107 protein-coding genes and 4 tRNA genes (1 of these 111 running past the window's edge) are annotated in these 115,343 nt (G+C 39.5%); 69 read left to right on the top strand and 42 right to left on the bottom strand.

Annotated elements, in window-relative coordinates; translation table 11 throughout:
• A protein-coding gene (locus BT797_RS08870) for an L-serine ammonia-lyase (RefSeq protein WP_045111478.1) crosses the window boundary here: on the top strand, positions 1-268 show its end. 1,100 nt of this gene lie to the left of the window's left edge; the window shows 268 of its 1,368 coding nt (coding positions 1,101-1,368); the start codon falls outside the window, past its left edge; the stop codon is at positions 266-268.
• A gap of 26 nt (positions 269-294) precedes the next feature.
• Here the strand turns inward: BT797_RS08870 and BT797_RS08865 are convergent, their stop codons facing one another.
• The 3 genes from BT797_RS08865 to flgA form a co-directional block, all read right to left on the bottom strand.
• Positions 295-723: a flagella synthesis protein FlgN gene (locus BT797_RS08865; protein ID WP_045111477.1), complete on the bottom strand. Its 429-nt coding sequence runs from the start codon at positions 721-723 to the stop codon at positions 295-297.
• 18 nt (positions 724-741) lie between these two features.
• Complete coding sequence (flgM, locus tag BT797_RS08860; RefSeq protein ID WP_045111476.1) at positions 742-1,056, bottom strand: flagellar biosynthesis anti-sigma factor FlgM; 315 nt, start codon at positions 1,054-1,056, stop codon at positions 742-744.
• A 73-nt stretch (positions 1,057-1,129) separates the two neighbouring features.
• Positions 1,130-1,831, bottom strand: coding sequence for a flagellar basal body P-ring formation chaperone FlgA (gene flgA, locus BT797_RS08855; RefSeq protein WP_045111475.1), 702 nt, complete (start codon positions 1,829-1,831; stop codon positions 1,130-1,132).
• A 163-nt stretch (positions 1,832-1,994) separates the two neighbouring features.
• Here flgA and BT797_RS08850 point away from each other — a divergent pair, with 163 nt between their 5' ends.
• From BT797_RS08850 to BT797_RS08740, 22 genes are all read left to right on the top strand, one after another.
• Positions 1,995-2,930, top strand: coding sequence for a chemotaxis protein CheV (locus BT797_RS08850; protein ID WP_045111474.1), 936 nt, complete (start codon positions 1,995-1,997; stop codon positions 2,928-2,930).
• A 55-nt stretch (positions 2,931-2,985) separates the two neighbouring features.
• On the top strand, positions 2,986-3,810 hold the full coding sequence (locus BT797_RS08845) for a CheR family methyltransferase (RefSeq protein WP_045111473.1): 825 nt from the start codon (positions 2,986-2,988) through the stop codon (positions 3,808-3,810).
• Positions 3,811-4,135: 325 nt separating this feature from the next.
• Entirely contained in the window at positions 4,136-4,531 is a 396-nt protein-coding gene (gene flgB, locus BT797_RS08835; RefSeq protein ID WP_045111471.1) for a flagellar basal body rod protein FlgB, read from the top strand.
• A 2-nt stretch (positions 4,532-4,533) separates the two neighbouring features.
• Positions 4,534-4,953 carry a flagellar basal body rod protein FlgC gene (gene flgC, locus BT797_RS08830; RefSeq protein WP_045111470.1) on the top strand — a complete coding sequence of 140 codons (420 nt, stop codon included), beginning with the start codon at positions 4,534-4,536 and terminating at the stop codon, positions 4,951-4,953.
• A 16-nt stretch (positions 4,954-4,969) separates the two neighbouring features.
• Positions 4,970-5,680, top strand: a complete 711-nt coding sequence (locus BT797_RS08825; RefSeq protein WP_045111469.1) for a flagellar hook assembly protein FlgD — start codon at positions 4,970-4,972, stop codon at positions 5,678-5,680.
• A gap of 22 nt (positions 5,681-5,702) precedes the next feature.
• Positions 5,703-7,010: a flagellar hook protein FlgE gene (gene flgE, locus BT797_RS08820; protein WP_045111468.1), complete on the top strand. Its 1,308-nt coding sequence runs from the start codon at positions 5,703-5,705 to the stop codon at positions 7,008-7,010.
• A gap of 187 nt (positions 7,011-7,197) precedes the next feature.
• Positions 7,198-7,941, top strand: a complete 744-nt coding sequence (gene flgF, locus BT797_RS08815; protein ID WP_045111467.1) for a flagellar basal-body rod protein FlgF — start codon at positions 7,198-7,200, stop codon at positions 7,939-7,941.
• 49 nt (positions 7,942-7,990) lie between these two features.
• Positions 7,991-8,779 carry a flagellar basal-body rod protein FlgG gene (gene flgG, locus BT797_RS08810; RefSeq protein ID WP_045111466.1) on the top strand — a complete coding sequence of 263 codons (789 nt, stop codon included), beginning with the start codon at positions 7,991-7,993 and terminating at the stop codon, positions 8,777-8,779.
• 47 nt (positions 8,780-8,826) lie between these two features.
• The gene (locus tag BT797_RS08805; RefSeq protein ID WP_045111465.1) at positions 8,827-9,582 is read left to right on the top strand and encodes a flagellar basal body L-ring protein FlgH; all 756 of its coding nucleotides are present in this window, start codon (positions 8,827-8,829) and stop codon (positions 9,580-9,582) included.
• A 141-nt stretch (positions 9,583-9,723) separates the two neighbouring features.
• Entirely contained in the window at positions 9,724-10,857 is a 1,134-nt protein-coding gene (locus BT797_RS08800; protein ID WP_045111464.1) for a flagellar basal body P-ring protein FlgI, read from the top strand.
• A 282-nt stretch (positions 10,858-11,139) separates the two neighbouring features.
• Positions 11,140-12,123, top strand: coding sequence for a flagellar assembly peptidoglycan hydrolase FlgJ (gene flgJ, locus BT797_RS08795; protein ID WP_045111463.1), 984 nt, complete (start codon positions 11,140-11,142; stop codon positions 12,121-12,123).
• A gap of 99 nt (positions 12,124-12,222) precedes the next feature.
• Positions 12,223-14,202 (top strand): FlgK family flagellar hook-associated protein, encoded by a 1,980-nt coding sequence (locus BT797_RS08790; RefSeq protein ID WP_045111462.1) that lies wholly within the window; start codon positions 12,223-12,225, stop codon positions 14,200-14,202.
• Positions 14,203-14,207: 5 nt separating this feature from the next.
• Complete coding sequence (gene flgL, locus BT797_RS08785; RefSeq protein ID WP_045111461.1) at positions 14,208-15,446, top strand: flagellar hook-associated protein FlgL; 1,239 nt, start codon at positions 14,208-14,210, stop codon at positions 15,444-15,446.
• A 116-nt stretch (positions 15,447-15,562) separates the two neighbouring features.
• Entirely contained in the window at positions 15,563-16,387 is an 825-nt protein-coding gene (locus BT797_RS08780) for a flagellin N-terminal helical domain-containing protein (RefSeq protein WP_045111460.1), read from the top strand.
• Between the two features lie 421 nt (positions 16,388-16,808).
• Positions 16,809-17,636 (top strand): flagellin N-terminal helical domain-containing protein, encoded by an 828-nt coding sequence (locus BT797_RS08775; RefSeq protein WP_045111459.1) that lies wholly within the window; start codon positions 16,809-16,811, stop codon positions 17,634-17,636.
• Positions 17,637-17,993: 357 nt separating this feature from the next.
• On the top strand, positions 17,994-18,815 hold the full coding sequence (locus tag BT797_RS08770; RefSeq protein ID WP_045111458.1) for a flagellin N-terminal helical domain-containing protein: 822 nt from the start codon (positions 17,994-17,996) through the stop codon (positions 18,813-18,815).
• Positions 18,816-18,892: 77 nt separating this feature from the next.
• Positions 18,893-19,288 (top strand): flagellar protein FlaG, encoded by a 396-nt coding sequence (locus BT797_RS08765; RefSeq protein ID WP_244534155.1) that lies wholly within the window; start codon positions 18,893-18,895, stop codon positions 19,286-19,288.
• A 90-nt stretch (positions 19,289-19,378) separates the two neighbouring features.
• A complete protein-coding gene (gene fliD / locus BT797_RS08760; RefSeq protein WP_075471687.1) occupies positions 19,379-20,767 on the top strand; it encodes a flagellar filament capping protein FliD in 1,389 nt (462 codons plus the stop codon).
• A gap of 48 nt (positions 20,768-20,815) precedes the next feature.
• Positions 20,816-21,238 carry a flagellar export chaperone FliS gene (gene fliS, locus BT797_RS08755; RefSeq protein WP_045111455.1) on the top strand — a complete coding sequence of 141 codons (423 nt, stop codon included), beginning with the start codon at positions 20,816-20,818 and terminating at the stop codon, positions 21,236-21,238.
• Entirely contained in the window at positions 21,238-21,558 is a 321-nt protein-coding gene (locus BT797_RS08750; RefSeq protein WP_170860732.1) for a hypothetical protein, read from the top strand. The genes fliS and BT797_RS08750 overlap by 1 nt, the downstream gene beginning before the upstream one ends.
• A gap of 9 nt (positions 21,559-21,567) precedes the next feature.
• Positions 21,568-23,679, top strand: a complete 2,112-nt coding sequence (locus tag BT797_RS08745) for a motility associated factor glycosyltransferase family protein (RefSeq protein ID WP_075471685.1) — start codon at positions 21,568-21,570, stop codon at positions 23,677-23,679.
• A 322-nt stretch (positions 23,680-24,001) separates the two neighbouring features.
• Positions 24,002-25,285, top strand: a complete 1,284-nt coding sequence (locus BT797_RS08740; RefSeq protein WP_045111452.1) for a CinA family nicotinamide mononucleotide deamidase-related protein — start codon at positions 24,002-24,004, stop codon at positions 25,283-25,285.
• 81 nt (positions 25,286-25,366) lie between these two features.
• Here BT797_RS08740 and BT797_RS08735 read toward each other — a convergent pair whose 3' ends face one another.
• Both BT797_RS08735 and BT797_RS08730 read right to left on the bottom strand, forming a co-directional pair.
• Entirely contained in the window at positions 25,367-26,140 is a 774-nt protein-coding gene (locus BT797_RS08735) for a hypothetical protein (protein WP_045111451.1), read from the bottom strand.
• Positions 26,141-26,195: 55 nt separating this feature from the next.
• The gene (locus tag BT797_RS08730) at positions 26,196-26,915 is read right to left on the bottom strand and encodes a sensor histidine kinase (RefSeq protein ID WP_045111450.1); all 720 of its coding nucleotides are present in this window, start codon (positions 26,913-26,915) and stop codon (positions 26,196-26,198) included.
• 125 nt (positions 26,916-27,040) lie between these two features.
• On the opposite strand from BT797_RS08730, the gene cysB reads away from it, so the two are divergent.
• Complete coding sequence (cysB, locus tag BT797_RS08725) at positions 27,041-28,015, top strand: HTH-type transcriptional regulator CysB (RefSeq protein ID WP_045111449.1); 975 nt, start codon at positions 27,041-27,043, stop codon at positions 28,013-28,015.
• Between the two features lie 33 nt (positions 28,016-28,048).
• Here cysB and BT797_RS08720 read toward each other — a convergent pair whose 3' ends face one another.
• The 12 genes from BT797_RS08720 to BT797_RS08665 form a co-directional block, all read right to left on the bottom strand.
• Positions 28,049-29,653 (bottom strand): wax ester/triacylglycerol synthase family O-acyltransferase, encoded by a 1,605-nt coding sequence (locus tag BT797_RS08720; RefSeq protein WP_075471683.1) that lies wholly within the window; start codon positions 29,651-29,653, stop codon positions 28,049-28,051.
• 340 nt (positions 29,654-29,993) lie between these two features.
• On the bottom strand, positions 29,994-31,385 hold the full coding sequence (locus BT797_RS08715; RefSeq protein ID WP_045111447.1) for an L-serine ammonia-lyase: 1,392 nt from the start codon (positions 31,383-31,385) through the stop codon (positions 29,994-29,996).
• A gap of 348 nt (positions 31,386-31,733) precedes the next feature.
• Entirely contained in the window at positions 31,734-32,630 is an 897-nt protein-coding gene (cyoE, locus tag BT797_RS08710; RefSeq protein ID WP_045111446.1) for a heme o synthase, read from the bottom strand.
• Positions 32,627-33,655, bottom strand: a complete 1,029-nt coding sequence (locus tag BT797_RS08705; RefSeq protein ID WP_045111445.1) for a COX15/CtaA family protein — start codon at positions 33,653-33,655, stop codon at positions 32,627-32,629. The genes cyoE and BT797_RS08705 overlap by 4 nt, the downstream gene beginning before the upstream one ends.
• A gap of 25 nt (positions 33,656-33,680) precedes the next feature.
• Positions 33,681-34,211 (bottom strand): hypothetical protein, encoded by a 531-nt coding sequence (locus BT797_RS08700; RefSeq protein WP_045111444.1) that lies wholly within the window; start codon positions 34,209-34,211, stop codon positions 33,681-33,683.
• Between the two features lie 2 nt (positions 34,212-34,213).
• Positions 34,214-34,954 (bottom strand): SURF1 family protein, encoded by a 741-nt coding sequence (locus tag BT797_RS08695; RefSeq protein WP_075471681.1) that lies wholly within the window; start codon positions 34,952-34,954, stop codon positions 34,214-34,216.
• Between the two features lie 217 nt (positions 34,955-35,171).
• Positions 35,172-36,203: a dihydroorotase gene (gene pyrC / locus BT797_RS08690; RefSeq protein ID WP_045111442.1), complete on the bottom strand. Its 1,032-nt coding sequence runs from the start codon at positions 36,201-36,203 to the stop codon at positions 35,172-35,174.
• A gap of 159 nt (positions 36,204-36,362) precedes the next feature.
• Complete coding sequence (locus BT797_RS08685) at positions 36,363-37,259, bottom strand: cytochrome c oxidase subunit 3 (protein WP_045111441.1); 897 nt, start codon at positions 37,257-37,259, stop codon at positions 36,363-36,365.
• A complete protein-coding gene (locus BT797_RS08680) occupies positions 37,259-37,807 on the bottom strand; it encodes a cytochrome c oxidase assembly protein (RefSeq protein WP_075471679.1) in 549 nt (182 codons plus the stop codon). The genes BT797_RS08685 and BT797_RS08680 overlap by 1 nt, the downstream gene beginning before the upstream one ends.
• Positions 37,807-39,429 carry a cytochrome c oxidase subunit I gene (gene ctaD / locus BT797_RS08675; RefSeq protein ID WP_244534154.1) on the bottom strand — a complete coding sequence of 541 codons (1,623 nt, stop codon included), beginning with the start codon at positions 39,427-39,429 and terminating at the stop codon, positions 37,807-37,809. Before ctaD ends, BT797_RS08680 begins: the two co-directional genes overlap by 1 nt.
• A gap of 16 nt (positions 39,430-39,445) precedes the next feature.
• Positions 39,446-40,618, bottom strand: coding sequence for a cytochrome c oxidase subunit II (gene coxB, locus BT797_RS08670; protein ID WP_045111439.1), 1,173 nt, complete (start codon positions 40,616-40,618; stop codon positions 39,446-39,448).
• 149 nt (positions 40,619-40,767) lie between these two features.
• Positions 40,768-41,040, bottom strand: coding sequence for a hypothetical protein (locus BT797_RS08665; protein WP_045111438.1), 273 nt, complete (start codon positions 41,038-41,040; stop codon positions 40,768-40,770).
• A 393-nt stretch (positions 41,041-41,433) separates the two neighbouring features.
• Between BT797_RS08665 and tig the strand changes: the two genes are divergently transcribed.
• The 7 genes from tig to BT797_RS08630 all read left to right on the top strand — a co-directional run bounded on the left by tig (position 41,434) and on the right by BT797_RS08630 (position 50,217).
• Positions 41,434-42,744, top strand: a complete 1,311-nt coding sequence (gene tig / locus BT797_RS08660) for a trigger factor (protein ID WP_045111437.1) — start codon at positions 41,434-41,436, stop codon at positions 42,742-42,744.
• A 95-nt stretch (positions 42,745-42,839) separates the two neighbouring features.
• Positions 42,840-43,463: an ATP-dependent Clp endopeptidase proteolytic subunit ClpP gene (gene clpP / locus BT797_RS08655; RefSeq protein WP_045111436.1), complete on the top strand. Its 624-nt coding sequence runs from the start codon at positions 42,840-42,842 to the stop codon at positions 43,461-43,463.
• 81 nt (positions 43,464-43,544) lie between these two features.
• Positions 43,545-44,819 carry an ATP-dependent protease ATP-binding subunit ClpX gene (clpX, locus tag BT797_RS08650; protein ID WP_045111435.1) on the top strand — a complete coding sequence of 425 codons (1,275 nt, stop codon included), beginning with the start codon at positions 43,545-43,547 and terminating at the stop codon, positions 44,817-44,819.
• A gap of 154 nt (positions 44,820-44,973) precedes the next feature.
• Complete coding sequence (lon, locus tag BT797_RS08645; RefSeq protein ID WP_045111434.1) at positions 44,974-47,325, top strand: endopeptidase La; 2,352 nt, start codon at positions 44,974-44,976, stop codon at positions 47,323-47,325.
• A 99-nt stretch (positions 47,326-47,424) separates the two neighbouring features.
• Positions 47,425-47,700, top strand: a complete 276-nt coding sequence (locus BT797_RS08640; protein ID WP_045111433.1) for an HU family DNA-binding protein — start codon at positions 47,425-47,427, stop codon at positions 47,698-47,700.
• A gap of 76 nt (positions 47,701-47,776) precedes the next feature.
• Positions 47,777-49,687: a SurA N-terminal domain-containing protein gene (locus BT797_RS08635; RefSeq protein WP_075471677.1), complete on the top strand. Its 1,911-nt coding sequence runs from the start codon at positions 47,777-47,779 to the stop codon at positions 49,685-49,687.
• 149 nt (positions 49,688-49,836) lie between these two features.
• Entirely contained in the window at positions 49,837-50,217 is a 381-nt protein-coding gene (locus tag BT797_RS08630) for a hypothetical protein (RefSeq protein ID WP_075471675.1), read from the top strand.
• A 5-nt stretch (positions 50,218-50,222) separates the two neighbouring features.
• Here the strand turns inward: BT797_RS08630 and BT797_RS08625 are convergent, their stop codons facing one another.
• The 5 genes from BT797_RS08625 to sapA are packed head-to-tail and all read right to left on the bottom strand — an operon-like array spanning position 50,223 to position 55,504.
• A complete protein-coding gene (locus BT797_RS08625; protein WP_045111430.1) occupies positions 50,223-51,047 on the bottom strand; it encodes a peptide ABC transporter ATP-binding protein in 825 nt (274 codons plus the stop codon).
• Positions 51,032-52,045: a peptide ABC transporter ATP-binding protein gene (locus tag BT797_RS08620; RefSeq protein WP_045111429.1), complete on the bottom strand. Its 1,014-nt coding sequence runs from the start codon at positions 52,043-52,045 to the stop codon at positions 51,032-51,034. Before BT797_RS08620 ends, BT797_RS08625 begins: the two co-directional genes overlap by 16 nt.
• Positions 52,045-52,935: an ABC transporter permease subunit gene (locus tag BT797_RS08615; protein WP_045111428.1), complete on the bottom strand. Its 891-nt coding sequence runs from the start codon at positions 52,933-52,935 to the stop codon at positions 52,045-52,047. The genes BT797_RS08620 and BT797_RS08615 overlap by 1 nt, the downstream gene beginning before the upstream one ends.
• Positions 52,922-53,887, bottom strand: a complete 966-nt coding sequence (locus tag BT797_RS08610; RefSeq protein ID WP_045111427.1) for an ABC transporter permease — start codon at positions 53,885-53,887, stop codon at positions 52,922-52,924. Before BT797_RS08610 ends, BT797_RS08615 begins: the two co-directional genes overlap by 14 nt.
• Before the next feature lie 3 nt (positions 53,888-53,890).
• Positions 53,891-55,504 (bottom strand): ABC transporter substrate-binding protein SapA, encoded by a 1,614-nt coding sequence (sapA, locus tag BT797_RS08605; RefSeq protein ID WP_045111426.1) that lies wholly within the window; start codon positions 55,502-55,504, stop codon positions 53,891-53,893.
• 293 nt (positions 55,505-55,797) lie between these two features.
• Between sapA and tyrR the strand changes: the two genes are divergently transcribed.
• The 3 genes from tyrR to BT797_RS08590 all read left to right on the top strand — a co-directional run bounded on the left by tyrR (position 55,798) and on the right by BT797_RS08590 (position 59,596).
• Positions 55,798-57,354: a transcriptional regulator TyrR gene (gene tyrR / locus BT797_RS08600; RefSeq protein WP_045111425.1), complete on the top strand. Its 1,557-nt coding sequence runs from the start codon at positions 55,798-55,800 to the stop codon at positions 57,352-57,354.
• Positions 57,355-57,519: 165 nt separating this feature from the next.
• Positions 57,520-58,170, top strand: a complete 651-nt coding sequence (locus tag BT797_RS08595; protein WP_244534153.1) for a DUF3108 domain-containing protein — start codon at positions 57,520-57,522, stop codon at positions 58,168-58,170.
• Positions 58,171-58,192: 22 nt separating this feature from the next.
• The gene (locus BT797_RS08590) at positions 58,193-59,596 is read left to right on the top strand and encodes a cobyric acid synthase (RefSeq protein ID WP_045111423.1); all 1,404 of its coding nucleotides are present in this window, start codon (positions 58,193-58,195) and stop codon (positions 59,594-59,596) included.
• A gap of 89 nt (positions 59,597-59,685) precedes the next feature.
• Here BT797_RS08590 and pdxH read toward each other — a convergent pair whose 3' ends face one another.
• Together pdxH and BT797_RS08580 are read right to left on the bottom strand one after the other, a co-directional pair.
• Complete coding sequence (pdxH, locus tag BT797_RS08585; protein WP_045111422.1) at positions 59,686-60,339, bottom strand: pyridoxamine 5'-phosphate oxidase; 654 nt, start codon at positions 60,337-60,339, stop codon at positions 59,686-59,688.
• Between the two features lie 9 nt (positions 60,340-60,348).
• Complete coding sequence (locus BT797_RS08580) at positions 60,349-60,612, bottom strand: GrxA family glutaredoxin (protein WP_045111421.1); 264 nt, start codon at positions 60,610-60,612, stop codon at positions 60,349-60,351.
• A gap of 315 nt (positions 60,613-60,927) precedes the next feature.
• Between BT797_RS08580 and pssA the strand changes: the two genes are divergently transcribed.
• The 4 genes from pssA (at position 60,928) to BT797_RS08560 (ending at position 64,186) form a co-directional block, all read left to right on the top strand.
• A complete protein-coding gene (gene pssA / locus BT797_RS08575; RefSeq protein ID WP_075471673.1) occupies positions 60,928-62,277 on the top strand; it encodes a CDP-diacylglycerol--serine O-phosphatidyltransferase in 1,350 nt (449 codons plus the stop codon).
• A gap of 254 nt (positions 62,278-62,531) precedes the next feature.
• The gene (locus BT797_RS08570) at positions 62,532-62,864 is read left to right on the top strand and encodes an HlyU family transcriptional regulator (protein WP_045111419.1); all 333 of its coding nucleotides are present in this window, start codon (positions 62,532-62,534) and stop codon (positions 62,862-62,864) included.
• A gap of 36 nt (positions 62,865-62,900) precedes the next feature.
• Positions 62,901-63,542 carry a peptide-methionine (S)-S-oxide reductase MsrA gene (gene msrA / locus BT797_RS08565; protein WP_082276039.1) on the top strand — a complete coding sequence of 214 codons (642 nt, stop codon included), beginning with the start codon at positions 62,901-62,903 and terminating at the stop codon, positions 63,540-63,542.
• A 2-nt stretch (positions 63,543-63,544) separates the two neighbouring features.
• Positions 63,545-64,186 carry a M50 family metallopeptidase gene (locus BT797_RS08560; protein ID WP_075471671.1) on the top strand — a complete coding sequence of 214 codons (642 nt, stop codon included), beginning with the start codon at positions 63,545-63,547 and terminating at the stop codon, positions 64,184-64,186.
• On the opposite strand, the gene BT797_RS08555 is transcribed toward BT797_RS08560, so the two are convergent.
• The 3 genes from BT797_RS08555 to BT797_RS08545 form a co-directional block, all read right to left on the bottom strand.
• Entirely contained in the window at positions 64,162-64,920 is a 759-nt protein-coding gene (locus BT797_RS08555; RefSeq protein WP_045111417.1) for a 4'-phosphopantetheinyl transferase family protein, read from the bottom strand. The genes BT797_RS08560 and BT797_RS08555 overlap by 25 nt on opposite strands.
• 168 nt (positions 64,921-65,088) lie before the next feature.
• Positions 65,089-65,871: a sulfite exporter TauE/SafE family protein gene (locus BT797_RS08550; protein WP_045111416.1), complete on the bottom strand. Its 783-nt coding sequence runs from the start codon at positions 65,869-65,871 to the stop codon at positions 65,089-65,091.
• A 26-nt stretch (positions 65,872-65,897) separates the two neighbouring features.
• Entirely contained in the window at positions 65,898-66,779 is an 882-nt protein-coding gene (locus tag BT797_RS08545) for an NAD(P)-dependent oxidoreductase (protein WP_045111415.1), read from the bottom strand.
• A gap of 214 nt (positions 66,780-66,993) precedes the next feature.
• Between BT797_RS08545 and BT797_RS08540 the strand changes: the two genes are divergently transcribed.
• From BT797_RS08540 to BT797_RS08530, 3 genes are all read left to right on the top strand, one after another.
• Positions 66,994-68,340 carry an aminotransferase-like domain-containing protein gene (locus BT797_RS08540; RefSeq protein WP_045111414.1) on the top strand — a complete coding sequence of 449 codons (1,347 nt, stop codon included), beginning with the start codon at positions 66,994-66,996 and terminating at the stop codon, positions 68,338-68,340.
• Between the two features lie 57 nt (positions 68,341-68,397).
• A complete protein-coding gene (locus BT797_RS08535; protein WP_075471669.1) occupies positions 68,398-69,036 on the top strand; it encodes a hypothetical protein in 639 nt (212 codons plus the stop codon).
• A 61-nt stretch (positions 69,037-69,097) separates the two neighbouring features.
• Positions 69,098-69,907 (top strand): DUF4344 domain-containing metallopeptidase, encoded by an 810-nt coding sequence (locus BT797_RS08530; RefSeq protein WP_075471667.1) that lies wholly within the window; start codon positions 69,098-69,100, stop codon positions 69,905-69,907.
• A gap of 25 nt (positions 69,908-69,932) precedes the next feature.
• Here the strand turns inward: BT797_RS08530 and yfbR are convergent, their stop codons facing one another.
• Complete coding sequence (gene yfbR / locus BT797_RS08525; RefSeq protein WP_045111411.1) at positions 69,933-70,511, bottom strand: 5'-deoxynucleotidase; 579 nt, start codon at positions 70,509-70,511, stop codon at positions 69,933-69,935.
• Between the two features lie 188 nt (positions 70,512-70,699).
• Between yfbR and BT797_RS08520 the strand changes: the two genes are divergently transcribed.
• The 4 genes from BT797_RS08520 (at position 70,700) to BT797_RS08505 (ending at position 74,188) form a co-directional block, all read left to right on the top strand.
• Positions 70,700-71,848, top strand: coding sequence for a hypothetical protein (locus BT797_RS08520; protein WP_370429907.1), 1,149 nt, complete (start codon positions 70,700-70,702; stop codon positions 71,846-71,848).
• Positions 71,838-72,743: a metal ABC transporter solute-binding protein, Zn/Mn family gene (locus tag BT797_RS08515; protein ID WP_075471664.1), complete on the top strand. Its 906-nt coding sequence runs from the start codon at positions 71,838-71,840 to the stop codon at positions 72,741-72,743. The genes BT797_RS08520 and BT797_RS08515 overlap by 11 nt, the downstream gene beginning before the upstream one ends.
• 3 nt (positions 72,744-72,746) lie before the next feature.
• Positions 72,747-73,535, top strand: a complete 789-nt coding sequence (locus tag BT797_RS08510; protein ID WP_045111408.1) for a metal ABC transporter permease — start codon at positions 72,747-72,749, stop codon at positions 73,533-73,535.
• A 236-nt stretch (positions 73,536-73,771) separates the two neighbouring features.
• Positions 73,772-74,188 carry a GFA family protein gene (locus BT797_RS08505; RefSeq protein WP_045111407.1) on the top strand — a complete coding sequence of 139 codons (417 nt, stop codon included), beginning with the start codon at positions 73,772-73,774 and terminating at the stop codon, positions 74,186-74,188.
• Between the two features lie 105 nt (positions 74,189-74,293).
• On the opposite strand, the gene BT797_RS08500 is transcribed toward BT797_RS08505, so the two are convergent.
• Complete coding sequence (locus BT797_RS08500; RefSeq protein ID WP_075471662.1) at positions 74,294-75,511, bottom strand: pyridoxal phosphate-dependent aminotransferase; 1,218 nt, start codon at positions 75,509-75,511, stop codon at positions 74,294-74,296.
• 238 nt (positions 75,512-75,749) lie between these two features.
• On the opposite strand from BT797_RS08500, the gene BT797_RS08495 reads away from it, so the two are divergent.
• Genes BT797_RS08495 through pabC form a run of 4 tightly spaced genes read left to right on the top strand, consistent with a single transcriptional unit; the run spans position 75,750 to position 78,670 of the window.
• Positions 75,750-76,202, top strand: coding sequence for a PaaI family thioesterase (locus BT797_RS08495; protein ID WP_075471660.1), 453 nt, complete (start codon positions 75,750-75,752; stop codon positions 76,200-76,202).
• A gap of 38 nt (positions 76,203-76,240) precedes the next feature.
• Positions 76,241-77,044: a glycerophosphoryl diester phosphodiesterase gene (locus tag BT797_RS08490; protein WP_075471658.1), complete on the top strand. Its 804-nt coding sequence runs from the start codon at positions 76,241-76,243 to the stop codon at positions 77,042-77,044.
• A gap of 57 nt (positions 77,045-77,101) precedes the next feature.
• Positions 77,102-77,815 (top strand): HD domain-containing protein, encoded by a 714-nt coding sequence (locus tag BT797_RS08485; RefSeq protein WP_075471657.1) that lies wholly within the window; start codon positions 77,102-77,104, stop codon positions 77,813-77,815.
• Between the two features lie 15 nt (positions 77,816-77,830).
• Positions 77,831-78,670, top strand: a complete 840-nt coding sequence (gene pabC / locus BT797_RS08480) for an aminodeoxychorismate lyase (protein WP_045111403.1) — start codon at positions 77,831-77,833, stop codon at positions 78,668-78,670.
• Between the two features lie 92 nt (positions 78,671-78,762).
• Here pabC and ppsR read toward each other — a convergent pair whose 3' ends face one another.
• A complete protein-coding gene (gene ppsR / locus BT797_RS08475) occupies positions 78,763-79,572 on the bottom strand; it encodes a posphoenolpyruvate synthetase regulatory kinase/phosphorylase PpsR (RefSeq protein WP_045111402.1) in 810 nt (269 codons plus the stop codon).
• Positions 79,573-79,762: 190 nt separating this feature from the next.
• Between ppsR and ppsA the strand changes: the two genes are divergently transcribed.
• Positions 79,763-82,138: a phosphoenolpyruvate synthase gene (gene ppsA / locus BT797_RS08470; RefSeq protein ID WP_075471655.1), complete on the top strand. Its 2,376-nt coding sequence runs from the start codon at positions 79,763-79,765 to the stop codon at positions 82,136-82,138.
• Positions 82,139-82,224: 86 nt separating this feature from the next.
• On the opposite strand, the gene BT797_RS08465 is transcribed toward ppsA, so the two are convergent.
• Entirely contained in the window at positions 82,225-83,073 is an 849-nt protein-coding gene (locus tag BT797_RS08465) for a hypothetical protein (RefSeq protein WP_045111400.1), read from the bottom strand.
• 271 nt (positions 83,074-83,344) lie between these two features.
• Positions 83,345-85,189 (bottom strand): SUMF1/EgtB/PvdO family nonheme iron enzyme, encoded by a 1,845-nt coding sequence (locus BT797_RS08460; RefSeq protein ID WP_075471653.1) that lies wholly within the window; start codon positions 85,187-85,189, stop codon positions 83,345-83,347.
• A 323-nt stretch (positions 85,190-85,512) separates the two neighbouring features.
• Between BT797_RS08460 and ydiJ the strand changes: the two genes are divergently transcribed.
• On the top strand, positions 85,513-88,587 hold the full coding sequence (ydiJ, locus tag BT797_RS08455) for a D-2-hydroxyglutarate dehydrogenase YdiJ (protein WP_075471651.1): 3,075 nt from the start codon (positions 85,513-85,515) through the stop codon (positions 88,585-88,587).
• A 190-nt stretch (positions 88,588-88,777) separates the two neighbouring features.
• Positions 88,778-89,947, top strand: a complete 1,170-nt coding sequence (locus BT797_RS08450) for a hypothetical protein (protein WP_244534152.1) — start codon at positions 88,778-88,780, stop codon at positions 89,945-89,947.
• Between the two features lie 73 nt (positions 89,948-90,020).
• On the opposite strand, the gene BT797_RS08445 is transcribed toward BT797_RS08450, so the two are convergent.
• Complete coding sequence (locus BT797_RS08445; RefSeq protein ID WP_045111396.1) at positions 90,021-90,908, bottom strand: D-hexose-6-phosphate mutarotase; 888 nt, start codon at positions 90,906-90,908, stop codon at positions 90,021-90,023.
• 84 nt (positions 90,909-90,992) lie between these two features.
• Complete coding sequence (gene gap, locus BT797_RS08440) at positions 90,993-92,006, bottom strand: type I glyceraldehyde-3-phosphate dehydrogenase (protein ID WP_045111395.1); 1,014 nt, start codon at positions 92,004-92,006, stop codon at positions 90,993-90,995.
• A 493-nt stretch (positions 92,007-92,499) separates the two neighbouring features.
• Between gap and BT797_RS08435 the strand changes: the two genes are divergently transcribed.
• Positions 92,500-93,816, top strand: a complete 1,317-nt coding sequence (locus tag BT797_RS08435) for a hypothetical protein (protein ID WP_075471649.1) — start codon at positions 92,500-92,502, stop codon at positions 93,814-93,816.
• Positions 93,817-93,838: 22 nt separating this feature from the next.
• Here BT797_RS08435 and BT797_RS08430 read toward each other — a convergent pair whose 3' ends face one another.
• Positions 93,839-94,672, bottom strand: a complete 834-nt coding sequence (locus BT797_RS08430) for a DUF2989 domain-containing protein (protein WP_045111393.1) — start codon at positions 94,670-94,672, stop codon at positions 93,839-93,841.
• A 361-nt stretch (positions 94,673-95,033) separates the two neighbouring features.
• Between BT797_RS08430 and BT797_RS08425 the strand changes: the two genes are divergently transcribed.
• Both BT797_RS08425 and BT797_RS08420 read left to right on the top strand, forming a co-directional pair.
• Positions 95,034-96,461 carry a glyceraldehyde-3-phosphate dehydrogenase gene (locus BT797_RS08425; RefSeq protein WP_045111392.1) on the top strand — a complete coding sequence of 476 codons (1,428 nt, stop codon included), beginning with the start codon at positions 95,034-95,036 and terminating at the stop codon, positions 96,459-96,461.
• A 212-nt stretch (positions 96,462-96,673) separates the two neighbouring features.
• Positions 96,674-96,964 carry a YeaC family protein gene (locus BT797_RS08420; protein WP_045111391.1) on the top strand — a complete coding sequence of 97 codons (291 nt, stop codon included), beginning with the start codon at positions 96,674-96,676 and terminating at the stop codon, positions 96,962-96,964.
• Positions 96,965-97,066: 102 nt separating this feature from the next.
• Here BT797_RS08420 and infA read toward each other — a convergent pair whose 3' ends face one another.
• From infA to trxB, 4 genes are all read right to left on the bottom strand, one after another.
• Positions 97,067-97,285 carry a translation initiation factor IF-1 gene (gene infA / locus BT797_RS08415; protein ID WP_006032603.1) on the bottom strand — a complete coding sequence of 73 codons (219 nt, stop codon included), beginning with the start codon at positions 97,283-97,285 and terminating at the stop codon, positions 97,067-97,069.
• 137 nt (positions 97,286-97,422) lie between these two features.
• Positions 97,423-98,106: an arginyltransferase gene (locus BT797_RS08410; RefSeq protein ID WP_045111390.1), complete on the bottom strand. Its 684-nt coding sequence runs from the start codon at positions 98,104-98,106 to the stop codon at positions 97,423-97,425.
• An 11-nt stretch (positions 98,107-98,117) separates the two neighbouring features.
• Positions 98,118-98,846, bottom strand: a complete 729-nt coding sequence (gene aat / locus BT797_RS08405; protein ID WP_045111389.1) for a leucyl/phenylalanyl-tRNA--protein transferase — start codon at positions 98,844-98,846, stop codon at positions 98,118-98,120.
• A gap of 74 nt (positions 98,847-98,920) precedes the next feature.
• Positions 98,921-99,877 (bottom strand): thioredoxin-disulfide reductase, encoded by a 957-nt coding sequence (gene trxB, locus BT797_RS08400; RefSeq protein ID WP_075471647.1) that lies wholly within the window; start codon positions 99,875-99,877, stop codon positions 98,921-98,923.
• Positions 99,878-100,324: 447 nt separating this feature from the next.
• Between trxB and lrp the strand changes: the two genes are divergently transcribed.
• From lrp to mltC, 7 genes are all read left to right on the top strand, one after another.
• A complete protein-coding gene (gene lrp, locus BT797_RS08395; RefSeq protein WP_019440948.1) occupies positions 100,325-100,819 on the top strand; it encodes a leucine-responsive transcriptional regulator Lrp in 495 nt (164 codons plus the stop codon).
• A 227-nt stretch (positions 100,820-101,046) separates the two neighbouring features.
• Entirely contained in the window at positions 101,047-103,686 is a 2,640-nt protein-coding gene (locus BT797_RS08390) for a DNA translocase FtsK (RefSeq protein ID WP_045111387.1), read from the top strand.
• Positions 103,687-103,689: 3 nt separating this feature from the next.
• A complete protein-coding gene (gene lolA, locus BT797_RS08385) occupies positions 103,690-104,310 on the top strand; it encodes an outer membrane lipoprotein periplasmic chaperone LolA (RefSeq protein WP_075471645.1) in 621 nt (206 codons plus the stop codon).
• Positions 104,310-105,647 carry a replication-associated recombination protein A gene (locus tag BT797_RS08380; protein ID WP_075471644.1) on the top strand — a complete coding sequence of 446 codons (1,338 nt, stop codon included), beginning with the start codon at positions 104,310-104,312 and terminating at the stop codon, positions 105,645-105,647. Before lolA ends, BT797_RS08380 begins: the two co-directional genes overlap by 1 nt.
• Before the next feature lie 37 nt (positions 105,648-105,684).
• Complete coding sequence (gene crcB / locus BT797_RS08375; protein ID WP_045111384.1) at positions 105,685-106,068, top strand: fluoride efflux transporter CrcB; 384 nt, start codon at positions 105,685-105,687, stop codon at positions 106,066-106,068.
• Positions 106,069-106,213: 145 nt separating this feature from the next.
• Positions 106,214-107,500, top strand: a complete 1,287-nt coding sequence (gene serS, locus BT797_RS08370; RefSeq protein ID WP_045111383.1) for a serine--tRNA ligase — start codon at positions 106,214-106,216, stop codon at positions 107,498-107,500.
• Positions 107,501-107,717: 217 nt separating this feature from the next.
• Entirely contained in the window at positions 107,718-108,788 is a 1,071-nt protein-coding gene (mltC, locus tag BT797_RS08365) for a membrane-bound lytic murein transglycosylase MltC (RefSeq protein WP_244893721.1), read from the top strand.
• A gap of 98 nt (positions 108,789-108,886) precedes the next feature.
• Here the strand turns inward: mltC and BT797_RS08360 are convergent, their stop codons facing one another.
• A complete protein-coding gene (locus BT797_RS08360; RefSeq protein WP_045112642.1) occupies positions 108,887-109,216 on the bottom strand; it encodes a TusE/DsrC/DsvC family sulfur relay protein in 330 nt (109 codons plus the stop codon).
• A gap of 185 nt (positions 109,217-109,401) precedes the next feature.
• Complete coding sequence (locus tag BT797_RS08355; protein WP_045111381.1) at positions 109,402-110,064, bottom strand: Bax inhibitor-1/YccA family protein; 663 nt, start codon at positions 110,062-110,064, stop codon at positions 109,402-109,404.
• 193 nt (positions 110,065-110,257) lie between these two features.
• Between BT797_RS08355 and BT797_RS08350 the strand changes: the two genes are divergently transcribed.
• The 3 genes from BT797_RS08350 to BT797_RS08340 all read left to right on the top strand — a co-directional run bounded on the left by BT797_RS08350 (position 110,258) and on the right by BT797_RS08340 (position 111,102).
• Positions 110,258-110,348, top strand: a tRNA-Ser gene (locus tag BT797_RS08350).
• A gap of 280 nt (positions 110,349-110,628) precedes the next feature.
• Positions 110,629-110,719 (top strand) — tRNA-Ser (locus tag BT797_RS08345).
• A 292-nt stretch (positions 110,720-111,011) separates the two neighbouring features.
• Positions 111,012-111,102: transfer RNA gene (locus BT797_RS08340), tRNA-Ser, on the top strand.
• 78 nt (positions 111,103-111,180) lie between these two features.
• Here BT797_RS08340 and BT797_RS08335 read toward each other — a convergent pair.
• On the bottom strand, positions 111,181-111,342 hold the full coding sequence (locus tag BT797_RS08335) for an oxidoreductase-like domain-containing protein (protein ID WP_075471640.1): 162 nt from the start codon (positions 111,340-111,342) through the stop codon (positions 111,181-111,183).
• Between the two features lie 378 nt (positions 111,343-111,720).
• Between BT797_RS08335 and uvrY the strand changes: the two genes are divergently transcribed.
• The 4 genes from uvrY (at position 111,721) to BT797_RS08315 (ending at position 115,218) form a co-directional block, all read left to right on the top strand.
• Positions 111,721-112,365, top strand: coding sequence for a UvrY/SirA/GacA family response regulator transcription factor (gene uvrY, locus BT797_RS08330; protein ID WP_045111380.1), 645 nt, complete (start codon positions 111,721-111,723; stop codon positions 112,363-112,365).
• A gap of 35 nt (positions 112,366-112,400) precedes the next feature.
• Complete coding sequence (gene uvrC / locus BT797_RS08325; protein ID WP_045111379.1) at positions 112,401-114,278, top strand: excinuclease ABC subunit UvrC; 1,878 nt, start codon at positions 112,401-112,403, stop codon at positions 114,276-114,278.
• A gap of 49 nt (positions 114,279-114,327) precedes the next feature.
• Positions 114,328-114,906 carry a CDP-diacylglycerol--glycerol-3-phosphate 3-phosphatidyltransferase gene (gene pgsA, locus BT797_RS08320; RefSeq protein ID WP_045111378.1) on the top strand — a complete coding sequence of 193 codons (579 nt, stop codon included), beginning with the start codon at positions 114,328-114,330 and terminating at the stop codon, positions 114,904-114,906.
• Between the two features lie 226 nt (positions 114,907-115,132).
• Positions 115,133-115,218: transfer RNA gene (locus BT797_RS08315), tRNA-Leu, on the top strand.
• The last annotated feature ends 125 nt before the right edge of the window (positions 115,219-115,343 follow it).

The raw sequence follows: 115,343 nt of genomic DNA, 5'->3' as shown, positions 1-115,343 counted from the left end.
GCATGCTGCTGAAATTGGCATGGAACATAATTTGGGGCTAACTTGTGATCCGATTGCTGGTTTGGTTCAGATCCCTTGTATTGAGCGTAATGCCATTGGTGCGGTGAAAGCGATTAATGCCTCACGTATGGCGCGTATGGGAGCTGGAGACCATAAGGTATCACTTGATCAGGTGATTAAAACGATGAAAGCCACAGGGGATGATATGAAAAATAAATATAAAGAGACATCGAAAGGTGGTTTAGCGATTAATGTGACGGTTTGTTAACTCAAATATAACAGTAAGGCACTGGATCAGGATTTAAATGTTAAACCTAGGGTCGAAGATGATCCGCGAGTACGGCCTAATTTATCATAGGTAATATTATTACGTGAGCGACTACGGACGATAGTATCGGTTAGCCGTTTACTATTACGTAGATTGAGCTCAATCAACTTACCGTTAACGTCATTCAATTCTTGGCATTGAGTGAGTTCAGTTTCAATTTGTTGTTTTTGAGAGAGATAAGTAGACAGTAATTCTGCAGCATCAGGATGTAGATTTATTTTGACATCAAGCTCGGCGACTTGGGTTATTTTTTGTTCTTTATCTTGACTGAGCTTTTCTAGTGCCGTGACATCGCGTGACTCTAACGCTGATTTTTCAGCTGTCAGTAGAGTCAGTAATTGTTCTACATAAGATACCTGTAAAACGAGTAATTCGGGCAATGTTTTTATTGTCATGTCTATTACGGTACGCGGTTATACAAGTAAAGATTCGAAGTTAGACATATTCTTTGCTAATTTATTCGCATCAACTTGATAGCTACCATCAGCAATGGCCTTTTTCAAACTCTCGACTTTCGATTCATTAACAGGCGTACCTTGAGCTAAATCATGTTCCATAGCGGTCAAACTTTTGGCTTGTGATGTAATGTTAACTGAGTCGCCTTGTGCTATACGCTGCGGTGAAGTTTGAGTCGGATTACCATTTTGAACTCTGGTTTTCTGCTGCGCACTTCTTGCTTGATCTAGCTGGAGACTGCGGTTATTTAAATTGGTTAAATTTATGGCCATTTTTCTACCTATTGAATTGTAAACAGGTGTACTAAAATATTATCGACTTATGACAATAAAACTTTAGCAAAATTTAATAGTTTATTTGGATGGTTCCTGCTGCTTGGACAATACCCGAAACAGTTCGTTTCGATTTACTGTTACGCACCTTGATTTTTTCATCCAAAATACCGTTAGCCAATGCTACACCATCAGTTTTTACGGTTAGATTTCCCACTGAACTGGTAATTGTAACGCTTTCACCTTTACACACAAGACATATATCCCGTGTTGAGATTATTTGTTCAGCCGAGAGAGGTCTTTTTAAGCGTGCTCTATTAACAAACGCCAAATCAGAAATATAACCTGAGCGTAATAATACACGGTTCATATATTCTATTTTAGTATTATTTTTAGCTAATAGGCTACCTTTTGATAAAGGTCGATTACTAATCACCACCGGTACTAGTCGAATAATCTTTAATGGTACGTAGAGTTGCCAGTTATCAGTACTATCACAACTTATTTTCACCGTCGCGGAGCGTTGTAAGCTTTTATTACCAACTAACGCTGCGGAGATATTACCTTCACACTGAGTTACTGCTATTCTGCGGTCAATTTTTGTTACTTCTATGCTTACTCTTTCATTCTGAGAGCTAGGTAGTTGCGCTTTGATAAAAGATTCCGCAAACTCCTCAATAACTTGATATTGATCTGTTGTTGCGTTCGCAAGTGGTAAATAACTCAGGAAACTGAAACAATAGAAAAATAGCGATGAAAAAATATATTTAAGCATTTAGGTTTCTAAGCCGATATAAGATTAAAGGTTACGTATAAAGTGATTTAAGAGCCAAATTTTTGACTGCTTTATACCGTAAAGAACAATATAAATGAACAATACAGTGGTAAGCAATATTTAAGCCATGTTGAAAATAAGCGAATTTACCTGAGGATGAATAATGGCAGGATTACTGGATACGGTCAATCAACGTACACAATTGGTAGGACAAAACCGCCTAGAATTACTTATGTTCCGTTTAAACGGGCGTCAGCGTTTTGGTATCAATGTATTTAAGGTAAAAGAAGTATTACAATGCCCGCCATTAACGACTCTGCCTAAGCTTAATCGTGTTGTGCGTGGTGTTGCCCATATACGTGGTAAGACTATTTCCGTGATCGATTTAAGTTTAGCAACAGGCGGTCGTCCTATTGAGGACTTAAGCAAAGCGTTTATTATTATTTCTGAATATAATCGTTCAGTACAGGGCTTTTTAGTCGGCAGCGTTGAACGTATTATTAATATTAACTGGGAAGCTATTTTACCGCCTCCAACAGGTACAGGTAGATATAGTTATTTAACGGCAGTAACAGAGGTCGATAAAGAGCTAGTAGAAGTACTTGATGTGGAAAAAATTCTGCACGAAGTCGCACCGGTAAAAATGGAAATCAGTGCTGACATATTAGCAACTGCCACGGAAATAGATAAGAAAGCTGTAGAAAAAGTGATCCTGGTTGTGGATGATTCAAGTGTTGCGCGTAATCAGATCAAAAAAGCGGTATCGGATCTTGGTTTTAAGATCGTATTGGCGAAAGATGGTCGTGATGGTTTAAATCAACTACGTGAAATGGCGGGTAATGGACCTATTACCGAACAAGTTGCGCTGATGATCTCAGATATTGAGATGCCAGAAATGGATGGTTATACACTTACTGCAGAAGTGAGAAATGATCAATCATTAAATGGTTTGTACATTATTTTACATACGTCATTAAGTGGTGTGTTTAATCAGGCAATGGTAACCAAAGTTGGCGCAAATGATTTTATCGCAAAATTTAATCCCGATGAGCTTGCGGGTGCAGTTTTAAAAGCATTAAAAGCAGCAGACCCTAGTTAGGGGAATTGCTGTGTTGAATAAATGTATTTTCATATAGAAAGTTGAGTAAAAAATAGTGCAAACATTGTCAAATGAAGTTTATACCCGTTTTAGTGAATTTCTTGAAATTCAGTGCGGTATTGTATTAGGGCAAAATAAACAATATTTAGTTAAAAGTCGCTTATTGCCACTACTGGCAAAGCATAAAATGACCAGTTTAACTGAGCTAGTACAAAAATCGATGACTATGTTAGCGCGTGATTTACGTAATGATGTTATTGATGCGATGACCACTAATGAAACGTTGTGGTTTCGTGATATTTACCCGTTCGAGTATTTACAGACAAAGATCTTACCTGAATTTATTAATAAAGGTCAGCCGATTAAGATATGGTCTGCCGCCTCTTCATCTGGACAAGAACCATTTTCGATTGCCATGTCAGCGATTGAAACGCAAGAAAAGCTCAAGCGTTTAGTTAAACCTAATGTGCAAATTATTGGTACGGATATATCACCGACAATGATTCAGCATTGCAAGGAGGGGGTATATGACCGTCTGGCGCTTGGCCGTGGTTTGTCTCCTGAACGTAAGCGTCAGTTTTTCACGATACTACCTGATGATAAAATGAAAGTGAATCGTGACGTGCAGCAATTAACGACATTTCGTGAAATCAATTTATTGGAAAGTTATGCTTTGCTCGGTAAGTTCGATATTATTTTTTGTCGTAATGTTCTGATTTATTTTTCTCCAAAGATTAAAAGTCAGATCCTTAATCAATTTGCAGGATCATTAAAGCCGGGCGGGTACCTCTTTCTAGGCGCATCTGAATCCTTGACTGGGTTAACGGATAAGTTTGAAATGATCCGTTGTAATCCTGGGATTGTATATAGGTTAAAATAGCCTATTTTATGATGGTAACTGTTTGAACATGGATGTTCATTTATTGACGGTAACCGGCCGCCATACACCGTCAAAAAATTGATTTAACAGTTTTTCTTTAGATCCCCTTCTATATTCATCTCTATATTTTTTAATTTCAACTTTATTTGTATTACTTTGGTTTGTCTTTAAGCTTCTGATTTTAATTGATTTATTTTCGTTGTGTTTATAAGTTAAATAAAACAACTCTTTCATTACCTATTTTGGCACATATGTTGCTTTCATCATTTGTATCATCGTAATTATCATACGATTGATTACGATATAAATGTTATAGGAGGCGTTCATGGCTATTAATTTTGATAATGCATTGGGTATACACCAATATTCTGTTGGCGTAAGAGAGCGTCGTGCAGAGGTATTAGCCAGTAATATTGCTAATGCAGACACGCCGGGGTTTAAAGCTAAAGATTTAAGCTTTAAGGATGCACTTGCCAGTGCGACCCAAGGTAGTAGTTTTAATTTATCAAAAACCAGCGAACGTCATATATCAGGCGGCAGAGATATAGCGTCTGATCTTCAATATCGAATTCCGAATCAACCCGACACTGGTGACGGTAATACAGTCGATGTACAAACTGAGCGTGCTAGTTTTATGCAAAATAGCATGGAATATCAGGCATCACTGTCATTTTTAAGCAGTAAAATTCAAACTATGCGTAAGGCAATTAAAGGACAATAATTATGAGCTTATTTCGAGTCTTTGATGTTGCCGGTTCGGCAATGAGTGCACAATCGGTTCGTTTAAATACAACCGCGAGTAACCTTGCTAACGCGAATAGTGTGAGTAGTAGCGCCGGTGAGACCTATAAAGCACGTTATCCTATTTTCCAAGCACAATTTGATCAAGCTAATGCTGCGCAAAATGAAGCAGTTGGCGTGAATGTTGCAGGGATTGTAGAAAGTGATGCGCCATTAGTTAATGAATTTAATCCAAATCATCCATTAGCTGACGAAAATGGCTATGTATATCGTCCGAATGTAAATGTAATGGAAGAGATGGCAAATATGATTAGCGCATCTCGTTCATACCAAACTAACGTGCAAATAGCTGATTCTGCTAAACAAATGTTGAATAAGACATTAACGTTAGGCCAAGGTTAATAGAGGATATTGGGCTGTGACGACAATTAATAACAGTAATAACATAGCTGACTTTAGCAGTCAGTTTAAAGCGGATAAAAAGGATGCGGCAGAGCAAGCGGCAGAAACTACCCGCAAAGAACTCGGTCAAGAAGACTTTTTCTCATTATTAACACAAGAGCTGGCTTATCAAGACCCGTTCAAGCCTGTAGAAAACTCAGAGATGGTGGCGCAAATGGCGTCATTCACTACCGCTGATGGTATTTCTAACATGGATAGCAAGTTCGAGCAGTTAAATACGATCATGAGTTCAAATCAAGCACTGCAAGCATCGAGTCTGGTGGGTTCTAAGGTATTAGCACCTGCATCATCAGCATTTTTATCTGATGGTGAAAATGTATCTGGGCGTATTGATTTACCTCAGAATGCACCTAATTTACGCTTGCAAATTGCCAATCAAGTCGGTGAAGTCGTTAACGTTATCGATTTGGGCGAACAAAAAAGCGGTGCTATTGCCTTTGATTGGGATGGTACTGACATGAATGGCAATAAAGTGGCGGAAGGAAGTTACCGCTTAAAAGCATCGGCATCAATAGGTGGCAATGCTCAAGACCTAAAAATATCAAGTTTCCAGCATGTTGAAAGTGTCAATATCGGTAATACCGGCAACGGCATTATATTAAATTTGAAAGGTATGGGTAGTCTTCCTCTGAGCCAAGCAACAGAAGTTGCAGCTAAAACTTACTAAATTTACCGAATAAGGAAACCTTATGTCATTTAACATCGCCTTGAGTGGGATTAACGCTGCTCAGAAAGACCTTAATACAACGGCAAATAATATTGCTAACGTTAATACCACGGGTTTTAAAGAGTCTCGCGCCGAGTTTGGCGATGTTTATGCAACATCGATTTTCTCAAATGCTAAAACCTCTGTTGGTAATGGTGTAGCAACTGCTCATGTTGCACAGCAGTTCCAACAAGGTAGTTTGAACTTTACCGAGAACTCGCTTGATTTAGCGATTAACGGTAATGGTTTCTTCGTTATGTCTGATGGACTTGAGTCTATGGACCGTAATTATACGCGTGCAGGCGCCTTCAAGCTTGATGCAAATAGTTTTGTGACTAACTCAGCGGGTAATTATCTGCAAGTCTATGATGTTAATGATGATGGTTCACCAAAAGCCGTGAGTATGGCGTCAACAAAACCGCTACAAATCCCCGATACTGCGGGTGTGCCAGAATCGACTGACAATGTTGATATGACAATGAATCTACCGGCAACATCACCAGGATTAGATCCATTGCAATTTGATCCAGCTGACAGTGGCACCTATACCTCTGCGACATCTGTCTCTATTTATGATTCATTAGGTGAGTCACATACTTTATCAACTTATTATATAAAAGATGGCTCAGCGGGTGCCCCACCAAATTCTTGGTTAGAATTTAACTATGTGGATGATCAGCCTATTGATATTGTTGGTGGTCAGGCTATTGCAGCTGCACCGGGAACACCAGTAAAACCAGCGGCCATGCGAATGACGTTTGATTCATCAGGACTATTGCAACAGCAACTCCCTGCTATAGCAACGACCGTGCCACTAGGGGCTATTTTAAGCAATGGTGCGGATACGACTCAGGCGATTAACCTTAATATTAATAACCCGACTCAGTTTGCGTCTGCGTTTGAAGTTTCTAAGCTTGAGCAAGACGGGGCGACAGTGGGCCGATTAACGGGGATTGATATTGGCCCGGATGGTATGGTTGCGGCGAGTTACAGTAATGGTCGTAATGACAAGTTGGGTATGATTGCGATGGCAAAGTTTGCCAATGAGCAAGGTTTGAGCCAGACGGGTGATACGGGTTGGCGTGCATCACAACTTTCGGGTAATGCGATTGCTGGCGAAGCCAACTCTGGCACCTTTGGTAAAATTAATTCATCGGCACTAGAACAGTCTAACGTAAACTTGACGAGTGAACTTGTTGACTTAATTACGGCACAGCGTAATTATCAGGCTAACTCAAGAACGCTAGAAGTGAATTCTAAACTGCAAGATACGGTATTACAGATCCGTTAATGTAACGGGCTGTTAAGCCTTATAACAAGCGGGCTTAAACATCGTTTAAGCAATACCCGTGCACATTTTTTTGATAAAAAGCCATCCTATTTAGGGTGGCTTTTTCATTTTGGCACTTTAATTGCTTTATTACTGGTACTCAACGGGTAATTAACGATTTCAACGAAAAGTGACAGAGGATTGACGAATGGACAATATGCTTTATATCTCGATGTCGGGAGCCAAAGAAAATATGAATGCATTGGCTGTTCGTGCCAATAATATCGCCAATGTGAATACACATGGTTTTAAGGCTGATTTTGAACAAGCGCGTTCAATGCAAGCTTTTGGTGAAGGCCTACCAACCCGTGTATTTGCTATTACTGAAAGTCCAGGACAAGATTTTACTGGTGGGGGGCTACAACAAACGGGTAATGCACTTGATGTTGCGATCCAAGGTGATGGTTGGTTAAGTGTGCTGGATGATAAGAATCAGGAAAGCTATACCCGTGGGGGCAGTTTGCACATGAGTCCGACTGGTGAATTATTGACATCATCAGGCCGTCCTGTACTTGGTGAAAACGGTCCTATCGTGATCCCTGTACCCGTTGAACAAATAAAAATCCATGCTGATGGTCGTATCGAGGTTCGTCCTCAGGGGGCTCCGGCAAATGCATTGGAAGAAGTCGACCAATTAAAGCTAGTTAATCCCGACGTTCGAAATTTAGTTAAAGGCTATGATGGCATGTTTCGACAAGCTGATGGTATGCCAGCTGCCGTTGATTTAAATGTCCAAGTAGCAGGCGGTGCGTTAGAAACCAGTAATGTTAGTGCTGTTGGTGAACTCACCGGAATGATTAATTTGCAACGTCAATTTGAAATGCAGATAAAAATGATGAAAACAGCAGAAGAAAATGACAAAGCATCAGATTCACTATTACGCGTGAGTTAATTGTTCATTGATGAGTCCACACAAAATATAAATTAGACGAGGAAATGTTATGAATCCTGCATTATGGATAAGTAAAACCGGCTTAGAAGCACAGCAAATGAATATCTCAACGATTTCAAATAACTTAGCCAATGCCAGTACGGTTGGTTTTAAGAAAGAGCGTGCTATCTTTGAAGATCTGCTGTACCAAGCGATAAATCAGCCGGGTGGTCAATCTTCGCAAAATACCAAATTACCGTCTGGGTTAATGGTTGGTTCGGGTGCACGGGTTGTTGCGACCCAAAAGGATCATTCTCAAGGCAATATGCTAACGACTGATAACTCTCTGGATTTAATGGTCAGTGGCCGTGGTTTTTTCGAAATTGAAATGCCAGATGGTACTACGTCATATACCCGTAACGGTCAATTTACCTTAAATGATGAAGGGATTATCGTAACACCGGGTACGGGATATCCATTGCAACCGCAGATCCAAATACCTGCTGACGCACAAACTATTACCGTCTCGGAAGATGGCGAGATCTCCGTAAGTTTACCGGGTCAGACAAATAATCAAACCGTTGGACAAATTAATATTTCGGACTTTGTTAACCCTGGTGGTTTACAGCCAATTGGACAAAATATGTATATTCAAACGGGTGCCAGTGGTGACCCGGTACAAGGTCTTCCAAGTAATGAAGGTCTGGGGAAATTAGTGCAAGGTGCGATCGAAACATCGAATGTAAACGTGACGGAAGAATTAGTAAATCTGATTGAAAGCCAACGTGTATACGAGATGAATTCGAAAGTAATCTCAGCAGTTGATGAAATGTTAAGTTACACCAATCAACAGCTATAATTTAGCGGTTAGTCGTTAAACATTAATTAATAACATCGAGAATTATAATGCGTAATTTTATCCTTGCTCTGTTTGTTTTTATCCAGCTAACGGGTTGTGCATCTTTAATTAAAGTAAAAGAAAACATAGTCACTAAAAATCAAGACGCGACAAAAACCGAAGATGCGAAAGAACCTGCAGATGTGAATGAAACGCCACAGCAAGACTCGCCTGATTATGCACCGATTGTACCTGATGATAATCCAGTACAAGCGAAAGTAACGGGATCGTTATTTAACTCGCAATACAATAATAATATTTTTTCGGATATTAAAGCGCGCCGTGTCGGTGACATTATTACGGTCACATTGACTGAGTCAACAAGTGCTAAAAAGAAAGCCAGCTCAAACTTAGGTAAAGATAATTCGTTTGAATTAGACCCAGTTAATCTTGGTGGTGAAGAGGTGGTTATTGGCGGTTATACGATTGAAGGTAGTTTAAACCAAAAGAGTTCTTTTTCTGGAAATGGTTCTGCCGATCAGAGTAACAGCTTAGAAGGTAATATCTCTGTTACCGTTGTGCGTGTGCTACCTAATAATAACTTAGTTATTCGTGGTGAGAAGTGGCTCATGCTGAATAATGGGAGTGAGTATATTCGTCTTACTGGCTTATTACGTCCGCAAGATGTGGACGCTGATAATAAAGTCGATTCTTCTTTGATCGCGAATGCGCGTATCCAATATGGCGCAATTGATGATTTGGGAGAAGCGCAGGTACAAGGCTGGGCAACTAAATTCCTGAATGGTAATAAATGGCCTTTCTAATTTGAATCAATCTGTAAATAACATCTTGGTATGAGAATTGCTTTTAGCTCTATAACGCCCATTATTTAGCGGTTGTCATAATTTTGGCAGTAAGCTGTATAAACCAAAATAATGATAATTCTTATAGCACAGGTTATTTAGATGAAACTATCAACTCGGATTAAACGACAACATTTTTTATTCGGCATGAGCATTGTCTTGTTAAGCTTTTTTGTTGTCACGATCAATACTGCACATGCAGCGCGAATTAAAGATATAAGTTCTGTGCAAGGGGTTCGTGATAACCAATTAATCGGTTATGGTTTAGTGGTCGGTTTACCTGGCACTGGTGAAAAAAGTAATGCGTTTTCAGCGCAAAGCTTTAAAACCATGTTGAATAATTTTGGCATCACTATGCCTGAAGGTGCGAAAGTTAAAATTAAAAATGTCGCAGCCGTTGCGGTGAGTGCGGTATTACCCGCATTCACGAAACCTGGTCAAACGATTGATGTAACGGTTGCTGCTATTGGTGAAGCGAAAAGTTTACGCGGTGGTTTATTATTGCAGACCTTCCTGAAAGGTGCTGATGGACAAGTGTATGCGTTAGCGCAAGGTAGTCTTGTTGTAGGTGGCCTTGGTGTCGAGGGGAAAGATGGTTCAAAGGTGATAATTAATACGCCTACCGTCGGTCGTATCAGCAGTGGTGCTATTGTTGAAAAGGAAGTCGCTAATCCATTTGGCGATGGTGATTTTCTCACATTTAATTTACACCGTGGCGATTTCTCTAACGCGAAACGTCTTGCTGACTCAATTAATAATCTTGTCGGTCCTAATACAGCTTATCCAATGGACGCGACGTCAGTACGCGTTCTTGCTCCTCGTGATATTTCCCAGCGTGTTGCTTATTTAGCGACATTAGAAAATCTTGAATTAAAAATGGCAGATGAATCGGCAAAAATTATTGTTAATTCACGTACTGGTACCATTGTTATTGGTCAAAATGTCAGGCTAAAACCAGCTGCAATCACTCACGGTGGATTAACGGTTACCATTAATGAAACCCAAGAAGTCTCACAACCCAACGCTTTTGCTAATGGTGAAACAGTGGTAACTAATAAATCGACGATTAATGTCACCCAGGAAGATGCGCGAATGTTTAAGCTTGATGCGGGGGCGACACTCGATGATTTGATCCGCGCTGTTAATCAAGTCGGTATTGCACCGGGTGATTTAATGTCAATTTTAGAAGCGCTAAAAGATGCTGGTGCATTAGATGGGCAGTTAATTATCATTTAATGACGTTTAGTTAATTCAGTACTGTTATGACTTATTTATAAGCGCGATATCCGTGATTGGGTATCGCGCTTTTTTATATATTTTGTTTCATTGTCGAAGTTGGTCTAAGAATTGCTCTGTTATATATAAGGTTGAAGTTAATTTATTGTTTTTATTTAAGTTGTTGATTTTGTTTTATTTTAATTTATGCCAAATAAATGGCAGTGGTGTTTAAATATTAATTTAAAAATATGAATAACTAACTGAAAAATAATAACTATCGAAAATAGTAACGGGCTGGGTATGGATAATTCATTTAAAACAAATGTAAGCAGTAACGTCTTAGATACGCATAATCTGGATTCTTTGCGTAAAAGTGCGCTGAATAATGATGAAGCTGCATTGAAAGAAGTCGCAAAGCAGTTTGAGTCTTTGTTTACCAATATGCTGATGAAAAGCATGCGTGACGCGAATGCCGCATTTGAAACCGAAAGTCCAATGAATAACAACTACACCCAGTTTTATCGTGATATGCAAGATAAGCAAATGGCAGCGGATATGAGCCAATCAGGCAGTATGGGTTTAGCGGATGTGATTGTTAAGCAATTGTCGAATAATGGCGGCAATTATATGCCAGCCTCGTCATTGCAAGGGGATAGTAACCCATTGCAAAACTTACAGGCCAATAAGGTTGTAGGTAAAGGGATCGTAGAAGGTAAAGACGTTGCTTCAGTCCCGGCTATTGACGAAGAGGGGAATCCTATAGCTGATGGGAAGCAAACGAATACCACATTACCAACGGTCGAAAAGCCTCGCCAGATGCAATTCAACAGTCCTGAAGAGTTCGTCACTTCATTAGCGCCTTTTGCGGACTCGGTGGCTAAACGTTTAAATGTCTCTCCGGATGTATTACTTGCTCAAGCAGCGTTAGAAACGGGCTGGGGTAAGAAGGTATCGACTGATAATAAAGGTGATAGCTCGCATAACTTATTCAATATTAAAGCAGATAAACGTTGGGAAGGCCCGACTGCAAGTGTGGATACCTTAGAGTTTACCAACGGTGTGGCTAAACGTGAAAAACATCAATTTAGAAGTTACCAAAATTTTCAGTCGAGCTTTAATGATTTTGCTGATTTCTTGCAATCAGGCGATCGTTACAGCGACGCGTTACGTAATTCTGCTGATTCGGCACAGTTCTTGAATGGTTTACAGAACGCGGGTTATGCAACAGATCCTAACTATGCAGCGAAAATACAAAACGTCATGAAACATGATGCATTTAAATAGTCTTGCTTAGTTGAGTTACTGAATAAGTAATAACTGAATATAAAGAAATACAGATAATCTATTTTGGAGTGTTGATCTGATGGTTGGAGCAGTAATCTGATGGCAAATTTATTACAAATAGGCTCGTCTGGTGTCTTAGGTCACCAGCAAATGCTTAATACCACAGGTAATAACATTTCGAATGTTAATACGGATGGATATAGCCGTCAGCGTACCCAGCATAAATCACAAACAGATAACATGGGACTTGCTCGATCCGTCACTGGTCGAGAAGTTAATAAGTTTGCACAAGCAGAGTTATTAATTGATACCAGCGCTTCTAGTAATAAAGATAAGTTTCTTGCTGAAATTACGCGTACCGATCAAGTATTGTCTGATGATTCAAATAATATGGCGGCTGGTGTATCGCAATTATTTGAATCTTTTCACACTGCTAATGATGATCCAACCTCTATCTCTAATCGTCATTTAGTTATTTCTGATGCTCAAACATTAGCTGCCAGTTTTCGAAATGTTGGTGAACAATTAAATACTCAAGCAAAAACGGCAAATAATGAAATAACAGAAAAACCAGCATTATTAAATTCATTAATTCAAGAAGTTCATGGTTTTAATAAGCAGGTGATGACCGCTGAAAATACATCTCGAGGTGCTTCTGGGACGTTACTTGATCAGCGTGATGTTGCAATCGAAGCTCTCGCAAAAGAACTTGATATATCAACAATTATGAATGACAACAAAAGCATTTCAATTAATTTGCTTAACGGGCAACCGTTAGTAATGCAAGACAGTATCAGTCAATTTCAAGCTGTTGGTGGAGAGCCAGACCCAAGCAATATGGAACTGGTCCTAAATATCAATAAGAATACGATGCAACTACAAGATGCAGAGCTCGGCGGGCGTATTGGTGCATTATTGGAGTTTCGTGATGAAACTGTCTATAAATCATTACGTGAAATAGGTCAGATGAGCCTTGGCATTGCTGATGCGGTTAATACTCAAAATAAAATGGGCTTGGATTTAAATGGTGAAATGGGTAAAGATATTTACACCATTCCGCCAACACAAGCGAAGTATTATTCAGGTAATTCAAACCCTGCGCATATTCTCACGTCTAAATTAATTTCTGGTCAAGGTAGTTCTCTAACAACAAGTCAGTATCAAGTAATGATGACAAGCCCATTAACATTTGATGTTTATGAAATTAAAGATGGTGAGCGGAGTACTAATCCATTAGCGGTTAGTGGTGTTTATCCTGGACCTGTTGAAGTCATTGATCATGGCTTTGAGATTGATTTTTCTGCAGCCGCGGGTGGTTTTCAAAACGGTGATAAATTTTTAATGAGTCCAACGTTATTTAATCTTAACGATTATGACGTAACACGTTCTCAGCCTGAAGATATTGCCCTAGCCTCGATCTTACAAACGAAGACTGGAACTGCCAATACAACGATGAGCCGTATTTCTGTCACTGAGATCTCTGACCCCACATTATCTTTTGCTAATAACGATTTAAACAAAACAGCACCGCAGCAGATTATTGTTAATAACAGCGGTGACTTCGATATTTATGATGGCAATGGTACTTACATGGCAACCAGTTCTAGTGCCCTAAATGGACAAGATTTATTTGAGAATGCTATCCCTCCTTTAAACCCTGGCGTGGGTTATGAAATTAAGATGGATGGTAAACCAAATCCAGGCGAAAAATTCACATTAGCTTACAATCGAGATGCCATTGCAGATAACAGTAATGGTTTAAAACTTGCTGGTTTAGAGAGTGAGAATAAGTTACATAAAAGTCATACAAGTAACGGTCAAAACCAGATGACGTTTGCTGGCGGTATTTCGGCGTTGATTTCAAGTGTAGGTAACAAAACTCGTGCAGCACGTGTTGATTCTGCGGCAAACGAAGCGAAATTAATGCAAAGCCGTAATTGGATTGAAAGTGTGTCGGGGGTCAACCTTGATGAAGAAGCTGCAAATATGGTTCGTTATGAACAAGCCTACAATGCATCCGCACAAGTCGTACGTATTTCAAAAGAAATATTCGATACCATTCTGAATGCAGCGAGGTAATTAAGATGCGATTAACCAATAATCAGATTTTTTCTCGTTCGATGCAAGACATGTCGCAAACACAAAAACGTTTGAATACGGCACATTCGCAAGTGACATCACAAGAAAAATTCAGAACATCAGGTGATGCACCTGCTGAAATTGCAAAATCGAGTTACTTGAATGACGAAATCAAAAAGAATACTCAATATCAAACTAACGGCTTGATGCTAAAAGGTACGCTTGGTTTAGAAGAAACGACACTCAGTAACTTACATATAGCGATGGAACGTGGGCGTTTGCTTTCGGTTCGAGCGCTTAATGGTACCGTAGATTCGCAAGATAGATTCGCAATTTCGTTAGAAATGGAGCAGTTACAAAAAGAAGTGTTTAGTTTGGCTAATACCAAAAATGCAAATGGTGATTTTATTTTTTCAGGTACGTCATCGCATCTACAAACGTATGTCAAAGATGCTCAAACGGGACTATACACCTACCGTGGTAATGAACAAGATAATGAAATCCAAATAGCAACAAATGTCTACGTTAGTGATGGAGATAATGGTGCACGAGTTTTTGAATCTGTGCCTGCACGCTTGACTGCTGATACCAGCAATTTGACTGGTAATATCACTGCTGCGCAAGTCGAAGTGATAGAACAGGGGGAGTATGATAATTTTCATTTCAATAATTATGATCATAGTAATTTAGCAAATAATACTTTTAAGCTCAGTGTTACTGCTCCGCTGATCCCTGGTAATAGCGATACATTTGAGATCCGTGATACCAGTAATAACCTACTACAAAGCGGAAATTACGCATCTGAAAAAGGTATTCGCTTTAATGGTGTCAAGATTACAGCGGTAGGCGCTGCGCCAGGTAGTTTAGATATCTCATTAATACCACCAAAAAATATCAATATTTTAAATACATTAGAATCCTTGAAAATAGCGCTCGCTGATACTTCACTATCCAAAGATGATTTTCGCGAGCGTATGGCTGATGCGCAGGTTGGAATTGAAAATGCTCAATATGCAGTGATGTCTACTACATCTACGATTGGTGGTCGTAATAATACCATTGAACGTGTTACTCAATCTAACGAATCATTTAAAGTGATTAACCAAGAAGCGATGGCAATTCTTACCGAGGCAGATCTTGCCGCGGCAATGACTGACTTAACTAAAGAGCAAAACATTCTTGAGATGAGCTATAAGTCATTCAACAAAATCAATAACTTAAGTTTATTTAACTCGGTGTCATAGTTTGGCACACAATTTGCTATTTTAAATATATAAATAATTTATAGACTGGTACTTAAGCACGACTTACATACAAATTATGTCACTGCTTAATCACATTACATACAGAGGGAATACTAATGGCTATATATGTAAATACTAACGTTGCGTCTTTAAACTCACAACGTAATTTAACTAACTCGACGAATGCACTACAAACGTCGTTTGAACGATTATCATCAGGTAAACGAGTTAACACTGCTGCTGATGATGCTGCGGGCTTACAAATTGGCTCTCGTTTAGAAGCACAAGTAAACGGTTTGAACCAAGGTGCGCGAAATGCCAATGATGGTATCTCAATGGCACAAACTGCTGAAGGTGCGTTAGATGAAACAACCAATATGTTACAACGTATGCGTGTGCTTTCAATCCAATCTGCCAATGGCTCAAACAGTACTGCCGATCGCGAAGCGCTAAATAAAGAGTTTGGTCAGTTACAAAATGAAATTGATCGTGTAGCAAAAGATACAACGTTTGGTGGCGAGACGTTGCTTGATTCATCGTTTAACAATGATTTCCAAGTGGGTGCTGATGCTAACCAAATAATTAATGTTAAAATTACTACAAATATGAACTCACTCGGTTTAGGTGTTGGTACTGCTGCGTCTAATGTACTTACAGCTGCGGCTGCTCAAACTGCGATCCAAGATTTGGATACGGCGATTGCGTCGGTAACAGATATACGAGGTGATCTGGGTGCGAAACAAAACCGTTTCTCATCAACAATTCGTAATTTATCAAATATTTCTGAGAATGTATCGGCATCTAAATCTCGTATTATGGATGCAGACTTTGCTGCTGAATCTGCGAAACTAGCGCAAAATCAAGTATCTCAGCAAGCTGCAAGCACAATGCTAAGTCAAGCTAATCAGCAATCTCAAGTTGCTATGTCATTATTAGGCTAAGAGGGCGGGCTCCCTCTGGCCCCTTTGGGGCCGCCTAATATATTGCTTTTACCTATATCCTTATCGTTATAGTCCTATTTAAGCGTATAGGTAAAAGTATTTCCCCCATATCTTGCCATATTACATTGCGTTCTTAAGCTCAATTTCTACCATTATGTCTACCGTATTCCTTTGACTTTATTTAGCTCATGACATTTATTGCTCATTTGGAATTCCCCCCGGCACAGTGGCGGCAATTTTTTGGCTTCGTCAGTAAAAGTAAAAATATATATTTATATTTAGTAGTGGCATCCTTGTTAAATTAATTTAAAAACAATGGTTTATATTTTTATTTGTATGTTTTAATTATTTGGCACACTGATTGCTACATCTAAGGTATATAACATTTATTTAATTTGAAACGAGCGAAAAGGAAGATACCGTGGCCTTATATGTAAATACAAATGTAGCATCTTTAAATTCACAACGTAATTTGACGAATTCTACAAATGCGTTACAAACATCATTTGAGCGCCTATCTTCTGGTAAGCGTATTAACTCTGCAGCAGATGATGCGGCGGGACTACAGATCGGTTCTCGTTTAGAGTCTCAAGTTAATGGCTTAAATCAGGCTGCACGTAATGCTAATGACGGTATATCCCTTTCACAAACAGCGGAAGGTGCATTAGACGAAACTACGAATATGCTACAGCGTATGCGAGTATTATCAATTCAGTCTGCGAATGGCTCAAATAGTGCCGCAGACCGTGTTGCGCTAGATAATGAATATGGTCAACTGCAGGAAGAGATTAACCGTGTAGCGGAAGATACTACATTTGGTGGTATGAATTTATTAAATTCTACGTTTAATCAAGATTTTCAAATTGGTCCTGATGCGAATCAAATTATTAATGTGAAAATCACCATTAATATGGATGCCCTCGGTTTAGGCGTTGGTACTGCGACATCTGATATTTTGAATCCTTTAAATGCGCAAACAGCGATTGATAATCTAGATACCGCAATTGCGAAGGTAACAGAGATACGTGGTGACCTTGGTGCCAAGCAAAATCGTTTTTCATCAACGATCCGTAATTTAACCAATATCTCAGAGAATGTGTCTGCGTCTAAATCTCGAATTATGGATGCTGACTTTGCGGCTGAATCGGCAAAACTGGCGCAAAACCAAGTTTCGCAACAAGCGGCAAGTACCATGCTTAGTCAAGCAAATCAGCAATCGCAAGTGGCCATGTCATTACTACAAGGTTAATAGTTACAAGGTTAATCGCTTATTACTTTGGCTCGAAAGAGCCAAAGTAATATCGTTCTTTGTTCGTTACTTCTTGTTTATTCTTCACTTTTACGCTCCCTCTGCTTTTCTATGCTTATCAGTTATATATCTTATCTGTTACAAAATAAACTTAACAATTAAGTTGTTGAAATAAATGGGTTTTTATGTTTTTTCATGCGTTTTTTTTTGAAAGTGACTGAAAAAAATAAAAATAACTCTAAAGGATGTATTTTTATTGTCGATAACTTTCATGACGATACAAATAACTGATTATTAATAAGGGCTGTATTTTATATACACAGCAGTCCTTTACAGGATTTCTTTTAGGAGACGAATATGGCTGTTTATGTAAATACCAATGTAGCATCTTTAAATTCACAACGTCATTTAGGTAATGCTACCAACGAATTACAAACTTCTTTTCAACGTTTATCATCTGGTAAACGTATCAATAGCGCTGCGGATGATGCTGCTGGTTTACAAATCGGTTCTCGTTTAGAGTCTCAAGTAAATGGCTTAAACCAAGCATCACGAAATGCAAATGACGGTATTTCACTTGCGCAAACAGCTGAAGGCGCACTAGACGAAACAACGAACATGTTACAACGTATGCGTGTACTTTCAATTCAATCTGCCAATGGCTCAAATACTCAGGCTGACCGTGATGCACTGCAATCAGAGTTTAATGAATTGCAAACTGAAATCACACGAGTATCAGAAGATACAACGTTTGGTGGCGAAAAGTTACTTGATGGCTCATTTGATAAAGAAATTCAAGTGGGTGCTGACGCGAACCAAACTATTGCATTAAAAATGACAACAAGTATGGATGCAGCTACGTTGGCAATCGGTAGTACTACAACAAAGGTTTCAACTGCAGCGGATGCACAAACAGCAATCGCAGCATTAGATACAGCGCTTGAAACTGTGACTGGTACACGTGCAGACCTTGGTGCGAAACAAAACCGTTTTTCATCAACAATCCGTAATATTAGTAATATTTCTGAAAATGTATCAGCGTCTAAATCTCGAATTGTTGATACCGACTTTGCGTCTGAATCAGCTAAGCTTGCACAAACTCAAGTGCAACAGCAAGCGGCAAGTTCAATGCTAAGCCAAGCGAATCAAACCTCACAAGTAGCATTATCACTACTTTAATCGTTTAGCTTTATGTTTGCCCTGCACTTTGCGGGGCATTTTGGTCTTTGGGGGTTACTATGTCCATTGATAATAATATGGATAATAAGAGCATTCGTTTTCATCCTGACCCTGTAGTGACAAAAGAACCAGTCATTACGAATCCTGCCGTTTCAATTCCACCTATCGAAAACGAACTATCTGTTGAAAACCCATTATCTGAACCAGAAGTTGCGAATGATATAAATTTGGAACAAAAATTGCTAGAAGCAAAGGATACGTTACAAGCTCATTTTGATGTTAATAATAAGAAGCTAAATTTTAGTGTTCATGGTGACACTGGCCGCTTAGTTGTTAAAGTTGTTGATCCTGAAAGTGGTGAAATACTTAAAGAACTACCATCAGAAGCGGTATTAAAGATGGCAACTAACATTGAAAAGTTTCAAGACAATATATCCGCTAGTTCAGGTCTCTTATTTGATGAGATGGTTTGACTAATATAGCGTGATAGAATAGTCGGATGTTTAATGTGACAGGCAACTTATTGCCTATCACATTACTATTGATGAAAATTAAGGATACGCATGGCTGGTATTACGATGGCAGGTTCAGGTTCTGGTTTAGATCTGGAAACTATCATTACAACATTTGTAACTGCTGAAAAAACGCCAAAAGAAACACGCTTAAATAAGAAAGAAGTTGACCTTACAACGGAGTTATCTGGTATTGGTACGCTGAAATCGGGCTTGGCTGATTTTAAGGCAATTACCGGCCAATTGGGTAATGTGGATTCTTTTTATCAAAGTAAAACTAATATTCGTTATCAAGGTCGAAATATCGAGCAAGCTACTGCCGGTGGTGATAGCGCAGCGTTGCCGATCACTATCCAAACGAAAGGTGTGGTACCAAAAGGTGCATTTGATGTTGAAGTGAAGCAGCTTGCACAGGGTGCGAGATTAGAGTCTGATTTTTTACCCGGTCGAGAAACAAAACCTGGGCAGGGTATGCTGTACTTTGATGCAGGTAAAGATACTTTCCAAGTGAATGTTAATGTCACTGATACTTTACAAGATATTCAGAAAAAAATTAACGATGCGCCTGACAACTACGGTATTAGTGCCAATGTAATTAGCTCTGATCTGGGGGCTAAAATTGTCTATACCTCAGAAAAAAGCGGTAAAGAAAATGATTTATCGGTTTTCACCTCGGACTCGAGTTTGAGTGTTATTTCATCCAATATGAAGGGCCATCCAGCCACCGATGCAATTATTACGGTGGATGGAAATACTATAACTAAAGATACTAATGTCTTTAATCATGCGGTATCAGGCGTCACAATTACTGCCAATAGTTTGACTAAACTGAACGAGCCTGCCAATTTTTCAACGTCGACAGATCATGCTGCAGTGCAAGAACTCATTTATGGTTTTGTAGATGGTTATAATACCTTGATGGACAGTATTAATGTATTGACCCACCCTGAGACGGGTGTCTTGAAGTATGACTCAAGTGCACGAAGTATCAAACAGCAACTGCAGAGTATTACCGGCGGTGTGGTTAATGATGCCAACAAGAAAATAAACACTTTATATGGCGCAGGTATCTCGTTAGAAGAAGGTGGGATGTTAGCGATTAACCCATTTGGCATGAGTGGGTCTAAGTCCGGTACCCAACGTTTAAACGACGCTGTTAATGACTCATTAGATGATCTTGGCAAACTTTTTGCAGGGACTAATGGTATTGCGGCACAAGTGAATAGCGTGTTGGCTAATAGTTTGGGAAATAAGGGGATGATTTCTCAGCAGGAAAATATGCTGAGTGAGAATTTACGCGATATTGGCGATGACCGCGCTAAATTGGATCGTTATATTTCATCATTTGAAAATACGTTACGGAAGAAATATACCGCCTTAGATAATACGGTGTCACGTTATAATGCCACCGGTGATTATATTCGTAATGTATTAGGTTAATCATATTATTTTTTAGTATTTAAATAAATCAATAGTTAGGTAAAAAACATGAGAGCTAATATAAGACGTTATCAGCAAGTCAGCCGAGAAAGTGGTATTTCTACTGCTGATAACCACCAAGTGATTTTTATGTTGTTACAGGGATTATTAGATTCTGTAGCGGTAACAAAAGGCTGTATTTTACGTAAAGATATTGAAGGTAAAGCCAAAGCCATTAATAAATCAATTAATATAACATCTGGTTTGATCGATGGTATTAACCATAAGATTCACCCCGAAATTGGTGAAAATTTTGATGCGCTGTATCGTTATATACAAGTGCGTTTAAATGATGCGTCATTAGAGCGCTCAGTCGAACCGCTAGATGAAATCACTGCATTAGTCACACCGATTAAAGATGCATGGTTAAACATTCCTCAAGCGGAAAAAGAAAAAGCGGAATCTATTCGTAAGCAAGCTAGCGGTGCTTAATGATGGATGTCACTGACGTTGAATTAATGGCGAGTATATCGGCTATCTCCGCGCAAGCAAAACAAGCAATTATAGAAGAACAGTTGGCTGAATGTGATCAACTATTAATCCAACGTCAGATTTTAATTGAGCAGTTAGTCATGCGATCAAATCCTGCTCAATCCCTTAATACCCATGCTTTTCTTACTCAGTTAATGGCGGATGACCAAACGCAAATAGCCTCATTAAAAGAATCGAAAATAGCCCTTGAATCACAGCAAGTCATCACTAAGCGTAGTGCCAAATCAATTAATCGCTATCTTACTATTAAACAATTTTAGGTTGTTATTATGGACCATTTAAATCACGATATTGCCGCACAGATTACTGCGCTAGAATCACAAGAGCAACTGCGTAAAAAACAGGTGAGCTTGGCTCATGCCATCGATGCGATTAACGCTAAAGAACGACCTAGCGCAGACCCTATCGCCTTATACCATGCAAATATGCGTGCGTTTGAGCAGTATATTCCTGATATTTACCAATCTTTTGTCAATTATCAACCAACTAAATTTGAATTAACTCGAGTTGATGACGTATTACATTTGGTTGATGTGGATAATAATTTGGTATTAGGTGAAGATTATTTTCATGATAGTTTGATTGATTTTGAGCAGTATCGCGTTAATCCACAACTTGCTCGTATCGATTTTTCGGAAGAGATTGAGAGTGTTGGTGATTTTATTCATGTGAAATATCTTAATCAATTTATTCGGGCGTTAAAGGGAATTAATAGCAAACATAAAGAAGAGTTTGTGTTGCCTGAAGCGGTTAATATGATGGTGTGTTTCGGCTTAGGTTTAGGTTATTTCTTATCTGAAATGCTTAGTAAACATAGTGTGAAACGGTTATATATTTATGAACCAGAGAATGATTTTTTCTATGCGAGTTTATTTACGCTAGATTGGGCTGATATTCTACAACGTCTAGATGATAGTGGCAGCAGTTTACATTTGTGCCTCGGGGCAGATGAAGATGTCTTTTTTAATGATATTTCCTACCAATTAATGACCAAAGGTCGTTATGACTCGACATTTAGTTTTTGTTATCAGCATTACCAAACAGAACAAACAAATAGCGCGTTAGAAAAATTCAATCAGAAAAATTTTCATGTCGCGTTCGGTTTAGGCTTTTTTGATGATAGCTTAATGGCGTTAGCACATCAGTACCATACCTTAAATAGTCACGTGCCTTTACTCGCGAAAGTTGAACCGCTACCAGAATGTGCAACACGCTCTGTGTTTATATTAGGGAATGGTCCCTCACTTGATGAGCATATTGACTATATTCGTGAAAATCGAGAAAAGGTATTACTTGTTAGTGGAGGGACGACAATTCGTGCTTTACAACAATATGGTATTACCCCTGACTTCCATCTAGAAATGGAGCGAACTAAGGTGACCTATACGGTTTTAAAATCGGTTGCTGATGATGCCTATTTAAGATCAATACCACTCTTAACGTTAAACACAGTGACACCTGATGTGCTCAATTTATTTGATCGCAGCTTAATGGGGTTAAAATTGCAAGAGCCTTCAACTGAGATTATTTTGAATTCAGAGTTAGGCTGTGACAGTGATAATTTAACGCAGTTGGTCTTTGCTAATCCGACAGTGTCTAATTTAGCCTTATCTTATTTCACGCGAATGGGTTTTAAAAACATTTACTTGTTTGGTATTGATCTTGGTTTTTCTGGTGATGCGCATCACAGTAAAAAAAGTATTTATTACCATGAAACTGGAGAAGATAAGTTATTATTCGATAAGAAAAAACTATCTGGTTTTGTCTCTCCGGGTAATCATGTTGAAGAAGTCGAAACAACAATGATTTTCCAAATGTCAGCGAAAGGCATGGGGGAATTATTAGATTTTTATCCAGATGTTAAATGCTACAATCTCGGCAATGGTATCAAGATCAAAAATGCCGTACCAACTTATCAAACTGATGTTGTATTGACAGATGAAGTGTTTGATAAAACTGAATTTGTTGATCGTATGTTGGCTCATTATTCTGTTGATACGACGGTGTTAGCGAAGCAGTACAGTGCGGTCTTAGAGCAAGATATATTTGTCCATTTTGTCGATGAAATGATTGCGATGGTTAAATCCCCCGTTGCCAGCCGTTATGATGCATTAGAGCAACTACAACAACAATTTATGCTATTAAATAGCCAGCTTAAGACGAAACATGCGTTCTTAGTTGAGTTATTAAACGGTACGTTACAGCATTGTCATGCCGCACTTATTAAAATGTTGTTGTTACCAGCAGATGCTGATCAAGGTCTTGTTTATTATCAACAGGGCATTGATATTTATATTAATTACCTTGAAGAAGCTAAGGTGAAATATAAGCGAGAACTGTTCGAAGTCGATCAAACAGACATTTCGGATATTTGGAAATAACAGACGTTAGTTTATGTTGGGCTTATTTCACTAAGTAACGTAAAGTCGACGGATAAGACCAATCCTCACTATTATTCAGGTATGTAATCATAAGCCATTCAGATAGTTTGGCTTATGATGAAAACATATTTTAATACCTTTCCTCGTATTATTATCCGCACGACGATCAGATTTGGGTTTAGTGCCATATCAGGGGTAATTATCAGTATATTGCATGATGGAACACGATTACCTATGAGCATGGTGATTAGTGGTTGTGGTATATTATCTTTTCTTTTCTCAATTATTTTATACTGACGGATAGAGCAAATAAGGACAGTTAATGCGAATTGAATTTATTAGTACTGGCGACGAAGTATTATCAGGTCAAATTGTCGATACCAATGCGGCATGGATATCACAATATTTTTTTCATCAAGGTCGCGAGTTTACTCGTCGTCATACTGTCGCAGATGATTTAGAGTCGCTTATTGATATCATAACGGAAACAAGTCTTCGTGCTGATGTGGTGATCATGAATGGCGGTTTGGGTCCAACGTCAGATGATTTAAGTGCTGAGGCTGCGGCGAAAGCGATGGGCGTGCCACTCACATTATCGCAAGAATGGTATGATCATTTAGTGTCTAAATATGGCCAATTCAATCGTACTTTTTCTGAGAGTGATGAAAAACAAGCTTGGTTACCACAAGGTAGCGAAGTTGTTGATAATCCTATTGGTACTGCATGTGGTTTTAGTTTTCAATTTAATCGTGCTCGTTTTTATTTTACACCTGGGGTACCAAGTGAATTTAAACACATGGTTACCGAGCAAATACTACCCGATATCCAACAACGTTTTACGCCAGTAAAAATACCCACTTTAATCAAGATTAAAACATTTGGTATCTCGGAATCTGTGTTGAATGAGCGCTTAGCTGCATTGTCACTTCCCCAGTCTATTACGTTGGGCTTTCGTGTTGATTTTCCTACTGTTGAAGTGAAATTATTATCAATAGTCCAAGCTGATTTAGCGAAGGCTAGAGAGCGAGTACTTGCAGAGCTTGGTGAGTTTGTATTGTTCGAAGGGGATTGTTCGTTTGCACAATATTTGCAAAATATAATACTCGAGAAAGGACAAACATTATCGCTTGCGGAGTCTTGTACTGGTGGACTTATCGCGAGTGAATTAATTGCTGTCGCTGGTAGCTCTGGTTACCTTGATTCGAGCCATGTTACTTATAGTAACGAATCTAAGAGCCGTTTAGTCAATGTCGATAAAACGACGATAGCTAACCACGGAGCTGTTTCAATAGAGGTTGCTGCCGAGATGGCTGAAGGCGCGATGTTGAATGCAGGGGTTGATTTTGGTATTGCTGTGTCCGGTATTGCTGGTCCGGGTGGCGGTAGCGAAGCAAAGCCTGTAGGTACCGTTGCATTTGCTCTGGCGAGTAAGACACATACTTACAGCCAATTGTTATTTATTCCCCGCAGGAATCGACAGGGGATCAGAACTGTTTCGCTATATATTGCGCTAGATATGTTAAGAAGGGAGCTACTGGGACTTGATTTAGCGGCTGAATTTGGTTCGATAGAGCGCCGAGGCTATTGTGATACTGTGAGCTGTTAGTACGGTATTACAGTTTGTAGATTATATTATTCTAGCTGCGCAGTGATGATTTAAGTTATCAAATAATCACTGCGTAGTTCGTTACCATTTCTGTTTAGGTTGAAACAGCAGATCTAATTCATTCTTTTCGTTTTCTTTTTCTTGGCGATCTTTTAAATCATCTGATGAAGCTTGAGTGAGTTGTTCATTAACCTCATTAAGCAAAGTGGTAAGTGTTTGCTGTTTATTAATAAGGGACTCATTTTTATCATTAATATTATTTAAGGTATCTATACCCTTACGGAGTAATTGCTTGCAAGAACCAAATTGGCTCGTTGCCCGTGCTTCATAAGCCCGTTTCAATAAATTATCAATGTTGACGTTAAGTTGCATCAGTTCAAGTTTACGATCTTCAATCACAAATGTTTGGGTATTAAGTTTACTTTTTGCATGCTCGACACGTAATACTGCGCGAATTTTTTTAATTTGTTGTAATAATATAATCGCTTCTCGATCTGAATTCGGAGAGCGAAACATTTTGTTATCAGTCTGAGCTGGTGCATCTTTTAATTGGGCCATTTGCGCTTTGACATTCGCTAAGCGTTGACGTACTTGCGGTAGGGAAGGCTCCATTTGCAATGTCGTTGCAAGTGAATCGTGCATACGACTGTGTAGCACTAGTGTAAGCACTTTACTGTAAGGTAATGATGTTGAGTTTAACAGTAATTCTTCAGCTTCTTCAATGACTTGTCTATGCTTTATGATTATCTGGCGCTTTTCGGTTTCAGCTTTACGCTTGTACTGTAAAATGATGTTATAACCGATCACCAAAAATAGTAAAACAGCAATCGCGATAATCATAAGAGTGAGCTTCATTGTATAATAGACCTAATTTTGCTGCAGTATATAGATATTACTATAAATACTTTAGTTAAGGTAGTGTTAACGTGAAGATCCCCCCACCAAGACTACCACCATTTTTGAGTTCGATATGTCCGACTTCCCCTTTAATTATATGCGCGTTAGCAATTAATCGAGCAAAATATAAGCCTAATCCAGTACGTCCTTGTTTACAACTTAACTCACCCATTGCACTGTGTTGAGCTTGCAACATACTGTCTGGGTAGCCATCACCGTTATCGGCAATTTCGATCACAAGTTTTTTATTTACGATATTAGCTGTAACTAAGATCTTTCCTTTGCTATAGCGCAATGCGTTGATAAACACATCTGATAATAAGTAGTTTATTAAATTGTGATCGCAATACCAAGCGAGATCGATATCGATATTAATACTAATTTCAATATTATTACTATCACTGTACATTTGATTTTTAATACAAAATTCATTGAAATAATCAGCAATAAAGCATTCTGCAATGTTTAATGGTAGCTGATCTTTTTCATCTCGATACAGAGAGAGTACTTGGATTAAACTACTGTTCAGTCGTAATACTTCATAATGTAAATCAGCGAGTTTAGCGCCGTGTTTACGGTCATCTTGCGAGGCTTTAATGTCTGCAGACATTGATTCAATCGATTGTAACAGTAGGCATAATGAATTTTTCATGTCATGTACTGCAGATGTGAGTATCAACGCATAATCAACTGTGTCTTTGCTTGGTTTAATGTTATCGTCTAAAGGTGTCATTATTATCTTTGACTGGCGTTATAGGGTAATGACCTCTAGGATATCTTATTAACAAGAAATAACAGTATTCTGCTATCGTTTTGTTAGAATACAATTAATTATTTGGAATATAGAGCACATCACGAATGAAGTTACAGCAATTTAGATACATAGTTGAAGTCCTAAATCACAATTTGAATGTGTCTGCGACAGCAGAAAGTCTTTATACTTCGCAACCTGGCATTAGTAAACAAGTTCGTATGTTAGAAGATGAACTCGGTGTACAGATCTTCGAACGTAGCGGCAAGCACCTCACTAAAGTGACACCTGCTGGTAAAGATATTATTCGTATTGCTGCTGATATTCTTGGCAAAGTTGAGAGCATTAAAGCTGTTGCTAGTCAACACACGCACCCCTCTAAAGGTACGTTAAATATTTCGACTACGCATACCCAAGCGCGTTATGCATTGCCAAAAGTAATTAAAGGCTTTATTGAACGTTACCCTGATGTATCACTAAATATGCATCAAGGTACACCTGCACAAATCAGTGATTCAGTTTCTAAAGGTACTGCTGATTTTGCTATCGCCACTGAAGCATTGCATTTATACAGCGACCTAGTGATGCTGCCTTGTTATCACTGGAATCGTTCAATTATTGTTAAACCGGGTCACCCATTAACTAAAGTTGGTAAGATCACAGTTGAAGATATCGCAAAATATTCATTGGTGACTTATGTATTTGGTTTTACTGGTCGATCTGAATTAGATTGTGCGTTTGATGAAGCGGGCTTAGAGCCTAAAATTGTCTTTACCGCAACGGATGCCGACGTGATTAAAACATACGTGAAATTAGGCATTGGTGTCGGTGTTTTAGCAACAATGGCATTTGATGACGAAAGTGATGATGATTTAGTACGTATTGATGCAAGTCATTTATTTACGTCGAGCACGACTAAAATTGGCTTCCGTAAAGGGACGTTCTTACGTACTTATATGTATGATTTTATGGAACGATTTGCACCGCATTTAACGCGAGATATTGTTGATAAAGCGATTATGCTAAAAACAGCAGAAGAGATTGATGAGATGTTTAAAGATATCTCGCTACCAACGAGGTAACGAGATAGTATTCACTCGGCTAACACAGTGTACTTAGCCGAGGATATTTTCAGCCTCTTTAGTTACCTTTTTTGCCTTCTTTTTGACTGTACTTTTATGATTACTTTTTATTTTCCCCACTTCTTTCTTCGCAGAATCCTGTACGACAATAGAGCAAGCATTATCGTTAATCACACTAATTAACGCATGCATACTTTGTGACAGGCTATCGTCATGGGTAAGCCGTTTGATTTGATCGCTAACAATATCGATAGCACTACTCATTACAACTTGTTCTAACTCTGTAAATGCATCTTCGATGTAACCGGATAATTTCGTCAGGTCAGGCAGATTTGTTCGACATGCGATTAAACCAACATTGAGATTATTCATGTAACTGTACAGTGTTATATTCAGTGACATGCCTGGTGGCAATGCTGATAACGGGAAGCATTCCTGCATTTCTGCGCCCATCATATAAACGGGTTTACGCGGTCCAGGCACATTAGAGATGAGTACATTACCGACCGGTGGTAACACATCATCGAGTTTTAATAACTCACTGATTATTGCTAACCCCTGGCTTGCCAATGTGTAACTCGTTAGCGCTTCATCTGATAATGACCTTGCTTCTTTTTTTAATTTATCACAAGACTCTTTAATGGCCATCAATCGAGAGAGAGGAGTTGTATTGCTGTGACCTAATTCCACCATAGTAATTGCAATGCGGTTGTTTGATATGGTGTCGTTCAGTGCCCTAAGGTTCACCGGGATTTGTGCTGTTAGCGGCTGCTTAAGTTTATAATTAAGGTCGGATAAATAACGATGTAATGCGATATCACAAATACACACCACGACATCATTGATCGTTGTTCCCGCTATTTTTCCTATGTTCTTTACACGCGATAGTGGGAGTACGCTGGTTGCGGCTCGACGGGCACGTTTAGGACTCACTGAAAAAGGGGTTTTTGGTGCTGTAAATGGTGTTGGTATATTGGTTTTATAAACGTTGACTGCTTGCAATAATAGCCGAGAACCAAGTCCAATAATCGAAGGTATTGCACGAACTTGTTTTGTTAATAAAGCGCTGTTTTGTTTTAATTTATGCACTAAACTCGATTTTATTTCAGGATTAGGTTGCTTACCTTCAAAACCTTTTAAGCTCCAAAATGCTTGTAATGGGCCTTCGGCTTGTTGTGATAAATAGCTAAGCATGATTTGGTTACCTTTAGCACCGTCGGTGAAAGCGTGATGCATTTTTAGATAAACTGCAAATTGATTGTTAGCGAGACCTGAAATTAAATGTATTTCCCATAATGGACGGTTACGATCGAGCAGATTGGAATGGGCATGTTCTATATACTCGATGAGTTGCTCTCGAGTCCCTGGTTGGGGTAAACGAACGCGGCGAACGTGATAATCAAGGTCTACATTATCATCTTCTTGCCAGTACATCATACCTGAATAAGCAGTGTATAATTTGTAATTAAAAGGTTTTTCTATTTGCGTGAATTGCATCAGTTGTTGATATAGGTCTGTACCATAATCGCCTTGATAGTCATTCGGAATATCAAAAATTTGCATTGCAGCTACATGGTTTGGCCGTGATACCGTTTCGCAATATAGGAAACCCATATCGGGTAGAGTGAGCGCTTTCATTAATATTTCCCTAGTTTTTGCAGAGTGGACAGCTAGCTACGTCGTGCGATTTGAATAGAATAAGTGACCTAATGAGTAGAGAATAATTAAGTTGTAAAGTCATTAGCTTAGGTGTTAATCACTGCTATTTACACCTAAAAGCATGAGTGTTTCTCTCATAGGCTGCTGAGTATTAAAAGAAATGCGTAATCAAAGGGGTGAGGGAAGCGTAATGCCTGTTATGAAGTGGTCTGTGGTTACTTTCTTTGTGGTATAAAAAAGCCAGAATAGTGACGAGCACATTCTGGCTTTTATTTTATCTAGACCTAAATAATCTATGCTTATTTAGGTCAGTGTCAGATTAAGTGCAAGTGTGGGCTTTTTTGATGTCGCCTACATTTAATACTTTAATTGCTAAACCACCTTGTGAAGTTTCACGGTATTTAGCATTCATGTCTTTACCTGTTTCGTACATAGTTTCGATAACTTTGTCTAACGATACACAAGGCTCACTGGTACGGCGCATTGCCATACGTGAAGCGTTGATCGCTTTTACTGCTGCAATTGCGTTACGTTCGATACAAGGTACTTGTACTTGGCCACCAACAGGATCACACGTTAGGCCTAAGTTATGCTCCATGCCTATTTCTGCAGCTTGGCAGACTTGTGAAGGGCTCGCTCCCATTAACTCAGCAAGACCAGCCGCTGCCATTGAGCAGGATACCCCCACTTCACCTTGACAGCCAACTTCTGCGCCAGAGATTGATGCATTCGTTTTGTATAGGATACCGATAGCACCCGAAGCAAGGTAAAATTTAGTCTGTTCTTCACGCGTCAGCGGACGAATAAACTTATTGTAATAAGCCAATACTGCTGGAATGATACCTGCGGCGCCATTGGTTGGTGCTGTAACTACTCGACCACCGGCCGCATTCTCTTCACTAACAGCAAGTGCGAACATGTTAACCCAATCAATAATAGTCATTGGATCAGTGTTAAAACCATCACTGGCTTCTAGTTGACGTTTAAGTGCGGCAGCACGACGTGGTACACGTAATGGACCTGCAAGTAAACCTTCTGTCTTACAACCGCGTTCGATAGATTCAGACATTGCAGTCCAAATGTTAGAAAACGATTGATATGTTTCATTTTCACTGCGGAAAGAACGCTCATTTTCTAACATCAATGCACTGATCGATAATGCATTTTCGTTACAGTGTGTGACTAATTCAGCAGCGTTGGTAAATGGGTATTTAACGTCTGCCGTTTCACCTTGTGTTAAACCGAAGTTTTCTTCGTCAACGATGAAGCCACCACCGGTAGAGTAGTACGTTTTTGTAAACGCAACTTTACCATCGATGTAAGCATGAATTTTCAAACCGTTTTCATGTAGTGCAAGCGGTTCATCAATAAAGTTCATAGCTGAAGCGGGAAAATCAACAGTATGACAGTGTAGACCGATCGTTAAGCGACGTGTTTGTTCAACACGGAGGATAAATTCTGGAATTGAGTCAATATCAACAGTTTCAGGTAAGTTACCTGCTAAACCCATGATAATAGCAACATCAGTGTGGTGACCTTTACCAGTCAACGATAATGAACCATGCACATCCACTGTGATTTGAGTGACTTCGCGGATCTTCCCTGTCGCTCGTAGGTCGTCGATAAATTGTTTGGCAGCTTTCATTGGACCAACAGTATGAGAACTAGATGGACCAATACCAATTTTGTAGATATCGAATACACTGATCATAGTAATTCCTCAGCAGATGCTTAAGTTATATAAGCTTAAATAAATAGCGCGCTAACAGACTTTGCTAGGCAGAATAATAGAGACTAAACTTTTTTTTAATCTCTCAAATTTTTAGGTCGTTATAATAGCGCTTTAACTGGAAAACACAACTGCCAATATAGCCGTCTGTACTGTTATTTAGAGATTGATCCCATATAACAATTCATTATGTTTCATAATTGCAGTGTAAAGCTTTGCTTTATTTATTTAGTGAAGATAATTAGAGTGCTAAGGTAATAATGACGTCAATTTACAATGTCATTATTACCTTTAATAATGAATGGCTTAGCGTGGTTGGAATGTTTACTGTTAATAATTAATAATCCAGTGATCAACTAATAATAATATAAATAACACCATTAAATGTATGATTGAGAATTTGAATGTTTGAAATGCTGTTTTACGCGTGGGGCTGAATTTTAATCGATAAGCGTAATAAATAAAGCTTATTCCTAGGATAGTAGAACCTGCTAAATAGAGTAAACCACTTAACTGGGTGAGCCAAGGTAGCCAAGTTACAGGTAGTAATAGCAGTGTATAAAGCAATACCAGTGTTTTAGTGTACTCTGCGCCATGGGTTACGGGCAGCATAGGTATCTTGGCTTTGGCGTATTCTTTCTCTTTATGGATGGCTAATGCCCAAAAATGTGGGGGGGTCCAAATGAAGATAATCATTACCAGTAATAATGCTTGTCCTGTTACTTCCCCCGTCATAGCGGTCCAGCCAAGTAGCGGAGGGGTTGCACCGGCTAGCCCGCCAATGGCAATATTTTGTGGGGTTGCTCGCTTCAAGTACATGGTATAAATGACTGCGTAACCAATCAGGCTCGCAAAGGTCAACCAAGCGGTTAACGCATTTACAAACACAAAAAGTGTTGTCATACCTATTATTGCCATACTTGTAGCAAAGAATAATGCTCTTGGTGTACTAATTGTGTTTTGTACTAATGGCCGTTGGTGAGTTCTGGTCATGATGGCATCAATACGTTGGTCAAGGATATGATTGTATGCTGCTGCTGCGGCAGAAAGTAACCCTATGCCGACTAATGCTGGGACTAATAAACTGAGTGAAGGTAAATTGGGTAAAGCGAGTACCATCCCGACTAAAGCGGTCAATAGCAATAAGGCTACGACTTTGGGTTTCGTTAGTTGATAATATGCGCGCCAGTTTGGTATGAGCGTTAATTTGATTGATTGTGTATTCATAACACCTCTTGCAGTTGCTGTTGGTTTAACCAAAGTAAGGTTACTAAGGTGATGAGTAAGATCGCAGCGACTAAATTATGTGCCACAGCAATGCTCAACGGTAATTGAAAAAACACGTTTGCTATTCCCAAACTTACTTGTAGACATAAGATGATAATGAGTACTTTTGCGGTAAGGCGGATCTTTTTTTCAGGTTGATATTTAAATAATTGATAGTTGGTTAATAGTAAAAACACAAAGGTCACGACAGCCCAAATTCGATGTGTCACATGAATATTCATTCTGGCGATCGTATCGCGTACACCGTATTGATAAGTTTCAGCTACAGGACTCAGGCTAAATACGTCATTAAGGTTAAAGCGACTGAACCAGTCACCGTTACATATTGGGAACTCAGTGCAGACAATGGCGGCGTAGTTTGAACTTGTCCAGCCACCGAGTGCTATCTGAATAATTAATATTGGCAGGGCAATGCCACAATATAATTGGACCCGCATCAACCGTTGCCGCTGTGTTGGTAATATCAGCGTGTTATTTAGCGCTTGAGCGGGTTGGATGGGGGTTCCTCTTGTGTTAGATAGCCGTAATTGTAGTAACACGAGCAGAGCTAAAATACTAAACCCACCTAATAGATGCCCCATGACAATAATGGGTTGCAAATTCATGGTCACTGTCCACATACCTAAAACAGCTTGAAATAGCACTAATAAGATTAACAAAGTCGCTAATGGAACTTGTTGTTTGCGCTTACCACAAGTGATAAAAATGAGCAGGATAAGCACGCCTAATAGTCCTGCAATATAGCGGTGGATCATTTCGTTCCATGCTTTCTCGGTATGCAGTGGTTTATCAGGATAAGCTAATTGAGCTGTTGCGATGTCTTGTGCGTTGGCGGGGACAGAGTTAAAACCATAACAGCCTGGCCAATCTGGGCAACCAAGTCCGGCATCGGTTAAGCGCGTATAAGCCCCGAGTGCAATCACTAGAAAGGCAAGTAGTATCGTCAAGTTGAGCAGTTTTGACATAGGCAATCCTTGTATATTTGCTGGCTTATCCGATTTTAGATATTTTAAGTAAGCGTTTTACATCCTTTAATAAGCCTGCTGATACCTTTGTTGCCGCAGTTCTATCTGCTGGGTATTGATAGTGCATAAAGATATTTCCATGCGGATCAACTAAATATAATGTATCTGTAGATAATAGGTTTTGGTTTACCTCACTTAATTGCAATCTTGTTAGGGCTGATATTTCAACGTGATCGTGAGATAAATTTTCTGGAGGTATGACGGTTACTGGGTATTTAGTGAGATAGCGTTGTACTCGAGTTCCTTCGGCGGCCAGCAAGGTATGTACTTGCTGTATTTGCCATAAACTCTGTTGGCATTGTTGTGCGCATCTATTACCTGGATTATAGAGGAGTAACCATGCTTGCGGGGGCTGTGACATAGTTAGTGGTGGGGATAAGAGTTTTCCTGTATTGGTTTTAGCCCCTTGATACCAATCATTAACTAGCACTAATTTAGCGATGACAATGGGGGCAATAAATAAACCCATGATGATGAATAATGGCTTTTTTTGCATGACTAATCCTTATCTTGCATGTGCTTATATTGAGTTTGATATCTTTTTAACCAATAGCCACTCGATAGGCTTAACGCAAACGCTAAAGCAAACCATTGGACTGCATAAGCTGTATGCTTAGTGGGTGGCATGACTGTTATTGTCCACGTTTTGATAAAACCGATGTGCGTGTCTGGATTTAGTTGTAATAGTAGAGGATTGAGTGGCATGTTTAGCGTAGTTCGTAGTTGAGATATATCAGTACGCTGTATCACCAAAGGCCCTTGTGTTGTAGGTGTGATATTCTCACCGAGAAGCAAAGGTGAACCTTGCTGTGCACTTAAAGTACCCTCTAACTGATAATGCCCTGTGAATAGTGGGATATCAGGTAACAATGAACGTGAGGCCGAGCCAGGCAGCCAACCAAGGTTAACGAGAATTGTTTGCTCATCGCTGTGAAAGGGAAGGTAAAAATGATAGCCAAACTGTTTATTGTAAGTTTGATTATCTAATAATATAGGCGCTTCATTATCAAAATAACCGTATAAAGATACCTTCCGATGCAAACTGCCTGCGGTTATTTGAGTGAGTGATGTGAGTGTCGGTTGGTTGATATCTAATAGCGCTTGTTTTTCTTGTGATCGGGAGACTTGCCATAACCCTAATTTTATACAAACGACAATCGAGAGCAGGCTAAACAGCACAAAACTGATTAAGCGTTTGGAGAGTTTATAGCATTGCATAGTGCTAGATAAAGTCTGCATATTTAACCTTAAAAAATAACGGCTTGGATAATGTTATAAACGCCCATTTTGAGCATATAATTAAGGATAGATATATTTTTATAAAACGGTAGGAAAACAGACGAAAGTTGAAGTTAATTAACAGCTTGCAGATGAATATCCCAGCGAAGGACGCTGGGATAGAAGCGTTATCAAAATTGCTATGATTAATGTGAGATAAAGGTTAACTAAATTGGTGTTATTTTACTTGCCAAGCGATAGTCTCGCCCGTTCTGATCGGTACCATTTTTGCGTTACCAAAAGGTAGTGTTTCAGGTACTTTCCATGCAGATTTTTCTAGCGTGATAGTGTCTGCATTACGTGGTAAGTTATAAAAATCAGGACCGTTGAAGCTTGCGAATGCTTCTAATTTATCAAGTGCATTTTCTTGTTCAAATACTTCAGCATACAACTCAATTGCAGCATGTGATGTATAAGCGCCAGCACAACCACAAGCAGATTCTTTTTTGTCATCAGAATGTGGTGCTGAGTCAGTACCAAGGAAGAATTTATTACTACCACTTGTAGCAGCTTTAACTAATGCTGCTTGATGCGTATTACGCTTCAAGATTGGTAAACAATAGTAGTGAGGTTTAATACCGCCCACTAGCATATGGTTACGGTTGAATAATAAATGGTGTGCTGTGATGGTAGCAGCAATATTGTCACTGGCATTATTTACAAATTCAACTGCATCAGCTGTGGTTATATGCTCAAGTACAATCTTTAAATTTGGGAAATCAGCAATAACGGGTTTTAATACTGTATCTAGGTAAACCTTTTCACGGTCAAAAATATCAATGTCAGCATCTGTTACTTCACCATGTAATAACAATGGCATTTCTGCATCTTGTAACGCTTGTAGTGCAGGGTAAATATTCTTAATTGATGTTACACCCGATGATGAATTTGTCGTTGCGCCAGCTGGATAAAGCTTTGCGGCATAAACAACACCGGTTGCTTTCGCTGCGTGGATATCTTTAGCAGTTGTTTGATCGGTAAGATAGATCGTCATTAATGGACTAAATGAAGAATCGGCTGGTACGTTAGCCAAGATACGTTGACGATAGTCTTGTGCAATCTTAGCATTTGTTACTGGCGGTACAAGGTTAGGCATAATGATTGCGCGGCCCATGTAACGGCTAATGTCAGCAACTGTATGTTTTAAAACATCACCATCTCTAAGGTGCAGGTGCCAGTCATCTGGGCGGGTGATCGTTAAAGTTTCCATTTGATTTCTCCATCGCTAATTTCCGCAGATTCTAAAGAGTAATGTAGGGGAAGTCAAAGACGCAGTCTTAATTGATGATAAAAGACGAAACCAAGTAAGCCTATAGTTAATTTTAGCTTACTTGGTATAGAAAAATTAAATGATTTACTGCAGAGCTAGTTAAACAATATAGACAAAAATGAACAGAATTATCCATACGACGTCGACAAAATGCCAATACCAGGCAGACGCTTCAAAAGCAAAATGTTTACCCGGGGTAAAATGCCCATTGATAATACGAAATAACATGACGGTTAGCATGATGACCCCGAGGGTCACGTGCATGCCATGGAAGCCAGTGAGTAAATAAAAAGTATTCCCATATACACCGGAATCAAATTTTAATGATAATGCGTGGTAAGCATGTATATACTCTTCAGCTTGGAAAAATAAGAAGGTAACACCCAAAGCAACGGTAATAGTTAGCCAGATTACTAACTTTGTACGTTGTTTTGCTATCAGGCTGTGATGGGCGAAATGTAACGTTATTGATGAACTGATCAGGATAATAGTGTTGATTAACGGTAAGCCATACCAAGGCATCGCTTGTGTTTCGCGTCCATCAGGTGTGATTGTTAATGGCCACTGAGGTATAAAATCAGCCCAAATAACAGCATGGGTCATGGCATTGTTACCTTCACCACCCAACCAAGGTATAGATAAATTACGTAGGTAAAATAACACCCCAAAGAGCGCGATAAAAAACATCACTTCTGAAAAAATAAACCATAACATGCCCATTCTAAAAGAACGATCAAGCTGCTGATTGTACAGCCCGCTCATTGATTCGGTGATCACATTTCTAAACCAACTAATGAGCATGAATAACAGTATGCCAATGCCGATTAATAAAATAGGTATCCCGCTGTTACTGCCGTCTTTATCTACTTGCTGAACTGTCGTTGCCGCACCGATGGCAATAATAAAGAGCGCGATAGCACCGACGAAAGGCCAAATACTGCTTGCTGGAACATAGTAGTTTTTTGGGGCTTTGGCATATTCATTATTATCTTGCATTAAAGGGCTCCTAGCATAGCTACTTCTGTTGGCTCATTTTTAAATAGGGTGTAGGCAAGGGTTAACGTTGATATATCGGATGGTATGTTAGGGTCGATATAAAAGATCAGCGGCATCATAGCTTCTTCGTTTGCAGTTAGCATTTGTTCTTGAAAACAAAAGCATTCTGTTTTAACCAAATATTGGGCACCATAACCAGGGGAGATCGAGGGGACTGCACGACCAAATGTATCTTGCTCGCTTTGGTTGGTAGCAAGGAAGCTAACTTGATAGCGCTCGCCTGGATGTAGGTCAACACTCCTGATTTCAGGTTTGAATGTCCAAGGTAATTGTTTATTTAAATAAGTGACAAACTCAACTTTAACCGTACGTGATTCGTCAATAGCCGTTATTGGTACTGCTGATGCACGGCTATAGTCTTTACCATTGAGCCCCGTTATATCACAAAAAACATTATATAAAGGAACAAGTGCAAAACCAAAGCCGAACATACCTACAACGCTGAATATTAATAGCCGTAATTGCTTTTTCATTTTAGGTGTTGTCATTATTTCACCTCGGGTGGTGTATCAAAAGTGTGATATGGTGCTGGAGATGGTACGGTCCATTCTAATCCTTCGGCACCTTCCCATGGTTTTGCTGGGGCCTTTTTTCCACCGCGAATAGCCATTATCACGACAGCTACAAAGATGATTTGAGAAATACCAAAAAGGAAACCACCAACACTGACTATCTTATTAATATCGGCAAATTGCAGTGCGTAATCTGGGATCCTACGTGGCATCCCTGCAAGTCCCAAGAAATGCATTGGGAAGAATAGAATATTGACGGATATTAATGAACACCAAAAATGCCACTTACCAAGCTTTTCATTAAACATGTATCCGGTCCATTTTGGTAGCCAATAATAAGCGGCAGCCATAATAGAAAAAACAGCACCAGTTACAAGGACATAATGGAAATGTGCTACGACAAAGTAGGTGTCATGATACTGGAAGTCAGCGGGCGTAATCGCGAGCATTAATCCCGAAAAACCACCGATAGTAAATAATACGATAAATGCGAGTGAAAATAGCATGGGAACTTCAAAGGTAATGGAACCACGCCAGAGGGTTGCTATCCAGTTAAATATTTTCACTCCAGTTGGCACAGAAATGAGCATGGTACAATACATAAAGAACAGCTCAGCGGCTAGCGGTAAACCAACGGTAAACATATGGTGAGCCCATACGGTGAAGCTAAGAATTGCAATAGATACGGTCGCATAGACCATTGAGTGGTAACCGAATAATTGCTTACGTGCAAATGCGGGAACAATCGCTGAGATAATCCCAAATGATGGTAAAATCATGATATATACTTCGGGATGACCAAAGAACCAAAAGATATGCTGGAATAATACTGGATCACCACCACCTGCTGCATCAAAGAAACTGGTTCCAAAGTATTTATCTGTGAGGATCATGGTGACCGCGCCAGCAAGTACTGGCATGACTGCGATTAACAAGAATGCAGTAATTAGCCAAGTCCATACGAACATTGGCATTTTCATCAATGTCATTCCCGGCGCGCGCATATTTAAGATGGTAACGATGACGTTAATCGCCCCCATAATTGAGCTAATACCCATTAAATGAATAGAGAATACAAACATAGCTGTGCTGTCTGGACTGTATTGAGTGGACAACGGAGGGTAGAAGGTCCAACCAAAGTTAGGACCACCACCTTCGGTGAATAATGACAATAGTAATAAAGAGAATGCGAAAGGTAGGATCCAAAAACTCCAGTTATTCATCCGTGGTAATGCCATATCTGGCGCACCAATCATAAGTGGTAACACCCAGTTTGCAAGTCCTACAAAAGCAGGCATTACTGCCCCAAAGACCATTATTAAACCGTGTGATGTGGTCATTTGATTGAAAAAATTGGGTTCAATTAATTGTAAGCCGGGTTGGAATAACTCGGCCCTAATGACCATTGCCATCGCCCCTCCGATGAAAAACATGGTTAAACTAAACCACAGATATAATGTACCGATATCTTTATGATTGGTTGAAAATAACCACCGTTTATATCCATGGGGAGCACCATGGTGATCTGTTTGTACTTTTATCGCTGGCACATCCAAGATGGTTTGATCAGCATTATCTTTTAATTGTATCTCACTCATTTTTCTGTCCCTTGAATTACTGATTGATACTATTTAATGCCGCATCTATTTGTGATGGTTGTACAATATCACCGGTATTATTACCCCACGCATTGCGTTCGTAAGTGATCACTGCCGCAAGTTCTTTTTTGGTTAGTTGTTTTGCGTATGATGCCATTGCAGTACCGGTAACGCCTTGAAGAACAACACTGATATGTTTATCTACATCACCCAGTGCGATAGGACTATTCTGTAATGCTGGGAATGCCCCAGGAATACCTTGCCCTGCAACTTGATGACAGGCGGCACAGGTTTGATTATATACCTCTTCTCCGAGCGTCATCATGGCTGGCATGTCCATAGTTGTCGTTAAACTTTGTTGTTCCGCTTGTAATGCTTGTTGGGCATTAACTTGTGCTTTAGCCAGCCAATCGTCAAATACTTCTGGTTCAAGTGCGGTAACAACGATAGGCATGAATCCATGGTCTTTACCGCATAGCTCAGCACATTGACCTCGGTATGTTCCTGGGGTGTCAATTTGAGTCCAAGCCTCGTTAATAAAACCGGGGTTTGCATCTTTTTTAACGGCAAAATCAGGTATCCACCATGAATGAATGACATCATCAGCGGTAATAAGAAAGCGGATCTTTTTATTCGTAGGTAGGACAAGTGGATTATCTACTTCTTGAAGGTAGTGCGGTTGTTTTTCTATTTCGTTGTTTATTTCTGCTTGGCTAGTGGTAAGCCGGCTGTAAAATTCGAGGTCATGGTCAAAATAACGATAATGCCACTTCCATTGTGAACCGGTGATTTGAATGGTGATATCTGCTTCAGTGGTATCTTCCATCAAGATTAGTGCTTGTGTTGATGGGATCGCCATACCAATTAAGATTACGATGGGGATCGCAGTCCAAATTATTTCAACAGTTGTACTTTCATGGAATGAGGCCGACACTGCACCTTTGGACTTTCGATGACTATATAAGGACCAAAACATGACGCCAAACACAATTAAGGCTATGGCTATGCAAATGTACAAAATTGTCATATGTAAACTATATACGGTATTACTTATCCCTGTGACCCCTTCCGTCATATTTATGTTTGATTGCTGAGCAAATAATGGTGTTGAAACTATCCCTAGCATAAATGTGTTTGTTATTTTTTTTAGTTTGAATAAGCGCACATAACCTCCCTCAAAATTATCCATAACGATATAGATTAGATAATGAATGAATTGTGTTAATTCGCTGCTACAGCCCTAAGCATCTAACAATTCACTGTTATTTGCCAAAGTATAGTTACAGAAATATTAAATGTGTGACTTTGTTTCTTAGATAATTTCGTTTCTATCTTTTACTATGCCTCAAAGGTGACGACTTCAAATGATTGTTTTAGCGTTGTAATTTGTTTCTGCAATTTAGTTATGTGATTCGCGACTGAACGCGAGAGGTCTAATTTGTCTTGTTCTTGAACGCTGTCTAGGCGCATAACTTTCAATTTGATGATTTGTGCATCTGTCATTAGATTATCAATATGCTGAATCATTTCTGGATTGGGATATTTTTCTTTGAGTAATTCCAGTTGATTCGAAAAATCTAAAAAGGTACGTTCAATTTCGATAAGAGTCATAGCAATTCCTAAATTTTTTTGTTGGTGATTCAAAGAACATTGATGTGCACAGCTTAAAATTTATTATAGTGTAAATTCTAAATTTTAACGCTACTACCTAAATACGAGCTATTTGTCGTTGGTGATGGGGATTGGTTAACGCAATAAAGGGATGGTGAGTAATTAACCAAACGTAATATTGAAAACAGTAAATTTACTGTTTTTCATCTTATTTATTCATAAAAATCATTTTTATTCTTGAATTTTGACTTTTCATCCATACATTATAAGCAAATAAAAATATTAAAGCGTTATTTAGAGTCGCAATGCTCGATTTTATTCTTGCTGCTAGTTATAATATCGCGTCATAAATTTCCAGTTGGAAATGTTAATAAATTCATTAGAGGTATCTAAATGCAAGTTTCTGTAGAAACGACTCAAGGCCTAGAGCGCCGTTTAACTATCACAGTTCCAGCTGCAACAGTTAGCAAAGAAATAGAAAACCGTTTACGTGGTTTAGCAAAAACTCAACGTATCGATGGTTTCCGTCCAGGTAAAGTACCAGCTAAAGTAATCAAAAAACGTTTTGGTGCTGCAGTAGCTGAAGAAGTTGCTGGTGAAATCATGCAACGTAACTTCTACGAAGCAATCGTAGCTGAAAAATTAAACTTAGCTGGCGCACCAACACTTGAACCTGCACAAGTTAAAGAAGGCGAAGACTTCTCTTTCACTGCAACACTTGAAGTTTACCCTGAGTTTGAAGTTGCTGGTATCGAAGCAATCGAAATCGAAAAATCAGTATCTTCAGTAACAGACACTGATGTTGATGGCATGATCGAAACTTTACGTAAGCAACACGCTGAGTGGGTTACTGCAGATCGCGCTGCTGAAGCTAACGACCAAGTTAAAATTAACTTCAACGGTAGCATCGACGGTGAAGAATTTGAAGGCGGCAAAGCTGAAGACTTTACACTAGCTATGGGCCAAGGTCGCATGATCCCTGGTTTCGAAGAAGGTATCGTAGGTAAATCTGCAGGCGAAGAGTTCACTGTTGAAGTAACTTTCCCTGAAGAATACCATGCAGAAAACCTAAAAGGTAAAACTGCAAGCTTCGCTATCACGCTAAATGCTGTTGAAGCACAAGAGTTACCAGAAATTAACGCTGAATTCGTTGGTAAATTTGGTGTTGAAGACGGTACGCTTGAGTCTCTAAAAACTGAAATCAGCAAAAACATGAGCCGTGAACTTGAGCAAGCTATCAAAGCTGACACAAAAACTAAAGTGCTTGACGCACTAGTTGAAGCAAATGATATCGAAATTCCTGCTGCATTAATTAAGCAAGAAATCGTTACATTACGTCAACAAGCGATGCAACGTTTTGGCCAAATGGCACCACAAAACGCACCAGAACTTCCTGATGAACTATTCACAGAGCAAGCTAGCCGTCGTGTTAAAATCGGTCTAGTTCTTGGTGAATTCATCAAAGTAAACGAAATCACAGCTGATGACGCACGTGTTCAAGACATGATTGCATCTATGGCTTCTGCATACGAAGATCCAGCTGAAGTTATCGCACACTACAAAGACAACGACCAAGCACTAGAAAACGTTCGTAATGTAGCGGTTGAAGACCAAGCTATTGATTTAGTTTTAGAAAAAGCAAATGTAACAGAAAAAGAAGTTGCGTTTGAAGAGCTAATGAATAAAGCGACTCAAAACGCATAATTGTTTATTAGATTGAACAAAATACGTAATTAAGCGCTATAATGGCTCGAGTGGGGGGTATTTCACTTGGGCCATTTTTATTTAGGGATGATAATATGTCACAATTCTTTAATAATATCACAGAGTCGCCGTCAAACGCGTTAGTACCTATGGTTGTTGAACAAACAGCTAAAGGTGAGCGTTCTTATGACATTTATTCTCGACTTTTAAAAGACCGTGTAATATTTTTGACTGGCCAGGTCGAAGATCATATGGCGAATCTTGTTGTTGCACAGTTACTTTTCTTAGAATCAGAAAACCCAGATAAAGATATTTTCCTTTATATTAATTCTCCAGGTGGTTCTGTTAGTGCTGGCATGTCAATTTATGACACCATGCAATTTATTAAGCCAAACGTGTCTACGATTTGTATGGGCATGGCTGCGAGTATGGGAGCGTTCCTACTTGCTGGTGGTGAAAAAGGTAAGCGTCACGCATTGCCGAATGCTAAAATCATGATCCACCAACCTTTAGGTGGTTATCAAGGCCAAGCATCTGATATTGAAATTCACGCGAATGAAATTATTAAAACTAAGCGTAAATTAAATGAAATATTAGCTGAACATACTGGTCAAGAGTATGATCGCCTTGCTACAGATACGGACCGTGATAATTTCATGACGTCAGCTGAAGCGATGGATTATGGTCTGATTGATTCAGTAATAACAAAACGTGATTAAGTAATTTTTGACAGGTCGATTGTCTTTTAGCCATAATGAAGATTAGGCATTGGGCTTTTACCTGTAATATGAGGTTATCGAATGACAGAAACAAAAAGTGGGGATAACGGAAAATTACTCTATTGTTCTTTTTGTGGCAAAAGCCAACATGAAGTACGTAAGTTAATTGCCGGCCCATCTGTCTACATTTGTGATGAATGTGTTGATCTTTGTAACGATATTATTCGTGAAGAGATTAAAGAAATTGCACCTAAACGTGAAGGTGATGAATTACCGACACCGCATCAAATTCGTGGCAAGCTCGATGATTATGTCATTGGTCAAGAGCATGCTAAGAAAGTGTTAGCTGTTGCGGTATACAATCACTATAAGCGTTTACGCAATGGCGATACATCAAATGGTGTAGAACTAGGTAAGAGTAATATCCTGTTAATTGGTCCAACTGGTAGTGGTAAAACATTATTGGCTGAAACACTAGCACGTATTCTTGATGTACCTTTTACTATGGCTGATGCAACAACATTAACTGAAGCAGGTTATGTTGGTGAAGATGTTGAAAATATTATTCAGAAATTATTGCAAAAATGCGATTATGACGTAGAAAAAGCCCAACGTGGTATTGTCTATATCGATGAAATTGATAAAATTTCGCGTAAATCTGATAATCCATCTATTACTCGTGACGTGTCGGGTGAAGGTGTTCAGCAAGCATTGTTAAAACTGATTGAAGGGACTGTTGCTTCAGTACCGCCACAAGGTGGTCGTAAGCATCCTCAGCAAGAGTTTTTACAAGTAGATACATCTAAGATCTTATTCATCTGTGGTGGTGCATTTGCTGGTTTAGATAAAGTTATTGAAATGCGTACTAACACTAATAGTGGTATTGGTTTTACAGCTGAAGTGAAAGGTGAAGCAGAGAAAGCAACTTTATCTGAAGTTTTCGCTAAAGTTGAACCACAAGATTTGGTTAAATTCGGTCTTATCCCTGAGTTTATCGGTCGTTTACCAGTGACTGCGACATTAACAGAACTTGATGAAGCTGCATTAATTCAGATCTTAACAGAACCGAAAAATGCACTGACTAAACAGTATGCTGCACTATTCGATTTAGAAGGTGTTGACCTAGAGTTCCGTGAAGATGCGTTGATTGCAATTGCAAAAAAAGCGATGTCTCGAAATACGGGTGCTCGTGGCTTACGTTCCATTGTAGAAGCCATTTTACTGGATACGATGTATGATCTACCTTCTGTTGAAGATGTGAGCAAAGTTGTGATTGATGAATCTGTAATTAATGCTGAATCAGCACCAATTTTGATTTATGAAAATACAGATAACAAGGCTGTGTCAGCAGATTAGTGTTAGATTTTTAAACACTTAATATTAAAAAGGGGCTCAATGCCCCTTTTTTTATATTATTTTTCATATTTTTAGCCCCTAGCATTGATTGTTGAGTAATAACCCCTATATATTCAATATTAGCCCTTAGTCCAGTTTTATAAGTGAGGACAAGATGAGTTTTGAGCGTACGGAACGCGTAGATATACCTGTATTGCCATTGCGTGATGTTGTGGTTTATCCCCACATGGTAATCCCTTTGTTTATTGGCCGAGAAAAGTCAATTCGTTGTCTTGAAGCCGCAATGGATACAGATAAGCAAATATTTTTAGTTGCACAAAAAGATGCAGCTCAAGATGATCCCCAAGTTGATGATCTGAATAGCGTGGGTACAGTCGCTAATATTTTACAAATGTTAAAATTGCCTGATGGTACGGTTAAAGTATTGGTCGAAGGCACACAAAGAGCAAAATTAAATAGCTTGAGTGATAGCGATGATTACTTCCAAGCCGAGATTGAATATATTATCTCTGAATCAGTATCTGATGAAGAAGAAGATGTACTTATTCGATCTGCAATTGGCCAGTTTGAAGGTTATATCAAATTAAACAAAAAGATCCCTGCTGAAGTTTTAACTTCAGTGACGGCGATCGATGAAGCTGCGCGTCTTGCTGATACAATGGCTGCTCACATGCCATTAAAATTAGAAGACAAGCAAGTGGTATTAGAGCTAAGTAACGTTGCAGAACGTCTTGAGTTCCTAATGGCACAGATGGAATCTGAAATCGACCTATTACACGTTGAAAAGAAAATTCGTACGCGTGTTAAAAAGCAGATGGAAAAAAGCCAGCGCGAATACTATTTGAATGAGCAAATGAAAGCGATTCAAAAAGAGCTTGGTGAATCTGAAGATGGTACTGATGAATTTGAACAATTGGCTGAGAAAATTGAGCAAGCGCAGATGCCTGCTGAACCGAAAACCAAGACCATCGCTGAGTTAAATAAATTGAAAATGATGTCTCCTATGTCTGCAGAAGCCACTGTAGTACGTAGTTATATCGATTGGATGATTTCAGTTCCTTGGAAGAAACGTTCAAAAGTTAAAAAAGACATTGCTAAAGCGTTAGAAGTACTCGATGCAGATCATTATGGTTTGGATAAAGTAAAAGAACGTATTTTAGAATATCTGGCAGTACAAAGCCGAGTTAATAAACTCAAAGGCCCAATTCTTTGTCTTGTCGGTCCTCCAGGCGTAGGTAAAACTTCGTTAGGTCAATCGATTGCGAAAGCAACAGGACGTAAGTATGTTCGTATGGCATTGGGTGGCGTACGTGATGAAGCGGAAATTCGTGGACATCGCCGTACATATATTGGTTCTATGCCGGGTAAACTTATCCAGAAAATGGCGAAAGTAGAAGTGCGCAATCCATTATTCTTATTAGATGAAATTGATAAGATGGCATCGGATATGCGTGGCGACCCTGCATCGGCATTACTGGAAGTTCTAGACCCAGAACAAAACACAACGTTCAATGATCATTATCTTGAAGTTGATTATGATTTGTCTGATGTAATGTTTGTCGCAACATCAAATTCAATGAATATTCCAGGTCCATTGCTTGACCGTATGGAAGTGATTCGTTTATCGGGCTATACCGAAGATGAAAAACTGAATATTGCTAAACAGCATTTACTGGACAAGCAAATTGAGCGTAATGGTTTAAAAGCAAAAGAAATTACCATTGAAGATAGTGCGATAATGGGTATTATCCGTTATTACACTCGCGAAGCGGGCGTACGTTCACTTGAACGTGAAATTTCAAAGCTATGTCGTAAAGCTGTGAAGCAAATACTGCTAAACAAATCACTTAAATCTGTGACGATAAACCAAGATAATTTATCTGAATATTTAGGCGTGCAACGCTTTGATTTTGGTAAATCTGAAGGCGAAAGTCGTGTTGGTCAAGTAACAGGTCTAGCGTGGACAGAAGTCGGTGGTGATTTATTGACTATCGAAACAACATCTGTTCCTGGGAAAGGTAAGCTGAACTATACCGGCTCATTGGGTGAAGTGATGCAAGAGTCTATCCAAGCTGCGATGACGGTTGTTCGCTCTCGAGCGGATAAGTTACGTATCAATGGCGACTTTTATGAAAAACGTGACATTCATGTTCATGTTCCTGAAGGTGCTACACCAAAAGACGGTCCAAGTGCGGGTATTGCTATGTGCACCGCTCTTGTGTCTAGCTTAACGGGTAATCCTGTCCGTGCAAATGTTGCAATGACTGGTGAGATCACGTTAAGAGGTGAGGTACTACCTATTGGTGGCTTGAAAGAGAAGCTACTAGCAGCACATCGTGGTGGTATTAAGCGTGTCTTGATTCCAAAAGAAAATGAACGTGATTTAGAAGAGATCCCTGCCAATGTAATTGGCGATCTTGAGATTCATCCTGTTCGTTGGATTGAGGAAGTCCTAGAGCTTGCGCTAGAGAATAGTCCCGCCGGTTTTGAAGTTGTATCAAAATAGTGTGATTGATTAGGTTAGAGTGTCTACCCAGACTTGAATAGTCACTCTAACCTTGTTATAAACGAAATTAACGTTAGTCATATTTTATAGGGGAAGAAAGTGAATAAAGCTCAACTGATAGATTTTGTTGCCGCTAAAGCTGATATTTCTAAAGCTGCTGCTGGCCGTGCTATTGATGCAATGATCGAATCTGTAACAGAAACACTAGTAGCAGATGAATCTGTAACTTTAGTTGGTTTTGGTACTTTTAGTGTACGCGATCGTGCTGCACGTATTGGTCGTAATCCACAAACCGGCGCCGAGATTCAAATCTCAGCATCTAAACTTCCCGTATTTAAAGCTGGGAAGTTATTAAAAGACGCGTTGAAATCTTAAGCTATTGATTTTAATTTTGAGTAAAAGCGCACCATGAGGTGCGCTTTTACTGTATTGCAGTTTAGAGAATACAATTATGTTAGAGAAGTTTCGCGAAGGTTCACAAGGACCGGGTGCTAAGATTATTTTAGGCGCAGTGATCGTTACGTTTGCCCTTGCTGGTGTGAGTAGCTATCTAGGTGGCGGTGGTTACCAATCCGCTGCGACAGTGAATGGTGTTGATATTTCAAAGCAAGCACTTGAAAAACAAGTTAGAACTGATCGTTCTCGCTTAGAGTCTCAACAGGGTGAATCATTTGCCGCGCGTTGGGAACAACCAGAGTTTCAAAATCAAGTTCGTCAACAGTCATTAAATACGTTAGTTGCTCAAAATTTATTACAGCAAATGACAGATGATTTAGCGTTACGCATTGGTGATGAAAAGATCCGTAGTTATATTTTTTCTATGGAGCAATTTCAAACGGATGGCGTATTTAATGATGAACGTTATATTAGTTTATTACGTCAAAGCGGCATGACGCCAGCACAATTTGTTGAACGTTTACGTACTGATTTTGCACAACAACAATTAACAGATGCGTTAGTCAACTCAGAGTTTAGTTTACCAAGTGAAGTTAAACAGTTAGCTGCGTTACAAAATCAACAGCGTGAATTAAGCCAACTTATCGTTCCAGTAAATAAATTTGCTAGCGATGTGGTGGTGACTGATGCTGAAGTGAGTCGTTATTACGAAGACAATAAGGCATTCTTTCAAACGCAACAGCAAGTATCAGCTGATTATATCTTAGTTGATATGAAGAACATCAGTGCAGGTATTGAATTAGACGCGGATGCGGCTGAGAATTACTATAACGAACATGTATCATCTTATACTCAAGAAGATAAGCGTAAAGTTGCACATATCCTTGTTACATTCAATGATGATGAAGCTGCTGCTGAAGCAAAGGCACAAGATTTATTGGCTAAAATTCAATCAGGTGCAGACTTTGCTGAATTAGCTAAATCATCATCTGATGATACATTTAGCGGTGAAAATGGCGGTGACCTGGGTTGGTTAGAAAAAGATATCATGGATCCGGCATTCGAAACGGCAGCATTTGCATTGAAGAATGACGGTGATGTAACGACTGAACTAGTGCGCAGTGATTTTGGTTTCCATATCATTAAATTATTAGCGGTTGAACCGGGTAAAGTAAAAGCATTTGCAGACGTTAAAGCAACAATTGAAACACGTTTGAAGAATGAGCAAGCTGTCACCCATTTTGATGAGTTAGCTGAAACATTAGCAGAGCAAGCATTTGAAGTACCTGATTCACTGGATGTGGCATCTGAAGAAACGGGTTTAAAAATTGTGTCAACAGAGTTATTTTCTGCGAATGCGATTCCTGCTCCCTTGAATGATCCAAAAGTTGCAGCAACGTTATTCGACCAAGACTTTATTGCCGAAGCGCTAAACTCTGAAATCATTAACATTTCTGATGAGCAAAGTATTGTGGTTCGTATTAACGAATATAAACCACAAACAACGAAATCATTAGTGGATGTAAATGATGAAATTGTAGAACGTTTAAAAGCAACGAAGGCAGAGCAAAAAGCGCGAAGCTTTATGAATACTGTATCTGCTAAGGTTGATGCGGGTGAAAGTATTGATGCTGAACTAGCAATGGTTGATGCCAGCTTTACTGCTCCTGAATGGTTAAGTCGTTTTGATTATACAAAAGCGGACTTTAAAGTATTGAGCAAATTATTCTCAATGCCGAAACCTGCTGCAGAGCAAGTTAGTGTTGCCACTGAAACATCACTGAATGGCGATGTGACACTGCTTAAGTTCACATCTGTTCGTGGTGCAGAAATGAAAGCAGAAGAAGCGACACGTTTAGCTGATACATTAAAAAATATTAATGCACAAGCTGACTATGAAATGTTAATACAAACGCTGATCAAAGCAGCTGACGTATCTTACCCAGTAGTTGAAGCTGCAGAGTAAACATAAATTAAAGTGTCTTAGTGCGGCCCTTATCGCGTCGTTTTCTGAGTGATGTTAAAGTCTCGGTGTGATTTATATTGCATCGAGACTTTTTTTTATGCCGAGTATATCTAGAAATTATCTCAATTTATCAATTATAATAGTGGCTTATGATTAAATACATTCTTACATTTATCGGTATTGTTTTTCTGTTACTTGTTGGCGCATGGTTTTATTTTCCAAAGGATAACCCGATCCTAGGACAATGGATTTCGACTGACGATTTTTATGGTAAGCCTCAGTTATTAGTGTTTACAGAATTTGGCATGTTGAGAGATGGTCGGCATGTGCCCGCGGATTTTGTGATAGGTCGTCAGAAGGTGACGGTGATAACTAATATCGCAAGCACCGAATATTTAATCGTGAGTGAGAATATTATTAAGCAGCGTGTGCCACGTCAGACGTGGCGGTTTTTCTTACGTGCCGAGGCGTTTGAAGATATAAAAGCAGAGTTAAATATTAATGAAGTTAGTCGCTATTCGGAAAAATAAGGACATTAGCAGCTATGTTTCTTCATGTTATATTGATTAGATAATATCTGTCCACATAATGCTGCGGTAGGCTGAGAGAATAGCTGCTCTGTATTACCTTGCTCGATGCATTCCCCTTGATGCATCACAATCATTTTGTCGCTTATATGCTTAACTAGGCCCATATTATGGGTAACAACAATATAAGAGATACCAATAGTTTTTTGTAGCTCTAGCATTAAATTGATCATTTGTGAACGCAAGGATATATCCAGCGTTGATAATGTATCATCAGCAATAATAATTTTCGGATTTAAAATAAGCGCTCTGGCCAGTGCAATACGTTGTTTTTGACCACTCGATAACATCGGTGGGTAGAAGGTTGCATATTCTGGTAGTAGACCGACCAAGCGTAGTGTTTCGGTTATTTTTTCTGCGCGCTTGTTTACCGACATATCCGTATTTAATTGTAATGGCGCATCTAGAATCTGACCGACACTGGTGCGGGGATTAAGTGATGTTTCTGGATCTTGAAATACCATTCTGATCGAACGACAACGTAAGTCTGTGTTGCTGTCATCTAGCTTGCAACCATCAATATAAATATTACCTTTAGTCGGCGGGATTATACCTGCCAGTAAACGTGCTAGCGTCGATTTACCCGAACCCGTTTCACCAATAATCGCGAGTGTTTCTGAGCGGTTTAAATTAAATGAAATATTATTAACCGCAACGACTTCTTCGCGTTTAAAAAAACCCGTTGGATTGATATAGATTTTCCCTAAATTTTCTACACGCAGTAAAGGTTGCATACGCTTTTCCGCTGCGATGTCGATTATTTTTTCTGACATTTCTTACCTTTTAGTTCATCTACATTTAACGGGAAATGGCAACTAAACATATGGCCTTTTACCTTTTTCATTGGTGGTGTCATTACACAGCTTTTTTGAGCATTAGGGCAACGGGGTCCAAGTCGGCAACCAATTGGCAAATGGTGTAAGAGCGGAACCTGCCCAGCCAAGGTATTTAAAGGGCCTTTATGTGGCACCTGACTAAAATCGGGGTTGGCACGTAATAATGCTGCAGTATAAGGGTGGTGGGTATGATTAAAGACTTGATCTATCGTGCCACTTTCAACCATCTGCCCACAGTACATCACCGTCATATTATCAGCTAATAAACTCACGGTTTCTAAATCGTGGCTAATAAGAAGAATAGTGGTGTGTGATAACTTATTGAGTTTATCGAGTAAACGTAAAATTTGGTTTTGCGTTTTAGGCTCCATTGCAGTTGTCGGCTCATCAGCAATCAACAGGCGGGGCTTTTTCGCAATAGCCATTGCTATCATCACTTTTTGACAGAGACCTTCAGAGAGCTCAAAAGGATAGCTATTCATCACCTTTTTATGATCTTTTACACCGACTTTATGCAGTAGGGCAATGGCTTGTTTTTTACGCCAGTTAAAGCGATGCCAAAAATGGCCGGTAAACTGATCACACGGGATGGCCTCTGCAAGCTGATCGCCGGCTTTTTCTGATGGGTCCAAATGCGCGGCTGCATCTTGAAAGATCATGCCAATTTCTTTGCCCATCACTCGGCGACGCTGTACAGGGGTTAAGTTAAGTAAATCGATATCACCTAATCGTAAGCGGTCTGCACGAATACGCCAGTTATCTTTGGTTATCCCCATAATTGCTTTTGCAACAAGACTCTTTCCTGAACCTGATTCACCAACTAGCCCACGTACTTCGCCATCACTCAGGGTAAGGTTAAATCGGTCTACCGCCTTTAAGGTACCTTGTGGTGTTTCAATTTCAATGGTGAGATTTCGAATGTCGAGTAGTGCCATTAGTCAATTCCCGCAATAACAGATTGTCTTAAACTTTCGCCAACGACATTAACAATGAAAATAGTGACTAAAATCGCTAGGCCGGGTAGCACAACGGTCCAAGGTGCGATAAACACAAGGTCGGTAGCCCCCGATAGCATCGTGCCCCATTCAGAAAGGGGACGTTGTGCACCTAAGCCTAAAAACCCTAATGCACTTATATCAATTATAGCTGACGAGATCGCTCGAGTAAGTAAGTTTACAAGTGTTTCAATGATATTTGGAAACACACCATAACGAATAATGCGGTAATTATTTGCACCGTCAAGTTTGAGTGCAATGATGTATTCTTTTTGTAGTTCTTGATAAACCGATAAATATACACCGCGAATAAATTGTGGAATAGAAGCCAGTAAAATAGCTAATAAGCTGTGATCCAAGCCTGGTCCAAGTATTGAAATAAAAATAATCGCAAGTAATAACGACGGAATCGATAATGCCGTATCCATTATATGATGCAAGGTGCTGGATAGCAGGCCACGGCTGATTGCAGCAGTAATACCAATCGTTGTGCCGATGATTAAGGCTATAAAGCTAATCAGTAGGGCATTACCAAAGGTTAAACGTAAGCCATATAATAACCGTGAAAGTACGTCTCGGCCTAAATCGTCAGTACCAAAGAAATAGTCCACAGTGCCTTGTTCATCCCATGAGGGTGGCTGTAAGAGCAAATGGGCTTGTCGTAGATCTGGTTCATGGGGGGCAATTAAAGGTGCAAAAACCATTAAGAAAAATAAAAAACCAAGCGCCCATAACGCGGCCATCGCAATTTGTTGGGATGAATAATGCTTCCAAGTCTGCTCGGTAGGAGAAAGAATATGTTCATCCGCAAAAACATTAATGTTGGGCATAAAGTTCTTTCCTGCGAATTGGATGAATGACAACTGTTAATATTTCGGTTAATACATTTGCGGTGACAACAAAAATGGCCACTGTTAACATCCCGCCCTGAATAGCAGCATGGTCTTGCTGATAAATACTGTTAATTAGCCAGCGACCGATACCTGGCCATGAAAATACAGCCTCAGTGACCATTGCTGTCGTTAATACAGTACTAAATTGCAGGCCAAGGTGCGGAATCATGTTCGGGATTGCATTACGCAGTACATGGCGCAGGATAATTTGGGTTTTACTTAACCCCTTACTGGCAGCGGCTTTAATGTATTTTTGCTTCATGACATCACTGACGTGGTTACGCATTTGACGGATAACTTCCGTGGTAGGTACCGTTGCTAATACAATTGTCGGTAACAGTAAGTGTTTAAGCGCATCGTAAAATGCATCTTGACTATGCGGGTTATCAGAAATAAGTGTATCAATAAGCATAAAGCCGGTTACTGAGTCAATCTCATAAAGTAAGTTCAGTCGACCTGTAACGGGTAGCCAATTCCAGTTAAGGGCAAAGTACATCATGACTAACGATGCTAACCAAAATACCGGAATGGAAAAGATAAACAGAGAAATACCCATGATGGTGCTGTCGAGTGAACTACCTCTTTGCATCCCAGCTACTGTGCCAATGGGTACACCAATTAAAATAGACAATATGAAGGCACTAAAACAAAGCTCTAATGTTGCGGGAAATACAGTTAATATTTCATCGAAAACGGGTTGACCGGTACCCGTGGTAATTCCCAAGTCACCTTGTGAAATTGCCATCAAATAATCTAAATAATTACTGAATAAATTCCCATCTAGAGCTAGATCACCGACTACACGGGTTCGAAGATAGAAACCAATGACGGTTAATGCTGCGACCGTAATGACCAACAGGTTAATGCGTCTTATTATATAAAAAAACATGAGTTACTGCCGTACTGTATTAATGAAATTGATGCCACCGAAAGCAGTCGTTTCAACGCCTTTCAATCCACTTGTATAGGCATGTAAACGTAACGAATGTGCCAGTGGAATGAGTGGTAATTCTTGCTGAATAATTTCTTGAGCACGATAATAGAGTGTTACGCGTTCAATGTATTCTGTTTCAGTGACTGCTTGATTAATTAATTCATCGAACTCTGAATTACACCAGCGGGTATAGTTCGACCCAGTGTTAATTGCGTTGCAACTTAATTGAAAGCGAAAGAAATTATCAGGATCATTATTATCAGCAACCCAACCTAATAGGTAACTGTCATATTCACTCTGTTGTAATTTTTTTTCCATGAGCTGCCACTCATATTTAATAATTCTTACGTCGATACCTATTTGTGCTAATTCAGCTTGGATAAGCTCAGCCATTTTAACTGCATCGGGATTATAAACTTGTGATGATTTTAGCGCCATAATGTCCATGCTAAAGCCATTCGGATAACCAGCTTCGGTCAATAGCTGACGCGCATATGCAAGGTTATATTTATAATTTTTAAGGTAAGGATTATAGGCCCAAGAAACTGGCGGTAAAATCGATTTAGCATTGACTCCGGTATTGTAGTACACCGCTTGTAATAGGGTATCTTGGTTGATTGTGTGCGCTAATGCGCGGCGAATTTTGGGATTGTTAAACGGTGCTTTTTCGGTATTGAATGCCCAATAAGCGACGTTTAAGCCTGTCTCTACTGATATGTTGACTCGGTCATGTTCACTGATCATTTCAACCTGGCTGGCCGCAGGGTAAGCCATGATATCGCATTCTTGAGTCAGTAATTTCGCTAAGCGAGATGATGCATTCGGGGTGATATCAAAAATCAATTGTTTGATCTTGGCATTGTCTCCCCAATAATCATCATGCCTTTGATAGCGAATAAAATTATCAGTACGGTATTCTTTAAATTTGAATGGACCAGTACCAATAGGCAGGTTATCTATATCGGCCTGTTTATTTAACGCAATCAGAGTATCGGCATATTCAGCGGATAAAATGACACTAAAATCACTGGCCAAATTGGCGATAAATGAAGAGTCAGGTCGGACGAGTCTAAATTCAATCGTATAATCATCAATCTTCACGAGTGCTTGGACTTGCTGGTCTAATTCAATGCCTTCAAAGAAAGGGTAACCAGTAGCAGAAACATCATGATAAGGATTCGTTTCATCTAAAATTCGCGAGAAGCTAAAGATAACATCATCGGCGTCAAATGGTCGTGTTGGTGTAAAATAATCAGTTTGATGAAACTGTACATTTTTCCGCAAGAAAAAACGATAGGAGAGACGGTCTTCAGATATTTCCCAATCGATGGCCAATCCAGCCTTAAATTGCTGCGTATTGGGATCAATAAATAGCAGACGGTTGTAGAGTTGGCTCGTCGTCGCATCAAGTGTTACATTTGAGGTGGCCGTTTGAGGGTTAAATGAAGACGGGCTTCCCTCCGTGCAATAAGACAGACCGTCCTGTTTTATTTGGGTTTGGTTATCACATGCCGTTAAGGACAAAATAACGGTCAATGGTAGTATATATTTAATAAATTTTGGAATATGCATATTGTTTTATCACGATTACTTACCTTGCTAATTTATCACTAAGGCAATGTTCAACCAAGTTAATCTGTGTCTTTTACATCATAATAGTTAAGTTTATTGCAATATGATGTAAAAATTTTAATTATATCAGCAAGTTTTTACCGTGAACGAGTAATATTTAGCAGTATTATTAAGCGATTTATTCAAATCAGGTATTCGGACTATATTAATCTTAGTGGCAGTATTTTTATTGACGATAGGGCTTGTGTTTACATGCTATTATATTCGCATAGAACTTTATGGTGGTTACAGTAATGCGTTTGGAATTAGTTTGTGAAGATAGAGTCGGTATTAGTCGAGAGATCCTTGATTGCTTTTTAGCTCGAGATATTAATTTATCCGCGATTGAGATCCAGCAACCCGACCGGGTATTTATTAAATCACCTAATTTAGAATTTTCTGATTTACAGGCATTGATGACGAGTCTGCGTCGTATCAGTGGTGTATGTGATGTGAAAACAGTTGGCTATTTGCCTTCTGAACTCGAGCACCAAGAAATTCAGACTTTGATGACTAACTTACCTGATATCGTATTTTCAGTTGATGTTAAAGGCTCCGTGTCTTTGGTTAACACACCCGCATTGACTGCGCTTGGATTATCTGAGTCGCAGGTAAAAGGCCATTGTATTAGCAACTTCGTGAAAGGCTTCTCTATCTTAAAGTGGCTGGAATCAGATGAAGTTTGTGCGCAAACACAAAAGCTAACGTTACTGGATGAAGATTTTTTGGGTGATATATTACCCTTGAGTATTAGCAGTGACATTAATCAAATAGCACGATCAAAAGCAACGCCTGATGAGCTCGTTGGTGCGGTGATTATTCTCAAATCTGTTGACCGCATTGGTAAGCAGTTTAATTTCTTACGTACTTTCCAGTTTGCTGCATTTGATGAGATTCTCGCCAAAAGCGATAAAATGCACGCCTTAATCAACACCGCGAAAAAGTTAGCCATGCTCGATGCGCCATTAATGATTTTAGGTGAGACAGGTGCGGGTAAAGAACTTATTGCTAAAGCCTGTCACCAAGCAAGTGGGCGCTCACAAAATCAATTTTTAGCATTAAACTGTGCGGCGGTGCCTGATGCGGTTGCAGAGTCTGAATTGTTTGGTGTGGTCACTGATGATGGTGAAACCAAACGTGGTATTTTTGAACTTGCGAATGAAGGTTCGGTATTGCTTGATGAAATTGGTGATATGTCACCTTACTTGCAAACTAAATTTTTACGCTTATTAGAAACAGGTTGTTTCCGACGGGTTGGTGATGAGCAAGAGGTATATGTTGATGTACGTATTTTTTGCACTACACAAAATGATCTGGCTAAATTAATCAGCGAAGGTAAATTCCGCCAAGATTTATATTATCGTTTAAATGTATTATCAATGACGGTACCAGCTCTGCGTGAACGTAAAGAAGATATTATCCCGCTATGTCATTCTTTTTGTAAAGTCTTCAGTCATGAACTACAGCGTACTAAGCCGCTGCTAAGCCGCAATGTATTAGATCTATTACAATCTTATTCTTGGCCTGGTAACGTGCGTGAATTACGTAATGTGTTATATCACGCATTGACCTTGCTAGAAGGAGATACGCTAAATCCGTGTGATTTAAATTTACCGAAAACGAAGAATGAAAGTTATGATGAAGATTTGTTTGATGGCTCATTAGATGAAGCATGTAAACGCTTTGAAAAGCTATTACTGCAACGCTTATACCCGTCTTACCCAAGCACGCGTCAATTGGCGAAACGCTTGGGCGTATCTCATACTGCCATTGCAAATAAATTACGCGATTATAACATTACTAAAAAATAGTATCGCGCCGCGAATGTCGTTATAAGCTAATCTTATTAAGACTTATAGGCCAAAAAAGTCACGGCTCGTATCCCATGTATACGAGCTACTTTGAAGGGAGTCCATAGGATGAATGCATTTGCTAAATTTTTTTACTCGATTGCTTTGTGTATAGGGACTTATGCTATGATCGTATCTTCAGCCCAAGCTGAGATCTATCCTTTTCAAGCTAAATATGCGGTGTATTACAAAGACGTAAAATTTGGTAGTGGTGAACGTATATTGCGTCGTTTAAATGGTGATAGCTATAAGCTCACGACACAAGCAAGCGTATTATTTGGCACTGGCGACTATAAAAATAATTCATGGTTTAGTTTTAAAGATAATATCTTAACCACAGATCGTTACGAGCATGAAACATCGGTAATGGGCTTTGGAAACATATCATCAGCTTCCTTTGAAGATAATGGTGACATTTTAATGGATTTTAAAGATGGCCATGTAGAAATTAAATCAAAGCCGGATGTAATGGATGTTGGTGCCATGACTATTGTTGTTCAAAATGATCTTAAGTTAGGTAAAACAGCATTCAGCTACGAATGGATATTTGAAAAAAAACTAGAAACCATTCAATTCGAAGTTGTACAGAAAGAAACTATCAACACAATATTTGGCGACATGACAGCGGTTAAAGTCAAAGAAGTTAAAAAGAAGAAAAACCGCGCGACTTATTACTGGTTTATTCCCAAACTAGATTACCAGCTTGGGCAAGTTGAAGTATATAAACATGGTGTACGCAAATCGTACTTAAAACTCACCGCTCTTACTTTTCAGTAACCTATCATAATTAGAAGATAAAATGACAAAGCCAATCATGATCATGGGGTGTACTAGCGACGCCGGTAAAAGTTTCGTTGTTGCGGGTTTATGCCGAATGTTTGCTAATCGTGGTATTAATGTCGTGCCATTTAAAGCCCAGAACATGAGTAATAATGCTGCTGTTACCGCTAAAGGTGAAGAGATTGGTCGTGCCCAATATTTACAAGCCATTGCCGCTAAAGTCACCCCTAATGTACGGATGAACCCGGTATTATTAAAACCGAGTGCTGACACCCAAAGCCAACTTATCTTAAACGGAAAACCAGCGCCGGAGTTGAGTGAGATACCTTGGATGGAACGTAAAGCTTATCTGTTCACCCATGTTGAAAAAGCCCTTAACGATCTGCAGCAAGAATATCAACAAGTCATTATTGAGGGGGCGGGGAGTCCGGCTGAAGTGAATCTACGAGCGGGTGACATTGTTAATATGAGTGTTGCATTGGCTTGTCATGCTGATGTCTATTTAGTTGCTGATATTGATAAAGGCGGCGCATTCGCGCATTTACTTGGTACCTTTATGTGCCTTGCAAAAGAAGAGCAGAAACTGATTAAAGGTTTTGTATTAAATAAATTCCGTGGTGACCCATTACTACTCGGTAATGCAATGGACTGGTTGGAAGAAAAGACCGGTGTACCTACCGTTGCTAATATTCACTATTTTCCGCATCGTTTACCTGAGGAAGACACCTTACATCATCGTGCCGCGCACAAAAGCGGGCATATCAATATTGCGTTGGTTGCTTATCCTTATGCGGCGAACATGGATGAGTTTGATAACTTGATTCACCAAGACAATGTCAGTGTTGTACCACTACGAGACGGTCAATCATTGGCTGATTTTGATGCTATTATCTTACCTGGTAGTAAAAATACAGCGGCGAGCTTATTACATTTACGTGAATCTGGTTTAGCCAATGAGATCTACAAAGCGGCGCAGCGTGGACAACCTATTCTTGGTATTTGTGGCGGCATGCAATTACTTGGTGAGCAGATTTTGGACCCGCACCACATTGAAGGTGGTGATGAGCAAGGTTTAGGACTACTCCCTATCATCACAGCACATGCTCAGACTAAAACCACACGACAGCGTGATATTGACTGGCAAGGTTTTAAATTATCGGGTTATGAAATTCACCACGGTAAAACAACGATCAGCGAGGTGAGTCAAACGGCCCGTTGTAGAAGCTTTATCGAAACTAATCTAGGTTGGCAGAAGGGGAATATCTATGGCTGTTATTTACATGGACTGTTTGATAATAAAGGCTTTATTAACCAGTTTCTGGCGAACTTAGGTTGGGTTGGTGAAGCGAACGATCATGCTGTAAGCTTAGATGCGGAACTAAACCGTGTTGGTGATATGTTTGAAAAGTTGAACTGGTTATAAAGTTTAGATAAAAATAAAGCAGGTAAACGGAGTTACCTGCTTAAATATAGCTGTGCTAGTCATAAGAGTTTATCAAATAATTAATCTTATTAAGGCGCTAGGCGATCAACACGCCAGTCATTTCCATCTTTCACATAACTAAAGCGGTCATGTAAGCGATCGGCTTTACCTTGCCAAAACTCTATACTTGTCGGTTTCACTACGTAGCCACCCCAAAACTCAGGTAGTGGTACTTCTTTATCTGCAAATTTATCGGTGAACTGTTTAACTTGTTGTTCAAGGATTTTGCGTGAAGTGATCACTGCACTTTGTTCTGATGCCCATGCACCGATTCGGCTACCACGTCCACGAGACTGGAAGTAGGTATTAGAATCTTCAGCTGAGATCTTTTCGACCACACCTTGAATTCGTACTTGACGCTGTAAAATATTCCAATGGAATGTTAGCGCGATATGGGGGTTTTGAGCGAGTTCCTGGCCTTTTCTACTGTCGTAATTGGTAAAGAAAACAAAGCCTTCTTTGGTCAATTCTTTGAGTAGTACAACGCGACAGGAAGGGTAACCATTCGCATCAACCGTAGACACTGTCATGGATTCAGGTAAGACGATACCGCAGTCTTGCGCCGCTTTGAACCAGTTCTGGAACTGATCAAATGGGTCAACACTTGGATCAAGGTCGGGCAAGTCGACTAGTACGCCTTGCCCTAAGGTAAATGCACAACGAATCTTATTTAATAAAGACATTGTTAAGCCTTATGCATATAGACCTAGGTTTTCTTTAGCGTACTGTTCAAACTCAGTACAGCCACCGAGGTGTTTTTCATCAATGAAAATTTGTGGAACAGTATTAACTGGTACACCGGCTGATTTTTCTAGGTCAGCTTTGCTGATGCCTTCTGCAAGCATATCGATGTAGTTGAAATCAAAATCTTCATGCTCAGCTTTTAGTGTTTCTGCAATTTGTTTTGCACGTACGCAGAAAGGGCAACCAGGACGACCAAAAATAACTGTAAACATAATATAAAATACTCCACGTAAATAAAATTGGTTAGCACGCTATGTGTACTCTATTATCAAGTACCAGTTGCTAGTGAGTGAGTTCACTCTAATATGTACATAATATGTTTTTCTGAAATAAAATGAAATTGTTTATTGAATAATAATTGATAGGTAATAGCTATTGATGATGAATTTAACATTATACGTATAACTTCTGTTAATAAATGTAAATTTTGAGCCTCGAGTTCTAATAATTGCAGAGATAAATAGCAATCCCAGTGGGAATCAGTGATAATTATCGATTAACTTTTATAAATCAGCTTGAAACGACATATGAAATCATTAGAGTTTTATCAATCTACGATTACCAACTTAAAGCAACTGCCAATGTCGGCAGGGCATATTGATGTTTTATTTTCAGCGCGTGATTTTAAAGCAAAAATATTAGACTTAATTGCTTCATCTTCGAAACGCATTTATATTTCGGCTCTTTATCTCCAAGACGATGAAGCCGGTAGAGAAGTTCTTGACGCGCTTTATCAAGCTCGTGTAAATAATCCTAGATTAGTGATTAAAGTGTTCGTTGATTTTCATCGAGCACAACGCGGTCTTATTGGTCAAAAAGATCATGGTGGTAATGCCGATCTCTATAAAGACATGCGTAAAAAACTCGGTGACAAAGTCACGATCTTAGGTGTACCAGTGAAAGGTAAAGAAGTATTGGGTGTATTGCATCTGAAAGGCTTTATCTTTGATGATACCGTGCTTTACAGTGGTGCGAGTATTAATGATATCTATTTACATCAAGCGGATAAATACCGCTGCGATCGTTATCATGTGCTTTATAATCCTGCGCTAGCCGACTCGATGGTCTCTTATTTAGAGGACTATTTTGTAAGCCAAAATGCGGTGACACGACTTGATGACGATACGATCCCGTCAAGCAAAGCATTGAAACAAGATATCCGCCAGTTTAAGTTGAAATTACGCAGTGCCCAGTATCATTATATTAATACTACACCAGAAAGTAATGAAGTGGGTATAACACCTATTTCTGGTTTTGGCCGTCACGGTAATAAACTCAACCAAACGATTACTAATCTATTACGTGCGGTAGAAAGTGAAATCACTATTTTCACCCCGTATTTTAACTTGCCATTATCAATATCAAAAGACATTAAACGTCTGCTAAAGCGTAATGTGAAAGTAACCTTGGTTATTGGTGACAAAACGGCCAACGATTTCTACATTCCACCGTCAGAACCGTTCAAAGTTATTTCTGCATTACCTTATATTTACGAAAGTTACCTGTATAAATTTGTGAAAAGCTGTCAGCCGTTTATCGATCAGGGTCTGCTTAATGTTAGATTATGGAAAGATGAAGGTAACAGTTTCCACCTTAAAGGTCTGTGCTGTGATTATAAGTACCACCTATTAACAGGTAATAACTTGAATCCACGTGCGTGGGGGTTAGATTTAGAGAATGGTATTTTAATTCATGATCCTAAACAGTTATTAAAAGATACTCTACAAGCTGAGCAAGAACATGTGTTGAAAAATACCCGTCGTATTAAGCACCTGTCTGATTTAGACTGTTTGGCGGACTACCCTGCACCAGTACAAAAATTTATGCGTCGTATTAAAACAACACGCTTGGATATGTTACTCAAACGTATTCTATAATTTCGCTGTTCTAAACTGCTAAATTAATATGATAACAAAGGCTTGTTACTGTTTCGGTAACAAGCTTTTTTATTTTTGACTTTTAGCTACTTAATATTTTGTATTCGCGTCACTTTCATCAATTATGTCTCGCTATCTTTATCGCCAAGGGATGAAGTAAATTAGTTTCATTCTACGCAAATGCTATTGCTCTGTTCTAGCTTGCTGATTATACTCTGATTAACTATTAAACAACTAAATTGGCTGTTATTTTCATGTTCGGACTTTTAAAACGATTTTTTTCTGACTCAGATGATAAACCTGTCGACAATACGCCGAGTGTTGAGCCTGTACATTACAATGACTATCTTATCTTTGTGATGCCGAAGGAAGAAGGAGGTCAATACCGTGTTGCGGGTTTCATTGAAAAACCGATTGTAAAGGACCCTGTAGAACAAGGTAACGATGAAAAAGAAAACGAAGTGGAAAATTTAAGACATTTATTTATTCGTTCTGATGTTTGCATGAGCAAGCAGCAAGCTGAACAAATCACTTTACAAAAATGTAAATTATTTATCGATCAAGTTGGTGATAACATGTTTAAGTAATTTACTTATTCGACTAACTTAATGCTGGAGTTTACTATGTTTTTTGCAAAAAATAAGTTAACCATGGTTAGTGAATCAGATGCACTACCTGATAATCCAACTGCAATAACTGTTGATTCGTTACATTATGTATCGTCAACTAATATGGTTCCGCCTTTTATAGCTCAACATCAAGTCTGCTATTTTGCGATGGGCTGCTTTTGGGGCGCAGAGCGATTATTTTGGTCTGTACCGGGTGTTGTTACGACGGCTGTTGGTTACCAAGGTGGCTACACTGTGCATCCGCGTTATCAGGAAGTTTGCTCAGGTCAAACTGGACATACGGAATCGGTGCTCGTCGTATTTGATCCTGCAGTCATTAGTTACGCGGAGCTTTTGATCTTGTTTTGGGAAAACCATCAGCCAACGCAGGGGATGCGCCAAGGTGCTGACCAAGGTACACAATATCGTTCTGCGATTTACTGTACTTCACCGCAGCAATTAGTTCAGGCTAAAGCGTCTGCTGACCATTATCAACAAGCGCTTACAGACGCGGGAAGTGCAGAGTTAATCACCACTGAGATTGACCTAGCTGCGCCATTTTATTATGCAGAACAAGAGCATCAACAATATCTTGCTAAAAATCCTCAAGGTTATTGTGGGCTAGGCGGTTCTGGTATCTGTTATCCAGGGAATTAATAATGAAAGCGAGAAATAGACGAATCTTATTTATACTCGTGTTTACCGTTCTCGCCTTTATGTGGCAAAGCGCGTTAATTGCTCCACTTAAGATACTGGTTGTTTTTTTACATGAGCTAAGCCATGCGCTTGCTACTTGGTTAACCGGCGGTAAAGTCGTGGAGTTTGTCGTATCTGCCTATCAGAGTGGGCATGTTAGTTCTGCGGGGGGATCGCGTTTTATTATTCTTAGTGCTGGTTATTTAGGCTCGTTACTTTTTGGTTTGTTATTTTATGCAGCGAGTAGACGTCGTCAAACAACGGATATTAGTTTAGCATTATTAGCAATTACCATGTTATTGGTTGCGGTATTCTTTGGTGGCACTTTATATACTATCGGCTTTGCTGCTGTCATTGCTTTTGTGATTCTGGCGTTACTCAAGTACGCTAGCACAGGTATTAAGCAAACCGTTTTATTGGTGTTTGCTAGTGCTAGTATGATTTATGTTCCTCTAGATATTTGGCAGGATACCATTATTCATAGTGGTTCATTATCTGATGCTCGTATGTTAGCCAATGAAATTGGTGGCGCGACCTTTATGTGGGGTGGTCTGTGGTTTCTTGCCAGCTTATATTTTATTTATTTAACGTTACGAAAATCCTGATCGAACACTCCCGTTAGTATTTTGATATTATCAGTGAATACAAGGTCACTGATAATACTCAAATCAAACTCTTCATAACAGCCTGAACGCACATGTAGTTGTTCGCAGTGGTTAAATACATTGTCGCGGAGTAGTGCCGCTATTGGTTGCTTAATTGCTTTCGCTAGTGCTTCTTTTAATGTCCAAATACGATAAAAAGACTGCGCTTTTAATATTAAGGATTGTGCAGTACAAGCCGCCAATTCTTCGGCATGATAATAGTGGTTTGCGATTCTTTCGAGAGAACGTTTGGTTGAAATCCATTCTAAATCGACGCCCAGTTTAATCTGTAGTGTTGTCGGTGCTAAGGCAATAAGAACTTGGCCGTGAGAATGAGAAATACAACATTTTAACGGAATTATGTCCTCATTATGGTATATCTTTAAGTCATTTTTTTCAGTGTCGAATAACACATAAAGCTCAGTAAAATCATAACCTAAGCATTGGCTGGCATAAGTCTTAATGATAATGCGAGTTGCAAGGTATTCTTTCTGGGCTTGTTGCTGTTTACGTTTCGTAAATACTTCATATTCACGAGGATGCAAATAATGCTCAGCAAATGATGTTATTTGTTTACTACTGATAGTGTTACTGTTAAATAGGTAAGCCTCAATTGTTGAATCGATATTGGCTGGTAAGTCGGTATGAGAGGTAAACGTTAATTGTTGGCTAAAAAATAATTCAGTGTGTGGCATTAGAGATTAAACCGTTATATCACTATTGATGGAAGTATAACATAACTAAGATGTAGCGTAGTCGACACCTTATCATGTACCAGATTCAGCGTCGATTCTGAAAAGTTTGACCACTCTAGTGAGTTAATGACTTGGTGATTTTTTGGAATAGTTAATGCGACATTGTCGTTACATTAAAATAAACTTATAGCCTAATGATGCCATCAGTAACATCAGCGATACCGATAGTGTTTTACGTACAAAATCGGGCCCCAATTTCATTGCAGATGCACTACCTAGGTGATTACCAATTAGGTTCATCATGGCTAAAGGGATCGCTAACATATAAAGTAATTTACCCGCTAACATAAATGCAATCAGTGCGCCGATATTTGACGAAAAGTTGAATAATTTCGATGTTGCAGAAGCCGAAACTAAGTCAAACTTTAACAAGTAGTGCAAAACCAATATCAAGAAACTGCCTGTACCTGGGCCAAAGAATCCATCATAAAAGCCAATGATGAACACAGCCAATGGCACACCAAAGTAAATGATCTTCGCATTGATCGTTTGATCAGTCTGGTGATGCTCTTTTTTGGGAATGAAAGAGATCACGATACCAATGGGTAACATACCGAGAATTATTTTACCGACAGTATCAGGATCAAAGTATAAGATCGCTTCAGCACCCACGTAAGCACCAATTAATCCAGCGGGGATCCCTGATGCCACTGCTGTCCAAATGACCTTTTTGTTTTTGACAAAGTTACGGATCGCCGCAATGGTGCCTAGCGTACTCACTATCTTTTCTTGTCCCAGCGCTACCTGCGGAGGCAGCCCTGCGAGTATGAAAGAGGGCACCAGTATTAACCCACCTCCGCCAGCAATACTGTCAATAAAGCCTGCCGCGAAAGCCGATGCCATTAACGCAATCAGTATCCATACCGTGATGTCTGAACTAAAAAATTCCATTTTAATATTCTCCTACCTTGCTATCCTTAGGCTGATTTAATCGCGTTAGCTTTGATAAGTGCTGATGTGTCCATATTTCCCAGTCCGTGTTGCTGTAATAACTCGTAATCACTATCGACTTGCTTCGTCAATGGTAATTGTAGTTGATAGCGTTCGGCTTCTTCTAAACAGATCCCGAGATCTTTTCTCATTAGATCTATCGCAAAGCCAAAATCAAACTGATCGTTTGCCATCGTTTCTGCTCGGTTCTCCATTTGCCATGAGCCTGCTGCGCCATGCTTAAGTGTCTCTACTACGAGGGCAACATCTAATGATGCTTTTTCTGCTAAGGCTAATGCTTCACTTAACCCTTGTAAAATTCCCGCTATACATATTTGATTTACCATTTTACAACGTTGGCCTTGACCGTGACCGCCGAGTAACGTGGCCTGTTTTGCATAAGCGTTAAGTACAGGTTGAACTGTCGTGAAGGTATCTGCGTTACTACCACACATGACAGTTAACGTGCCATTTTCGGCCCCCGCTTGCCCGCCTGAAACGGGCGCATCCATAAATTCAACATTATGGTTTGCACATGCAGCGGCTAACTCGATGGCAAGTTGCGCAGATGTCGTTGTGTGATCCACTAAGATCGCGCCCGGCTTGAGGCTGGCCAATACGCCTGATTCACCATATACCACACTGCGTACATCGTCATCGTTACCAACACAAATGAATACGATATCTGCGCTTTCTGCGGCTTCTTTAGGGGACGAGGCCAATTCTCCTTGGTAGTCTTTTACCCACTGTATTGCTTTTTCTGTGGTACGATTAAATACTTTAGTTTGGTATCCTACACGTTTTAAATAACCCGCCATTGGATAGCCCATGACGCCAAGGCCTATAAACGCAACGTTTAAAGAATTCATATTTTACACTCCAATTCACAATGACATATGTCAATTTGTGTTTATAACTTATTGCATCACCATATGGTAAGTCAATTGTTTTGTACAATTAATTAACAAATATAATTGTACAAATAGGCAAATGTAATGGTTCTAGCGCTGTATGTTTTACTTCAGCAAGGTAAACTAGGGTTATCAACGTTATGTTTTTACTGTGTTCATTAGAGGTAAGTTAATGAGTGATATTAAGTTTCGACAAATTGCCGAAACAATTGAAACTAGAATTAATACTGGTGTATATCAACCTAATACTAAACTACCGCCACACCGGGTGTTAGCCGATGAGCTTGAGACAACGCCGACAACTGTGTCCAAGGCGTATAAGTTATTAGTTGAAAAAAACAAGGTTGAATCCTTTGTTGGGCGAGGCACGTTTGTTTGCGGTAATTCTGAATTGGAAACAGTGATCCAAGCCTCTGACGATGATGCCGATTATAATTTTTCAATTTTACAGCCCTGCCTAAAATATAATATTTTACCCTTACAGGCTGCATTTCAACAAACGTATGCGGCATTGCCGAGTGAGCTTTTGGGTTATATTGAACACTCAGGGCATTTATCTCACCGAGAAGCGGGTGTTAAATGGGCGGCGGAATTTGGTTTATCCGTTTCTGATCCTGGCGAAATACTTCTTGCCAGTGGTGCGCAGAATGCACTGGAAATACTGATCCAGACCTATACTAATCCTGGTGATTGCATTGCCGTTGAAGCATTTACTTATCCTGGTATTCTTTCTATCGCCAATTTATTGGGTCGCCGCGTTGTTGATGTTGCAATGGATAATGAAGGGATGTGTCCGGTTGCACTTAAAGACGCTATTCTTAACGATAATCCGAAATTGGTTGTCATTGTACCCTCACACCAAAACCCAACGGGTGTGACTATGCCACAAGCGCGTAGAGAAACCATTGCGAAAGTGATTGAAGAAGGGAATATCTGGTTATTAGAAGATGATATTTATGGTTTCTTAAACCCAATGCCGATCCCGGCAATCACAAATTATATACCCGAAAAAAGCTTTCATATTACCAGTTTGTCGAAGGCGATAAGTCCTGCGTTACGTTGTGCATTTATTAAAGCGCCTAAAAGTGAAATTCGTAAAATAGGCGCATGCATCCGTACTTCTATCTGGCTGGCGTCACCACTTAATTTTGCTGTAGCTGCACAATTAATTAACTCTGGTGAGGCTTTTATTATGGCGCATCAACAAAAATTATTGGCCGCGCAGCGACAACAGTTTGTGACAGATAAACTGGGGTTCTTATCTTGCTCTAGCCAGCCGACAAGTTACCATATTTGGGTGGCATTACCGGAGCATTGGCGACAAGAGCATTTTGTGATGGAAGCTAAAAACCAAAAATTACTAGTGAGTAGTGGTGGTTACTTCTCGCAACAGAGTGATAAAAGCAACCATATTCGCTTATCTTTAATGGCGATAGATGACGAACAACGTTTTCAGCAAGGTGTTGTATTTATAGCTAATTTACTCCAAGATGGGCAGGGTTCACATTTTCTATTTTAATTATTTTAACTGTTTATGATGTAGGCCCATAATAGAACATTAGGCTAAGGAGAGTTTATGTTGAAAAATGCAATAACGGGCATACTTATTTTAAGTTGTTCTGGCTGTGCTTTGTTAGTCAAAAAAGATCCGATACCACCAGAAATAGATCCGGAGGATGTAGACGTTCCGGTATTACTATTACCGTCAACAGCAACGCCAATATCAACGGCGGAATGTGCTGGTGATATGGAATTACCTGTAGAGTTTAGTCGTAAGTTAACCGCTGTATCTGACCCTGAATTATTAGCGCAGTCAATTGGTGAACCGGATGAAGGTAGACTTTGTCAGGGGCAAGTCTATGTTGCTAAACAGAACACTAAAATTTTACTATTTCGTGCTTGGAATAGTACTAACCCTGCGAGTAAACTTGGTGAGTGGTGGGCATTAAAAAGTCCACGTGGACAAATCGCTGAATATCGTAGTGATTATCAAATATGCTATCAATGGTCGCCGTTAGATAAACTCACCTTATGCAGTTTAAAAGCGGGGGCGAAAGTGGTGATTGGTACAGGCCAAAGTGCGACCTGCTCAGATTATCTTGAATATCCGACCTCAGAGAAAAAACAAGTATATTTGGCTAATGCAGATGCAGATCTATTTGATTGCACTAGCTACAATGCTGAATTTAATTGGACGCCTATAGTTAATAACTAAATAGCTAATTAATGGTGTGCCAATTAACGGTATTCTAGCCATAACGACGGGTAGGAAAGGGATGAGATATTATCAACGTGGGTGGTTATTCGCCGTAACCTTCTTTTTCGCTAGTATGAGTATCGCTGCTGATAATGTCATTGTGCGTTATCAGCAGACGAATGATATTAAGTTACAGCCTGTTGCTAAAAAATTGCAGTTAGAAAGCAGTATTCAAGACGCAATTATCTTGATGAATGAAGAATTTACTTTTCTTCAACCACTAACTATCGTCTTTGGTGCTAATGACGGCCCGTTATATGATCCTGCCCGCAATGATATTCTAATACCTTATACTTTTTTAGATGAAGTCGAACAGCGCTTTAATGCCGTTAATTACGTGGGTGATAATCAAGACAACGTTAATCCAGTCAATCTGGATCAGGCGGTGATGGATGTGTTGATACATACGTTATTCCACGAACTCGCACATGCCTTGATTGCAACGTATGAATTGCCAGTTGTGGGTAGAGAAGAAGACGCTGCAGATAATTTAGCTGCTGTATTGTCGATTGAATATTTTGAAAATGGGGCTGAAATAGCAATTAGCGCAGCTGACCTGTTTTATCTGGAAGGCGATGAGATAACTGAATTTGAAGACGCGGATTTTTGGGATGAACATAGCCTTGATTTACAGCGTTACTATGCCACACTTTGCTATGTTTATGGCAGTGATGATACTCAATACGCCTACTTGTTAGAAGAGACCGGGTTTTCTGATGAACGCGGTGAACTGTGCATTGGTGATTATGAACGTATGAAAAATAACTGGCTAACACTCTTAGACGCTTACATGTCGTCTGAAGTTGATGCTACTACGCCAGTTAATTAATGTAAGGTGTTTTTCGCGTACCAGTTTAGTTCATATCATCAAAAGGTTGACCGATACTTGGTAAAAACACATCAAGGAAATAACGGATTTCATCTGTAATGCGCTCGTCTAATGCATTTTTACAGCGTAATTTGGCTTTAGAAAACTCATGATTTCCGCAGCTTTCCTCTTCAATACACTTCATATAAGCACAGAGAATATCCGCATCTTTGACTAATTTTTTATAAATAGGATCAAGATCAGGTGTTGATAATAATGGCTTATACGCGTCACGTAGTTCTGTTGGTAACATATCGAGTAAGGTTTTTTCAGCAGCTAATTCAATCTTGTTATATTCACGAATAATGGCTTTATTGTAATATTTCACAGGTGTTGGTAAGTCGCCCGTTAACACTTCTGTTGTGTCGTGAAACAATGCCATTGAGGCTGCTTTGTCAGGATCATAGTTTTTGTCGTAATAAGTATTCCCGATCAGTGCCAGTGCATGGGCAACCATCGCAACCTGTAAACTGTGCTCGGCAATATTTTCATTGGTGACATTTCGCATTAGCGGCCAACGATAAATTAACTTCATGCGGGCAAGGTGGGCAAAAAAATGGCTCATGCTCTTCTCCAAATCAAAAGTAGCTAATGACAATACAGGCTAAAAGCACGTAAGTCATCGGTTTCATTACTGTAGCACTTCTTTGCATACTCTCAAAATTACAAATAGTTAGATTTCTTGCTTTGCACCCTTGGTGTTATGTTATAACATAACAAATATTGGTGTTATATTATAACAATTAAGGAAAAATAGTTGTGAAAAAGAAATTGGTTTCCCTCGCGATTGGCAGCATCTTGGTATCGCCTGCTTTTGCTAATACGTTGTCAAATCCACAAATTGGCGTAGTACTCGATGGTTATTACCAAAATGGTGAGCGTAATAACTCAGAGCGTGGAGAGGGTTTTGGACTCGGCCACACTGAAATTAGTATGTCCGCTAATATTGATGACAAGTTTCATGGCGTATTAACGACGGTGCTAGAGGCGCATGGCGATGAAACTGAGCTTCTTTTAGAAGAGGCGTTTGTTGAAACATTGGCAATGCCTTATGGACTTAATATTCGAGTTGGACGATTCTTGTCTGACTTTGGTTATTTGAACAACCAACATGTACACACGGACAGTTTTGTTGAGCGTCCAATCGCTTACCGTACTTTTTTAGGTTCTCATTATTATGATGATGGTTTACGTGCAAACTTAGTTCTACCTACGGATATGTATGTGAAATTGGGCGTCGAGGCATTGAGTGGCAGTAAGATGTCTGCTGTGGAAGATGGTGCTGAAGTGGGGATTTATACCACGACATTAAAACTGGGAGATGATTTTTCTACGTCGTCTAGCTGGCAGTTTGGTTTGAGTTATCTGCGTAATGATAACGGTAAAACGAAAAGTTTTGAAGAGCATGACCACAGTACGGATTCCGATCATGATCACGACCACAGCCATGCATCAGCTGTGACGGGAGCAAATCTATACGGCGCTGACTTTGTGTGGAAATGGGCGCCCAATGGCAACTATAAATATCGTAACTTAACACTATCAGCTGAATACATGTTGTTAGACGATATTCTGGATAGTAAATACAAAGATGAAAAGAATGCACCAGATAATCTAGCCGCGTATTACGTATCGGGTGTATATCGTTTTACTCCTAGTTGGTCGACAGGTCTGCGCTACGGTGAAGCTGAAAGCTATGACGGGCATGCACATGGCGAACGTGTACATTTGACCTCTCTAAAAGACCGTGAGTTTGATGCGATGTTGGCGTGGAACTCTTCTCATTTTGGTACAGTTCGTGCCCAATACTCGCGTGTTGAAAACCAAGTTAAAGAAACTGATAACGTATTCACACTGCAATATGTAATGACGTTTGGAGCACACGGAGCACATGCGTTTTAAGAAAAGCAGATTATTCGTGACCGTGAGTGCAGCAATGTTAGCTGCACCTGCGATGGCGTTAAATATCTTCGTCTGTGAGCCTGAGTGGAAAGCACTATTGGCTGCACATGCACCAAAAGCAACTATCTATTCTGCGACAACTGCACTGCAAGACCCACATTACGTGCAAGCGAGGCCGTCTTTGATTGCCAAGATGCGCCAAGCGGATATGGCAATGTGCTCTGGTGCTGAGTTGGAAATTGGTTGGTTGCCGATGTTGCAGGCGCGAAGCAGTAATCCAGCGGTGCAAAACAATAAGCAAAGTATGCTGTATGCATCAGAGATTGTCAGCATGTTGGATACGCATCATCATGTTGACCGCAGTATGGGGGATATTCACGCCGATGGTAATCCGCATGTGCAGTTTGCTGCCAACGATATGAGCCGAATTTCTCGAGTGGTGAGCAAACGCTTGAAAAGTATAGATCCCGCTAATGCATTTAGTTACCTAGTCAATGGTGTGAAGTTCCGTGAGCATTGGCGACAAAAGTTAGTTGAATGGAAACAGCGAGCTGAACCGCTGCGAGGTATGCAAGTAGTAAGTTATCACGAGACCTATCGTTATCTGTTTGATTGGTTGGGGATGAGGCAGGTTGCAGACCTTGAGCCTAAGCCGGGGATTTCCCCGACGACTGCACATTTGCAATCGTTGACGAAGTTAGACCCAACGTCGTTTGATGCGATTATTTACTCTTCTCATCAGAATAAACGCGCGGCTAATTGGCTGCATCAGCAAACACAAAAGCCAGTTATTCAATTACCACTCACGGTATCGGAAGGGCAAAGTCTTGACGAACTGTATGATGGCATACTGGATAGTTTGCTCGATGTGCTTGCGCAGCCAGTGAAGCCTTAAGCCATGCTAACGGATTATCTTTGGCTAGCCCCAGCGGTGCTGTGTGGTCTGATTGCGCTGGTGGGTAATGTGATATTGGGGCAGCAAGTGCTACAGCGTAAAATTATTTTTATTGATTTAGCTGTGGCACAAGTTGCCGCATTAGGCGCCGCGTTCAGTCAGTATTGGCTAAATAGTTTTGATATCTTACCCGAGACTTGGTTAGGACAGATGATTGGTCCTTGGGTATTGTCGCTGATGCTGTGCGGTTTAATTGCCTTGATGGAAAAGCACTACCAAGAACACCTTGAACCTATGATAGGTAGTTTGTTTGCGGTGTCTGCTTCATTGGCTATTTTGCTGGCAAGTAAAGATCCACATGGTGCCGACTTTATTCAAGGTATCTTAAATGGCCAGTTGTTATGGGCGACATGGGATGATGTTTGGCCGTTGGCTATTATCACCGCCGCGATGGTGACTTTGGTCACGATGAAACCAGAGTTTATGCGCGGCAGTGGTTTTTACGTTATCTTCGCGATATTAATGCCAATAACGGTCAAGTTGACGGGGATCTACCTTGAATTTGCGTTATTGGTGATCCCTGCTCTTTGCGCATCTGCGTTAAAAGGTATACGGTTTTTTATCGCAAGCATGGGGATTGGCGTTACAGGTATTTTGTCTGGTATCACAATGTCAGCTCACTATGACTTCCCCAGTGGTGCAAGTATCGTCATTACGCTATTTGTATCTGGCGTATTGTTTCATTTATTACTGCAACCTTTAGTGATGAAGACTGAGGTTCGCGCTTCATAGAATAAAGTATCACGTTAAACAAAGCCTGATCTCAGAATACTCTGGAATCGGGCTTTTTTCGTTTCACACCAATATAGTTTATCTTTCGATTTAGAGATCAATCATTGATTTTACAGTTGTTAGGAATAGATTTAATCGACATTAATACCGTCTTAGGGTACTGTTGTTATATACAGTGTTTTATTGATTTACTAAATGAAACACATCTATGGTTATAAACTAAGGGGAATATATAAATGTTACATTCAAAAGCAAGCTGCCTTTGTGGTGCAGTTGAAATTACCGCAAACGAAATTAATCCTAGATTTACTGTCTGCCACTGTGACTCATGCAGGGGATGGGGTGGTGCTCCATTTTTTGCTGTTCAATGTGGAACGAATGTAAGCATTACAGGGTTGGATAAAGTGAAGACGTATAATTCATCATCTTGGGCATCTCGTGGTTTTTGCACTGATTGTGGAACCCATTTATTTTTTAAATTTAATGACAGTGGTGATTACAATATGCCAGTGGGTATATTTAAAGATTTGAATGGATTAGAAATGGATATGCAATACTTTAGTGATCAGCGACCTGACTATTATTGCTTTTCAAACGAAACGAAAGAAATGACTAAAGCTGAAATTATGGCTTATTTTGCAAAAAAGCTATAACAAGCACGTTTAAAATGACCAATAAAAAGCATCTAGATTAGATTTTTTATTAAAAAAGGCATCATTACGACGCCTTTCTAATATCTACAATGGTATACCTACAAACTAATCCTGACGGTAAGTTGATAAGAAGTTAGCCAGCTTGTTAATCGCAACAGTTAACTCTTCAACTCGGGGTAAAAATACTACGCGGAAGTGATCAGGGCGAGCCCAGTTAAAACCAGTGCCTTGTACAATCAACAGCTTTTCTTGTTGTAACAGATCTAATGCAAATTTCTGATCGTCTTTGATATTGTACATTTCCATATCAATTTTCGGGAACAGATACATTGCACCTTTTGGTTTTACACACGTGATACCCGGAATATCATTTAACATCTTCCAGGCTAAATCACGTTGTTCCAGTAAACGACCGCCTGGTAGAATCAATTCATTAATACTTTGATAACCACCTAGCGCTGTTTGTATCGCATGCTGCATCGGTACATTTGAGCACAGACGCATCGAGGCGAGCATTTCTAATCCGGCAATATAGTCTTTAGCAAGATGTGTCGCACCACTTAATACCAACCAACCAGAACGGAAACCGGCAATACGGTACGCTTTAGACAAACCATTGAAGGTCACAATCAGAATATCTTGTGCAAGCGTACACATAGGTACATGCTCAATACCGTCATATAAGATCTTGTCATAAATTTCATCAGCAAAAATAATCAGCTGGTGTTGGCGAGCTACTTCAATCACTTCTAGCAAGAATTCTTTGCTATATACCGCACCTGTAGGGTTGTTTGGATTGATTAAAACAATGCCTTTAGTATTTGGTGTGATCTTGGCTTTAATGTCATCCAGATCAGGATACCAATCAGATTCTTCATCACAAATGTAGTGCGTTGCTTTACCACCCGAAAGGGTAATTGCCGCTGTCCACAATGGGTAATCGGGTGACGGTACTAATACTTCATCACCGTTGTTTAGCAATGCCTGCATTGACATCATGATTAATTCTGAAACGCCATTACCCAAATAAATGTTATCAATAGACACATTCAGTAGGCCTTTCTGTTGGTAATGTTGCATCACTGCTTTACGTGCAGAGTATAACCCTTTTGAATCACAATAACCTTGGCTCAATGGCAAATTATGAATCACGTCTTTTACGATTTCTTCTGGGGCTTCAAAACCAAATGGGGCGGGATTCCCGATGTTTAATTTGATTACTCGATGACCTTCTTCTTCTAAGCGATTCGCTTCTTTTAATACTGGTCCACGTATGTCGTAGCACACGTTATCTAACTTATGAGATTTTTCTATTGAGTACATCCCGGCTCCAAGGCTGTAAATATGTAAATTGTTTTTCTTTCTGTAATAAAAGTAACGTATATAAGGCATTGTTGGAAGTGATATTTGGCGTTCAGGTCGATTTATTGTTGCGTCATTGTTAATTAACAAGGTTCGGGTGTAACATTGTCAGTAATGGTTACCAGATTATGGTTATTTTGTGAGAATATTGTTGTAATACAGCAGTTAAATTCAATGTTAATAGGAACAAGGAAAGCGCATGAGTCAGCAGTTAAACCCAGCAAAAATGAGTGGGCTAGAGATACTACAAGCAATGGCAGAAGGAATCTTTCCACATCCTTCAATTTGCCAAACAATGCCGATGCAATGTGTTGATTTAAGCGAAGGGCAGATCAACTTTAGTGTGCAAGCCGATGATCGTCATTTAAATCCGATGGGTGGTGTACATGGTGGTTTTGCGGCAACGGTGCTAGATTCGGTTACAGGTTGCGCAGTACATACCACATTGGCCGCTGGCGAAAGTTACGGCACGGTCGATTTGAATGTAAAAATGGTGCGTCCAATTCCTAAAAATACTGTATTGCATGCTAAAGGTAAGGTATTAAACGCATCAAAAACTGTCGCTATATCGGAAGGTGACATTCGTGATACAGAAGGAAAGCTTTATGCGCACTGTACTGCAACCTGTGTCATTATTCGCCCTACTAAATAGGTTTTCTTTATGATAAAAACTACATCTGAGATTCATTTATGACAAATAGTATTTCTGAAATCGCACCGCATACATTTCAGTTCAATCCGTCGGCCAGTGAAAACGCAGGGAAGATGGTGATGGGGCATCGTGGTGCTTCATCTATAGCCCCAGAAAACACCTTGGCCGCTTTTCAATTAGCAGAGGACAATAATGTGCCTTGGATTGAAGTGGACGCCGATATGCTCGCTGATGGTACTGTGGTTATTTGTCATGACAAAACTCTCGACCGCTGTAGTGATCACACGGGGTTATTATGCGATAAAATTGTCACCGACCTTGATGATATTGACGCGGGGGCATGGTTTGGACTCGATTTTGTTGGAGAACGGATTCCAACGCTGGTGGATCTTATCTTATTTACCAATGAAACTGGTATGAATCTGAATTTAGAACTGATGTCTGGACCTGATAAAGTCACGACTGACCGATTGATCGATGGTGTTATTCGTGACATTAACCATCACTGGCAAGGTGGTCAGCAGTTACTTATCTCCAGCTTTAATCATCTATTATTAGCCGAAATAAAACGTCGAGCGCCTGAAATAAGTTTAGCGTGTTTGTTCGAAGCGCCATTACCGGATGATTGGCTAACCTCGATGCAATATGTCGGCGCTGAATTTATTCATCCTAAGGATAGCGGTTTAACTGAACAGCAAGTCAACGCTATGACTGTCGCAGGTTACAGCGTGAATGTATGGACGGTTAATTGTTTAGCGCGTGCGAACCAGCTCTATAATTGGGGCGTAACGGGGATTTGCACTGACATTCCTCAACAGTTTCCGCCTTGTTACAGGAATTAATAGCGAAATAACTCAGAGTATATCGGTGAAAATATCGTTCGGAAAGGACAGCTGTGCATGACGGATAATAATATTAATACAGTCAGTGAACGCTTAGCCCTACGTTGGCGATTATTACTGCAAGATAACTTTACGCATTTGACGATGGCACAAATAGAGCAAGCTTGGTCGCGTTTGTTACCCCATTACCAAGAAGCGCATCGGTATTATCACGACCTCTCGCATATTGAGGCTTGTTTTAATTGGTTTGATCAAGTGCAAGATCAGCTTGATTATCCATTAGCGGTTGCGCTCGCTATTTGGTTTCACGATGTTATCTATGATGTAAGAAGTGCTGACAACGAAGTCAAAAGTGCGCAGTATGCAGTGACCGCACTCACCAATTTAACTGTATCAACAGAGTTAGTACAACAAGTGTATGAGTTAGTGTTGTTAACTCAGCATCCAAGTAAGCCAAGTCGTAAAATCAAAAGGCAATCAGGCAAGTTTTTATCGAAGACAACTAATATAGTGCGAGCAAGTCTTAATGATCAGGCATTATTTTTAGACATAGATTTAACTATATTAGGCCAGAATAACGCTACTTATGGACACTATGAAAACGCTATTCGCAATGAATACCAGCATGTTCCATCGTGGCTGTATACACGTGTTCGGAAACGTCTGTTAAAACGTTTTTTACGTCAACCAATTATTTATTACTCTCGTTATTTTAAAGAAAAATTTGAACAGCAAGCCAGAGTGAACATACAATCAGTACTCAGCTCCTAGTGGAATACATAAATCATGATTATTAATGGCTCTCCCAGTCAAGATGTTGCAATCGCCGACCGTGGTTTTAATTTTGGAGACGGGCACTTTACTACTATTAAGATAGCGGCAGGACAAGCCTTACTACTCGATTTACATCTGGCGCGTTTACAACAGGCGTGTGCTGCGCTCGCAATCGAATTTACCCAATGGAATGAACTGCTCGCGGTAATCACTCAGCAAGCACTTGTATTACGGGGTGGCGTATTAAAAGTAACCATTACCCGAGGTGAGGGTGGCCGAGGTTATAGCACGCTAGGTTGTAGCCGCGCAAATTGGTTTTTGCAACATCGTTCTATTCCTGCACAATATAGTGACTGGGCGCGTGAGGGGATTGAATTAATGCTTTGCGAATATCAACAAACAGTCAACCCTGCATTAGCTGGATTAAAGACGTTAAACAGACTGGATCAGGTGATGATTAAGCAAGAACTTGATGCCAATGGTATGAATGATGGACTCGTTTGCTCGACAGACGGTTATGTTATCGAGACATCTGTAGCCAATGTGTTCTGGGTTATTGGAGATAAAGTCTATACACCTAGCACCGAACGCAGTGGTGTTGAAGGGGTGATGAAAACACATATTTCAAACTTATTGAATAAACTGGGTTTTAGTCTTAAAACAGGAGATTACACCATTTCTAATGTGCTAGCTGCAGATGAAATTTTTATTACCAATTCAGTGATGGAAGTGGTACCTGTTAAAAGTATTCTAAAGCTGGGTACTCAAGACAATATTAGCGCTATTGGTTATGACTTGTCAGTGAATGATTCATCGGTATGGCGCTTACTACAACAAGAATTACACGGTTAATATGTAATGTATTTAGGGCTGTCTATCTGAACAATAAAGAGAATAACGCTAGGTGACTAACGTTATTCGATTAGGCATGAATAAATGACGGATTAATAAATACGACGTTTAAGTCCTTTCTTATCCAAGATCTTAGTTGCGATCTCTTCAACCGAAAATAACGTACTGTTGATATAAGGGATCCTTTCTTTACGGTACAGGAATTCAACTTCCGATATTTCCAGTTTACATTGACGTAATGACGCATAAGTACTGTTAGCAATACGCTCGCTACGAATATCTTGTAGGCGTTTCACATCAATGGTTAAACCAAATACTTTATGTTTATTACGCTTTAATGCTGGTGGCAGTTTTAAATTATCCATATCATCGGCAATAAATGGGTAGTTGGCAGTCTTGATACCAAACTGTAATGCCAGATATAAACTGGTTGGTGTTTTGCCACTACGGGATACACCGACTAAGATTAAGTCTGCATCATCATAATCTTTACAGGTAATGCCATCATCGTTGGCGAGGGCATAATTGACCGCTTCAATACGGGCATCATAAGTGTCATTTTTAAGGCTATGCGTACGGTGTGATTTTGGTTCTGCTTTGATATTTAATTGCTCTGAAAGCGGCGCAACAAATGTACTTAGAAAGTCGTGAGAATGACCTTCATTTAATTCGATAATTGTCCTTATTTCAGATGAAACTATCGAATGAAACACGAGTGGCTTCTGTCCTGTTTTAGCAACATGTTCATTAATTTTTTGAGTAACATATTTTGCTTTTTCTTCGGTTTCGATAAAGGGATAAGTATGCTGATCAAATTCGATCGGAAATTGGCTTAGAAGCGCGTGACCAAAGACTTCAGCGGTGATCGCTGTGCCATCAGAGACATAAAAAACAGTTTGCATTAACTCTATCCTTTTCATAAACAGATGAAATTTTCTAAGTTAGTATCTTACATTGAAATTAATAGCTGTGTATGATTAAAAACACTAAGGAAAGCAAGATGATTATTTTGCATTAATAATATGTGAGCAATATCCTATATTGCCCATAATTAAAATCATTTTTGAGATAGATTAAATCTGGAGAACTGCCGTGATAGAGTACGTAATTGGGTACGAAAAACTTGGAATGAACGACGTAGAACGAGTTGGCGGCAAAAACGCATCTCTAGGTGAGATGATTAGTAACTTAGCGGGCGCAGGCGTGCAAGTTCCTGGTGGTTACGCGACTACCGCTGATGCGTTTAATCAGTTTTTAGAGCAAAGTGGTGTAAATGATAAAATTTATACACTACTTGACGATCTCAATGTTGATGACATCGCAGCGCTAACTAAAGCGGGTGCCACTATTCGTCAGTGGATCATTGACACACCTTTCCAACCTGAATTAGAAGCAGCTATTGCTGAAAGCTATGAAGTACTTGCTGGTGAAGCGGGCGAGCAAGCATCATTTGCAGTTCGTTCTTCGGCTACCGCTGAAGATATGCCTGATGCATCTTTTGCGGGTCAGCAAGAAACATTCTTAAACGTACGTGGTTATGACAACATCATTGTTGCAATTAAACACGTATTCGCATCACTCTTTAACGACCGTGCTATTTCTTACCGCGTGCATTCTGGTTATGACCACCGTGGCGTGGCATTATCTGCGGGTATTCAACGCATGGTTCGTAGTGACGAAGCATCATCTGGTGTGATGTTCTCTATTGATACTGAGTCTGGTTTTGAAGATGTAGTATTCATTACTTCTTCATACGGTCTTGGTGAAATGGTTGTACAGGGCGCAGTAAACCCTGATGAATTTTATGTTCATAAACCAACACTTGCTAAAGGTAACCCTGCTGTTGTACGTCGTAACATTGGTAGCAAACAGATACAAATGATCTACTCTGCTGACGAAGGACATGGCAAACAAGTTCAAATTGTTGATGTTGAAGCAAGCAAATCACGTCAGTTCTCTATTAATGATGAAGAAGTCATGGAACTGGCTAAACAAGCGGTGATCATCGAAAAACATTATGGCCGTGCGATGGATATCGAGTGGGCTAAAGATGCGATTGATGGCAAACTTTATATCGTTCAGGCACGTCCAGAAACGGTACGTAGCCGTGAAGATAAGCAAGTTATGGTTCGCTTCCACTTAGACGCTAAATCAACAGTGGTTACTGAAGGCCGTGCGATTGGCGGTAAGATTGGTGCGGGTCCTGCTAAAGTTATTTCATCAATTGATCAAATGGATGAAGTACAAGAAGGTGACGTATTAGTCACGGACATGACAGACCCTGATTGGGAACCGATCATGAAACGTGCTTCTGCAATCGTAACAAACCGTGGTGGGCGTACCTGTCATGCTGCAATTATTGCACGTGAAATGGGGATCCCTGCTGTTGTTGGTTGTGGTAACGCGACAGACCTAATCGTCAATGATCAAGAGCTAACAGTATCTTGTGCTGAAGGTGACACTGGCTTTATCTACGAAGGTATTTTACCATTCCGTGAAACGGCTTCAGAAATTGCTAATTTACCGGAAATTCCAGTAAAAGTAATGATGAATGTGGGTAACCCGGATCGTGCATTTGATTTCGCTGCATTACCAAATGCAGGTGTTGGTCTAGCACGTCTTGAGTTTATCATTAACCGTATGATTGGTATTCACCCGAAAGCACTGCTTAATTTTGATAAGCAATCGCCAGAGCTGCAAGCTGAAATCAATGAGATGATTGCTGGTTATGCATCACCTGTTGAATTCTATATTGCTAAATTGCAAGAAGGTATTTCAACGCTGGCAGCGGCGTTCTATCCGAAAAAAGTAATTGTGCGTATGTCTGACTTTAAGTCAAATGAATACGCTAACTTGGTCGGTGGTGAAAACTACGAGCCTGAAGAAGAAAACCCAATGTTAGGTTTCCGTGGTGCTTCACGTTATATCTCTGAAGACTTCCGCGATTGTTTCGCGCTAGAAACAGAAGCGATTAAGCGCGTGCGTAACGACATGGGCTTAACCAATGTTGAAATTATGATCCCATTCGTGCGTACATTAAGCGAAGCTGCATCAGTTATTGATTTACTGGCAGAGCACGGCCTGAAACGTGGTGAGAACGGTTTACGCGTTATCATGATGTGCGAGCTGCCTTCAAATGCATTGCTTGCTGATAAGTTCCTACAGTACTTTGATGGTTTCTCGATCGGTTCAAATGATTTAACACAGCTAACACTGGGTCTGGACCGTGATTCTGGTATTATCTCTCATTTGTTTGATGAACGTAATGAAGCGGTGAAAATACTGCTATCAATGGCAATTAAAGCGGCTAAGAAAGCGGGTAAATACGTTGGTATCTGTGGTCAAGGCCCATCAGATCATGACGACTTCGCTGCTTGGTTAGTTGAACAAGGTATTGACAGCGTATCGTTAAACCCTGATACCGTATTAAGTACTTGGTTATACTTAGCGGATAAACACGCTAAATAAATTAAGCGCGTTTAACCCTATTTAGTTTAATATAATAAAGCCTCAAGTTAGTGTTAATTAGCACTGGTTTGGGGCTTTTTAATTGGTCATGCAGCGTACTTATTTATGCTTGTCGATGTGTGTAGTTGATATTCGACATTGTTAAGTTGATTGTCAAAATGGGCTAAAATCATATCGATGGACTCTGTCGCGATATTAAAAAATCGATCCGCTTTTATTGTTGGCTGGCTAATAATAATTTCATTATCAATCACTTTCAGCAAATGAGATATTTTTAATAAGTAGTCTGGATTGTTTTGAATATTAATACTTTGTTCTAACGACTGGCAAAGATAGCTTAGTCGAATACGCTCTGCTCGTGTACAAACTTTGGCTGCTGCAATCCCTGTGCCTAGCGCACGTATTTGTGCAATGCTTTCAGCAGTAAACAGTAATTCTTGCCATAAGAATTGGATTGATTCGCTATTCTCATTATTGAGTTGATGTAGCTTATTATCAAACGCAACATCGTTGATAAGGTAGAGTAAATTTAATACTAACTTATTGTGTTGTTCGAGATTATTCCTAATATTTAAGTTGAAGTAATCGATGGATAAACGTTGCCAATGATCAGTCATGGCTTGCCAGCGTTCATTTTCTAATAAATCAGGGTACATATCGATGATTTCTATATTTAATTGACTTATCTGCTCTGTTACCGTATCTAAACGCGTCTTTAGATCCGCTTCGCCGTGTAAAATCCCATTCGATAGCCCACGATGTTGCTGCATACGTGTTAATAATTTACGTATGATATTGAGCTTAATTAAACCATCGAGTTGTAACTGCCGGCGGTTATGTTGTTGTTGCTGCATTTGCAGTAAGAGGAAACATAAGCCAATCAAGGTGCAAAGAATGAGTGTTCCAGTGAGCAGGACGGTTAATAGTGAATTCATATTGCATACCTTATATCCATCTAGGGTTGTATATACTTAAGCAAGTATAGTACCAGCGTGTAAGTAGGAAAATCGGCCTATATAGTGGGAATTATGCACCGAAATTGTGAAAATATGACTTTAATTCCCTAAAATGGTGAGTGGTTATAAGGGATATTAATTTAGGTTTTACCTACGGGGAGCTTAAAATGAAAAATGCCTGATGTGCTGCACTGGACGTTTTAAGTTGTATCTGAATCAATATCTTTCAACGTTTTTCATTTAGCTGATTTTAGTTTTCGCGTAGCGCTCTAAAGCCAATGTAATTAGCTCGGAAACCGGGTTTTAATGCTAAGCGGACATCAATTTGTGACAGTTTTGGGGCGAAGTTCCAAGCGCCGCCTCTTGCAACTAAATCATGTCCACTCGTTAGTTCCCAAACGTTACCTACGGTATCATACAGGCCAAATTTGTTGGCTTTAAATGATTGTACTGGCGCGGTGCTTTTATTCGACCATTGGCTACCACAGTAAGCGCAATTAGCTTTTGAGTTACCAGCATCGTTACCCCACCAGTAGTTGTCATTACTACCTGCTCGCGCTACATATTCCCATTCGCCGTTATTCGGTAAACGGTATTTTTGACCTGTTGCTTTTGATAACCAAGCTAAGTATGCATTGGTATCAGCTGAGCTGATACAGACAACTGGATGCTCGTCGGTTTGCGCAAAACCTGGCTGGCGCCAGTTTAAATTGACATTATATGTTTCTTTGCCGTAAGCATACTCCACACAACCACTACCTGATTCTGCGGTTGTAATATAGTTGCTGGCGTTAACAAAACGTTTAAAATCGGCGACGGTGATTGGATTCTTACCGACAGAGAAAGCTTTGATGGTTTGATTATTAGTGTTATCAACCGATGTTGTTAATTGGCCTGCTGGCACCGAAATTAATTCTGGACCGCGTTCACCAGAAGCTAATAAGTCTTGTACTGCTTGACCATCTTGTAGCAAAACGATGGCTTTTAATAACTTAGCTCTTACCATCATGTTGTTTTTTAGTTTAATGTTTTGTTCAAAATCTATGTAATTCGATTTTTTTATTACGACATGGTGGACACCTGGTGACAGCATTACCGAGAGCTTAGTAGATCCATAACTAACGCCATTAATGAATACTTCATCATCGTATTTGTTCGAGCGAATAGTGAGTTGATATAACACATCTTTATTATCTTTATTATCTTTAAGATCTTTTTTTATGGCGGGTAATACCATTTGTGATGCTTGAGCTGCGCAATAACGAATTGCAATATTTAATAGCTTACAGGCTTCATTTTTTGGTAATACTCCTTGCATTGTTACCTGTATGGTCGAGTTATAAGTGCCTTGCCCACTGAATTCGCTCGTTAATATTTTGTGACTTATCAGTTTTACATGCGCGCTGGAGTCGGCTTTATATTTACTGATTAGATTAGATTCTGTTACTGAATTAAATACCGTATTTAAATACGTCTTCGAGATGTCTTGCTTACTCAATTGGTTACTACGATCAATACACTCTATGAATGAATTTTGTAGATCACAATTAATGCTTTGGCTAATGTTCTGTGATTGAGTTTCTTGTATTTCATTTTTCAAACGATTAATACGTGCAATGTTTATCTCTTCGCTGATTGTTTCACGTTGATTTAGTAGTCTAATGCGTTCAATATTCTTTTCAGATAACTGTTTACTGAGTTGTGCTAGGGCTGTAACTGAACCTTTAATGAGTAGATTATTTTGTTCCTGCTGTTGAATTGCGACGCGATAGTTCTTTTGTGATGTCGTGATATCTTGCATTGGGTTATCAATCATTAATTGATATTGTGCATTCATTTTGGCCAAGGATTTTTCAGTTTGCCGAGAAAGCATTTTTTTTTGCATTCTTATGTTTGTTAATTTGCTTTTCTCGATAGCTATATCATCATTTATCACTGCGAGTAATTCGTTGAATACGTCATATTCAGATTGAACACTTTTAAGTGCTATCTGTAGATTAACGACTGTGTTTTTTTTCTGTTCTTTTTCAGTGGCTTGGGTTGCATTGCTAATTAGAATACAACTCACTGCAAGGGCTATTAAAGCAACACGCATTTTGAATATTTCCTAATGATTTTGTCTGAGATGACAATGAAGTAACCCTCATTTACGCTCAGATTTGATCAACGTATAAGCGATGTAGCAAATGTCGTTTATGGCATTTTTCAAGGTTTAAACCACAAGCTAAACAATAGTTGATGTTACTATTATGTTATACAAAACGTATATTGGCATTAAAATCGTTCATTTTAGGTGAATACCTTGCCTAATGGAGAGTCGTTATAAGAGAGATAAATTTAGCCTTTATCTATGGGAGAGTAATCAATTCACTCATGTTACAATGCATTTAGTTGAAAATTGTCACAAGGGAATGGATGATGATCCCCGTATTAAGTTATCAGGATGCAGTAAAATCAGAATATCTCGCTTTTTTGGCAGCGTTAGCGCAAAGTAAATTTAGTGGTGATATCGAAAAGTCGTATGCAAGTCGATTAGCAGTTGCGACAGATAACAGCATTTATCAGTTATTGCCACAAGCCGTAATATTACCTCGTAATCATCAAGATTTAGTTATCATGACGACGTTGTCATTACAGGCCGAATTCAAAACGATTACCTTCTCTCCACGCGGTGGTGGTACAGGTACAAATGGTCAGTCACTCACTGACGGTATTATTGTTGATATGTCTCGACATATGAATAATATTATTGATATCAATGTTGAAGAGGGTTGGGTACAAGTTCAAACTGGTGTTGTTAAAGATCAACTGAACGAATTTCTTAAGCCCTATGGTTTCTTTTTCTCTCCTGATTTGTCAACCAGTAATCGCGCGACTATTGGTGGCATGATTAATACGGATGCTTCTGGCCAAGGGTCATTAAAATACGGCAAAACCAGTGACCATGTACTGTCTGTTTCGGCTGTATTAATGGATGGCACCGAATTGGTGACGACAAGCCAGTCTGCTGAACAAGTGCAGGACCAAGCTCAGAATAATAATTATTTGGGTAAGGTTTGCCACCAAGTTATCGATACGATTACGCATAAAAAGCAAAAAATTGCAGATACCTTTCCGCCATTAAACCGTTTTCTTACTGGCTATGATTTAGTCCACCTTTATGATAAAAGCACGGATGAATTTGATTTAGGGCGGATCTTGTGTGGCTCTGAAGGGTCACTTGCATTTATTAGCGAAGCGAAACTTAATTTAACACCCATTCCAAAATATCGCTGTTTGGTCAATGTAAAATATGACAGCTTTGACTCTGCCCTACGTAATGCACCATTTTTAATTAAAGCCAATGCATTGTCGGTAGAAACTGTTGATTCGGTTGTATTAAATTTAGCCAAGCAAGACATCGTTTGGCATTCAGTCAAATCACTGATCACTGATATACCCAATAAAGACATGCAAGGTATTAACTTTGTAGAGTTTGCCGAAGATGATGGTGATATCCAGCAACAAAAAATAGACTATTTAACGGCTGAACTTGACCGTCTGATGGCTGCGGGCGAAGCGGGTGTTATTGGCTATCAAGTCTGTGATCAGTTAAGCGATGTATTGAAAATATACGGTATGCGTAAAAAAGCGGTTGGTTTGCTCGGGGCAACAAAAGGTCAAGCTAAACCGCTCGCGTTTGCTGAAGATACCGCCGTGCCTCCTGAAAATCTTGCAGACTATATTGTTGAGTTCAGAGCCTTACTAGATAGCTATAACCTTCATTACGGCATGTTTGGGCATGTTGATGCGGGCGTTTTACATGTACGTCCAGCACTCGATATGCTTGATCCTCAGCAAGAAGTTACCCTACGTGAAATATCAGATAAAGTAGTGGCTCTAACGGCGAAATATAGAGGGCTGATGTGGGGTGAACATGGCAGAGGTTTTCGTTCTGAGTACGGTCCAGAATTCTTCGGTGATGAATTGTTTACTGAATTACGTAAGATTAAAGCCGCGTTCGACCCTGATAATCGTTTAAATCCAGGTAAAATATGTACGCCAATTAATAGCGATGCAAAGCTTGTTTCTGTTGATGCGAAAAAGCGCGGTGCTTTTGATCGACAAATACCCATTTCAATCCGTGAAAGTTTCACAAAATCCATTGATTGTAACGGTAATGGTTTATGTTTTAACTATGATACCAAAAGTCCTATGTGTCCTTCCTTTAAGCATACTGGCGATCGTCGTCATTCGCCAAAAGGCCGTGCTGGTTTAATGCGCGAATGGTTACGTCAATTGTCTTGTCATGACATGAATGAGCAAGAACTAGGTCAGCAATTAACAGTACAGAAGAATGGTGTTGCGACGTTTACCATGCGTTTAAAAAATAGCTGGAACAAAGCGCGTGGTAGTTATGATTTTTCACATGAAGTTATGGACGCGATGCAAGGCTGCTTGGCATGTAAAGCATGTACCGTTCAATGCCCTGTAAAAGTGGATGTACCTGAGTTTAGATCACGATTTATAGATCAATACCACAGCCGCTATATGCGTCCCGTTAAAGATTTTGCAGTTGGATATTCAGAAAGTTACACTCCAATGATGGCGAAGATGCCGAACTTCTTTAATTTTTGGTTAGGGCAAGATTGGGTGCAGAGCGCAGCAAAACATACAATCGGCATGGTTGATATTCCGTTATTAAGTGCACCAACATTATCGGAGTCATTACGTGGACATTATGCGCAAAGTTTTGATTTAGCATTTTTACAGCGATTAAGCGCGGAAGATAAAGCGCAACATGTCTTAATTGTACAAGATCCGTTTACCAGTTTTTATGAAGCCGAATTAGTAGAATCACTGGTTAACCTAGTTGAAAAACTGGGCTTGAAACCGATTATATTACCGTTCAAACCAAATGGTAAACCGCAACATGTGAAAGGTTTTTTGGCTAAGTTTGCGAAAACAGCACAAACGGCCGCTGATTTTTTAAATTCACTACACGTTTTAGGTATTCCACTGATAGGTTTAGAGCCCGCATTGGTGCTTTGTTATCGTGATGAATACAAACAAGCACTGGCGGATAAACGTGGAGACTTCTCTGTTCAGCTTATTCAAGAGTGGTTATTGAACGATAAGGTACAAGCGAGTTTGAACGAGTTAATTAAGCGCGAAACAAGTGATGCTCAACCTTATTACTTATTCGCCCATTGTACTGAAAAAACCAATAAACCAACGGCTGAGCAAGAGTGGCAACGTGTATTTGATGGCTTTGGTCTAGCATTAGAGACTGTGGCGACAGGCTGCTGTGGCATGGCTGGAAGTTATGGGCATGATGCCAAGAATGTGGCAGCATCAAAATCAATTTATGGGCAAAGTTGGAAGCATGCTTTGGCGCAACGAGACTCTTCGCGTTGCTTAGCGACGGGGTATTCTTGTCGTAGTCAGGTTAAACGGGTTGATGAAGTACGATTGAACCATCCAATTAAAGCGTTATTAGGCGCTTTAGCTTAGTCATTATTAAGTATGAGTAGCATTAGTTGTTAATAATATGCCGCTCATACCTTCTCCTTCTTTAGTGTTTAGCTAAGTGCTATTTTATAACGCGTTGTCGCATTTCTCTTTTTTTAGGCGCATTTTTTGATATCGGCAGCGTATGCTGTTGTTGCAATTCAAGTCTGTCTCGAACAAAAGGAAGATGTTCATGCCTATTACATTACCAATTAAACGACAATTTAAATTATCGCTAAAACTCTCTGCTGTTTTATTGGCGACAAGTATGTTTTCTGGCTGTGCGTCTATGGCCGATTTTACTAATAGTGCTGATAGCTTTGTTATGTCAGAAGCTGCGCTCGAAGAAATGAATGCAGTAAATGCTGCTATGAATGCGGTAGAGATTTTATATCAACGTGGTATTAAACAAGAGCTTGCTTATTATTCACCGGTTCATTTTAAAATAGCCGTTAAAAAACGTGAAAAATTATTGAAAATGTATGAAAGCTATACGCCTAATAACGGTGGTTGGTTTTCTAATTCGGGTAGTGAAGATATAGAAACTGAATCAGAGCTATTTGTTCAGAGTATGAATAAAGCGTTTCAGGCTAAACTTATTACAGCACCATTGCTATCAACGATCCGTGACCATGATGAATTTATCCATCATGTCGATATGAATGGTTTTGAAGCACGCCTTAGAAAATTACGAGATTTGACTATTCAGTTTGCTAGCCTCATTGAAAATAGAGGTTCGGGATTAGGTTTGGAGCATCAAAAAACCAAATTAGAGCGTGATTATAAGGCGCTTGAAATTGATATAATAAAACGTAAAGTATTACGTTTACCAACGTCTGAATTTAATTCACTTGATCAGGAAATAATTCCTGAAAGCTATAATCGAGCATTGAATAGTTTATATAGTTTAGAGCGGTTAATTGAAACAGATCCACGTAATAATACAGCGATTCAACAACAGCTAACGGTGAGTCACAATAAAATAAAGCAAGCAGACAGTATTGCGAAAGAAGTGACTTGGGTTAAGTCGAGAATTGAAACATCGGCTGAACGGGTTGTGATAAATTACCGTGACCATTTAAGTTCGTTAAATAGCTATTTAGGCACGGAAAACCTAACTTCATTGGACTTTCAATCACAGGTGAATGGTATAAAAGATGCGGTCGCATCGAAATTATCACAACGAGACAAAGAAAAAGTACGTAATGACGAACATTTACGCAATCAACTTACAGAGTTAGGACGTTTATTAACAGGGCAGGATATGAGTAAATACAGTATTTCTCAGCAAGTGGATAATCTAATTTTTGCTGCTCGCACATTAGTTGATGAAAGTATTGATACACCGTTAGCACAACGTTAATCGTGTCGTTATGCCCAAGTTATTTCAAGATGGGCACAAAACTATGTATTATCAGCTCATCTTGAAATTGTATTTATGCTGGCGTTACACTTAAAATAGTGGTCAGTGTATGACTGGATCCAGCCGCTACTGTCACCGCATTTTTACCTATAATTGCCGGCTCTAAACAAAACATGGTTTGATAACCATCATTAGGCATGTCCACAAATGCTTTTGCACCGACTTCCCAAGGGTTCCAAACAACCATTGCATTGTTACCTTCGTTCTTGATCTTGATCTGATGTTGATGTTGTTTATCATTGAGTGTAATGATTGAACTTGGATTTTTACAGACTATATCAATTTCGCCATCCAATGTGCGAGTCGTTTTAGCATCATGATCTAGCCCATCAACGGAGACTGCATCAGGTTTTGAAATTTGGAAATAGCTGTGTAATGCACCACCATAATCAAAATTGTCATTACCCGTGTTATGGGTGGTGAGGTTTATCGTTAATGTATCACTGATAATAAACTCAGCAATAAGGTTAAAGCTATGTGGCCATAATCGTTTGCTTTCAGGACTTTCTTTTAGTTGTAAACGGATATGGCAGGCATCATCATTGCTTTGGCTCTCAAGTAATTGCCAATGATTATTTCGAGCAAAACCGTGAGAGGGGAAATCTTGAGTTTGTGCAAGAGGCTGTACTGTCGGGCTGTCCTTTGCTGGACCAAACCAAGGCCAGCATATAGGCACGCCACCACGAATGGCTTTTACACCATTAAAGATAGCGTCATCACTCATCCAAATTACAGGGGCAGAATTGGTCGGCGTGAAGCTTAATAATTGTGCGCCAAACAGGCTGATACTTGCATGTGCTTTTGGGTGAGCAATATGAAGATACTTAAGACCATTACTTGTGATAAGACTAATGTGTTTGGCTAACTGTATTTGATCCGTGATTGTATCGTGATATGACATAAAATCCCCAAAATAGAAAAGGCGACCCTGTGGCCGCCTTTAAAATTATAATCCAATTAACTTTGAATTATAAATCAAGTTTAATTATTTAGCGCTCATCAGTAGGATAGCGTTATCTAACATACGGTTAGAGAAGCCCCACTCATTGTCATACCAAGACATAACTTTAACAAGTTTACCTTGAACTTTAGTTTGAGTCGCATCAAAGTTAGATGTGTGTGCATCGTGGTTGAAGTCGATAGAAACTAGAGGTTCGTTGTTTACAGCTAGTGCACGCGCTAGGATTGGATCCGCAGCTACTGCATCAGTGATAAGTTGGTTGATTTCTTCAGCAGAAGTATCACGGCCAGCTTCGAAAGTAAGGTCAACTAGAGATACGTTGATAGTTGGTACACGTACCGCCATACCTTGGAATTTGCCTTGTAGTTCAGGAACTACTAAACCAACAGCAGCAGCAGCACCCGTGCTTGTTGGGATCATGTTCATTGCCGCAGCACGAGCACGATATAGATCTGAGTGATATACATCAGATAGACGTTGGTCATTTGTATAAGCATGGATTGTAGTCATCATGCCGTTAACAATACCAACGTTGTCATTTAAGATTTTAGCAATTGGAGCTAGACAGTTAGTAGTACAAGAAGCGTTTGAAACAACTGTCATGTCAGCTGTTAATACGTCTTGGTTAACACCATAAACGATTGTAGCATCAACGTTTTTACCAGGAGCAGAGATAAGAACTTTCTTAGCGCCGCCGTCAAGGTGTGCTTGACAAGCTTCCTTACTAGCGAAGATACCAGTACATTCTAGTACTACATCAACACCTAACTCACCCCAAGGTAAGTCTTTTGGATTGCGTTCTGAAAAAGTCTTGATACGGTCACCGTTGATGATTAGTGCTTCAGCATCAAAATCAACAGTACCAGGGAAACGACCATGTGCAGTATCATATTTAGTTAGGTGAGCATTGATTTTTGAATCACCTAGATCGTTGATTGCAACGATTTCTAGATCTTGCTCTTTACCACCTTCGTAGAATGCACGAAGTACGTTTCTGCCGATTCGACCATAACCATTGATTGCTACTTTAATTGTCATAACTTGTATCCATTAAATGTAAGTTTGAATTAATAATCTTGCTTGGTTGTAAATTTACAAGATTTTGATGGAAAGACAAGAATAAATACCAAGATTTATGCGTTGAATCACAAAATGTTGCAAATTTACGAAAATTAACTGATTTGTGTCAATTTTGTATGTTTTTTTGTACTATTTATTACAAAAAATAAATAATCTAGATCACAAATTGAGATAATAGACGGCTTTACTGGCATGGATATTTCCCTGAAGTGTTATTTGGTTTCATTTGTAACCGTGAAGAGTTCTGACTAAGTGTCTTATTTTCATTGTTTTTTAAACATATAGATAAAATTAAGCTGTATTTGTTTGAATAATACAAATATTCACTTTAGTGGAGTATAGACAAGCGTAGATAAAAACCAATTAAACCGAATTATTGTTATACGGAGTATTCTCGCATCTTAATATTGATAGCGTATAATGGTGCTAGGTTTACTATTTAAGGTGTCAAATGACAGCACAACACATTCTGCAATTAGGCCAAATGATTGGTCTTAGCTGTACCGAATTAAACGCCAATGGCGAAGAACAAGCGTTACCAGCAACGCTAATTACTCAAGCATTGGCTGATTTTGGTTTTACAGACGAATTAGACGTAAAACTGGAAGAAGAAATTAAGCAGTTTTGGTTACACGCATTACCACCTGTGATCATAGCGGATGAATCGGCGATGATTCAATTTGATCTGCATCTGCCTATTGAGTTTGTAACTGAAGATTTGATCTGGGAAATAAGAGCAAATCAAGCTGTCATTGAGACAGGTGAATTTACACCTATCGAATGGTCGTTAAATGGTATTTATCATTTGCATGATATGGAAATGCAAAGCTATCAAATGAGTCTAGAGCAGCCGCTTGCTGTTGGTGCTTATCAATTGGTTATTCTTGACCAAGGTAGTGAAGAACCGTTAGGTGAAACTTGGGTGTTTAATCCACCTGCGACATTAGCATCTGTTAATGTCACTGCAGCGAAACCCACAACTGTGACGGCATTACCGACAACTGATACATTACTGAATCAATTGTACGCACGTGCACTGTCTACTGTGTCAGCCGTTACTGATAACGCTGACGCTGAACAGTCTTTACAAGCGCAATTGCAACGTCATTTTAATGTTGAGAAAGAGCAAGAAGAATTTGCAATTACGCTAACAAACGTGAGGGAAACAGCTGCGCTATATCAAACACATTTAGCACAATATTTAGCTGCGCATGTTAATGGTGGTGTGACTGCTTCTCGACAAGAAACACAAACGGTTGAATGGCAAGATATCAATCGTGACAGCTATGATTTTTACTTATGGTTATTAGTATCGATAAATGACAAGAAGAACAGCGCCTCGTTATTACGGGATGTTGATTTTTCGAGTAATAGCGCGAACGCGGGTTCATTTACTGCTTGGTTATTAGCGGATTATGGACTTGCGCATTGCGAATTAGATAATGCATTGGTCAGTGGTGTTGTAAAAGGTATTAACAGCTATCAACTTCGCCAAGATAACTATGCGGCGTTTCGTGCGCTTATTGATTTTACAACTGTACAGTCAGCAGGGTTAGTGATTAATCAGCCATTATCAATTATGCAGCAATGGCTAACGCTTGGTGACGCTGGAATATGGCAGAATCATGAGTTTAATGAATTATTGAGTATTATCTTATTAAGCTGCGAACGTCATGTTTGTGCTTGTTATTATCAAACGGATAATGCGCTGCCTATCGAGTTAACTGCTTATTTAGAAGGGCGTGGTATTCAACCGTTATCACTATAATGGGCTAGCCTTTATTACCGTACTAAAGCCTGACTGATGAGAGTATGTGTTTATAGCTCTCGTCAGTAAACTCTTGCTCTCTTATTTGTTCTGCTATTCTTGTTGCTAATACTTCTAAACGCGTCTTTTTAATTTGCGATATTTTGTTGTGCGTGAATAGCGTCAGATTTATATTTTCAACCTCTAAAATAATAGCCACATGTGACCATAAATATGCGAGGTCATAATTTCTTTGATGCATATAAGCAGTGATTAACCCATATATAAGCTTTGTTGTCATTTCGGGATCATCACCGAGTAGGTGAATACCTTTTAATAAATTAATGATGACTTTGCCGGTATTGTTGCCATAAATATTAGCAATGGCGAAATACAATACTGGATCATCAAAGATTTGTTTTTTAGATATAGCGATAAAGCGTCGTTTTGCCGCTTCATTATTATGAGTGACCCAATGGTAATTGAGGATATACGGATTATCGCTGCTAAGTGTCTGTTTTTCTAATGCGAGTAATTCATCATAAGTACTTAACATTGCCGAAACTCGTAGGGTTTTTAATTCTGGGTGCGTTCTTGGCTCGATTAGCGCTGCAATTTTTATACATTCTTGATAAGTACTGAGGGATGTTAATAGTGAATACTGTGTTTGTTCCGTCTCATCCTGCTTTAGGTTAAAACGGGCACTGATAAGACTTTCTCTTTCTCTTTGGCACCATGGATCTGAATTCAGATCTTGGCAGAGCGCATCATCATTTTCACATATAGTCACTACACCGCCTGAATCACCACACGCTGTCAATAAACTGGTAATAGCAATAACTGGAATTAAACGACTAATAGAGAATATACGATACATAAAAATAAGTTTAAACGAGTGATTTCGCCACACTACCATAGATTGAGTAATTGTGTCTAACTCCGCTTTTAAATTACTTAGGTAGCTAAAACTATCGATGTTGTGCTGAATTGATGGGTCATAGCTTCGGTCATAAAGTGAGCAAGCGGAAAAAGTAAAGTCGTTACTATTTCATTGTTAAATTTTTGTGTTTTGAATGAAAGCAAAAAAGTAAAAAAAGACCTAATTCACATGATTAATTGGTAAGTTAGCGGTTATTTTTGTATGATTACGTTATCTAACTGATTAAAAACCAGCCGTTGGTTAACTGACTGTTGTTTTAATGTTTCTTACATGTAGTTGTGATTAAAAGGGAAAAAAGATGCCATCTGAAAGTCATTTGTTGAACTGGCAAGAGAGCCAAGAACTCGCAGAATCTATGCTACCGTTGTTAGGAAAGCTGTACCGTAATAAAGGCGTTGAAGTATTAATTTATGGTCGCCCATTGCAAAATGCCACAGCAATTGATCTCCAAAAAGCACACCGCGTAGTGAAACGTCATGAAGGACGTATATTACGTTTCACTGAAACTTTCCCATTACTGCAAATTATCAGCGAATTACCTATTAGCAATGCTCAAATTGATATCGGTCGCTTGGCTGTACGCTATTGGACTGATAATAAAGATTCTACTGGTATCGACGCGTTCTTACGTGCTGAATTAGCACCTGCATTAAATAACGATATCCAGACTGAACCACGTGATGTTGTTTTATATGGCTTTGGCCGCATTGGTCGATTACTTGCGCGTTTACTTGTTGATAAAACGGGTGAGAGCAACTTATTACGTTTACGTGCAATTGTTGTACGTGGCGGTCCTGGCGATATCGAGAAGCGTGCTTCTTTATTACGTCGTGATTCAGTACATGGTCAGTTCAATGGTACGATTGATATTGATGAAGAAAACAATGCAATCATTGCTAACGGTACTTACATCAAGATCCTTTATTCAAATGGTCCTGATCAAATTGATTACGCTGCGCATGGTATTAAGAATGCACTTGTAGTCGATAACACGGGTATTTGGCGTGATACTGATGGCTTAGGTCTTCACTTAAAAGCTAAGGGTACTGAAAAAGTATTACTCACAGCCCCTGGTAAAGGTGACATTAAAAATATCGTTTATGGTGTTAACCATACTGATATTTTATCTGAAGATAACATTGTATCGGCAGCAAGCTGTACAACGAATGCAATCACACCGGTACTGAAAACAATCCAAGATAGATATGGTATTGCAAACGGTCACGTTGAAACTGTGCATTCATATACCAATGATCAAAATTTGATTGATAACTTCCACAAAGGTGATCGTCGTGGCCGTGGTGCTGCAATGAACATGGTATTAACGTCAACAGGCGCAGCATCGGCTGTAGCAAAAGCACTACCTGAATTAAAAGGTAAGCTGACTGGTAACGCAATCCGTGTACCAACACCAAACGTATCAATGGCAATCATTAACTTAAACCTTGAGAAAGAAGTTGAAAGAGAATCTCTAAACAGCTACTTACAAGAAATGTCTTTAAGTTCGCCATTACACAATCAAATTGATTTTAGTACGTCTAAAGAACTTGTCTCAACAGACATGGTCGGTAGCCGTTTCTCTGGCATTGTTGACTCATTAGCAACAATTGCTGAAGGTAATCGCGCTATATTATACGTTTGGTATGATAATGAGTTTGGTTATAGCTGCCAAGTATTACGTGTAATGCAAAAAATGGCTGGCATCGAGATGCATGAATTTGCATAAGTAAATTGTTTATTAAGATTGTTTAATAAGAACGTTATTAAGGAAGCCAATTGGCTTCCTTTTTTGTTTATAGCAAACTCTGTTCGATTATGTGAATCGAGTAATATGCGAGCGCTGTTATAGTTTAAATCGGTGCGTATTTATAGTAGGGTTGTTGTATATTTTATTATTTAGCAGGGGACGCCCCCTGAGTATTAACCAAGGACGTAAAGATGTCAGTTGATAAGTTACTTGAAAGTATGACCCCTGAAGTATATGAAAAGCTTAGAACGGCGGTAGAGCTCGGTAAGTGGGAAAACGGTGTAGTATTGACACCGGCACAAAAAGATAGCTCACTGCAAGCTGTGATGCTATATCAGTCACGTTTCAATACTGAACCTGAGCACTTTACAATTGGTACTGATGGCGAAATAGCCATGCTTAAAAAAGCGGTGTTAAAGCAACAATTCAGAGATAAAAAAGCAGCGCAGGAAGAAGAAATTTTACGCGTTGATGTTGACTGATCTATATAGGCTTGTAATAAGGTATCGGGTTGTGGAGTATAAGATATTAAATCGTAGACCTAAAAAAACCAGCCTTACGCTGGTTTTTTTAGAGCCTCGTGATTAACGGGCACGGAAGACGATACGACCTTTAGATAAATCGTAAGGTGTTAGTGCTACAGTTACTTTATCACCAGTAAGAATTCGAATGTAGTTTTTACGCATTTTACCTGAGATATGCGCAGTAACAACGTGGCCGTTTTCTAATTCAACACGAAACATTGTGTTAGGAAGTGTATCTAGAACTGTACCTTGTAGTTCAATGCTGTCTTCTTTTGCCATGAGTCCTCTTAAAATTTAATTATAATAGCTATATTTGACCGCAAGATGATGCCAGATTTACGCTTGCCTGTATATATTATAGGTAAGATATTTACTATTTATTTTTAAAACGCTTTATTATTGACTCTTAGGCTGGATTAGCCCTGCCACTTTCCAGCCATCAAGCGCTCATGTGGGTTAAATTTAACCTTGTAATTCATCTTGCTACACTGATCAATTTGATAGCCTAAATATAGCCATTGCTTGTTTGTCGCCTTTGCTAATAAAAGCTGCTGTAAAATAGCATAGGTACCTAGGGAGTTGTGTAGATAATCGGGGTCATAAAAGCAATACATGGCGCTCATGCTATTAAGCATCACATCGGTTACTGCTACCGCGATAAGGGTATCATCAAGGTAAAATTCAAGAAAGGTGGGTGTTAACCAAGCGCTGGAAATAAAACCATCATACTGAGACTGACTGGCGGGGAACATAGCGCCATCACTGTGTAAGGTATTAATGTAACGTTCGTATAATGGATAATAATCCGATTTTGGCTGATGGCTAACTCGCATTTCAATGTACTTATTTTTGTTGAGTAAACGTTTCTGGCTTTTACTTGGTTTAAATAATTGGCTATCTATACGAATAGATTGGCAAGCTTGGCACGTTTGACAGTGTGGTCGGTATACGTCATTACCACTGCGACGAAAGCCGTTGAGTAATAGGACTTCATAACCTGCTTGGTTGTGTAATTGTTCATCTTGGACAACAAGAACTTGTTCTTGCTGTTCGTGAAGGTAACTGCAAGGCATGGATGGTGTTAAGGCGACTTTAATCATATTGTTGCTTCCTATCTACTGGCCTTATCTATTAAGTCTAATACAAGCGCCTGAGGCTGCCATAGATGCTGGTTTGCGGTTACGGTTCGGTTATTGAGTTGCTTGATAAATGTGTCACGGCTAATTTCTGTTGCTCCTAATGAAGCCAAGTGTTCATTATGTAATTGGCAGTCGATCAATTTACAGCCAATATTAGTCAGATGTTGCTGTAGACCGATGAAGGCGATCTTAGAGGCATCGGTAACTGTATGAAACATCGACTCCCCACAGAAAATATCGCCAATATATAAGCCATATAAACCGCCAACTAATTGCTCGTCTTGCCAGACTTCAATAGAGTGTGCGAAGCCCATTTCATGCAGTTGTAAATACGCATTTTGCATCGTATCTGTTATCCAAGTATCACTTGAATCGCCACGTGGTTCAGCGCAAGATTCAATAACCTCTGAAAATGCATGGTTGATAGACAGGCTAAATTTTTGGCGACGATAAGATTTACGTAAGCTACGTGATATGTGCATTGCCCCCGGAGTTAATACCATGCGTTGACTCGGTGACCACCAAAGAATAGGCTGATCTTCTTCAAACCAAGGGAAGATACCTTGTTGATACGCACTCACAAGCCGTTCAGGGCTGAGATCTCCACCCATAGCAAGTAAACCATCGGGTTCAGTTAACGCGGTGTTGACTGATGGGAAATAAGTTAAGTCGTGATTAAGTTCAGGTAAATAGATTGGCATATAGGGGGATCTTGAAAAAGGGGGATGCTTGAAAAAGGTGATACCTTGGGTATCACCTTAGCAGAATAAACGGATTAATCACCTAATCCATCAAGAAAACGTTCGGCATCTAATGCAGCCATACAGCCTGTTCCAGCTGAAGTAATTGCTTGACGGTAAATGTGGTCAGAAACATCACCAGCCGCAAATACACCAGGGATAGTTGTTTGCGTCGCGAAGCCTTCTGTGCCTGAATTTACTTTCAAGTAGCCATCTTTCATGGTTAATTGATCAGTGAATAAATCCGTGTTTGGTTGATGACCGATAGCGATAAAGGCACCCATTACATCAAGGTCGTTGGTTTCGTCTGTTCGTGTATCACGCATACGGACACTGGTTACACCCATCTCATCACCTAATACTTCATCAAGTGTTTTGTTGAGGTGCAATGTAATATTACCGTTGGCTACTTTTTCTTGTAAGCGCTTAGTTAAGATCTTTTCACTGCGGAATTCTTCACGACGGTGAATTAAATGCACTTCAGAAGCTATATTTGATAGATAAAGCGCTTCTTCAACCGCGGTATTACCACCACCAACAACAGCCACTTTTTGATTGCGGTAAAAGAAACCATCACAGGTCGCACAAGCTGATACGCCACGGCCTTTAAATGCTTCTTCTGAAGGTAAACCAAGGTATTTCGCTGATGCGCCAGTACAAATGATGAGTGCGTCGCATGTGTACTCAACATCATTGCCTTTTAATTTAAATGGGCGCACTGATAAATCAACATCGTTGATATGATCAAAAATGATTTCAGCTTCAAAACGCTCAGCGTGTGCTTTCATACGCTCCATCAATGCAGGACCCGTTAGCCCTTCTGCATCACCCGGCCAGTTTTCAACTTCAGTCGTAGTGGTTAGCTGACCACCTTGCTGCATTCCGGTGATTACTACAGGGTTTAGATTTGCACGAGCAGCATAAACCGCTGCGGTGTATCCTGCTGGACCTGAGCCTAATATAAGTAGACGGCAGTGTTTTGTATTACTCATTACGATTCCTTAATACCAATAATTGAGGTCAATTGTAAAAACTTTGTGGCGCGGGGTAAATAGTAGAGTAAAAATATAATTTTAAAATGCATAATAATGCAAAAATAGTGAAAACCGCGATTCAGCTATATATTTTGCATATAGCCCCTTTCAATGGAATTAATGTTCTGTTAATGTCTACTTAAACCAACGAAACGTCTATTTTGATGGTTGGGACATAAAACATCGATGTTAGCCTATTGTTATGTAAGCAACGTCTTTGTAAATATTATGTTTCTTTAGAGACGGGAACACATAACATAAGCCTCGTAAATTGAATTATTGTAGGCTATTATAATCTTGGTTAGGATTTAGCTAGTACTTTAAGTTAGTTCTAACTATTGCGTATTCAAATGAATGGATTATTTGAAAAACAAAGTTTTACTGGGATGTAAAAGGGTGGAAATGATGATGGAAGTAAAAACTCGACCAATGAAGGAACTAGATCGAATCGACCGTAATATTCTTAATGAATTACAAAAAGACGGCCGAATTTCCAATGTAGAGTTGTCGAAACGTGTAGGTTTAAGCCCTACGCCGTGTTTAGAGCGTGTTCGACGCTTAGAACGCCAAGGATATATTACAGGTTATACCGCAATTCTAAATCCACAATTTTTGGATGCTTCATTGCTTGTTTTTGTTGAAATCACTTTAAATCGTGGTGCTGCTGATGTATTTGAGCAATTCAATAAAGCAGTTCAAGAGCTTGAAGAAATCCAAGAATGTCATTTAGTATCTGGCGACTTCGATTATTTATTAAAAACACGTGTATCTGATATGTCAGCTTACCGTCGTTTACTTGGTGAAACGTTATTACGTTTACCGGGTGTTAATGACACACGTACTTATGTTGTTATGGAAGAAGTAAAACAAAGTAACCGTTTAGTTATTAAAACGCGTTAATTTAACTTATAGCACATAATCTTTTAGCGTAATCCTAGATTAACGCAAATAAAATGATAAATAATCAACAAGCGGCATATTGCCGCTTGTTTTGTTTCTAGCATTTATTTAAAGTTGATAGCTCATATACCCAAGTTACCTTCATTCGGTTTGCTGATTGTGCATCTTGCTGTAACTTGGGTATAGTAGATAACGTAAACCGTCGCCTTCAAGAGTCATAAATCAAGATGAACAAATTTAATTTAGCTATTCCCTCTAAATATCTTGCCCCATTATCTGGTATTCAGCGCGTTTTTGAAGTTGGATTCATTTTTTCTACTTTTATTGCTTGCTATGCAATGGTTGCATTAGTGACTTTTGACCCAGCTGATCCATCATGGTCCCAAACAAGTTGGGAAGGCCCTGTAAAGAATGCTGCGGGCTCATTAGGTGCGTGGATGGGGGATGTTTTATTTTTCACTTTTGGTATTTATGCTTATGCAATACCACTCGCATTTGTCTCATTGGCTTGGTTTATATTTTGGCGTCCGAGACAGCTTGATGAAATAGACTTCTTTACTGTTGGTTTACGTATGATTGGCGCATTATTGCTGTTAATCGGTGTTTGTGGACTGGCATCTGTTAATTTTGATGATCTTTATTACTTTTCATCTGGTGGTTTAATTGGAGATGTCGTTGAACAAGCGATCAGTGAGTTATTTGGTATATTGGGTTCAACACTTATTTTACTGAGCTTTGTTGCGATTGGTTTTACCCTGTTAACAGGGATATCCTGGTTAACAATTGTTGATATGCTTGGTGCTGGAGTGATAAATGCCTGCCAATTTATTGTCGATAAAGTGCAAATACTCAGTAATCGCACTGCGAAAAAGGAAATAAAGAAAGACACCTTGGTATCTGAGGATGAATCTCAAATAAATACACTGCATATTCCAGCTGTACAAACATGTGTTCCGCCTGTAAATACTCAGGTTGAAAGCGAAAAAGTGATGCCTGAGCAAGTGGATAAGTCACTGACCGATGAATATAATGATACAACTAATATGTCATTCACGGCTGTTGATGAAGTTATACCACGCCAAGAGCCGTCAATATCTGCATTCGATGAGCATATGCAGGACGATTATTCAGCAAGTTATGATATTCAAGATGACAATAATAGTGTTATCGAAACTCAAAATGTACATGCGCAAAGCTTTAATAACGAAAGTGCGGAAGAATCGATTATCGTAGAGCAAAGCACCGACCTGCAACTGGATGAGCCTGCTTTAGCGCCAGTATTCCAAATTAATAATAATGGCTCTGATAATGGTTTTGAAATTGTCGGTGACCAAGTTGTATCAACGAACCCGCTGCAATTTAAAGAAAAGCCGTTAACCTTGCTACCGGGTTTAGAGTTATTAGATAAGCCTGATAAGAAAATTAATCCGATATCTCAAGCTGAACTAGACCATGTTGCGCGATTAGTCGAAGAAAAATTACTCGAATTTAATATTAAAGCACAAGTTGTCGATGTACACCCAGGACCCGTTATTACGCGTTTTGAACTAAATTTAGCACCAGGTATTAAAGTCAGTAAGATTTCGGCATTATCGAAAGATTTAGCCCGCTCATTATCTGCAATGAGTGTTCGTATTGTCGAAGTTATCCCAGGAAAATCGGTTATTGGTCTTGAACTGCCGAACAAGTATAGAGAAACCGTGTTTCTTTCTGATGTGATGTCGAGTCCATCATTTACGGAAGCTAAATCAAAAACTTCAATGGTATTAGGTCATGATATTGCAGGTGATTCTGTGGTAGTTGATCTGGCAAAAATGCCACATCTATTGGTTGCGGGTACTACGGGCTCGGGTAAATCGGTTGGTGTGAACGTGATGATTATGAGTTTACTTTATAAGGCCTCGCCAGAAGAAGTACGCATGATCATGATTGATCCTAAAATGTTGGAACTTTCGGTGTATGAAGGTATCCCACATCTATTAACTGAAGTTGTTACCGATATGAAAGATGCGGCTAATTCGTTGCGCTGGTGTGTGGGTGAGATGGAACGTCGTTATAAATTATTATCAGCGGTAGGCGTTCGTAACCTCGCTGGCTTTAATAGTAAAATACAACAAGCTATTGATGCTGGTCAGCCAATACTCGATCCATTATGGAAGCCGGGCGATAGTATGGACGAGACTGCACCAGCCTTGATTAAACTGCCTGCGATTGTGGTTATCGTGGATGAGTTTGCCGACATGATGATGATTGTCGGTAAGAAAGTTGAAGAGTTAATAGCACGTATAGCCCAAAAAGCCCGTGCTGCCGGTATCCATTTAATCTTAGCGACCCAGCGCCCTTCTGTTGATGTGATCACGGGGTTAATTAAAGCTAATATTCCAACGCGTATTGCGTTTCAAGTATCAAGTAAAATTGATTCTCGTACCATTCTTGATCAAGCTGGTGCTGAGACACTATTAGGTATGGGTGATATGCTGTATCAACCAGCTGGTACCAGTGTGCCAATTCGTGTTCATGGTGCATTTGTTGACGATCATGAAGTCCATCGTGTTGTAGCTGATTGGAAATTACGTGGTGAACCGAATTATATTGACGAAATTTTAAATGGTGAAGCAACGGCTGATACTTTATTACCCGGTGAAGTCGCAGAAGGTTCATCTGATGTTGATGAGTTATTTGACCAAGCGGTATACCATGTCACAGAAACACGCCGAGGTTCAGTATCGGGCGTACAACGTAAATTTAAAATCGGTTATAACCGAGCTGCACGTATCGTCGAAGAGATGGAAGTGCAGGGTATTGTGAGTTCACCAGGACATAACGGTAATCGAGAAGTATTGGCGCCACCGCCTCCGAAGGATTAATTTATGAAACAGAAAATATCATTAAAAAAAATCGTAGCAACTGCAGTACTAATGACCGCATCAATGGTTACGCACGCACAAAGTGTTAAAGAAGAGCTACAAGGTCAACTTGCTCAGTTAAAACCATTTAGTGCTGATTTTACACAAACAGTTACGTCTGCTGAGGGGGATAACTTATCGATAGCCCAAGGCTCTATGCAATTGCAGCGCCCGAATCAGTTTCGCTGGGAGACCGTGTCACCTGATGAGCAATTGATTGTCTCGAACGGTGAAAGTTTGTGGTTTTACAATCCATTTGTTGAACAAGTTAGTATTTACTCACTTAAAGATGCGATTGCAAATACACCCTTTATGTTAATTGCAGGCTCAGAGCAAGCTGCATGGAGAAATTATCGCGTTACTAAAAAAGCGGGAGTGTATACTGTTATCACGCCTAATGATCCGGCTGCGGCTGTATTCACTTTACAATTTAAGCAAGGTGAAATGTCACAATTTTCAGTACAAGAGCAACAAGGTCAACATAGCCAGTTTGTGCTTACAAATCGTAAGACAATGAATAAGATGGATCCTGCGTTGTTTAACTTTATTATCCCGGAAGATACAGATATAGATGATCAACGCTAATGAATAATACGATGTCACTTGATTTTAGTCCTGATTTTCAACCATTAGCAGCAAGAATGCGACCAGAGAAAATGTCGCAATATATTGGTCAAACTCACATTCTTGGTGAGGGTAAACCTTTACATCGTGCATTACTGGCTGGTCATGCTCACTCAATGATTTTATGGGGGCCACCTGGTACAGGTAAAACCACGATTGCAGAGATGATAGCCCATTACTGTGATGCCAAAGTAGAGAGGGTACATGCCGTTACATCGGGTATCAAAGATATACGTTTAGCGATAGAAAAAGCCAAAGATAATGCTATTCAAGGCTACCGGACCATCTTATTTGTGGATGAAGTACATCGCTTTAATAAAAGTCAGCAGGATGCATTTTTACCGCATATCGAAGATGGCACTATTATCTTTATTGGTGCTACGACTGAAAACCCGTCATTTGAATTAAACAACGCATTATTATCACGTGCGCGTGTTTATGTGTTGAAGAAGTTAACCGCTGACGAAATCCAACAAGTTGTTGATCAAGCACTGACTGATACGCGTGGTCTTGCTAATGTTAAATTTAACTTTGCACCTGGCGTGAAAGAGAAGCTATGCGAATTGGTCGATGGTGACGCTAGAAAGAGTTTAAATTACCTTGAACTGTTAAATGACATGGCTGAAGACGAAGGGCAAGGCAAGCTTGTTACCCTCGAAAGACTGATGTCTGTAGTCGGCCGTAAAGTGAATAGTTTTGATAACAAAGGTGAGCTTTATTACGACCTGATGTCTGCTCTGCATAAATCAATTCGTGGTTCATCACCTGATGCCGCCTTATATTGGTTCGCACGTATGCTGGCCGGTGGTTGTGATCCACTGCATGTTGCAAGGCGTTTACTGGCTATTGCGTCAGAAGATATTGGCAATGCTGATCCAAGAGCAATGCAAGTTGCGGTATCTGCATGGGATTGTTTTAGTCGTGTTGGTGCCTATGAAGGCGAACGAGCAATAGCCCAAGCTATTGTGTACCTAGCATCTGCTGCAAAAAGTAATGCTGTGTACACGGCATTTTCGCAGGCCAAGATGTTAGTACAAGAACAACCAGATTTTGATGTACCTATGCACTTACGTAATGCGCCAACCAAGCTAATGTCCGATCTTGGTTATGGTGATGACTATCGTTATGCCCATGATGAAGTAGGTGCGTATGCACCAGGCGAATGTTATATGCCAGAAGCATTACAAGGTACTAAGTTATACCATCCTGTAGATCGCGGTGTTGAAAAGCAAATTAAGCAAAAACTTGATTACTTGCATCAGCTCGATATCAGTAGTCCAAGAAAACGTTATAAATAAACGCAGAACTATCAATTCATAAAGCAGGGTACTATTAATGAATAATTTAGCTTTATACGGTTTTGTTGCACTTGGCGGTGCAACTGGTGCGGTATTACGGACTTTTATTGCTCAAACTGCAACCGCAGTTCTGGGGAAGGGGTTTCCTTACGGCACATTAATTGTCAATATTATCGGTTCATTATTGATGGGCGTGTTATTCGCTCTACTTGATGACAACATCATTGCAGAAACACCTTGGCGCCAACTCATTGGCTTAGGTTTCTTAGGCGCATTGACGACATTTTCGACATTTTCGATGGATTCATTGTTGCTATTACAAGATGGTAATTGGTTAAAAGCAGGGCTAAATGTATCTTTAAACGTATTCGTGTGTATTTTTGTTGCATATTTAGGTATGCGCTTAGTATTTCGAGCATAAAGACCCGTATTTTAAGTATAAATATCGTGATGAAAGAGTAAATACACGTTAAAATAATACGTGTTAATAATACCAACAGATATTTTGGGCCCTGTGCAAGGAAATCGCACTCAGGTCGAAATAAAACAAGCAGAGTAGGTAAAGAATGTTAGATCCTAAATTTCTTCGAGCAGACTTAGAAGAAGCTAAACAGCGTTTAGCGAGCCGTGGTTTTGAACTAGACGTTGATACAATCAAATCATTAGAAGAACAACGTAAAGCATTACAGATCCGTACAGAGCAATTACAGAATGATCGTAACGTACGTTCTAAATCCATTGGTAAAGCAAAAGCAAGTGGTGAAGATATTCAGCCACTATTAGCTGAAGTTGGTAAATTAGGCGAAGAACTTGATGCGGCAAAATTAGAGCTTACTGAATTATTAGCTCAAATCGAAGCAATTGCATTATCGCTACCAAACCTACCACATCCATCTGCACCACTAGGTAAAGATGAAGATGACAATGTAGAGCTAAAGCGTTGGGGTCAACCAAAAGAATTTGATTTTGAAATTAAAGATCACGTTGATGTAGGTGAAGCGCTTGGCGGTCTAGATTTTAAAAATGCAGTTAAGATTACCGGTTCACGTTTCATTGTTATGCGTGGCCAAATTGCACGTATGCACCGTGCTATCGCGCAATTTATGCTTGATACACACACTGAAGAACACGGTTATACAGAATTATACGTTCCTTACCTTGTTAACAGTGATTCGTTATACGGTACGGGCCAATTACCAAAATTTGGTGAAGATCTGTTCCACACAAAGCCTGCAACAGAAGAAGGTCAAGGTCTAAGCCTGATCCCAACTGCTGAAGTACCAGTGACTAATACTGCACGTGATACCATTACTGACGAAGCGGATCTACCTGTACGTCTAACGGCGCACACACCTTGTTTCCGTAGTGAAGCTGGTTCTTACGGTCGTGATACACGAGGTTTAATTCGTCAGCATCAGTTTGATAAAGTTGAGATGGTGCAATTAGCACACCCTGAAAAATCATACGAAGCACTTGAAGAGATGCGTCAGCACGCTGAAAACATCTTAATTAAGCTTAATTTACCTTATCGTGTAGTAACCTTGTGTACTGGTGATATGGGCTTTGGTGCAGCGAAAACATACGATCTAGAAGTATGGGTTCCTGCACAGAAAACGTATCGTGAAATTTCTTCAGTATCTAACTGTGAAGATTTCCAAGCTCGTCGTTTACAAGCTCGTACACGTCTTAAAGACAATAAGAAGCCAGTATTATTACATACACTAAACGGCTCGGGTTTAGCGGTAGGTCGTACGTTAGTCGCGATTCTAGAGAACTATCAACTTGCTGATGGCCGTGTTGAAGTACCTGAAGTATTACAAGGCTACATGGGCGGTCTAACGCATATGGGTTAATGCCATCTAGCTAATGGCTTAAACAAGTACAACAAGAGCCCCACTGGTTATTATCAGTGGGGCTTTTTTCTTTCGTTACTGTACAATCTAATTGATAAAACACTATGATATCGTCTTAACCCAAGGGATAATTACCCCCTGTTATTCCTTTATTAATCCTGACGTTATGATGAAGTTTATCTGTTCTATCCTGTTGTTACTATCGTTGACTGCTTGTGTGCAACAACCCCAGTCTAATTGCCAATGTGAACCTGTCACAGTTAACGCTAAACCCGCTTTGCGACAAAACAAATTCTATGATCAGCAGGCCTTTGAAAAGTTAATTATTGCTTTTACCAGTAAAGTTAAGAAGCAATGGGGTGACGATGATTATTTGAGCGCCAGTAAGCATCAATATGTTAAATATATCGATGGCTACCGCACCCGTGCCCACATCGACTTTGACGATGGTAAGATTTATGTTAGTACCATTGCCTCTTATCAACCAAAACAACATCTGAAGCGTGCTATTGTTGAAACCCTACTTATGCCTGCAGATCCTTCCAAGGTCGAGCTGTTTAGTGATAAGCATATTGAGTTATCCGGTAAGCCATTTTTACTTGGTCAGGTAAAAGACCAAGATGGACGTGTGATTGAATGGTCTTGGCGAGCTAACCGTTTCGCGGAATATTTGCTGGAAAATAAGCTACAACATAAGCTACTCAAGCGCGGTAATGCCTATTATGTTGAAATTGACTTAGTACAGGACCATCTTGAGCAGCGTGAATATCAATATGCTCATTTGATCCGGCAGGCTTCACAGCGCTACGGTATTGCAGAAGATTTAATCTATGCCATTATCAAAACTGAAAGCAGTTTTAATCCTTATGCGGTAAGTCGTGCTGGCGCATATGGATTAATGCAAGTGATCCCAAAAACGGCCGGAGCGGATGTGTTTAATTTAGTTAAGCATAAATCTGGGATACCCTCCTCGGCATATTTATTTGATCCGGTTAATAATATTGATACTGGGACCGCCTATTTTTATATCCTTAAGAACCGCTATTTGAAAGATGTTAAGCATCCGACCACACTGCACTACAGCATGATCTCTTCTTATAATGGCGGGACTGGGGGAATGTTATCGACTTTTGATAGCGATCGTAAACGGGCGATGGCCGATCTGAATAAACTTCAACCTAACCAAGCTTACTGGGCGTTAACGAACAAGCATCCGAAGGAAGAAGCACGGCGTTATTTAGAAAAGGTATTGAAATATCAACAAGAGTTCAATCAAGGCAATCTATAAGCGGTTAGTTAATACGAACGAATGAGCGATTGCTGCTGACTGTAAGTGATAGCGGACTAGGGCAAGCAGGCCGCTATCATGATTAACAAAGACTTTTGTTATAAACACTTAGCTGGTTTAGGTAATCCGGCTATTTTGGTTGCTTGTTTCGCTGGGCCTTTAGGAAACAGCTTGTATAAATAGATGCTGTTACCTTTATCTGCTCCCAGTTTCTTCGCCATTGCTTTCACTAATGCGCGGATAGCAGGGGAGGTATTGTATTCAAGGTAAAAATTACGCACGAAATGAACGACTTCCCAATGAGCGGGGCTAAGGCTGATACCTTCTTGTTCAGCAATAATCGGCGCAAGTGCTTCACTCCAATCGCTAGAGTTAAGTAAATAACCCAGTTTGTCGGTTGCGATTTCTTGTTCATTGATAATTAACATAGGCATAAACTAATCGTAGAGGGAAAACAAAAAAGCCTCGTCAAACGAGGCTTTTCACTATTTGTTAATATAACTTAACTTCTTATGCCGCAGTATAACTTAAATTAATTCTCGATGAGTAGCATTTAAATTAACACGACTTAACAAATAAGGCGTTATATTTACTTTATTCACTAACAACGAGATTAGTCGTCGCTACCCATAATACCTAAGATTTGTAATAAGCTAACAAAGATATTATAGAGAGATAAAAAGATAGTTACAGTTGCTGAAATGTAGCTGGTTTCACCGCCATGAATGATTGAGCTTGTTTGCATCAAGATTGCAGCAGATGAAAACAGAATAAACATAGCACTGATTGCTAGACTAAGCGCTGGGATTTGTAGGAAGAAGTTACCAACCATAGCGATGAGTAGTACAACAAAACCAGCCATCATCATGCCGTTAAGAAAAGACATATCCTTCTTTGTTGTTAGCACATATGCAGACAGAGCAAAGAACGTAAATGCAGTACCAGCAAATGCCATTACAACAATGTCACCCATACCTGCACCTAAGTACCTGTTAATTAATGGGCCTACGGTATAACCTAAAAAACCGGTAAACATGAATACAAATAGAATACCCATTGAGTTGTTACGGTTCTTTTCTGTTAGGTACATTAAACCATACACACCGACTAAGGTAATGATGAAACCTGGAGAAGGTAAGTTTAATGTAACCACTGCGGCAGCAACTAATGCTGAAAACGCTAGTGTCATCGCTAATAGCATATAGGTATTTTTAAGTACCTTATTCGTCGCTAGTACGCTTGCTTGCGACTGAGTCTGAATCGTACGTTGTTGCATTGTGTCTTTTCCTTAAATAATTAACACTGCTTGTTAGAGTAGTAGTATACCCTAAAGTTCCGACATAATATGACGATATTGTTAATTTATAGCCAAATAAGTTAAAAACAAGTCTTTCTGCTTAAAAATGTGATTAAATTTCAAAAACACTTTATCTTTAGTTAAAACGCTGTATTATACGCTACATTGCTGCGGAGGGGTGGCAGAGTGGCCGAATGCACTGGTCTTGAAAACCAGCAGGGGTTAATAGCTCCTCGAGAGTTCAAATCTCTCCTCCTCCGCCATCTATATAGAGAAAGGCGCTATCTGAAAAGATAGCGCCTTTTTTGCATTTCAGCATCTATCCATTCTATTTTTCTGACATTGAGCATTGCCCGCGTTCTTGTTTTCATATCGTGATAAGTTTATTCATTTTGAATCTTCAATGATAAATAATTGTCTTCTGTTGTTGTATTACACTGCGAAGCGAGTGAAAAATAAACGGTTGAGGTATTGAATGTTATTTTTTAGCGTTTAGATATTTACAACGCTCAATCATATCTCTATTATACGCTTCATTGCTGCGGAGGGGTGGCAGAGTGGCCGAATGCACTGGTCTTGAAAACCAGCAGGGGTTAATAGCTCCTCGAGAGTTCAAATCTCTCCTCCTCCGCCATCTACATAGAGAAAGGCGCTATCTGAAAAGATAGCGCCTTTTTTGCATTCTAAGCTTATTTTTCTTTTATCACGTCACTGTTTCTTTTTCATTTAGCTATTATTCTTCAGTGTTATTCACTCTCACCGTTATTTTGGTGATAAACATATCGAATATGATGTTTTTTAAACACTTGCTGTACGCTGTCGCTAGGAAGTCGATCAAGTTGGTTTTATTTTGTGCGGTTATGGACTGTATTTTCTTTTTCCTTTACAACTTAGCGTTGTGACACTATTATACGCTCCATTGCTGCGGAGGGGTGGCAGAGTGGCCGAATGCACTGGTCTTGAAAACCAGCAGGGGTTAATAGCTCCTCGAGAGTTCAAATCTCTCCTCCTCCGCCATCTATATAGAGAAGGCGCTGTTCTGAAAAGAGCAGCGCCTTTTTGCTATCTAAGCCTCAGTAAATACTTAATCATATTTTATTCAGCCAGCTCGATCTGCGCTGCACGTTGTGCATTCCATAATTTTCGTTGTTCATAATAATAATCCCAAACACAAGGGCAGCATGCCCCACCGCCACAGCAATCATCGTCTGCAGGTGGGTAGGGTTTCTCTATTAATTGTGGTTGTGTTTTTTCCATGGATTTGTCCTTGTCACTTGCCTATATATAAAATGTAACATGTTTTTAACTGTAAATATCAAATCAATAGTGAGACTAATTAACCGTGTGATATTATTCAATAATAAATATATATATGTTTATTACATATATATAAACTTGTAATGCAGTGATTAAAATCGCCCTCTTTAGTATCAACAATTTTTTATTTTGCTAACTAGACCGCATTTTAGATTTAAAGTCATAAAGTTATTAAATTATTGATATATAATATCATATTATTATTTAGTATAAATACATTCGCTTTTATGGGTAACTTAAACGTAAAAATAACAACCTATTTTTGGCCATCTAATGTATTATGTTCTTTAGAAATTATGTGTATGCGGAGATATTCTTTTGATTAATGTATTCCTTGTCGATGATCACGAATTAGTCCGTACCGGGATTCGCCGAATTCTTGAAGATGTACGTGGTATTAAAGTCGTGGGTGAAGTTTCATGCGGAGAGGATGCCGTTCAGTTTTGTCGAGAAAATCAGCCTGATGTGATCTTGATGGACATGAACATGCCAGGAATTGGCGGATTAGAAGCGACTCGCAAAATTTTACGGAACAATGCTGATATTAAAATTATCGTATTAACGATACACACGGAAGAACCATTCCCAAGCAAAGTAATGCAAGCAGGTGGTGCAGGCTATTTAACTAAAAGTGCCGCACCTGAAGAAGTATTAGGCGCAATTCGTAAAGTGCATAGTGGGCAGCGTTATATTGCGCCTGAAATTGCACAACAGATGGCATTAAGTCAATTTTCGTCTGCAGATGAAAACCCTTTTCAAAGTCTGTCAGAGCGTGAATTACAAATCATGATGATGATCACGAAAGGGCAACGAGTGGTCGATATTGCCGAACAATTACACCTTAACTCTAAGACGGTTAATGCTTATCGCTATCGCTTATTCAGTAAGCTTAATATTAATGGTGACGTAGAGCTGACTCACCTTGCGATCAGGCACGGTATCTTAGATGCAGATACACTATAATTAAGTATGACCTTACTTAATTTCAATTGAGAAAGATGCCTTCGGGTGTCTTTTATTTTATGCCTTCAAAAGAACAATTCAATCATCAAGATTTCTTGAAAACCGTTTCACACCAACCCGGTGTTTACCGTATGTATGACCATAAAGATGTGGTTATTTACGTCGGTAAAGCGAAAGATCTACATAAACGCCTAAGTAGTTATTTTCGAAAAACCGTTGATCGTGAAAAAACCCGCGTATTAGTCACCCATATTACGAGTATTGATGTAACAGTTACTCACTCTGAAACCGAAGCATTAGTGCTTGAGCATACTTATATTAAACGCTATCAGCCACGTTATAATGTTTCATTACGTGATGATAAGTCTTACCCTTATATTTTGATAACCGATCATGAGCATCCACAACTAACGTCTATTCGTAATAAAAATAAGCGTAAAGGTCAATATTTTGGTCCCTATCCAAGTGGTAGTGCTGTACGTGAAAGTTTGCATTTAATGCAAAAGCTATTTCCTGTGCGGCAGTGTGAAGATAGCTATTATCAAAATCGATCACGTCCGTGTTTACAATTCCAACTTAAGCGATGTTTAGGCCCTTGTGTCAAAATGGATAATCCTGAGGAATATCAACAGCAGGTTGAGCTGGCTGCGCTATTTTTGAAAGGAAAAAATATTGATGTTATTAATGAATTGGTGGTTAAGATGGAGAAAGCCAGTCAACAGTTAGCATTTGAAGAGGCGGCTCGCTATCGCGATCAAATTCAAGCATTAAGAACGATTCAAGAACAGCAGTATGTGACATCTGATTTAGGTGAAATGGACGTTATCGGGTTTGCTTTTAAAAATGGTATAGCCTGTGTTCATTTGTTATTCGTACGTGCAGGTAAGGTGTTTGGTAGTCGCAGCTATTTTCCTAAAGTGCCTGCAAATACAGAAATGAGTGAAGTGATTCAGGCGTTTTTATTACAGTATTATTTGAATAAAGAGACTGAACAGGCGATCCCTAAGGAAATATTGTTAACAGAACTTGCTGAAGATAATGACTTGATTGAATCAAGTTTAAGTCAACTTGCAGGTCGTAGAATAAAGTTAACAAGCCCTAAGCGAGGGGATAGATCAAAGTTCTTAAGGTTGGCGCTTACTAACTCTGAAACAGCATTAACAACAAAATTAGCAACGAAAAGCACGGTACTTAATCGTTTTAAAGAATTAGAGAAAGTATTAAAATTTGATGGGAAAATCCAGCGTATGGAATGTTTTGACATTAGTCATACAGGCGGTGAACAGACGGTTGCTTCATGCGTTGTATTTAATCGAGATGGACCCAATAAAGCAGACTACCGGCTCTTTAATATCAGTGGGATTACGGGCGGGGATGATTATGCAGCGATGGCACAAGTATTGGATCGGCGCTTTAAGAAGGTTACCGAAATAGATAAAATACCTGATATTCTATTTATCGATGGTGGTAAAGGGCAAATGACACAGGCGGAGCAAGTGCTAACTCAATACGCTGATAATTTTACTGTTAAACGGCCCAAAATTATTGGTATTGCTAAAGGTGTGACGCGTAAAGCAGGCTTAGAAACATTAATCTTGTCAGGTGCGTTGGATAATGTACCTGATATAGAATTCTATTTACCCAGTGATTCAGCAGCTTTGCATCTTGTTCAGCATATTCGTGATGAATCTCACCGTTTTGCGATTACTGGTCATCGTGCTCGTCGTAATAAAGTTAAACGTACCAGCTCTTTAGAAAATATTGCTGGTGTTGGACCGAAGCGCCGCCAAGTATTACTTAAATTTATGGGGGGATTACAGCAGTTACGTAGTGCGAGTAGGGAAGAAATAGCAAAAGTACCAGGTATAAGTATTGATTTAGCAGAAAAAATTTATGATTCATTGCATCAATAAGCAAGATATAGGACTATAGGGATGTTTTAATTTCAAAAGCATGAGAATAATGAAAAACATACCAAATATTTTAACTTTGTTTCGCGTGATTTTAATTCCTTTTTTTGTTCTCGCGTTTTATTTACCAATTGAAAATTCGTTTTATATTGCTGCATGGATCTTTTTTGTTGCAGGTGCAACTGACTACCTTGATGGTTATTTAGCTCGACGTTGGGATGTATCAAGTAAACTGGGTGCTTTCCTTGATCCTGTCGCAGATAAAATAATGGTTATCACTGCATTAGTAATGGTTGCGGGTGATCACGACCGTATCGCGGCGACTGTCGGCGAACACAGTGCATTGTGGATCATGATCCCAACGCTTATTATGATTGGCCGAGAGTTGGCTATTTCTGGTTTACGTGAATGGATGGCTGACTTGGGCAAACGCGCTAATGTTGCTGTCGGTAATGCTGGGAAATGGAAAACAAGCTTTCAAATGATGGCGTTAGGTGGTTTCGTGTGGCAACAAGGCCCTTGGATGGTTTACCTTGCTTATATCGTGTTTTATGTCGCAATGGTGTTAACAGTTGTTTCTATGGTGCAGTACTTTTCTGCTGCATGGGGCGAGTTAACAAGCGAAGATTAGCCGTAACTACAATGGGTCAGCTCGGATATTTTTTAGTTGTCCCTTAATTATGCTGATATTTAACCCCTTTTAGTTAAAAAATAAACGGATTAGGTTGAAACGTAATCGTTTTAATAGCAGGTGATAAAAGGGTGTTGACTCTGTCTTTTAGGTCTGTAGAATGCGTCAGCACATAGGGTCTACGGCAGTTTAGATAAAGCAGCTTAGATTAAATGTTAAAGAAATTGCCCGAGTGGTGAAATCGGTAGACACAAGGGATTTAAAATCCCTCGCTTAATAGGCGTGCCAGTTCAATTCTGGCCTCGGGCACCAATTTCTTTATGTTAGATATAACATTAAATATATAAATTTGGCGGGTTGGCAGAGTGGCTATGCAGCGGATTGCAAATCCGTGGACCTCGATTCGACTTCGGGACGCTCCTTCCTGATTTTGCTTG

This window comes from Moritella viscosa, from assembly GCF_900120065.1.
In the GTDB taxonomy this organism is placed as follows: Bacteria; Pseudomonadota; Gammaproteobacteria; order Enterobacterales; family Moritellaceae; genus Moritella; species Moritella viscosa.
This window is presented reverse-complemented; position numbering and strand designations above follow the sequence as displayed.

What these genes read in the sequence shown, in the direction of transcription:
- BT797_RS08865 (WP_045111477.1), bottom strand. Translation starts at nt 723, where the DNA reads ATGACAATAAAAACATTGCCCGAATTACTCGTTTTACAGGTATCTTAT.
- flgM (WP_045111476.1), bottom strand. Translation starts at nt 1,056, where the DNA reads ATGGCCATAAATTTAACCAATTTAAATAACCGCAGTCTCCAGCTAGAT.
- flgA (WP_045111475.1), bottom strand. Translation starts at nt 1,831, where the DNA reads ATGCTTAAATATATTTTTTCATCGCTATTTTTCTATTGTTTCAGTTTC.
- BT797_RS08850 (WP_045111474.1), top strand. Translation starts at nt 1,995, where the DNA reads ATGGCAGGATTACTGGATACGGTCAATCAACGTACACAATTGGTAGGA.
- flgB (WP_045111471.1), top strand. Translation starts at nt 4,136, where the DNA reads ATGGCTATTAATTTTGATAATGCATTGGGTATACACCAATATTCTGTT.
- flgC (WP_045111470.1), top strand. Translation starts at nt 4,534, where the DNA reads ATGAGCTTATTTCGAGTCTTTGATGTTGCCGGTTCGGCAATGAGTGCA.
- flgE (WP_045111468.1), top strand. Translation starts at nt 5,703, where the DNA reads ATGTCATTTAACATCGCCTTGAGTGGGATTAACGCTGCTCAGAAAGAC.
- flgF (WP_045111467.1), top strand. Translation starts at nt 7,198, where the DNA reads ATGGACAATATGCTTTATATCTCGATGTCGGGAGCCAAAGAAAATATG.
- flgG (WP_045111466.1), top strand. Translation starts at nt 7,991, where the DNA reads ATGAATCCTGCATTATGGATAAGTAAAACCGGCTTAGAAGCACAGCAA.
- BT797_RS08805 (WP_045111465.1), top strand. Translation starts at nt 8,827, where the DNA reads ATGCGTAATTTTATCCTTGCTCTGTTTGTTTTTATCCAGCTAACGGGT.
- BT797_RS08800 (WP_045111464.1), top strand. Translation starts at nt 9,724, where the DNA reads ATGAAACTATCAACTCGGATTAAACGACAACATTTTTTATTCGGCATG.
- flgJ (WP_045111463.1), top strand. Translation starts at nt 11,140, where the DNA reads ATGGATAATTCATTTAAAACAAATGTAAGCAGTAACGTCTTAGATACG.
- BT797_RS08790 (WP_045111462.1), top strand. Translation starts at nt 12,223, where the DNA reads ATGGCAAATTTATTACAAATAGGCTCGTCTGGTGTCTTAGGTCACCAG.
- flgL (WP_045111461.1), top strand. Translation starts at nt 14,208, where the DNA reads ATGCGATTAACCAATAATCAGATTTTTTCTCGTTCGATGCAAGACATG.
- BT797_RS08780 (WP_045111460.1), top strand. Translation starts at nt 15,563, where the DNA reads ATGGCTATATATGTAAATACTAACGTTGCGTCTTTAAACTCACAACGT.
- BT797_RS08770 (WP_045111458.1), top strand. Translation starts at nt 17,994, where the DNA reads ATGGCTGTTTATGTAAATACCAATGTAGCATCTTTAAATTCACAACGT.
- BT797_RS08765 (WP_244534155.1), top strand. Translation starts at nt 18,893, where the DNA reads ATGGATAATAAGAGCATTCGTTTTCATCCTGACCCTGTAGTGACAAAA.
- fliD (WP_075471687.1), top strand. Translation starts at nt 19,379, where the DNA reads ATGGCTGGTATTACGATGGCAGGTTCAGGTTCTGGTTTAGATCTGGAA.
- fliS (WP_045111455.1), top strand. Translation starts at nt 20,816, where the DNA reads ATGAGAGCTAATATAAGACGTTATCAGCAAGTCAGCCGAGAAAGTGGT.
- BT797_RS08750 (WP_170860732.1), top strand. Translation starts at nt 21,238, where the DNA reads ATGATGGATGTCACTGACGTTGAATTAATGGCGAGTATATCGGCTATC.
- BT797_RS08745 (WP_075471685.1), top strand. Translation starts at nt 21,568, where the DNA reads ATGGACCATTTAAATCACGATATTGCCGCACAGATTACTGCGCTAGAA.
- BT797_RS08740 (WP_045111452.1), top strand. Translation starts at nt 24,002, where the DNA reads ATGCGAATTGAATTTATTAGTACTGGCGACGAAGTATTATCAGGTCAA.
- BT797_RS08735 (WP_045111451.1), bottom strand. Translation starts at nt 26,140, where the DNA reads ATGAAGCTCACTCTTATGATTATCGCGATTGCTGTTTTACTATTTTTG.
- BT797_RS08730 (WP_045111450.1), bottom strand. Translation starts at nt 26,915, where the DNA reads ATGACACCTTTAGACGATAACATTAAACCAAGCAAAGACACAGTTGAT.
- cysB (WP_045111449.1), top strand. Translation starts at nt 27,041, where the DNA reads ATGAAGTTACAGCAATTTAGATACATAGTTGAAGTCCTAAATCACAAT.
- BT797_RS08720 (WP_075471683.1), bottom strand. Translation starts at nt 29,653, where the DNA reads ATGAAAGCGCTCACTCTACCCGATATGGGTTTCCTATATTGCGAAACG.
- BT797_RS08715 (WP_045111447.1), bottom strand. Translation starts at nt 31,385, where the DNA reads ATGATCAGTGTATTCGATATCTACAAAATTGGTATTGGTCCATCTAGT.
- cyoE (WP_045111446.1), bottom strand. Translation starts at nt 32,630, where the DNA reads ATGAATACACAATCAATCAAATTAACGCTCATACCAAACTGGCGCGCA.
- BT797_RS08705 (WP_045111445.1), bottom strand. Translation starts at nt 33,655, where the DNA reads ATGTCAAAACTGCTCAACTTGACGATACTACTTGCCTTTCTAGTGATT.
- BT797_RS08700 (WP_045111444.1), bottom strand. Translation starts at nt 34,211, where the DNA reads ATGCAAAAAAAGCCATTATTCATCATCATGGGTTTATTTATTGCCCCC.
- BT797_RS08695 (WP_075471681.1), bottom strand. Translation starts at nt 34,954, where the DNA reads ATGCAGACTTTATCTAGCACTATGCAATGCTATAAACTCTCCAAACGC.
- pyrC (WP_045111442.1), bottom strand. Translation starts at nt 36,203, where the DNA reads ATGGAAACTTTAACGATCACCCGCCCAGATGACTGGCACCTGCACCTT.
- BT797_RS08685 (WP_045111441.1), bottom strand. Translation starts at nt 37,259, where the DNA reads ATGCAAGATAATAATGAATATGCCAAAGCCCCAAAAAACTACTATGTT.
- BT797_RS08680 (WP_075471679.1), bottom strand. Translation starts at nt 37,807, where the DNA reads ATGACAACACCTAAAATGAAAAAGCAATTACGGCTATTAATATTCAGC.
- ctaD (WP_244534154.1), bottom strand. Translation starts at nt 39,429, where the DNA reads ATGAGTGAGATACAATTAAAAGATAATGCTGATCAAACCATCTTGGAT.
- coxB (WP_045111439.1), bottom strand. Translation starts at nt 40,618, where the DNA reads ATGGATAATTTTGAGGGAGGTTATGTGCGCTTATTCAAACTAAAAAAA.
- BT797_RS08665 (WP_045111438.1), bottom strand. Translation starts at nt 41,040, where the DNA reads ATGACTCTTATCGAAATTGAACGTACCTTTTTAGATTTTTCGAATCAA.
- tig (WP_045111437.1), top strand. Translation starts at nt 41,434, where the DNA reads ATGCAAGTTTCTGTAGAAACGACTCAAGGCCTAGAGCGCCGTTTAACT.
- clpP (WP_045111436.1), top strand. Translation starts at nt 42,840, where the DNA reads ATGTCACAATTCTTTAATAATATCACAGAGTCGCCGTCAAACGCGTTA.
- clpX (WP_045111435.1), top strand. Translation starts at nt 43,545, where the DNA reads ATGACAGAAACAAAAAGTGGGGATAACGGAAAATTACTCTATTGTTCT.
- lon (WP_045111434.1), top strand. Translation starts at nt 44,974, where the DNA reads ATGAGTTTTGAGCGTACGGAACGCGTAGATATACCTGTATTGCCATTG.
- BT797_RS08635 (WP_075471677.1), top strand. Translation starts at nt 47,777, where the DNA reads ATGTTAGAGAAGTTTCGCGAAGGTTCACAAGGACCGGGTGCTAAGATT.
- BT797_RS08630 (WP_075471675.1), top strand. Translation starts at nt 49,837, where the DNA reads ATGATTAAATACATTCTTACATTTATCGGTATTGTTTTTCTGTTACTT.
- BT797_RS08625 (WP_045111430.1), bottom strand. Translation starts at nt 51,047, where the DNA reads ATGTCAGAAAAAATAATCGACATCGCAGCGGAAAAGCGTATGCAACCT.
- BT797_RS08620 (WP_045111429.1), bottom strand. Translation starts at nt 52,045, where the DNA reads ATGGCACTACTCGACATTCGAAATCTCACCATTGAAATTGAAACACCA.
- BT797_RS08615 (WP_045111428.1), bottom strand. Translation starts at nt 52,935, where the DNA reads ATGCCCAACATTAATGTTTTTGCGGATGAACATATTCTTTCTCCTACC.
- BT797_RS08610 (WP_045111427.1), bottom strand. Translation starts at nt 53,887, where the DNA reads ATGTTTTTTTATATAATAAGACGCATTAACCTGTTGGTCATTACGGTC.
- sapA (WP_045111426.1), bottom strand. Translation starts at nt 55,504, where the DNA reads ATGCATATTCCAAAATTTATTAAATATATACTACCATTGACCGTTATT.
- tyrR (WP_045111425.1), top strand. Translation starts at nt 55,798, where the DNA reads ATGCGTTTGGAATTAGTTTGTGAAGATAGAGTCGGTATTAGTCGAGAG.
- BT797_RS08595 (WP_244534153.1), top strand. Translation starts at nt 57,520, where the DNA reads ATGATCGTATCTTCAGCCCAAGCTGAGATCTATCCTTTTCAAGCTAAA.
- BT797_RS08590 (WP_045111423.1), top strand. Translation starts at nt 58,193, where the DNA reads ATGACAAAGCCAATCATGATCATGGGGTGTACTAGCGACGCCGGTAAA.
- pdxH (WP_045111422.1), bottom strand. Translation starts at nt 60,339, where the DNA reads ATGTCTTTATTAAATAAGATTCGTTGTGCATTTACCTTAGGGCAAGGC.
- BT797_RS08580 (WP_045111421.1), bottom strand. Translation starts at nt 60,612, where the DNA reads ATGTTTACAGTTATTTTTGGTCGTCCTGGTTGCCCTTTCTGCGTACGT.
- pssA (WP_075471673.1), top strand. Translation starts at nt 60,928, where the DNA reads ATGAAATCATTAGAGTTTTATCAATCTACGATTACCAACTTAAAGCAA.
- BT797_RS08570 (WP_045111419.1), top strand. Translation starts at nt 62,532, where the DNA reads ATGTTCGGACTTTTAAAACGATTTTTTTCTGACTCAGATGATAAACCT.
- msrA (WP_082276039.1), top strand. Translation starts at nt 62,901, where the DNA reads ATGTTTTTTGCAAAAAATAAGTTAACCATGGTTAGTGAATCAGATGCA.
- BT797_RS08560 (WP_075471671.1), top strand. Translation starts at nt 63,545, where the DNA reads ATGAAAGCGAGAAATAGACGAATCTTATTTATACTCGTGTTTACCGTT.
- BT797_RS08555 (WP_045111417.1), bottom strand. Translation starts at nt 64,920, where the DNA reads ATGCCACACACTGAATTATTTTTTAGCCAACAATTAACGTTTACCTCT.
- BT797_RS08550 (WP_045111416.1), bottom strand. Translation starts at nt 65,871, where the DNA reads ATGGAATTTTTTAGTTCAGACATCACGGTATGGATACTGATTGCGTTA.
- BT797_RS08545 (WP_045111415.1), bottom strand. Translation starts at nt 66,779, where the DNA reads ATGAATTCTTTAAACGTTGCGTTTATAGGCCTTGGCGTCATGGGCTAT.
- BT797_RS08540 (WP_045111414.1), top strand. Translation starts at nt 66,994, where the DNA reads ATGAGTGATATTAAGTTTCGACAAATTGCCGAAACAATTGAAACTAGA.
- BT797_RS08535 (WP_075471669.1), top strand. Translation starts at nt 68,398, where the DNA reads ATGTTGAAAAATGCAATAACGGGCATACTTATTTTAAGTTGTTCTGGC.
- BT797_RS08530 (WP_075471667.1), top strand. Translation starts at nt 69,098, where the DNA reads ATGAGATATTATCAACGTGGGTGGTTATTCGCCGTAACCTTCTTTTTC.
- yfbR (WP_045111411.1), bottom strand. Translation starts at nt 70,511, where the DNA reads ATGAGCCATTTTTTTGCCCACCTTGCCCGCATGAAGTTAATTTATCGT.
- BT797_RS08515 (WP_075471664.1), top strand. Translation starts at nt 71,838, where the DNA reads ATGCGTTTTAAGAAAAGCAGATTATTCGTGACCGTGAGTGCAGCAATG.
- BT797_RS08510 (WP_045111408.1), top strand. Translation starts at nt 72,747, where the DNA reads ATGCTAACGGATTATCTTTGGCTAGCCCCAGCGGTGCTGTGTGGTCTG.
- BT797_RS08505 (WP_045111407.1), top strand. Translation starts at nt 73,772, where the DNA reads ATGTTACATTCAAAAGCAAGCTGCCTTTGTGGTGCAGTTGAAATTACC.
- BT797_RS08500 (WP_075471662.1), bottom strand. Translation starts at nt 75,511, where the DNA reads ATGTACTCAATAGAAAAATCTCATAAGTTAGATAACGTGTGCTACGAC.
- BT797_RS08495 (WP_075471660.1), top strand. Translation starts at nt 75,750, where the DNA reads ATGAGTCAGCAGTTAAACCCAGCAAAAATGAGTGGGCTAGAGATACTA.
- BT797_RS08490 (WP_075471658.1), top strand. Translation starts at nt 76,241, where the DNA reads ATGACAAATAGTATTTCTGAAATCGCACCGCATACATTTCAGTTCAAT.
- BT797_RS08485 (WP_075471657.1), top strand. Translation starts at nt 77,102, where the DNA reads ATGACGGATAATAATATTAATACAGTCAGTGAACGCTTAGCCCTACGT.
- pabC (WP_045111403.1), top strand. Translation starts at nt 77,831, where the DNA reads ATGATTATTAATGGCTCTCCCAGTCAAGATGTTGCAATCGCCGACCGT.
- ppsR (WP_045111402.1), bottom strand. Translation starts at nt 79,572, where the DNA reads ATGCAAACTGTTTTTTATGTCTCTGATGGCACAGCGATCACCGCTGAA.
- BT797_RS08465 (WP_045111400.1), bottom strand. Translation starts at nt 83,073, where the DNA reads ATGAATTCACTATTAACCGTCCTGCTCACTGGAACACTCATTCTTTGC.
- BT797_RS08460 (WP_075471653.1), bottom strand. Translation starts at nt 85,189, where the DNA reads ATGCGTGTTGCTTTAATAGCCCTTGCAGTGAGTTGTATTCTAATTAGC.
- ydiJ (WP_075471651.1), top strand. Translation starts at nt 85,513, where the DNA reads ATGATCCCCGTATTAAGTTATCAGGATGCAGTAAAATCAGAATATCTC.
- BT797_RS08450 (WP_244534152.1), top strand. Translation starts at nt 88,778, where the DNA reads ATGCCTATTACATTACCAATTAAACGACAATTTAAATTATCGCTAAAA.
- BT797_RS08445 (WP_045111396.1), bottom strand. Translation starts at nt 90,908, where the DNA reads ATGTCATATCACGATACAATCACGGATCAAATACAGTTAGCCAAACAC.
- gap (WP_045111395.1), bottom strand. Translation starts at nt 92,006, where the DNA reads ATGACAATTAAAGTAGCAATCAATGGTTATGGTCGAATCGGCAGAAAC.
- BT797_RS08435 (WP_075471649.1), top strand. Translation starts at nt 92,500, where the DNA reads ATGACAGCACAACACATTCTGCAATTAGGCCAAATGATTGGTCTTAGC.
- BT797_RS08430 (WP_045111393.1), bottom strand. Translation starts at nt 94,672, where the DNA reads ATGTATCGTATATTCTCTATTAGTCGTTTAATTCCAGTTATTGCTATT.
- BT797_RS08425 (WP_045111392.1), top strand. Translation starts at nt 95,034, where the DNA reads ATGCCATCTGAAAGTCATTTGTTGAACTGGCAAGAGAGCCAAGAACTC.
- BT797_RS08420 (WP_045111391.1), top strand. Translation starts at nt 96,674, where the DNA reads ATGTCAGTTGATAAGTTACTTGAAAGTATGACCCCTGAAGTATATGAA.
- infA (WP_006032603.1), bottom strand. Translation starts at nt 97,285, where the DNA reads ATGGCAAAAGAAGACAGCATTGAACTACAAGGTACAGTTCTAGATACA.
- BT797_RS08410 (WP_045111390.1), bottom strand. Translation starts at nt 98,106, where the DNA reads ATGATTAAAGTCGCCTTAACACCATCCATGCCTTGCAGTTACCTTCAC.
- aat (WP_045111389.1), bottom strand. Translation starts at nt 98,846, where the DNA reads ATGCCAATCTATTTACCTGAACTTAATCACGACTTAACTTATTTCCCA.
- trxB (WP_075471647.1), bottom strand. Translation starts at nt 99,877, where the DNA reads ATGAGTAATACAAAACACTGCCGTCTACTTATATTAGGCTCAGGTCCA.
- lrp (WP_019440948.1), top strand. Translation starts at nt 100,325, where the DNA reads ATGATGGAAGTAAAAACTCGACCAATGAAGGAACTAGATCGAATCGAC.
- BT797_RS08390 (WP_045111387.1), top strand. Translation starts at nt 101,047, where the DNA reads ATGAACAAATTTAATTTAGCTATTCCCTCTAAATATCTTGCCCCATTA.
- lolA (WP_075471645.1), top strand. Translation starts at nt 103,690, where the DNA reads ATGAAACAGAAAATATCATTAAAAAAAATCGTAGCAACTGCAGTACTA.
- BT797_RS08380 (WP_075471644.1), top strand. Translation starts at nt 104,310, where the DNA reads ATGAATAATACGATGTCACTTGATTTTAGTCCTGATTTTCAACCATTA.
- crcB (WP_045111384.1), top strand. Translation starts at nt 105,685, where the DNA reads ATGAATAATTTAGCTTTATACGGTTTTGTTGCACTTGGCGGTGCAACT.
- serS (WP_045111383.1), top strand. Translation starts at nt 106,214, where the DNA reads ATGTTAGATCCTAAATTTCTTCGAGCAGACTTAGAAGAAGCTAAACAG.
- BT797_RS08360 (WP_045112642.1), bottom strand. Translation starts at nt 109,216, where the DNA reads ATGTTAATTATCAATGAACAAGAAATCGCAACCGACAAACTGGGTTAT.
- BT797_RS08355 (WP_045111381.1), bottom strand. Translation starts at nt 110,064, where the DNA reads ATGCAACAACGTACGATTCAGACTCAGTCGCAAGCAAGCGTACTAGCG.
- BT797_RS08335 (WP_075471640.1), bottom strand. Translation starts at nt 111,342, where the DNA reads ATGGAAAAAACACAACCACAATTAATAGAGAAACCCTACCCACCTGCA.
- uvrC (WP_045111379.1), top strand. Translation starts at nt 112,401, where the DNA reads ATGCCTTCGGGTGTCTTTTATTTTATGCCTTCAAAAGAACAATTCAAT.
- pgsA (WP_045111378.1), top strand. Translation starts at nt 114,328, where the DNA reads ATGAAAAACATACCAAATATTTTAACTTTGTTTCGCGTGATTTTAATT.